General features: G+C 43.4%; 93 protein-coding genes (2 of these 93 running past the window's edge). 64 read left to right on the forward strand and 29 right to left on the reverse strand.

The window, feature by feature from the left end; genetic code table 11:
- A protein-coding gene (locus J4N37_RS24000; RefSeq protein ID WP_252042612.1) for a hypothetical protein crosses the window boundary here: on the reverse strand, positions 1-743 show its 5' portion. It extends 271 nt beyond the left edge of the window; 743 of the gene's 1,014 nt are visible here — the first part of the coding sequence; it begins with the start codon at positions 741-743; its stop codon lies beyond the left edge, outside the window.
- A gap of 189 nt (positions 744-932) precedes the next feature.
- On the opposite strand from J4N37_RS24000, the gene J4N37_RS24005 reads away from it, so the two are divergent.
- The 14 genes from J4N37_RS24005 (at position 933) to J4N37_RS24070 (ending at position 15,257) form a co-directional block, all read left to right on the forward strand.
- Positions 933-2,186, forward strand: a complete 1,254-nt coding sequence (locus J4N37_RS24005) for a PP2C family protein-serine/threonine phosphatase (protein ID WP_045389130.1) — start codon at positions 933-935, stop codon at positions 2,184-2,186.
- Positions 2,138-2,470 carry an STAS domain-containing protein gene (locus J4N37_RS24010; protein WP_045389127.1) on the forward strand — a complete coding sequence of 111 codons (333 nt, stop codon included), beginning with the start codon at positions 2,138-2,140 and terminating at the stop codon, positions 2,468-2,470. Before J4N37_RS24005 ends, J4N37_RS24010 begins: the two co-directional genes overlap by 49 nt.
- Positions 2,471-2,479: 9 nt before the next feature.
- Positions 2,480-3,604, forward strand: coding sequence for a nucleotidyltransferase family protein (locus J4N37_RS24015; RefSeq protein ID WP_045389124.1), 1,125 nt, complete (start codon positions 2,480-2,482; stop codon positions 3,602-3,604).
- 17 nt (positions 3,605-3,621) lie between these two features.
- A complete protein-coding gene (locus tag J4N37_RS24020; RefSeq protein WP_045389121.1) occupies positions 3,622-4,116 on the forward strand; it encodes an ATP-binding protein in 495 nt (164 codons plus the stop codon).
- A 47-nt stretch (positions 4,117-4,163) separates the two neighbouring features.
- Positions 4,164-6,023 (forward strand): glycosyltransferase family 2 protein, encoded by a 1,860-nt coding sequence (locus tag J4N37_RS24025; protein WP_045389118.1) that lies wholly within the window; start codon positions 4,164-4,166, stop codon positions 6,021-6,023.
- Positions 6,013-7,335: a DUF3131 domain-containing protein gene (locus J4N37_RS24030; RefSeq protein ID WP_252042613.1), complete on the forward strand. Its 1,323-nt coding sequence runs from the start codon at positions 6,013-6,015 to the stop codon at positions 7,333-7,335. Before J4N37_RS24025 ends, J4N37_RS24030 begins: the two co-directional genes overlap by 11 nt.
- Before the next feature lie 18 nt (positions 7,336-7,353).
- The gene (locus J4N37_RS24035) at positions 7,354-8,754 is read left to right on the forward strand and encodes a DUF3131 domain-containing protein (protein WP_045389112.1); all 1,401 of its coding nucleotides are present in this window, start codon (positions 7,354-7,356) and stop codon (positions 8,752-8,754) included.
- Between the two features lie 15 nt (positions 8,755-8,769).
- A complete protein-coding gene (locus J4N37_RS24040) occupies positions 8,770-10,152 on the forward strand; it encodes a DUF3131 domain-containing protein (protein ID WP_045389109.1) in 1,383 nt (460 codons plus the stop codon).
- Complete coding sequence (locus J4N37_RS24045) at positions 10,149-11,057, forward strand: hypothetical protein (RefSeq protein WP_045389106.1); 909 nt, start codon at positions 10,149-10,151, stop codon at positions 11,055-11,057. The genes J4N37_RS24040 and J4N37_RS24045 overlap by 4 nt, the downstream gene beginning before the upstream one ends.
- Positions 11,058-11,156: 99 nt before the next feature.
- Positions 11,157-11,921, forward strand: coding sequence for a family 16 glycosylhydrolase (locus J4N37_RS24050; protein WP_252042614.1), 765 nt, complete (start codon positions 11,157-11,159; stop codon positions 11,919-11,921).
- A 66-nt stretch (positions 11,922-11,987) separates the two neighbouring features.
- Positions 11,988-13,271, forward strand: coding sequence for a glycosyltransferase family protein (locus tag J4N37_RS24055; RefSeq protein ID WP_252042615.1), 1,284 nt, complete (start codon positions 11,988-11,990; stop codon positions 13,269-13,271).
- A 208-nt stretch (positions 13,272-13,479) separates the two neighbouring features.
- A complete protein-coding gene (locus tag J4N37_RS24060; RefSeq protein WP_045389097.1) occupies positions 13,480-14,001 on the forward strand; it encodes a DUF4136 domain-containing protein in 522 nt (173 codons plus the stop codon).
- Between the two features lie 113 nt (positions 14,002-14,114).
- A complete protein-coding gene (locus tag J4N37_RS24065; RefSeq protein ID WP_252042616.1) occupies positions 14,115-14,531 on the forward strand; it encodes a hypothetical protein in 417 nt (138 codons plus the stop codon).
- Positions 14,532-14,576: 45 nt separating this feature from the next.
- Positions 14,577-15,257 carry a DedA family protein gene (locus J4N37_RS24070; protein ID WP_252042617.1) on the forward strand — a complete coding sequence of 227 codons (681 nt, stop codon included), beginning with the start codon at positions 14,577-14,579 and terminating at the stop codon, positions 15,255-15,257.
- A gap of 78 nt (positions 15,258-15,335) precedes the next feature.
- On the opposite strand, the gene J4N37_RS24075 is transcribed toward J4N37_RS24070, so the two are convergent.
- The 3 genes from J4N37_RS24075 to J4N37_RS24085 form a co-directional block, all read right to left on the reverse strand.
- Positions 15,336-15,653 (reverse strand): hypothetical protein, encoded by a 318-nt coding sequence (locus J4N37_RS24075; protein WP_252042618.1) that lies wholly within the window; start codon positions 15,651-15,653, stop codon positions 15,336-15,338.
- 89 nt (positions 15,654-15,742) lie between these two features.
- Positions 15,743-16,195 (reverse strand): hypothetical protein, encoded by a 453-nt coding sequence (locus J4N37_RS24080; RefSeq protein WP_252042619.1) that lies wholly within the window; start codon positions 16,193-16,195, stop codon positions 15,743-15,745.
- A 152-nt stretch (positions 16,196-16,347) separates the two neighbouring features.
- The gene (locus J4N37_RS24085) at positions 16,348-16,989 is read right to left on the reverse strand and encodes a murein L,D-transpeptidase catalytic domain family protein (RefSeq protein ID WP_045389088.1); all 642 of its coding nucleotides are present in this window, start codon (positions 16,987-16,989) and stop codon (positions 16,348-16,350) included.
- 574 nt (positions 16,990-17,563) lie between these two features.
- Between J4N37_RS24085 and J4N37_RS24090 the strand changes: the two genes are divergently transcribed.
- The 5 genes from J4N37_RS24090 (at position 17,564) to J4N37_RS24110 (ending at position 20,591) form a co-directional block, all read left to right on the forward strand.
- Complete coding sequence (locus J4N37_RS24090) at positions 17,564-17,974, forward strand: NUDIX hydrolase (protein WP_071235890.1); 411 nt, start codon at positions 17,564-17,566, stop codon at positions 17,972-17,974.
- 179 nt (positions 17,975-18,153) lie between these two features.
- Positions 18,154-18,771, forward strand: a complete 618-nt coding sequence (locus J4N37_RS24095; protein ID WP_252042620.1) for an NUDIX hydrolase — start codon at positions 18,154-18,156, stop codon at positions 18,769-18,771.
- An 8-nt stretch (positions 18,772-18,779) separates the two neighbouring features.
- A complete protein-coding gene (locus tag J4N37_RS24100) occupies positions 18,780-19,478 on the forward strand; it encodes an aspartate/glutamate racemase family protein (RefSeq protein ID WP_252042622.1) in 699 nt (232 codons plus the stop codon).
- A gap of 47 nt (positions 19,479-19,525) precedes the next feature.
- Positions 19,526-19,699 (forward strand): hypothetical protein, encoded by a 174-nt coding sequence (locus J4N37_RS24105; RefSeq protein ID WP_086026606.1) that lies wholly within the window; start codon positions 19,526-19,528, stop codon positions 19,697-19,699.
- A gap of 136 nt (positions 19,700-19,835) precedes the next feature.
- Positions 19,836-20,591 (forward strand): 5'-methylthioadenosine/adenosylhomocysteine nucleosidase, encoded by a 756-nt coding sequence (locus tag J4N37_RS24110; RefSeq protein WP_010452393.1) that lies wholly within the window; start codon positions 19,836-19,838, stop codon positions 20,589-20,591.
- A gap of 50 nt (positions 20,592-20,641) precedes the next feature.
- On the opposite strand, the gene J4N37_RS24115 is transcribed toward J4N37_RS24110, so the two are convergent.
- On the reverse strand, positions 20,642-22,975 hold the full coding sequence (locus J4N37_RS24115; RefSeq protein WP_252042623.1) for an EAL domain-containing protein: 2,334 nt from the start codon (positions 22,973-22,975) through the stop codon (positions 20,642-20,644).
- A gap of 454 nt (positions 22,976-23,429) precedes the next feature.
- On the opposite strand from J4N37_RS24115, the gene rbsD reads away from it, so the two are divergent.
- The 8 genes from rbsD to J4N37_RS24155 all read left to right on the forward strand — a co-directional run bounded on the left by rbsD (position 23,430) and on the right by J4N37_RS24155 (position 31,174).
- On the forward strand, positions 23,430-23,849 hold the full coding sequence (gene rbsD / locus J4N37_RS24120) for a D-ribose pyranase (RefSeq protein ID WP_252042624.1): 420 nt from the start codon (positions 23,430-23,432) through the stop codon (positions 23,847-23,849).
- Positions 23,850-23,873: 24 nt separating this feature from the next.
- The gene (gene rbsA, locus J4N37_RS24125; RefSeq protein ID WP_252042625.1) at positions 23,874-25,379 is read left to right on the forward strand and encodes a ribose ABC transporter ATP-binding protein RbsA; all 1,506 of its coding nucleotides are present in this window, start codon (positions 23,874-23,876) and stop codon (positions 25,377-25,379) included.
- Positions 25,376-26,359 (forward strand): ribose ABC transporter permease, encoded by a 984-nt coding sequence (rbsC, locus tag J4N37_RS24130; RefSeq protein ID WP_005452248.1) that lies wholly within the window; start codon positions 25,376-25,378, stop codon positions 26,357-26,359. The genes rbsA and rbsC overlap by 4 nt, the downstream gene beginning before the upstream one ends.
- 91 nt (positions 26,360-26,450) lie before the next feature.
- Positions 26,451-27,329: a ribose ABC transporter substrate-binding protein RbsB gene (gene rbsB, locus J4N37_RS24135; RefSeq protein WP_252042626.1), complete on the forward strand. Its 879-nt coding sequence runs from the start codon at positions 26,451-26,453 to the stop codon at positions 27,327-27,329.
- Between the two features lie 200 nt (positions 27,330-27,529).
- A complete protein-coding gene (gene rbsK / locus J4N37_RS24140; RefSeq protein WP_045389065.1) occupies positions 27,530-28,447 on the forward strand; it encodes a ribokinase in 918 nt (305 codons plus the stop codon).
- Positions 28,448-28,464: 17 nt separating this feature from the next.
- Positions 28,465-29,469, forward strand: coding sequence for a substrate-binding domain-containing protein (locus tag J4N37_RS24145; protein ID WP_252042627.1), 1,005 nt, complete (start codon positions 28,465-28,467; stop codon positions 29,467-29,469).
- A 146-nt stretch (positions 29,470-29,615) separates the two neighbouring features.
- Entirely contained in the window at positions 29,616-30,347 is a 732-nt protein-coding gene (locus tag J4N37_RS24150) for a nucleoside phosphorylase (RefSeq protein ID WP_045389062.1), read from the forward strand.
- A 146-nt stretch (positions 30,348-30,493) separates the two neighbouring features.
- Positions 30,494-31,174, forward strand: coding sequence for a Crp/Fnr family transcriptional regulator (locus J4N37_RS24155; protein WP_252042629.1), 681 nt, complete (start codon positions 30,494-30,496; stop codon positions 31,172-31,174).
- A gap of 117 nt (positions 31,175-31,291) precedes the next feature.
- On the opposite strand, the gene J4N37_RS24160 is transcribed toward J4N37_RS24155, so the two are convergent.
- Positions 31,292-31,447, reverse strand: a complete 156-nt coding sequence (locus tag J4N37_RS24160; protein WP_005452237.1) for a DUF3012 domain-containing protein — start codon at positions 31,445-31,447, stop codon at positions 31,292-31,294.
- A gap of 246 nt (positions 31,448-31,693) precedes the next feature.
- Between J4N37_RS24160 and J4N37_RS24165 the strand changes: the two genes are divergently transcribed.
- The 4 genes from J4N37_RS24165 to vctC are packed head-to-tail and all read left to right on the forward strand — an operon-like array spanning position 31,694 to position 35,261.
- Entirely contained in the window at positions 31,694-32,602 is a 909-nt protein-coding gene (locus tag J4N37_RS24165) for a siderophore ABC transporter substrate-binding protein (RefSeq protein ID WP_045389056.1), read from the forward strand.
- A gap of 22 nt (positions 32,603-32,624) precedes the next feature.
- On the forward strand, positions 32,625-33,560 hold the full coding sequence (vctD, locus tag J4N37_RS24170) for an iron chelate uptake ABC transporter permease subunit VctD (RefSeq protein WP_252042630.1): 936 nt from the start codon (positions 32,625-32,627) through the stop codon (positions 33,558-33,560).
- Positions 33,553-34,503 (forward strand): iron chelate uptake ABC transporter permease subunit VctG, encoded by a 951-nt coding sequence (vctG, locus tag J4N37_RS24175; RefSeq protein ID WP_252042631.1) that lies wholly within the window; start codon positions 33,553-33,555, stop codon positions 34,501-34,503. Before vctD ends, vctG begins: the two co-directional genes overlap by 8 nt.
- Before the next feature lie 2 nt (positions 34,504-34,505).
- Positions 34,506-35,261, forward strand: coding sequence for an iron chelate ABC transporter ATP-binding protein VctC (gene vctC / locus J4N37_RS24180; protein WP_252042632.1), 756 nt, complete (start codon positions 34,506-34,508; stop codon positions 35,259-35,261).
- Between the two features lie 24 nt (positions 35,262-35,285).
- Here the strand turns inward: vctC and cueR are convergent, their stop codons facing one another.
- Both cueR and J4N37_RS24190 read right to left on the reverse strand, forming a co-directional pair.
- Positions 35,286-35,672, reverse strand: coding sequence for a Cu(I)-responsive transcriptional regulator (cueR, locus tag J4N37_RS24185; protein WP_138956257.1), 387 nt, complete (start codon positions 35,670-35,672; stop codon positions 35,286-35,288).
- Between the two features lie 89 nt (positions 35,673-35,761).
- Entirely contained in the window at positions 35,762-36,733 is a 972-nt protein-coding gene (locus tag J4N37_RS24190) for a helix-turn-helix transcriptional regulator (protein ID WP_252042633.1), read from the reverse strand.
- 116 nt (positions 36,734-36,849) lie between these two features.
- Here J4N37_RS24190 and J4N37_RS24195 point away from each other — a divergent pair, with 116 nt between their 5' ends.
- Positions 36,850-38,856 carry a TonB-dependent siderophore receptor gene (locus J4N37_RS24195; protein WP_252042635.1) on the forward strand — a complete coding sequence of 669 codons (2,007 nt, stop codon included), beginning with the start codon at positions 36,850-36,852 and terminating at the stop codon, positions 38,854-38,856.
- A gap of 316 nt (positions 38,857-39,172) precedes the next feature.
- On the opposite strand, the gene J4N37_RS24200 is transcribed toward J4N37_RS24195, so the two are convergent.
- The 5 genes from J4N37_RS24200 to yccS form a co-directional block, all read right to left on the reverse strand.
- The gene (locus J4N37_RS24200) at positions 39,173-39,421 is read right to left on the reverse strand and encodes a YgjV family protein (RefSeq protein ID WP_010452360.1); all 249 of its coding nucleotides are present in this window, start codon (positions 39,419-39,421) and stop codon (positions 39,173-39,175) included.
- A gap of 743 nt (positions 39,422-40,164) precedes the next feature.
- Entirely contained in the window at positions 40,165-52,578 is a 12,414-nt protein-coding gene (locus tag J4N37_RS24205) for a VCBS domain-containing protein (protein ID WP_252042636.1), read from the reverse strand.
- Positions 52,579-52,782: 204 nt separating this feature from the next.
- Complete coding sequence (locus J4N37_RS24210) at positions 52,783-53,076, reverse strand: hypothetical protein (RefSeq protein WP_252042637.1); 294 nt, start codon at positions 53,074-53,076, stop codon at positions 52,783-52,785.
- Between the two features lie 78 nt (positions 53,077-53,154).
- The gene (locus tag J4N37_RS24215; protein ID WP_010452353.1) at positions 53,155-53,349 is read right to left on the reverse strand and encodes a hypothetical protein; all 195 of its coding nucleotides are present in this window, start codon (positions 53,347-53,349) and stop codon (positions 53,155-53,157) included.
- A gap of 191 nt (positions 53,350-53,540) precedes the next feature.
- The gene (gene yccS, locus J4N37_RS24220) at positions 53,541-55,694 is read right to left on the reverse strand and encodes a YccS family putative transporter (RefSeq protein WP_252042638.1); all 2,154 of its coding nucleotides are present in this window, start codon (positions 55,692-55,694) and stop codon (positions 53,541-53,543) included.
- A 292-nt stretch (positions 55,695-55,986) separates the two neighbouring features.
- Here yccS and helD point away from each other — a divergent pair, with 292 nt between their 5' ends.
- Positions 55,987-58,056 carry a DNA helicase IV gene (helD, locus tag J4N37_RS24225; RefSeq protein ID WP_038886749.1) on the forward strand — a complete coding sequence of 690 codons (2,070 nt, stop codon included), beginning with the start codon at positions 55,987-55,989 and terminating at the stop codon, positions 58,054-58,056.
- A 51-nt stretch (positions 58,057-58,107) separates the two neighbouring features.
- Here helD and J4N37_RS24230 read toward each other — a convergent pair whose 3' ends face one another.
- Positions 58,108-58,563 (reverse strand): methylglyoxal synthase, encoded by a 456-nt coding sequence (locus J4N37_RS24230; protein ID WP_010452347.1) that lies wholly within the window; start codon positions 58,561-58,563, stop codon positions 58,108-58,110.
- A 69-nt stretch (positions 58,564-58,632) separates the two neighbouring features.
- Entirely contained in the window at positions 58,633-59,637 is a 1,005-nt protein-coding gene (gene torT, locus J4N37_RS24235) for a TMAO reductase system periplasmic protein TorT (protein WP_038886757.1), read from the reverse strand.
- An 88-nt stretch (positions 59,638-59,725) separates the two neighbouring features.
- Between torT and torS the strand changes: the two genes are divergently transcribed.
- On the forward strand, positions 59,726-62,683 hold the full coding sequence (torS, locus tag J4N37_RS24240) for a TMAO reductase system sensor histidine kinase/response regulator TorS (RefSeq protein ID WP_010452343.1): 2,958 nt from the start codon (positions 59,726-59,728) through the stop codon (positions 62,681-62,683).
- Positions 62,684-62,802: 119 nt separating this feature from the next.
- On the opposite strand, the gene J4N37_RS24245 is transcribed toward torS, so the two are convergent.
- A complete protein-coding gene (locus tag J4N37_RS24245; RefSeq protein ID WP_038886761.1) occupies positions 62,803-62,994 on the reverse strand; it encodes a hypothetical protein in 192 nt (63 codons plus the stop codon).
- Positions 62,995-63,012: 18 nt separating this feature from the next.
- Positions 63,013-65,370, reverse strand: a complete 2,358-nt coding sequence (locus J4N37_RS24250; RefSeq protein WP_252042639.1) for a fatty acid cis/trans isomerase — start codon at positions 65,368-65,370, stop codon at positions 63,013-63,015.
- A gap of 370 nt (positions 65,371-65,740) precedes the next feature.
- On the opposite strand from J4N37_RS24250, the gene J4N37_RS24255 reads away from it, so the two are divergent.
- The 4 genes from J4N37_RS24255 to J4N37_RS24270 all read left to right on the forward strand — a co-directional run bounded on the left by J4N37_RS24255 (position 65,741) and on the right by J4N37_RS24270 (position 71,740).
- Entirely contained in the window at positions 65,741-66,853 is a 1,113-nt protein-coding gene (locus J4N37_RS24255) for a PEGA domain-containing protein (protein ID WP_071235909.1), read from the forward strand.
- A gap of 90 nt (positions 66,854-66,943) precedes the next feature.
- Entirely contained in the window at positions 66,944-68,764 is a 1,821-nt protein-coding gene (locus J4N37_RS24260; RefSeq protein ID WP_252042641.1) for an SUMF1/EgtB/PvdO family nonheme iron enzyme, read from the forward strand.
- Between the two features lie 624 nt (positions 68,765-69,388).
- The gene (locus tag J4N37_RS24265; RefSeq protein WP_252042642.1) at positions 69,389-70,318 is read left to right on the forward strand and encodes an SRPBCC family protein; all 930 of its coding nucleotides are present in this window, start codon (positions 69,389-69,391) and stop codon (positions 70,316-70,318) included.
- A 132-nt stretch (positions 70,319-70,450) separates the two neighbouring features.
- Positions 70,451-71,740, forward strand: a complete 1,290-nt coding sequence (locus tag J4N37_RS24270; protein ID WP_252042643.1) for an alkaline phosphatase — start codon at positions 70,451-70,453, stop codon at positions 71,738-71,740.
- Between the two features lie 107 nt (positions 71,741-71,847).
- On the opposite strand, the gene J4N37_RS24275 is transcribed toward J4N37_RS24270, so the two are convergent.
- The 4 genes from J4N37_RS24275 to J4N37_RS24290 form a co-directional block, all read right to left on the reverse strand.
- Positions 71,848-72,294: a serine protease external chaperone gene (locus tag J4N37_RS24275; protein WP_252042644.1), complete on the reverse strand. Its 447-nt coding sequence runs from the start codon at positions 72,292-72,294 to the stop codon at positions 71,848-71,850.
- Positions 72,295-72,306: 12 nt separating this feature from the next.
- Entirely contained in the window at positions 72,307-74,085 is a 1,779-nt protein-coding gene (locus tag J4N37_RS24280; RefSeq protein ID WP_252042645.1) for a S8 family peptidase, read from the reverse strand.
- A gap of 255 nt (positions 74,086-74,340) precedes the next feature.
- On the reverse strand, positions 74,341-74,676 hold the full coding sequence (locus J4N37_RS24285) for a hypothetical protein (protein ID WP_038886775.1): 336 nt from the start codon (positions 74,674-74,676) through the stop codon (positions 74,341-74,343).
- Between the two features lie 3 nt (positions 74,677-74,679).
- The gene (locus tag J4N37_RS24290) at positions 74,680-76,482 is read right to left on the reverse strand and encodes a tetratricopeptide repeat-containing diguanylate cyclase (protein ID WP_252042646.1); all 1,803 of its coding nucleotides are present in this window, start codon (positions 76,480-76,482) and stop codon (positions 74,680-74,682) included.
- A 302-nt stretch (positions 76,483-76,784) separates the two neighbouring features.
- Here J4N37_RS24290 and J4N37_RS24295 point away from each other — a divergent pair, with 302 nt between their 5' ends.
- Positions 76,785-77,153, forward strand: a complete 369-nt coding sequence (locus tag J4N37_RS24295) for a PilZ domain-containing protein (RefSeq protein ID WP_138955392.1) — start codon at positions 76,785-76,787, stop codon at positions 77,151-77,153.
- 368 nt (positions 77,154-77,521) lie between these two features.
- Here J4N37_RS24295 and J4N37_RS24300 read toward each other — a convergent pair whose 3' ends face one another.
- Positions 77,522-78,778, reverse strand: coding sequence for an aromatic amino acid transport family protein (locus J4N37_RS24300; protein WP_252042647.1), 1,257 nt, complete (start codon positions 78,776-78,778; stop codon positions 77,522-77,524).
- A 220-nt stretch (positions 78,779-78,998) separates the two neighbouring features.
- Positions 78,999-81,212: an EAL domain-containing protein gene (locus tag J4N37_RS24305; RefSeq protein ID WP_252042648.1), complete on the reverse strand. Its 2,214-nt coding sequence runs from the start codon at positions 81,210-81,212 to the stop codon at positions 78,999-79,001.
- Positions 81,213-81,559: 347 nt separating this feature from the next.
- On the opposite strand from J4N37_RS24305, the gene J4N37_RS24310 reads away from it, so the two are divergent.
- From J4N37_RS24310 to nirD, 11 genes are all read left to right on the forward strand, one after another.
- Complete coding sequence (locus tag J4N37_RS24310) at positions 81,560-81,994, forward strand: GNAT family N-acetyltransferase (RefSeq protein WP_252042649.1); 435 nt, start codon at positions 81,560-81,562, stop codon at positions 81,992-81,994.
- A 290-nt stretch (positions 81,995-82,284) separates the two neighbouring features.
- Entirely contained in the window at positions 82,285-84,948 is a 2,664-nt protein-coding gene (locus tag J4N37_RS24315) for a nitrate reductase (protein WP_252042651.1), read from the forward strand.
- A gap of 20 nt (positions 84,949-84,968) precedes the next feature.
- Positions 84,969-85,874: a uroporphyrinogen-III C-methyltransferase gene (gene cobA, locus J4N37_RS24320; protein ID WP_252042652.1), complete on the forward strand. Its 906-nt coding sequence runs from the start codon at positions 84,969-84,971 to the stop codon at positions 85,872-85,874.
- The gene (locus tag J4N37_RS24325) at positions 85,871-86,824 is read left to right on the forward strand and encodes a glycosyl transferase family protein (RefSeq protein WP_252042653.1); all 954 of its coding nucleotides are present in this window, start codon (positions 85,871-85,873) and stop codon (positions 86,822-86,824) included. Before cobA ends, J4N37_RS24325 begins: the two co-directional genes overlap by 4 nt.
- Before the next feature lie 229 nt (positions 86,825-87,053).
- On the forward strand, positions 87,054-87,971 hold the full coding sequence (locus tag J4N37_RS24330; RefSeq protein ID WP_009704599.1) for a dienelactone hydrolase family protein: 918 nt from the start codon (positions 87,054-87,056) through the stop codon (positions 87,969-87,971).
- 73 nt (positions 87,972-88,044) lie between these two features.
- Entirely contained in the window at positions 88,045-88,626 is a 582-nt protein-coding gene (locus tag J4N37_RS24335) for an ANTAR domain-containing response regulator (protein WP_012129218.1), read from the forward strand.
- Positions 88,627-88,891: 265 nt separating this feature from the next.
- The gene (locus tag J4N37_RS24340) at positions 88,892-90,256 is read left to right on the forward strand and encodes a CmpA/NrtA family ABC transporter substrate-binding protein (protein WP_005387573.1); all 1,365 of its coding nucleotides are present in this window, start codon (positions 88,892-88,894) and stop codon (positions 90,254-90,256) included.
- Positions 90,257-90,328: 72 nt separating this feature from the next.
- Positions 90,329-91,294: an ABC transporter permease gene (locus J4N37_RS24345; RefSeq protein ID WP_005375889.1), complete on the forward strand. Its 966-nt coding sequence runs from the start codon at positions 90,329-90,331 to the stop codon at positions 91,292-91,294.
- An 11-nt stretch (positions 91,295-91,305) separates the two neighbouring features.
- Complete coding sequence (locus J4N37_RS24350; protein WP_005450080.1) at positions 91,306-92,142, forward strand: ABC transporter ATP-binding protein; 837 nt, start codon at positions 91,306-91,308, stop codon at positions 92,140-92,142.
- A gap of 10 nt (positions 92,143-92,152) precedes the next feature.
- Positions 92,153-94,672 carry a nitrite reductase large subunit NirB gene (gene nirB, locus J4N37_RS24355; protein WP_252042654.1) on the forward strand — a complete coding sequence of 840 codons (2,520 nt, stop codon included), beginning with the start codon at positions 92,153-92,155 and terminating at the stop codon, positions 94,670-94,672.
- The gene (gene nirD / locus J4N37_RS24360) at positions 94,673-95,008 is read left to right on the forward strand and encodes a nitrite reductase small subunit NirD (RefSeq protein WP_031412669.1); all 336 of its coding nucleotides are present in this window, start codon (positions 94,673-94,675) and stop codon (positions 95,006-95,008) included.
- A gap of 98 nt (positions 95,009-95,106) precedes the next feature.
- On the opposite strand, the gene J4N37_RS24365 is transcribed toward nirD, so the two are convergent.
- Positions 95,107-95,511 carry a PPC domain-containing DNA-binding protein gene (locus tag J4N37_RS24365; RefSeq protein WP_252042655.1) on the reverse strand — a complete coding sequence of 135 codons (405 nt, stop codon included), beginning with the start codon at positions 95,509-95,511 and terminating at the stop codon, positions 95,107-95,109.
- Position 95,512: 1 nt separating this feature from the next.
- Positions 95,513-96,088 carry a TetR/AcrR family transcriptional regulator gene (locus J4N37_RS24370; protein WP_005375904.1) on the reverse strand — a complete coding sequence of 192 codons (576 nt, stop codon included), beginning with the start codon at positions 96,086-96,088 and terminating at the stop codon, positions 95,513-95,515.
- Between the two features lie 284 nt (positions 96,089-96,372).
- Between J4N37_RS24370 and J4N37_RS24375 the strand changes: the two genes are divergently transcribed.
- The 4 genes from J4N37_RS24375 (at position 96,373) to J4N37_RS24390 (ending at position 99,182) form a co-directional block, all read left to right on the forward strand.
- The gene (locus tag J4N37_RS24375; RefSeq protein WP_039839521.1) at positions 96,373-96,987 is read left to right on the forward strand and encodes a glutathione S-transferase; all 615 of its coding nucleotides are present in this window, start codon (positions 96,373-96,375) and stop codon (positions 96,985-96,987) included.
- A gap of 254 nt (positions 96,988-97,241) precedes the next feature.
- Positions 97,242-97,502: a hypothetical protein gene (locus tag J4N37_RS24380; protein WP_005443088.1), complete on the forward strand. Its 261-nt coding sequence runs from the start codon at positions 97,242-97,244 to the stop codon at positions 97,500-97,502.
- A gap of 21 nt (positions 97,503-97,523) precedes the next feature.
- Positions 97,524-98,705, forward strand: a complete 1,182-nt coding sequence (locus tag J4N37_RS24385) for a PP2C family protein-serine/threonine phosphatase (RefSeq protein WP_045388969.1) — start codon at positions 97,524-97,526, stop codon at positions 98,703-98,705.
- A 15-nt stretch (positions 98,706-98,720) separates the two neighbouring features.
- A complete protein-coding gene (locus J4N37_RS24390; protein ID WP_045388967.1) occupies positions 98,721-99,182 on the forward strand; it encodes an ATP-binding protein in 462 nt (153 codons plus the stop codon).
- Between the two features lie 38 nt (positions 99,183-99,220).
- Here J4N37_RS24390 and J4N37_RS24395 read toward each other — a convergent pair whose 3' ends face one another.
- The 4 genes from J4N37_RS24395 to J4N37_RS24410 form a co-directional block, all read right to left on the reverse strand.
- Positions 99,221-99,406 carry a hypothetical protein gene (locus J4N37_RS24395; RefSeq protein WP_045388965.1) on the reverse strand — a complete coding sequence of 62 codons (186 nt, stop codon included), beginning with the start codon at positions 99,404-99,406 and terminating at the stop codon, positions 99,221-99,223.
- 52 nt (positions 99,407-99,458) lie between these two features.
- Positions 99,459-99,794, reverse strand: a complete 336-nt coding sequence (locus tag J4N37_RS24400; protein WP_252042657.1) for an Hpt domain-containing protein — start codon at positions 99,792-99,794, stop codon at positions 99,459-99,461.
- Positions 99,795-99,804: 10 nt separating this feature from the next.
- Positions 99,805-101,352 (reverse strand): response regulator, encoded by a 1,548-nt coding sequence (locus J4N37_RS24405; protein ID WP_252042658.1) that lies wholly within the window; start codon positions 101,350-101,352, stop codon positions 99,805-99,807.
- 131 nt (positions 101,353-101,483) lie between these two features.
- Positions 101,484-103,613, reverse strand: coding sequence for a serine/threonine-protein kinase (locus J4N37_RS24410; protein WP_252042659.1), 2,130 nt, complete (start codon positions 103,611-103,613; stop codon positions 101,484-101,486).
- 315 nt (positions 103,614-103,928) lie between these two features.
- Here J4N37_RS24410 and tagH point away from each other — a divergent pair, with 315 nt between their 5' ends.
- The 10 genes in view from tagH to tssC are tightly spaced (at most 17 nt apart) and all read left to right on the forward strand, a layout consistent with a single transcriptional unit that may run on beyond the window.
- Positions 103,929-105,113: a type VI secretion system-associated FHA domain protein TagH gene (gene tagH, locus J4N37_RS24415; protein WP_071235934.1), complete on the forward strand. Its 1,185-nt coding sequence runs from the start codon at positions 103,929-103,931 to the stop codon at positions 105,111-105,113.
- A 15-nt stretch (positions 105,114-105,128) separates the two neighbouring features.
- Complete coding sequence (gene tssJ, locus J4N37_RS24420) at positions 105,129-105,578, forward strand: type VI secretion system lipoprotein TssJ (RefSeq protein WP_038886805.1); 450 nt, start codon at positions 105,129-105,131, stop codon at positions 105,576-105,578.
- 16 nt (positions 105,579-105,594) lie between these two features.
- On the forward strand, positions 105,595-106,920 hold the full coding sequence (gene tssK, locus J4N37_RS24425; protein WP_269429121.1) for a type VI secretion system baseplate subunit TssK: 1,326 nt from the start codon (positions 105,595-105,597) through the stop codon (positions 106,918-106,920).
- 11 nt (positions 106,921-106,931) lie between these two features.
- The gene (tssL, locus tag J4N37_RS24430) at positions 106,932-108,218 is read left to right on the forward strand and encodes a type VI secretion system protein TssL, long form (protein WP_010452266.1); all 1,287 of its coding nucleotides are present in this window, start codon (positions 106,932-106,934) and stop codon (positions 108,216-108,218) included.
- Between the two features lie 17 nt (positions 108,219-108,235).
- Positions 108,236-111,754 carry a type VI secretion system membrane subunit TssM gene (tssM, locus tag J4N37_RS24435; protein WP_252042660.1) on the forward strand — a complete coding sequence of 1,173 codons (3,519 nt, stop codon included), beginning with the start codon at positions 108,236-108,238 and terminating at the stop codon, positions 111,752-111,754.
- Positions 111,736-112,431 (forward strand): type VI secretion system-associated protein TagF, encoded by a 696-nt coding sequence (gene tagF, locus J4N37_RS24440; protein ID WP_252042661.1) that lies wholly within the window; start codon positions 111,736-111,738, stop codon positions 112,429-112,431. Before tssM ends, tagF begins: the two co-directional genes overlap by 19 nt.
- A 4-nt stretch (positions 112,432-112,435) precedes the next feature.
- Positions 112,436-113,227 (forward strand): PP2C family protein-serine/threonine phosphatase, encoded by a 792-nt coding sequence (locus J4N37_RS24445; protein WP_252042662.1) that lies wholly within the window; start codon positions 112,436-112,438, stop codon positions 113,225-113,227.
- Complete coding sequence (gene tssA / locus J4N37_RS24450; protein ID WP_252042664.1) at positions 113,224-114,354, forward strand: type VI secretion system protein TssA; 1,131 nt, start codon at positions 113,224-113,226, stop codon at positions 114,352-114,354. The genes J4N37_RS24445 and tssA overlap by 4 nt, the downstream gene beginning before the upstream one ends.
- 12 nt (positions 114,355-114,366) lie before the next feature.
- Positions 114,367-114,891, forward strand: coding sequence for a type VI secretion system contractile sheath small subunit (gene tssB, locus J4N37_RS24455; RefSeq protein WP_010452261.1), 525 nt, complete (start codon positions 114,367-114,369; stop codon positions 114,889-114,891).
- Positions 114,891-115,343: the 5' portion of a type VI secretion system contractile sheath large subunit gene (tssC, locus tag J4N37_RS24460; RefSeq protein WP_171357244.1), read on the forward strand. Its footprint extends 1,041 nt past the window's final position; the window shows 453 of its 1,494 coding nt (coding positions 1-453); the start codon lies at positions 114,891-114,893; its stop codon lies off the right edge, out of view. Before tssB ends, tssC begins: the two co-directional genes overlap by 1 nt.

Here is a 115,343-nt window from a genome sequence, read left to right on the forward strand (position 1 = left end):
TTGCGCTTGTAACTAATTGATTCAAGATCAAAGTATTCCGGAGTAAGGTTGTAGTCTATTTGGCAGCCGATTGAACCGTCATCGGTAAAGGTGAACCACTCTTTAAATGGGGAGGTGACAGGAAACTTCCAGCCAAGTGCCCATGTCCCTTGAGAAAACTCTGTCCTACGCCGTCCTGGTTCAGGATTAAATCGGTTACCGCCATAGTTGGAATAAATGAGACTAAGTGTGTATGGTCGCCAGTCGCTATAGCCAAAAACATAAGTAAAATCAGGGTTCCAATCTTGCTTTTGCTCTTTATCCCAATAGTAGTAGAAGGTCCCAGAAACAAACCAAGCACCTGCAATGGCGTACTTCAAAGAGAGCGTCGTCGTTGTGTTGTGATTTGCAGCACCTTGATTACTACCTGAAGGGATGTTGGCCGATTCCGTTTCGGCTAGCGGGTGGTTGTAACCGATGTTGCCACTGAAACCATCAAGAAAAGTACGTGACTCCCATTCTTGATATGGGAATGCAAAAGAGCTTGAAACACCCTTCCAAATTTCTTCAACTTCATCGCCAGTCGTAGATGATGAAACGGCCTTTTTTTCAACGGTATGCGTGTTCGAGAGTGTTGAGTGAGTAGATGTTTGAGTTGCCTTTGGTGCCGTGTTTGCAAGATAGCGGTCCGCCAATGCAATAGGGCATGTTGTCAGCGACAGAAGAACTGCCGTGTGCTTTGTGGCTTTTGTTAGAACTAACAATAACCTTCTGGGCATCGTATTGTCACCTTTTTACTTTTCTATAAGATAAAGAAAACTATAAGAAATTATTTGCATTGCTACTGATTGAGTCTAACCTAAAGTTAAGGGACCTGTGAACTGCATACAAAAATAAAAAAGCGTGAGCAGAAACGCTTTACAACAGAAGTAGAAACAAGAGTTGGGCTAGGGATGAAAGATATTTTATTGGTTGATGACAATCGAACCATCCTTGTGTATTTGAGTTCTGTACTCAAAAAGCGAGGCTACGACGTTTTTACCGCAAACAGCGGCGCAGAGGCTTTATCTCTCCTAGAGCAACATTCTTCTATCCAATTCGTGTTAAGCGATTGGATCATGCCTGAAATGGATGGGTTAGATTTATGTCGACAGCTTAAATCTACCCAGTATCAACGTTACATCTTTTTCGTTTTGCTCTCTTCTCAAGGTGATCAAGCCTCAATTATTAACGGAATCGACGCTGGGGCAGATGATTTCGTAGACAAGAAAACTCCAGTAGATGAGCTCGATGCTCGAATCCGGGCAGGGTTTCGCACTTTGGCATTTCACAACGAGCTTATCGAAAAGAATGAACAGCTTGATCGAGCGTATGAGACCATTAAAAGAGATCTAGAATCTGCTGGCGATCTAATCCAGCATATTCTGCCCAAGAAAACTTCTTTTTCTTGTGTCGAACTTAGTTACATCTCCATTCCGAGTGCGCAAATAGGGGGGGATATGCTTGGGTACATGCAATTAGATAGGGAGCATGTCGCTTTCTATTTACTTGATGTGGCAGGGCATGGCGTATCTTCTGCTCTGATGTCTTTTTCCGTTCAAACTAGCCTGTCTGTTCTCAATGGCAGCTCTTCGATTGTCGTTAAAAAAGATGGCAGTCGAACGGTCATTTGTTCACCAGAGGAGGTCGTCTCTAAACTGAATGAAATGTATATGAGTTCCGACGCAAATGTGCTGTATTTCACCATGATTTACGCAGTGCTCAATACGTCAACTGGGCTCATGTCATTTTGCTGTGCAGGTCATCCTCCACTTGTGTGGTACCACGGTTCGCGCGGAGAAGCAGAGCTGATTGGACACGACAATTTTGTCGTTGGCGCATTCGATGATGTGGAATACCAATCCTCAATAATTCAACTTGAGGAAAACGATAAAGTTTGGTTTTACTCAGACGGTATAACAGAAGCGGATAATGGCGTGGTTCAGTTCTCAGAAGATGGATTAAGAGAAACAATCGAAACACTAAATCAGCATCCAACACAACAGCAAACAGAAATACTCGTCAATATGGTTCGGAATTGGAAACAATCGGATTGTTTCGACGATGATGTCAGTGTCTTAGTTGCTGAATGGAAAGGTTCTTTAAAAGGAGAAGAGAAATGCGATATGAAGTTAGTCAACAAGGCGACAGCACAATTCTTCAAATAACAGAAGAGCGCTTTGATGCCAAACTGGCACCAGAGTTTAGGGTTCAAATTGAGACTATTCAGTCTTCTTTATCGAGCAAATTAGTTCTGGATTTAGGTCAAGTTAAATTCATGGATAGCAGTGGTTTAGGTGCGGTAATGGGAGTGTACAAACTACTGCGTGATAAACAGATCTGTGTTGCAAATGCTCAGAAGCCAGTACTCGATTTGTTTAAGCTAACTAGGATGGATCGTCTTATTAAAACCTATTCAAGTGTTGATGCGGCCATAAAAGAAGCTGTTTAAGGAGGTGTTATGAAAGGGATGATTCTTGCTGCAGGTAAAGGAACTCGCGTTCGCCCCATTACACAATCTATTCCTAAACCCATGATTCCAATATTGGGAAAACCAGTGATGGAATCTATGATTGAACTTTTTGCTCAGCATAATATTAATAAAATTGTTATTAATACTAGCCACTTAGCTGAAGTTATCGAGGGGTATTTTGGTGATGGTCATCACTTCAATGTCCAACTGTCATATTCCTATGAAGGCGAACTAATTGAAGGTGAGTTTCAGAGTAAAGCGTTGGGCTCTGCTGGTGGAATGCAAAAGATTCAACAGTTTTCAGGCTTCTTTGATGAAACCTTTGTCGTTGTATGTGGCGATGCTTGGGTGGACCTAGACCTTTCAGAAGCCGTTCGCCAACACAAAAAGAAAGGTGGTATTGCTACGATTATCACCAAAGAAGTAATTCCTGATGAAGTTGAAAAATATGGCGTCGTAGTAACAGATGAGCTGGGCTCTGTGACGAGTTTTCAGGAGAAACCTTCAAAAGAGGACGCGCTTTCTAACCAGATAAACACCGGCATTTACATATTTGAGCCAGCAATTTTCGACTACATTCCTAAAGAGGGCGAGTTTGATATTGGTAGTGAACTGTTTCCAAAGTTAGTTGAAGAACATGTGCCGTTTTATGCCGTTGACATGAAGTTCCAATGGCTGGATGTGGGGAATATCAAAGATATTTGGAGCGTCACACGTGACATCTTGGATGGTAAAGTGCCGGGCTACCGTGTTCCGGGTACCCAGGTTAGAGCTGGTATATGGCTTGGAATCAACACCGTTATTGACCTCGACAACTGCAATATAGAGCCTCCAGTTGTTATTGGAAGCGGTTGTAAAATTGAGCAAGGGGTTAGCTTTAAAGGTCCAGTTTTAATCGGTGCAAACTGTCAATTGGATACGGGAAGCAAGATCGAAGAATCATTAATATTCGACAACATACACGTTCATCAAGGCGAAACGGTACGAGAACAAACGATTTTTGGTAATTATTGTATAGGTCATGATGGGCGAGCTAATGAGGAAATTAGCTGGAGTAACTTACGCTCTCAATGCACGCAAAAGCGTGTTACCGATATGATAAATGGTATGTAAGCCTTAGGAGGTGAAGAATGTCTTCTATAGGCATAACACCGTTTAACAGAGTTTACTTGAGTTCATTAGATGCTTCGAGACATGCGGCAGATGCACTGGTGTTGTACTGGTCTGAAATAGGAATAAATAGGGATGTCCAAGGGCAGCTTGAACTGTGTGTTGTTGAAATGGTTAACAATGCTTTTCTTCATGCCTATCAAGGTATCGAAGGGAGGCCAATAACGGTTCAGTGCAAAATGTTAGAGTCTGAGTCAGCTTCTATATTGACCCTAGTCATTGAGGATGAAGGGCAAGCAATGACGCAACGACAGCTTATCCAAGCGCTGACAAGTGACTTTGTAGAGCCAGATCCAGAAGATGAGTCGACATGGACAACATCAGGTCGAGGATTCATCATCGTTTCCAATTTAATGGACGAAGTCACAATGGATATCGAACCTGAAAAAAACCGATTTCTCATGCAAAAAAAACTCAAACCAGAAGAAATTAATAATACAACAGTGTCACAGTGAGTAGCCTTTTCGCTGTGTTTGGCTAGTAAAAACGGGGTAGCTAAGGAATGGATAATTACTTTCGTCAATTCGAGAACAGAGTTCCACCAGAGCCTGTTCCACACAGCATTCCACGGGAACTATTATATCAATACCTAGCAACATGTAACTTAACTCTCGGCATTTGGTATCTCGGGTGGCGTTGGATGTATGCACTTAACTATGATGCTTTATGGTTTTCACTACCTCTCGCTTTTGCGGAGTCCTGTGCTTATATCGGTTCGCTATTGTTCACCTTTAACTTATGGAAAGTAAAAGATGAGCCGCAGCAGTCACCGCCATTTAAGATTGCCGAGTGCGTAAGTGATACCGATGAAGATCGCCCTATCAGTGTTGATGTCTTTTTTCCAAGTTACGATGAAGAACCTGAACTAGTAAAGCTCAGTATTCTTGATGCTCAGAAAATACGGTATCCGCACCCTGTCGATATCAAAATTTTCATATTGGATGATGGTAAACGGCCAGAAATGCAGGCAATGGCCGAAGATATGGGGGTGGGGTACATAACTCGTGAAGGAAACATAGGTTTTAAGGCGGGCAACTTACGCAATGCAATGGAGAGAACCAGCGGAGATTTTGTTGTAATTTGTGATGCAGATACGCGTCCATTTCCTTCTATTTTAGAAAATACGTTAGGCTACTTTCGTGATCCTTCGGTTGCGTGGGTGCAGACTCCACAATGGTTCTTTGACTTGCCAGAAGGTGAGAGATTGCCAGACTTATTAGAACGAAAGCTGGGTAAATGGTCTAAAGGTCTTGGGAGGGCGGTTGAGCGTGTATATGGGCCAGTTACATTTGGCGATGACCCTTTTGTGAATGATCCGCAAATGTTTTATGACGTAATTCAACGTCGAAGAAACTGGGTGAATGCTTCTTTTTGTTGTGGAGCGGGTTCAATTCACCGTCGTGAAGCGGTCATGGAAGCAGCACTCAGAGCATACGCTGAGCAAATCACTAAAGAGCAAGATCTGGTAGAAAAGCAAATTCGACGTTTAACTAAAGAAAAACAAGTTGATGCGTCTGTTTCTGAGAATCTCAGGAACGAGATTCTTTTTGACACCGAATTTACACCATATAAATTTCACGTTTCTGAGGACCTTTATACATCTATTGTGCTTCACTCTGATAGAGAAAGAAATTGGCGGTCAGTGATGCATCCGAAGGTAGAAAGCAAAATGCTATCTCCTCAGGATTTGCAGACGTGGACAGTGCAACGTTTCAAGTATTCCGGTGGCTCGATCGATATATTTATGAATGACAACCCTATATTTAGAAAAGGCCTCACATTCAAACAGAAGCTTATGTATGGTGCGAGTTTCTGGTCTAATTTATCAGCCATCTGGAACATCATTTTTTTAGCGTGTCCCATTGTTTATTTTTTAACGTCTATTGCTCCTGTAAGTGCATATGATGTTACTTTCTATCTGCACTTTTTGCCGTATGTTCTGACGGCAGAGATTGCCATGATGCTTGGTACATGGGGTGTGGCCGGATATAAAGGCAAAACAAACTTTCTCTCTTTTTTCCCTGTAAATCTAAGAGCGCTCTGGACCGTTTTAAGAGGTCAGAAAATCAGTTTTCCTACAACCCCAAAAGAACGCCAGACTGGTAGTTTTTTCAAACTTGTTATCCCACAAATCACAGTGTTTGGACTTAGTTTATTTGCACTTCTATTTGCATGGATAGGGTATTCAACAGGGAGCTGGGGGAGCTATTCCTTTGGAGGGCTGGTACTTAATACGTTTTGGATAATCAATAATATGATGGCGATGTGGGGCATGATTGCAGCCGCTTTTTGGACACCGCCAGCAGAGAGTAATGATCAAGAACAAGCAACAAATTCAGAGGAATTGAAATATGGAGTTTAAGAAATCACTCATTAATGCTCGCCATCATATTGTGTTTATTCTCGGTTTAATTACGGCGTTGTTGATTGCATTTAGTATTGAAACTCGTGAAACGGGACAAGTTTTTGGGAATATTACCTTTGATGCTCCCGAAGACATTCCGTTCAAACCTCAGAGGATCCTAACAGAAGAAGAATACGAATGGGCAAATGTTGCTTGGCAGTATTTTGATAACAACTATCAGGAAAACACAGGGTTAGTTAACTCCGTGGATGGATATCCCTCTACGACTATGTGGGATACCGCGTCCTATTTATTGGGTCTTATCGCTGCTGAAAAATTAAACATTGTTACGGATGATGTATTCAATCTGAGAATGGACAAAGCGTTAACCACTTTGGCTCGGTTACCACTAGTCGATGGGCAACTTCCTAACAAAGCCTATAACACTCAAACATTGCAGATGGTTGATTATGCTAACAACCCTAAAGATAACGGTATTGGTTGGTCTGCAATCGATATTGGTAGGGTCCTAGTGCCTTTGAACATCATGATTTGGCAGTATCCCCAGTTCAATAAGCAAGTTAACGACGTGCTAAATCACTGGAAAGTTAGTGCGATGATCAAAGATGGTTACTTGTTTGGCGCGAGGCCTACAAACAACGATGGATTGATGGAGTTGGTGCAAGAGGGACGCATTGGATACGAGGAATATGCGTCTAAATCTTTGGCTTTGATGGGGCGCGACGTCTTTAACTCAATGAAATACATAGATTACTTGGAATTAATTGATGTGTACGGGATAGAAATTCCAACAGATAAGCGTGACCCTGCAGAGTATCACGCGCACAACTATGTCGTGAGTGAGTCCTACATTCTCGATGGCTTAGAGTTCGGTGCGGATAGCGTGTCTAAGGTGTTTGCTCACCGAGTTTATGAAGCTCAGGAGCGACGTTACGAAGATACGGGGATCTTAACGGCTGTGAGCGAAGATAATGTCGATGAGGCGCCTTATTTTGTTTATAACACCGTCTTTTCTGATGGTAAAAAATGGAACGCAATTTCTGACGATGGTAAAGATCAATCCCATTTGAAAACGCTGTCTACCAAAGCTGCATTTGGTTGGTATGCGTTGTACGAATCTGAGTACACGGATTTATTGATCGCGGAGGCATCTCAATTGTATTCGGATGATAAAGGTTGGTACTCAGGACGCTACGAGTCTGATGGACGTGTGAACAAAGCCATTACTGCAAATACAAACGGCATTGTGCTTGAGTCCTTAGCTTATATTGAAAATGGACCATTGCTCAAAGTAGGCGAGAAAAAATAACTAGAATAAGGAAGATGTATGCGCACAGTTACGTACAGTTTGATTGCTTTGGCGTTGGTCGGATGTGGAAATAAATACAATCAGTTTTCTGAAGATATCGTAGAGAGAAAAACGCATTGGAACATACCTCAACCAAGACATGGGCAGCTGACTGAGCAAGAAATGGAAATGGCTCGTATTGCTTGGAAATATTTCGAAAACAACTTTCAAGAATCGACGGGGCTCGTTAACGCAGTAAATGCTTATCCTTCGGTCACTTGGTGGGATGCTGCTTCGTATCTCGCTGGGATGGTCAGTGCCTATGAGTTAGGAATTATCGATAAACCTGAACTCGATAGGCGATTAGTGAAATTTTTGACCACACTAAATAAGCTAGATCTGTTCATGGGTGAACTACCAAACAAGGCCTACAATACGCAAACAGCGGCAAAGGTAGATTACGCCAACCAACCTGGAGAGATCGGTTACTCAGCCTTAGATTTAGGTCGGCTATTGATTTGGCTATACATCGTTAAGCACCGCTTTCCTGAGTTTGCTACTAGCATTGATTCGGCAGTCTTGAGGTGGAACTTCTGTAACGTGGTGGATGAAAACGGCACTATGTTTGGCGCTCTACTAGAGCCAGGTAAAGAAGTACAGTACCTGCAAGAAGGACGTTTGGGTTATGAGGAGTATGCTGCAAAAGGGTTTGAATTATGGGGCTTCGATACAACGCAAGCCGCAATGGCAGAACCATATGCCACCATCAACCTTTATGGATATGATATTCCTTATGATACGCGAGACCCACGAAAGCTAAAAGCTCATAGTTACGTTGTAACTGAAAGTTATGTTTTGGATGGTATAGAACTAGGTTGGGATCATGTCTCTGATCGAACTGCTCATGATAAGCACTACTCCCACGAATGGATGGCTGAGTTTGCATTGCAGATTTATCGAGTACAAGAGGAGCGTTACAAACAAACAGGGATAATTACAGCAAGAACCGAGCATCAACTTGCTGGGGCTCCATACTTCGTTTACGACACTATTTATACTGATGGTTTTGCATGGAATACCATATCTGAAGTGGGCGAGTTCCTACCACAATATTCCGCAGTTGCAATTAAAGGTGCTATGGGAATGTGGGTACTTTGGGATACAGAATATACCGATCTTCTGTTTGACCATGTTTCTACGGCTTATGACCCCGACAAAGGATTCTATGAAGGGATATTTGAAAACGGAACTGGATTGATCAACACGTTTACTTCTAACAACAATGGCATCACGCTTGAAATATTGCTCTATAAACAGCAGGGAAAACTCCTAACCTATAAAGATCAACTTGCACCGAGCTTGTGGGAAAAAGCTTTAGAGTCTCCTTTTGGTTATGAAGGTCAATGCTTACCGCGAAAAAAAATAGAGCCAATAGAGTAAGGGTAAGGTGCTTTAATGCATAAGACATGGTTCGTAGTGTTGTTGTCAGTGTCTATTTCCGCTTGTGGTGTCGTATATCGTGGTGTTAGCGATGGGTTTGATGCGATCAGTCAATCTCAAATAATTCGTCAAGGTAGACACGGGAAGCTAACAGAGCAAGAGGTCGAGTGGGCTTCGGTTGCATGGAAGTATGTTGAAAATAACACTCAACTTGCAACAGGTTTGGTAAACAGCATTGATAATTATCCGACAACAAATATGGCTGGTATTGCTGATTATCTAATTACTTTGCTTGCGGCGAGGGAGTTTGAATTTATCTCAAACAAGCAATATGACGAAAGGCTAACTTTAGTTCTATCTTTTCTAAACAAGATGGATTTGAGCTATGGGATAGCACCAAACAAGGTCTACGGCACGCAATCTGGAATGATGGTTAACTATGGAAATCAACCGCAAGATATAGGTTGGTCTTCTTTGGACGTGGGTAGGTTATTGATCGTTTTGGCTATAGTGAAACAACATTCGCCGGAGTTTACAGAATATATCGATAAAGCTGTCCTTAGATGGAATTTTTGTGAGTTGGTCAGTACAGACGGAGAATTGTATGGCTCTGTCATAAATGATGGTCAGTTAATAAGGTACAAGGAAGGTCGCCTTGGACTCGAAGAGTATACCTCTTTTGGTTACTTAGATTGGCAGTTGGTACCAGAGAAAGCGATGAACATAGAGCCTTATGATGTCGCAACAATATATGGCGTAGATTTGATATTTGATGGTCGCGATCCTAGGGTTTTTAACGTGTTGAGGCCGGTTTATTCAACGCCTTATTTGTGGATGGGGTTGGAATTCAATTGGGATAAATTGAATGATGACGGCTCCAGTGATGCCAGTCATTCAAATCACACATTGTCGGCTATGGCCGATGCCATATACCAAGTGCAAGAGTTGCGTTGGGAAAACGAACGTATTTACACCGCTCGAGGCGAACATGTCGTTTCTGGTGAGCCTTATTTTGTCTACGATGCGATATACGGTCTTGGTACACCTTGGATAACCTTAGCCGAAGACGGCTCTTCACATGATCATCTCGCGTTAGTTTCTACTCGTGTCGCGTTCCAAATGTGGGCATTATGGAAAACGGACTACACTGAACGTTTGATGGTTTTGGTCAAAGAACTCTATGACCCTCAGCGGGGGTGGTATGAGGGGCGTTATGAGCTTACCAGCGCTTACGAAAAAAGTATCAGTCTAAAAACTAATGCAGGTGTACTCGAAGCTCTTCTATACAAGCAAAATGGTAAGTTATATCAATTAGGTAAAACCAAAGAATATCGTGATGTGAAGTTCAATTCTCGATTTGACCATCCTGGACGCTGTTTAGTGGAGACATTTCGATGAAAAGTCTAAGTCTATTTCTGTGTTTAGTGCTACTTCCTTTTACAACTTCAGCACTAGAGTCGGCAGCGATTGACTTGCTTACTAAGCCAACACTTCTTTTGAATCAAGGCAGGTATAGGCAAGCTGCACAATCATTCCACCAACAAGCAAATTTAGCTTTGTCGAAAGAACTGCAATTGGGCAGTGAACAAATGTGGCAGGTTGCTGGCTTGGCAGATGGTTTAGCGAGTATATCTGCAGAAAGGGCGGAAGATCCAGTTGCGTATGAATATTGGTCAAACAGCATCAGATATTTTTTAATGGGGGGAAGCGATTGGCAAACGCTTCAACAGCAATTGCATCAAGAGGTTGAGCAAGCAAATACAAGCCTAAAGAGTAATTTGTCTCCTGATAGTGGCTATCAGGTAGACAGCAATTGGTTAGCGTTACTTGCTCTAGTTGAGGTGTGGGAAGAGAAGCTTGGCTTTCTCTCATTTACTTCTCCAAAGGTTGGTTTGTTAAAGGAGCGACAGGCTACACTGCAAGAATCGAGTAGAAGTCCTCAACAAGCAAGCGGACAGTTGAGGCAGTATACACCTGATGGTCAACTCAACATTAACAGCGGATTTGAAAGTAAATCGACGTTTGTAATGGAGCCAAAACCGCAAGCTAACCCAGAGCGTATCGTTGTTCAAAAGCCTAACGAACATAAGATTATCAAAGAAGGAAGTGAGCTAACTGTGGTTGAAGCCTTTCCTCTAGATGAAGTAACGCAATCTCTTGAATCCGATTATTCTGGTGAACATAAGGAAGAAAATATTGCTCAGGAAGCAGTAAAGCAAATCTCGAGAGGAAATGTTGAGTTACAGGATACGCAGCCTGTCGAAGCCATTCAGAGAAGAACTTTTACTCCCGTTAATGATTGATAGGTTACGGCAATTAATGTGCAAAATGTCACTTATGGATTACGCTTTAACTAAACCATAAAAATTTTTGAGTTATTTATGTCTATTAAGTGCCTAAGAATGACCAGTGTTTTTCCACTTGTTTTGATGTCTGCATCTGCTTTCTCTTCAAGTTTTTCTGATGACTTAACTAAGCTAGATGAGAGCCGTTGGTGGCTTTCAGACGGTTGGTCAAATGGTTTTCCTTTTTATAGCCGTTGGGATGCTGACGCAGTATCTTTCAACAGGAAAGGTATGAAAATAACATTATCCCCCGAAGAAAAGCGTAATGAAAATGGTGACTTAGTTTTTTCTTCTGGTGAGTTGAGAAGCCAAGAATATTTTTCCTATGGATGTTTTGAGGTTGATATGAAACCTGTAAAAGCACCCGGAGTCGTCAGCTCTTTCTTCCTCTTTTCTGGCCCCTTTGATAAGCCTGATGATGGTAATGGTATCCACAATGAAATTGATATTGAGTTTCTGGGATCGAATACCAACATGGTTCAACTTAACTTTTGGACAGATGATGACGCGTATGCGAACTCACATGAAACCATTATTTTTCTTGGATTTGATGCATCCAAGAGTTTTCATCGCTACGGAATCTATTGGGGCAAAGATTTTCTAGAGTGGTTTATCGATGGGAAATCGGTTCTGAAAGTTAAAAATAGTATCTATGACCCAATTCCAAGCGTAGAGAGCTCTAGATTGAGGGTAATGGCAAACGTGTGGGCTACCGATCCTCAAATATCTAACTGGGCTGGCTTATTTAATGTCACAAAGGCGAAGGCGTACAGTGCAAGGTATCGAAACTTTACTTACACACAAGATCAGCATTGTGAATGATTTGTATTAAACCAATTGCATACTAGTCTTAACTATGAATATATAATGTCATAGCTAGGGGAAAGTATGGTTACTCCATTATCAAAGGCTTTAGAACTGCTCAATGCGTCCAATACTAAATTTGATCTAACGAACGACACTCATCAAAAAAGACTTCTTCTGTTAGCGGATGAACTATTTCAGTTGAAAGACCTCACCATTGATAACTACAAGAGCATGGTTGCTAGACTTGAACCGCCGTTAGAATTTCAGCTTGCCGTCAAGCTTGTGGAGTCTAGGCGCATGATACTGCGGGTTGAAGAACCGACGAAAGTTGGAGTCGTGTTTGCTATGTGGGGGGAGCAGAATCGATTACGGCCTAAAAGCCCTCAAAACCCTAATGGTGAAGATTCATTAAGAACGAAAATTGAGCAGCTAAATTGGATCACGCAAGGCTCCAACGTTAGCTGGCATTTATATGCTGTCGATGATGGGTGTCCACACAAAAGCGCCTCAATCGCAAAGGGTATCGTTGAGCAATATCCTGTTCATATCAGAGAGAAAGTTACCGTTTTGCGTTTATCTGACGCAATACCAACAATGACTGGCCCACTTAAAAATCTACGTAATGTGGATGACTCAAGGAAGGGGGGAGCCATTATCCTTGGCTGTGAATGCGCATTGAGTAACGGGGTGGATGCGGTTGTCTACACTGACGCGGATAACTCTGTTCATCTGGGTCAACTGGGGTTGATCATTGAGCCTTTCGTTAATTCTGACAAGCAAGTGGTACTTGGCAATCGCAAACATGAAGACTCGATCTTGGTGAAGCAAGAAGAACGCTGGGGCGTAGGTATAAAAACATTGCGTCATATGCAGCGGATGATCGGAGCTCAAATCTTCGAGCGAGGTATAAAGGATACGCAGGCCGCATTTAAGCTCTACAGTAGAGATACTCTTACTTATATCTTAAAAAAACCGACAGTCTTTGATTTCTCTTTTGATACAGATTGGATTTTTGCTGCGATGGAAAAAAACAAATCGATAGCAACAATACCATTTGCGTTTATTGATTCTGCCGCAGAGTCAGCATCGGTTGTACAAGGACCTATGACTACTTGGTATGTACTCTTAGAAGGGCTTGTCAAAGCCGCAAAAGCCAGAGGTGCAGCTTACAGCGAAGATATGGCGGAAGTATTTAATAGAGAGATCCAATCCCATAAGGATTTGGAGTTGATTATTGATACGCTGCCGCCTCAGCTAGCTGGTGTTCACGACAGTGATCTCGGAAATCCAGATGTCATGTCTCCAGAATCTGTTGGTCAATGGATTTCAAATGTAAAAGCCCTGAATCAACAGTTGAGCGTTTAGCGACTTTAACTTGTTATTCGCAAGACAAAATGATGATGTTTTGTCTAGAGTTAACTCGTTCATTATCAGCTAAATTTGAAAAGTCTTTTTCTATAGCCAACACTGAAATGGGTGAGAGTCACTTACCTGTGCTCGTAAATGGTAAACAAATTCATGCTTTCGATGATTGTATTCATTAATGAGCATTCGCTATGAGAGGAGTAACGTGATGGTTAAAGCAGGAATAACAGCTTCATTATTGGCATTGATTCTTGGTGCATGTACAACAGTAAGTACTGACATAGACAAGCAAGCCGACTTCACGCTGTATAAGACTTTTGATTTTGGTGAGAAAGGTTCAACGCCAATGAGTCTCGACGCTCGTCGAATAGAAGAGGCTATTGAAGGGCAACTGCAGAGCAAAGGTCTTTCTATGGTGGAGGCAGGAGGGGATTTGTATATCCATCATGATATCCAGCAGGAATCTGAGCTTGTATCATCTGGTACTTCGTTTGGTGTGGGGTATGGCTGGAATAGTTTTGGAGTCGCTGTCTCTAGTCCAGAAAGGTATCGTGAAAGAAAGTATGGCAACTTAGTCGTAGAGCTTGTCGATACCAAAGCGAATCAAGTTGTTTGGAAAGCCATATCGAAGCGTAAGTTGACGGAATCCATGAGTACTGAAAAGCGTGAAGAATTTATCTCTGAAGAAGTGCAAAAAATGTTTGAGTTGTACCCGCCAAAAGAGCAATAAAACGGCACTTAGGTATCAAACTATGACCAAATTATTGTGATGTGAGAATTTCATTTGCATTGCGCTTCAAGTGGGGTTAAAACGTCTTATCGTTACGTTTGAGGCTCCCCTTGGTGCGTACCTTCCTGTTTGGTTTGCTCACTCTTGTTTTTTCTGGTTTGGTGTTTGCATCAGGGCAGAGTAGTGCTTTCCGGCAATCCCATTTCGCCACGCCAGCAGGGCTAGAGCATATCGAAGAAGAAAAGCTCAGAACGACTTTCTTTTTCCGCGAGTTAAATGCATCTCTCCAAGGTCGCCAGCAACTCCGCTTAAATTCTACTCGTCCAATATCCACTCAAGATCGTCCGCCCCTTTACAATGAGACTGTTCGTACAACGAGCGTTTGGGTGTCGCAATCAGAGCAATCTCTATCAAGTGCTTTACGCTGTGCTTATGCAATGCAGCATCGCGCAATGGATACGAACCACAATACTCGAGCGCGGGGTCTAGAAGAGGCAAACTTGCTATACCGATTTATTCATTATCAATAGTCAAATCTTAACGTTTTGATTTATTGGAATAATTTGGAGAAGTATATGTTTGATTCTATTTTAGATGTCTTGTTAGCGCTATGGCACCAAGATTTTTCTGCTTTGATGGCACCCGGTAGTGCGGGTTTGATCTACTTTGTAGTAGGCATGTTGATATTTTTAGAGAGTGGCTTTATACCAGCGGCTCCTTTCCCTTGTGACAGTGTGGTTGTTTTGTCTGGTACCCTTGCTGCAGTCGGGATTCTGGACCCGGTATTCATATTGCTATTGCTAACGGTATCCGCAGCGTTTGGTAGTTGGGCTGCGTATTTTCAAGGGAAATGGCTAAACCGCCTGCCTAAAGTGCAAGGCTGGGTAAATGCAGTGCCTGAAAGACGCCTCCACCAAGTGGACGTACTTTTAGGTAAACACGGATTGATTGCGCTGTTTTGTGCTCGTTTCGTTCCTGTTGTACGGTCATTGCTACCGTTAATGATGGGAATTAGAGGCAAGAAGGTGAACAAGTTTCACTATTTCTCATGGTTAAGCGCATTGTTATGGACGTTGTTGCTTTGTGGCTTTGGTATGTTGTTACCTTTGTTACCAGAAAACATCAGCAAATTAGTCACCATGGGGTTGATGGCAGCACCAGTAATCACGCTAACCATTGCCATTATGAGCTTCATTATTGTTAAAGTGCGTAAAACATGGAGCAAGTCAAAGGCAGCCCCGCAGCTTCCTCAATAGCTTCATTTGTATGTTTAAATGTGCATCAAAAATCAAAAAGGCGCTGTGGTAGCGCCTTTTTAATTCAAGTCAGTTTAATTAATATCCGGCATTGTAGAGCAGTTCACCGGCTTCTTTACATTCATTCTGGTAAAACTGTGTGAGTTCTCCTTCATCTATACCTTTTGCTTTGAACTCGGTCTCAGCAGAGGACAATTGGCCAAAGGTATAGCCGCGCTTGGTCATTAAGTAATGGCGGAACATAGCACGATGTTCAGGTACCGCGGTTCTAATGTTGGAGGCATTCGCACACTCTAGCAATGTCAAATCACTCATATCTTCAGTTTTAGCGGCCATAGCCGTAGCAGTGAATAAAGAAACAAAAGCCAGAGCGGTAACAGTCACGATTTTTTTCATAATCAGGATCTCGAGTTAATTTTAGAAGAGATCATCCATGGCTAATACTGACGGTTTCCATTTTGATGTCAGTACAGTCGATGCGCGAGCTATAAGTCGCGACTGTTTTTGAATACGTAAAGTAAGTTAGCTTGCTTCCAGCCTGGTAGGTGATGACCTCCATTGCTAGCGAACAAGTCTGCATTATTAGGTAAAGGGACTGCTTTAAGGGCAATCTCCAAAAGGGCAGGGGGGGAGAAGGCAACAAGTAAATGGTAATCCGGAGAAATACTCGATACGGGCTTACCATCGTTGTTAGATGAACGCCTGTATGGGAGTAGGCCAAGCAGCTCACGCTTTAAATGGCGAAAGTAACCTTCTTGGCTCCAAGAGTCATGAGCCTTCCACGTGCAACAGGGCGTTTTTATTACGTCAGTTAGCTTAGAGAACTTCTCTGAATATGTGTGTTGGGCTGCTGAGTATTGGTAGTTTTGCGCTGCAAGCATTTGCCCTGAGAACAGGGAGACTAACAACAAAAGCAAAAGGCGAAATACGTGAACCAAAACTAACCCTAAAACACAATGGAATCGATATTCGTTTGCTACCTGAAGGTGGCGCTTGCGTATACTAACGGCTTGCTGAAAGGATGAACAGTTTTTTGTCACATTAAAAAGGGAGCTGATATGCTCCCTTTTCAAAGTTAGTTCAAGAACCCTTATGCGCTGGCGTAGATAACACTGCCGCCTTTAATCGTATCGATGATTTTACGTGAAAGGTTTTGTGGTAAAGCTGGGCAGCCCCAGCTGCGACCAAGATAACCATTTTTTTGTATAAAAGAAGGGTTGGCGTAGTCGGCACCATGAACCACAATGTATCGCTCACGTGCTTTGTCGTTAACACCAGACGTCAGGCCATCCAAGCGAAGCGAATAACCATTAGAGCCATAGTAAGTGGTGTCGGTTAAGAACGTCCCCAAAGAGGTCTTACGAGAGTTCACGACATTAGAGAATTTCGTCGCGGTCTTCTTACCACTGTTTACACCGTGAGCGACATAGGTGTTGAAAATAAGCTTTTTCTTGTCCAAATCGACCACATAAAATCGTTTTTCAGTAGATGGTTTGCTGTAATCGATGATAGTTAAAAGAGGCTTCTTACGGTCTGAGGTCTTCTTGTAAGCTAAAAACGCATCATTGAATAAATGAAAATCAATGACGCCTTCCAACTGGGCTTCTTTATATGTCTTTTCAACAAGTTGCTTTGTCGCTTTTGTTTCTGTCGTTTTTTCTGATTGGTGAGCAAAGGCAAATGGTGAGACTGCCAATGACGTCCATATCAATAATAAAAATAGCTTTTTCATTGGTACTAAATAAAACTCTTGGTGTAGCGAATTTAGCGAGCGCTTCTTGCAATCGTTAATACAGCATGTACATCAATTTAATACTATTCTCAATGTTGTCTATTATGCGTAGTGACACCTATTACTCAAATACGATTAGTATTTGGTGAATATTGTTCAACTAACTAATTGAAATTAATCAACATTAAGAGGTTAATCGATGACTTTAAAAATCTTCAGAACAAATACTATCCGATTTGAGTAATTAATAAAACTGTGTTTACCGAGATTTACCAAGCGGGACATTAAATAAAACAACGTTTAATTATCGATTTGATAAAAATCCCCTTTTAATTCAAATAGATTATTTCTGCGAAAGTATTGCGTAAAAAATTATTAGATTGTGATCCTAGTCGTAACAAACCATTACTTACAAAATCTTAATGTAATGGTTGTCACTATGGATTATTAAGCATATTCAACCAAGTGTTCAGCTAGGTTATTGTATATTGTCAATTTATTCACTTACGTTGCTCACATCATTTACCTGTTTTATGTTAGCTTGCTAGAAAGCTATTACCAATAGGCGAAGAAGATGGAAGTTCATGAGTGTGTCTCGTTTATCCTAGTCAAGGATGATCAAGTTTTGTTGGAAACCAGAGCAAAGGATAAAGACTCAGACCCAGGTGCAATCGCGATACCTGGTGGCCACATGGAACAGGGGGAGTGTCAGCAAACAACTCTGTTCAGAGAAGTGAAGGAAGAGTTGAAAGTCAAACCCTCTCAGTTTGGGTACTTGTGCTCTCTGTACCACCCAACGATCGAACTGCAATTAATTCACTATTATATCGTTACAAGCTGGCAAGGTGATATTCAGAGTTTAGAAGCAGAATCTGTTGATTGGTATTCGATAATAAAAGCGCCAGTTTCAACAAAAGTCGATAGCATTGCATTAAGTGAATATCAGCGACTAAAAGAATCGTTGAAACCTTTGTTTAATCCGTAGAGTTCGGAAAAATCGCAAATGTGCGGGTGATGATTTTTTAAAAGTTGGAGTCATTTTAAAATATATTGAAATGTCCTTCTTTTAAAAATTAATACCTCGCGAAAACTTGATCAAAAATAAACTTCACTTTCAGCCAGTTATGCTAATTTTTGAAAATGAAAGGGAATAGAGGGAAGTGTATGTCGAAATGGTTAGACTGGGCAAAGCAACTTCAAGCAATAGCTCAAGCAGGGGAGGCGTATAGTAAAGACGCCTTTGATTTGGAACGATTTAAAATGGTCGAGTCCATTGCACATCAAATGTTTGCTGACATCAGCCAAAAACCAGTGGCTGATGTTCAAAACCTGTTTATTGCTGAAAAAGGTTACCCGACACCGAAAGTCGATCTTCGAGCTGGCGTTATTAAAGATGGCAAGATTTTACTGGTGAGAGAACGTGAAGATGGTGGTTGGACATTGCCTGGCGGTTGGGCTGACGTATGTGAAACACCAAGTGCTGGAGTAATTCGAGAAGTATTAGAAGAATCTGGTTTAGTTGTTGCAAATCCAAAGCTGATCGCTATACGAGATAGGGCCATTCACGATTACCAACCACCTTATCCATTCCATATCTACAAAATGTTTTTTTTATGTGAGTATGTCTCTGGTGAACCAAAAGAAAACATAGAAGTCTCCGAGATTGAGTTTTTTGACCAACACAAGATCCCTCAACTCTCTCAAAGCCGAACGCTACCGAGAGACATTGATATGGTGTTCGATGCTTTTTACAGTGAAGATTTTCACGTACACGTCGATTAAGGAAGATAATGAAAACAATAGGCCTAATTGGTGGTATGTCATGGGAATCCACCGCGAACTATTATCGAATCATTAACCGTGAAGTGAAAGCGCTTCTTGGCGGTTTGCATTCAGGGAAAGTCTGTTTGTACAGTGTCGATTTCGCCGAAATTGAAACGCTTCAACACCAAGGCCGATGGAGTGATACCGCCACAATTCTTTCTCAGGCTGCCAAATCGGTAGAAGCTGGTGGTGCTGACTTCATTTTGATTTGTACCAATACCATGCATAAAGTCGCTGACCAAATTCAGCAAGCAGTAGATGTACCGGTTGTCCATATTGCAGATGCAACCGCAGAGAAGTTGGTGGCTGATGGAGTCAAGAAGGTTGGTCTGCTTGGCACGCGATTTACCATGGAGCAAGACTTCTACAAGCAGCGACTTATCGACAAGTTTGGCATCGAGGTCGTCGTACCGAGTGTGGATGACCAAACGATTGTCCATGAGGTTATCTACAACGAGCTTTGCAGAGGTGAAGTGCGTGAGGATTCTCGTCAGCAGTACCTTGCTATTATCGACAATTTAGTTGAAGAAGGCGCTGAAGCCGTCATTCTTGGTTGTACTGAGATTGCGATGCTAGTTGAACCTCAGCACACTGGCGTAAAGCTTTACGATACAACGGAGATTCACGCGAAGGCTGCGGTAGAATTTGCACTCAATAAGGCGTGAGTCTCAACATAATTGAACGACATGATTTAATCACTCAGGGAAGAGTTATGAACTATAGATGCGGACAATGTCGCCAGTTTACTAGGCAGAAGGGTAGCGCAGACATTTGCGGCGCGTGGGGCCATCCAACCGATGCGAAACGTGCGGCTTGTGACTATTTTATGCCAACCGTTAGCGCAAAAGAGCGTGTCGCTTCTTCAATGAAAACCAAAAATGGCTAAGTCTTTCTCATTAATTGAGAATTTCTTAGCCAATCAGTATGTATTGACTAATGCAAACGATTGCTCGGTTTGGTATGTGTTGTATAATCTGCGTCGCGTCACACTTTGGTGACACGTATTACATTTCAGGACTCCCATGTTGAAGAAATCTCTTGCTCTAATGCTTGCTGCGTACTCACTTCCTTCCGTTGCAGGTTCGACCATCGGTATCGTCGGTGCGATGGATGTAGAAGTTGAAGCGCTATTGCCAAAAATCCAAAACCAACAAGTAAAAAAAATCGGTAGTCATCGCTTTTACACGGGTGAGTTAGAGGGTAAAACGGTTGTCGTGACTAAATCGGGCGTTGGTAAAGTGAATGCCGCAATGACAACTACACTCTTGATTCAATCTTTTGGTGTTGACCAACTTATTTTTACTGGTATTGCTGGTGCTAGTGATCCTAAGTTGGACCCACTCGATGTAGTGGTCTCAACACGGTTGGTTCAGCATGATGTTGATCTAACAGCATTTAATATGCCAAGAGGACTGCTGCCTGACTATCAAGAACGTTACTTCTATGCAGACAAAACACTGCAAAAGTATGCGTTTGATGCGGCGGTTGAAACCTTAGGCAAAGAGAGCGTTTATCGTGGCATTATTGCATCTGGTGACCAGTTTATTGCAAGCAAAGTTAAAGTGACGGGCATCTATCAAGAATACAATGCGATGGCAGTAGAGATGGAAGGTGCGGCACTTGGTCAAGTGGCCGAAGCGTTTAAAGTGCCGTATGTGGTCATTCGAACAATTTCTGATAAAGCGGATGGTTCTGCGGATATTGTTTATTCCGATTTAAAAAAGGCAACCGCAGATAACTCCGCCAATATTACGCTTAATATGCTTAAGCAAATGTAATGGTCTTAAAAAGCAGCGATAAAACGCTGCTTTTTTGTGCCTAAGTCACCCTATGCACTGACTGACTCTTCAAATCGAACATCGTTTGCAGAGCGCCACCAATGATCTAACTGCTCTCTGTTCATCGGTTTGCCGAACAAGTAACCTTGCATGAAGTCACAGCGGTAAGCAGAAAGCCATTCATGCATTACGTTGTGTTCAATGCCTTCAGCGGTCACAGTTTTGTTTTGCGCATGGCAAAGCTCGATGATTGGCTTAATAACATGTTCATTATCGGTATGCATTAAGGTCAGCAGAAATTCTCGGTCGAACTTGATCTTTTGAACGGGGTATTGAACCAGTTGGGTCAATGATGTGTAACCAGAACCAAAGTCATCGATCGCTAATCGATAGCCAAGTTTAGAAAGTTCATCGAGTAACACTGTTCCTTGTTGATCACTTGCGAACGTCTCCGTTATCTCAAGCTCAATGCACTGCGGAGGTACAGAATTTACCTGGGCATGCTTGTGTATATATTCCGCCATAGATAGCGAGTTTAGCTCAGCTGACGAAAGGTTGATGGATAAGGTAATGTCTTTGCCGAAAATCTCTTTTAGGTGATGGTATTCCAGCATCGCGTTGGAGAAGACCCAACGATCTATCTTGTTAAACTGACCGCTTTGTTCTGCAATTGGAATAAACTCGGCGGGCGGAACAACTCCTAGGTTTGGTGAATCCCAGCGAAGCAATACCTCAAGGCCTTCAATCTCATTTGCTTTGTTATTCATGTATGGCTGAAATACTAAGTGGAACTCTTTTTCTATATCTTCTTTTCGTAGTTCGCGTTCTATATCGCTTTTTCTCTGGGCGGCTTCATCCATTTCCATGGAATAGTAAGAGGCTTGGTTTTTACCAGCACGCTTTGCCTGATACATAGCGGCGTCAGCACAAGATAAGAGTTTCTCAATATCTTGCCCGTCTTGAGGAAATCCAGCGATACCGACACTTGCCGTCACAGGTAGCCCACCAAAATGGTGATGATTACAATTCTTAATCGGTTCAAGGAGTGCATTGGTCAACTCATCGGCTATGGAAGAGGATTGGTGCTTGCTGCTTAAAAGAATGGCAAACTCATCTCCTGACAGACGAGCACCAAAACAGGTACTATCGTGTTTGTGAGCGAATAAAGCACATACTTTTTGAATATGCCCAGCAAAGGCTTTCAGTAATTTATCGCCCCATTCATGACCATACTTATCATTCACGAACTTAAAATTATCTAGATCGACATAAACAACCCATAGGTTGTCTGTGCAAGAGGCAAGTTCTCTACAGGCTAGGGTTTGAAAGCGAGAGCGGTTTGCTAGTTGCGTTAGCTGGTCTGTTTCAGCAAGGCGTTTAGTTTGTTCATAACTTTTTCTTAGCTCTTGGTACATGTCAAAAAAGCGCTGCGACAAGCGCCCAATCTCATCATTGCTGTTGAGTTTTTCGATGTTATCTCTCGTATTGCTCTCAATGTCTGTTAGCTGGTTATCCAGCTTGGCGATTGGCTGCATAACATAGAGGTATAAGACGATGACAATTAATGCGATGGTGATGAGGCCAGCGACACCAAATGAGAGGGCAAGTTCTAGCCAAACCTTTTCGACTTTATTCCACATCAGATATTCCGCGGGCGAGAGAATGGCATAAAAACCGGGTAGCAGCTCTATCGTTTGCGCCAATGGTATATCGAGATAAATGGGCTTGTCAGAAAAGGTGATGACGCTATGGGTATCGTATTCAATTTCGTGTTTTATATCATTAAATGACTCCAGTGATACGGATGCCACAATGAATAGGTTAAAGGCTGGGTCAAATGTTGTCGCTACTTCACCGGAACGGCTATCAAGGACTTGATACTTTAATAGGATACTCTGACCGCTGGAGTTGTAGATAAACCCGGTATGGCTAAAGGCCTGTTGGTTATTAAAGGTTTTCGTTACGTACGCTGAAATCTTGGGGTCTAGCACGCCAGTGGGCTGGTAAGTACTTTCTTGAAAATACAGCACTTGGCTTTGGCCGTTAAGAATTGCCATGTTAGTGTCGCCGTTGTAGCCATGGCTTAATACTTCCACCGTTTCTGCTAAATGGCTTTCTAAACGAGTAGATTGTTCATTTGAGTCTCGGTTGGCTAGATAATCTAACACCGCATAACTTTTTGATAGGGTATGTGCGTAGCTGTTAAGAAACACATTCGCTTGACGAAGTTGACCTGCAAGCTGATCCATCTGAAGTTGGATATAGCTGTCTTCGCGTTTTATCAACGTGACTTTTTGAATGCTGTAGATGATATAGCTAGACACCAATGCACTGAGCAATATGACTGGCGTGACAAGCAAAATGATTCTATTGCTAAGTTTCATGTGGTGATAATTTTAATTTTCCATTGCTTCTCTTCTAATTAAGAAGCCACTTATTGCATAGATTGATTTTTCAACGAATTGTATGTTGTATATGAAACAAAGTCTTACAAATGTCGTAAATTTGTGAAGGGAAGGGTGATTTATAAACAGGGGGCTTTGTATTCTTGAATTTGAGACAAAACTGGACTTGGAAATGATCGTTAACCTCTGTTTCTTGGCTGGTTATTCATCATCGAAACGTTTCGATGGCAAAGTGTGACCTCACTATCCTTTTCTTAATCAGTTAGTACTCAATTGCGGATCATTCTCACACCTTATCGATCTGTGACTGGTCAATTATTCCTATCGTTCTATTATTGAATCGAAACGTTTCGATGAGTGTTCTATCAATATAGAAATTAATCCAAGAGAGACGCTCATAGTTGTATGAACGTGTAACCGAAAGGTCGATGAGATGAAAAAAAGTACCCTAATTAACTCAGAAATTTCTTACTTGGTGGCGACGTTGGGTCATACCGATGAAATCACCATTTGTGACGCGGGCTTGCCAATCCCTGACCATGTTCAACGTATCGATTTAGCGTTGACTCATGGCGTTCCTGGTTTCCTTGATACCGTTCGCGTGATTCTGTCTGAGTCCCAAATTGAAGGGGTCATCATTGCTGAAGAATTCGCAAAAGTTAGCCCTGTTCACCATGATGCGCTGATCACTGAGCTAGCAAAAGAAAGTGAGCAAACAGGCAAACAAATCGCGATCAACTATGTGTCGCATGAAGATTTTAAAGCTCGCACAGAACAAAGCCGCGCTGTTGTTAGAACAGGCGAGTGCACACCATACGCGAATGTGATTTTCCAAGCCGGCGTGGTGTTTTAAGCTACAACTAATTGAGGACAAATTATGACTCAAGCCATTCTACAACTCAGCGACATCGAGAAAGCGTTCCCGGGCGTCAAGGCGTTGGATAAAGCCAGCCTTAATGTTTACCCAGGTCGCGTGATGGCGTTAATGGGCGAGAACGGGGCAGGTAAGTCGACCTTGATGAAAGTGCTTACGGGCATCTACCACATGGATGCGGGAAGCATTAAATATCAAGGTCAGCCAGCGGCGTTTAAAGGTCCGCGTGACTCTCAAGAAGCGGGCATCAGTATCATTCACCAAGAACTGAACCTGATCCCTGAGCTGACAATTGCTGAAAACATCTATTTAGGTCGTGAATTTACCGGCACGATGGGTCGTATTCAGTGGGGCAAGATGTACGAAGAAGCAGACAAATTGCTTCAGCGCCTTAATGTAAAGCACTCATCGAAAACGTTGCTTGGTGATTTGAGCCTTGGTGAGCAGCAAATGGTGGAGATTGCCAAAGCGCTGTCTTTCGAATCTAAAGTCATCATCATGGATGAGCCAACCGATGCACTAACCGATAAAGAGACGGAATCACTGTTCAAAGTGATCAACGAGCTTCGCGACCAAGGTTGCGGTATTGTTTATATCTCGCATCGCCTAAAAGAAATCTTTGAAATCTGTGATGACATTACCGTGCTACGTGACGGTAAGTTCATTGGCGAATGCCAAGTGAAAGACACCAATGAAGACGGACTGATCGAGATGATGGTTGGCCGTAAGTTGGAAGAGCAATACCCACGTATCGATGTGAAGCACGGCGATGTTTGCCTCGAAGTGATTGGCTTGACTGGTTCTGGTGTTCACGACGTCAACTTCACCCTTCAACGCGGAGAAATTCTTGGTGTCTCGGGCTTGATGGGCGCAGGTCGTACTGAGCTAATGAAAGTGATTTATGGTGCATTACCAAGTGAGCGTGGTGTCATCAACTTAGATAACAAGACCATTAACCCGGTTAGCCCACAAGATGGCTTGGCGAATGGCATTGCTTACATCTCTGAAGATCGTAAAGGCGATGGCTTGGTGCTGGGGTTATCCGTGAAAGAGAACATGTCTCTGTGTGCGTTGGATAAGCTCACCAAAGGTTTCCAAATCCAACATGGCGAAGAAGTCATGGCGGTAGAAGATTTCATCAAACTGTTCAACATCAAAACGCCAACGCGTGACCAAATTATCGGCAACCTATCTGGCGGTAACCAACAGAAAGTGGCGATCGCGAAAGGGTTGATGACCAAACCTAAAGTTCTGATTCTGGATGAGCCTACTCGCGGTGTCGACGTAGGGGCGAAGAAAGAAATCTATCAGCTGATCAACAAATTTAAAGCCGACGGCATGAGCATCATCTTGGTTTCATCTGAGATGCCCGAAGTGCTAGGCATGAGTGACCGTATCATGGTGATGCATGAAGGTCGAATTACAGGCGAATTTGATGCGAAAGACGCCGACCAAGAAACACTACTCGCTTGTGCCGTAGGCAAGAGAATGAATGAGGAAGCAGCATGAGTACTAATACCATGAGCAAACCAAACGAAACTGGCAGCAAGAAGCTGTTCACCAAAGAGTGGCTGATTGAGCAAAAATCATTGATTGCACTGCTGTTTTTGATTGTTGTCGTGTCATTTTTAAACCCGAACTTTTTTACGGTAGACAACATTCTTAATATCTTGCGTCAAACCTCTGTCAACGCGATCATCGCAGTGGGTATGACACTGGTTATATTAACAGCGGGTATTGACTTAAGCGTAGGCTCTGTACTTGCGTTATGTGGTGCCTTCGCAGCGAGCATGATTGCGCTAGAAGTGCCAGTACTCATCGCGGTTCCAACAGCATTGTTTGCTGGTGCGGCACTGGGTGCGATAAGCGGTATCATCATTGCCAAAGGTAAGGTGCAAGCCTTTATCGCAACGCTGGTTACCATGACGTTACTGCGCGGTGTAACCATGGTTTACACAGACGGTCGACCTATCTCAACAGGCTTTACTGATACTGCAGATGCATTTGCATGGTTCGGTACAGGTTACGCTCTTGGTATCCCAGTTCCAGTTTGGTTGATGGTGATTGTCTTTGCTGCGGCATGGTATCTACTAAACCACACTCGCTTTGGTCGCTATGTGTACGCACTTGGTGGCAACGAATCAGCAACGCGCCTTTCTGGTATCAATGTTGATCGTGTGAAGATCGGTGTATACGCAATTTGCGGTATGTTGGCAGCGCTTGCAGGCATTATCGTGACGTCTCGTCTGTCTTCAGCACAGCCAACTGCGGGTATGGGCTACGAGCTAGACGCTATCGCAGCGGTTGTTCTTGGCGGTACTAGCTTGATGGGCGGTAAAGGTCGCATCATGGGTACCTTGATTGGTGCTTTAATCATCGGCTTCTTGAACAATGCGCTGAACCTACTCGATGTTTCTTCTTACTACCAAATGATTGCGAAAGCAGTGGTTATCTTGCTAGCGGTACTGGTAGACAACAAAAACAAGTAATCCATAACAACTAATACATTAAAGCTAAATCCTGAATACAAACCGAGCCAGAGGACGTGTGCTGGCTCACCCTACACAAAGGACTAGAACGATGAAAAAACTCGCAACTCTTATCTCTGCTGCACTTCTTTCTTCAACCGTATCGGTAGCGGCGCAAGCTCAAGATACCATGGCGATTGTAGTTTCTACGCTAAATAACCCGTTCTTCGTAACGATGAAAGACGGTGCAGAAGCTAAAGCGAAAGAACTGGGATACGACTTGATTGTACTGGACTCGCAAAACGACCCGAGTAAAGAACTGTCAAACATCGAAGACCTGACGATACGCGGTGTAAAAGCGATTCTGATCAACCCAACAGATTCAGACGCTGTGTCAAACGCGATTCGTATGGCGAACCGTTCTAAGATCCCTGTATTGACACTTGACCGTGGTGCAAGCCGTGGTGAAGTGGTTAGCCACATCGCTTCTGACAACGTAGTTGGTGGCGAAATGGCGGGTCACTACATCATGGAAAAAGTGGGCGAGAAAGCGAAAGTCATCCAACTCGAAGGTATTGCTGGTACGTCTGCGGCGCGTGAGCGTGGTGAAGGCTTCATGACAGCAGTGAAGGGTAGCAACATGGATCTACTAGCAAGCCAACCTGCGGATTTTGACCGTACTAAAGGTCTAAACGTAATGGAAAACTTGCTTGCAGCGAACCCAGACGTTCAAGCGGTATTTGCTCAAAACGATGAGATGGCACTGGGTGCGCTTCGCGCAGTTCAGGCATCAGGTAAAGATGTACTTATCGTCGGCTTCGACGGTACTGACGACGGCATTGCAGCAGTTAACCGTGGCAAGCTCGCAGCAACCATCGCGCAGCAGCCAGATCTTATTGGTGCTTTGGGCGTAGAAACGGCCGACAAAGTATTGAAAGGTGAGAAGGTTGAGGAGTACATTCCTGTTCCGCTTAAAGTCGTGACTAAGTAAGTTTAGCGCCCGACTCAGTGATTCTCTTTGTTGAAGTAACGGAATGACCCAATGAGTGTGTTGGGTCATTCCAGACAATGAAAGCGTTAAGTTACAAATTAAATCTAGTTGAATCGTAATACGCTTACGTTTTTTCAAAGAGCGTAAACCTATTACTCCTGTTCAAATATAAAGGGTTCAATCAGAACCGAGGATACCGTATGAATAAGTTAGTGGTGTTAGGTAGTGTAAACGCTGACCATGTTCTTCAAGTGCCTTCTTTCCCTCGCCCTGGCGAGACGCTACATGGTCGCAACTATCAAGTTATCCCAGGTGGCAAGGGTGCCAACCAAGCTGTTGCAGCAGCTCGATTAAACGCAGAAATCGGTTTTATTGCGTGTGTGGGTGACGATTCGTTCGGCATCAACATTCGTGAGAACTTCAAAATGGATGGCATCGACATCACTGGTGTGAAGATGCAGCCTAATTGCCCAACTGGCATTGCCATGATTCAAGTAGCAGACAGCGGTGAGAACAGCATTTGTATCTCCGCCGAAGCGAACGCCAAACTTACCGCAGAAGCGATTGAACCCGATTTAGAGCGCATTCGTCAGGCAGAATACCTGTTGATGCAATTGGAAACGCCAATGTGTGGCATCGAGAAAGCTGCGCGAATCGCGAAGGATGCCAAAACTAACGTGGTTCTCAACCCTGCGCCAGCACGTGAATTGTCAGATGAGCTGTTGTCTTGCATTGATGTTATCACACCCAATGAAACGGAAGCCGAAGTGCTAACTGGTGTGACCGTAACTGACGATGATAGCGCGCAAGAGGCGGCAAATATTCTGCACTCAAAGGGCATCGAAATTGTGATGATTACGCTCGGGGCAAAAGGTGTTTGGCTGAGTCAAAATGGCCGTGGTGAAATCATTCCTGGTTTCCGCGTAGAGGCAACGGACACGACCGCAGCTGGGGATACGTTTAATGGGGCATTCGTCACTGGTTTATTGGAAGACTTACCTTTAGAATCAGCGATTAAGTTTGCTCATGCAGCAGCAGCGATCTCTGTGACTCGCTTTGGCGCGCAAACTTCGATTCCAACCCGTCAAGAGGTTGAGGAGTTCCTTGAACAACAATAATCAAAAGGAGAAATAGCATGGCAACGATGAAAGACATCGCAAAACTGGCAGGGGTTTCCACTTCAACTGTGAGCCATGTTATTAACAAAACTCGCTTTGTCAGCGAAGAGATCTCACAACGAGTCAACAACGCTGCCCAAGAGCTTAATTACTACGCGCCTTCAGCATTGGCGCGTAGCCTCAAAGTCAACCGCACCAAAACCATTGGTATGTTGGTGACTACCTCAACAAACCCATTCTTTGGTGAAGTCGTAAAAGGCGTTGAGCGCAGTTGCTACCACAAAGGTTATAGCCTGATCCTGTGTAACACTGAAGGCGATAATGAACGCATGCGCGACTCCATCAATACGTTGCTACAGAAGCGCGTTGATGGGCTTATTTTGATGTGTTCATCGTTAGAAGGGGAGCGCATTGATGTATTCGAGCGTTACTCTGACATTCCGGTTGTAGTGATGGATTGGGGGCCAATGTTGTTCACGAGCGATAAGATTCAAGATAACTCGCTTCGTGGTGGTTATCTGGCTGCTAAATACCTTATCGACTGCGGCCACAAAGAGATTGGTTGTATCACGGGGCCATTAATTAAGCACCAAGCGCAAATGCGTTATGAAGGCTATAAGCGTGCAATGATTGAAGCTGAACTGGATTTCAATGCCAACTGGATTGTGGAGTCCGATTTTGAGTGTGAAGGTGGTTATCAAGCCCTCAAGAAAATGGTTCAACGCGGTCCGCTACCAAGCTCGATTTTTGTATCCAATGATATGATGGCGATGGGCGTAATTAATGCAGCAAATGAGCTTGGAATCAAAATTCCTGATGATCTTTCGATTATCGGATATGATGATATTCATATCGCAAAATTCATGTCTCCGTCACTCACTACTATTCACCAGCCCAAGTATCGCTTGGGTCAAGCCGCAGTCGAAACCTTACTGACTAAACTCGAAAATTATTCTAAAGAGCCGAATGTAGTGCAACTAGAGCCAACACTCGTGGAGCGAAACAGTGTCCTGCACAAATAGATTTAAGGCTTAAATTAGGGATTGCATCCGGTTAATGCCGAATTATGATCAATCGCGAAATTAGGGGGACAAAAGTCCTCCTTTTTTATTGTCCAAAGCTCCTAAACTGCCTTGAGTTAATTTGTATTAAAGCTTAAGGATTCAAAGTGAGTAAACAACCACATATTTGTGTCGATAAAACACAGGTTGCACCACGAGTTATTGTTTGCGGTGAACCAAATCGAGCTAATCGTATTGCATCTTTATTGGAACAAGCAGAATTGGTCGCTGAGAACCGAGAATACCGCGTCTTTACTGGCACTTATAAAGGTCAACCTGTTTCTATTTGCAGTACCGGCATTGGCTCACCCTCTATGATTATTGCAGTAGAGGAGTTAAAGCAATGCGGTGTGACACATATTGTTCGTGTAGGCTCCGCGGGTGCGATGCAAGAAGGCATTCAGCTTGGTGAGTTGATCGTAGCCGAAGCGGCTGTACGCGATGAAGGAGGCTCTAAGTCATATGTCGAACCGTCATTTCCCGCTTATGCAAGCTTCGAGTTACTTGCCAGCTTTGAACGCTTTTTAAATAACCAGCGGGTCACATATCATCGTGGTGTTGTACGCTCTCATGATAGTTTTTATACCGACGATGAGGAGCGAATTTGCCAATACTGGAATAGTAAAGGTGTGCTAGGCGCTGATATGGAAACTTCTGCTCTATTCACCGTAGGCAGATTACGTGGTATCGAAACCGCCTCTATCCTCAATAATGTTGTTCTGTACCAACAGGATGTTAAAGAAGGTGTAGGGCAGTATGTCGATGCTGAGCGAGATATGATGGATGGTGAGAAGCTTGCATCCATTGCCGCGTTAGAAGCGTTGATGACTCGAAACTGATAGCGACCAATGAACCGTTAATAGGGTGTGTTCTCGCTTTGGAAAAGTGCAGTACAAGATACGGCTGATTCTTATCGCGACATCGTTCTCCCAAATACGTAGAATGTATCGTTTACGTGTTATAGCTCAGACAATATGGCGGCGTTATGAGAATTAGTCCGTACTCAACGGGGCGTTTCAAATCTTTCCTTAGTGATCAAAGCAAAGCGTTTAAAGACCTTGTTTATCAATGCCAAATCAGTACTCGTTACTTTGATGCTGGTCAGGAGATCCTTCAGCAAGGTGCAAAGTTAGACTACTTATACATTGTTCCTGTGGGTCGTGTTTCAATGAGTATTCTCGCGGCGAACGGACGTAGATTTCAGCTAGGTGAAGCGAACTGTGATTATCATGTTTTTGGTGAAATGGAGTTTTTTACCAAAACCGCCTGCCAGTGGAATGTGATTGCAGACGAGCACCTTCAGGTGGATGTGATTTGTTTAAACCTTCTCACAGAAGCATTACACAAACACCCTGAAATGATGTTCTTTTTTGCTTCTGCATTAGCGGAAGATTATCAAGACTCGATGGATATCTATACCAATCGACTATTGCATCCTATCACTTACAATATCGCCTATGATTTGCTGGTGCAAAAGCAGACCAATACAATGCTAGGTGGGTTTGGCAAGGTAAACCAAGAGGCAGAACGATTTGGTACTTCAGGTCGGGTTTATCGCCGTGCAGTAAAAGATCTGATGGACAAAGGTCTGATTAGAAAAGGTGAGCAGGGGCTTGAGATTGTCGATGAAGTAGCGCTAAAAGCCTTTCTTGATGCCTACGAATAAACCGCAATGAGCAAGTCTATATAGCGAAGCTGCGGACTACCGTACTTTGTTTGTTTCGGAACATACCCAAGCATCTCAAGATTACTTGGGTATAAGATCATTTAGCGTTTATTTAGTCTAGAAAACGCAGTGCTTAGCAAAATCAGAAGCTTCGTTGGCAGTCCAATCGCCTTTTGGTTTCTCTTTCATGTCATTACACCATGCCTCGCTGCCCACTTCAGTACACGCCATCAGTTGTGCTGCTACAAATAAAACTAATGCTAACTTCTTCATTCTCTAGTCCTTTTTAATGAGTTGTTTAAAAGTAGTATAAAATAACGCTAATGTGATAAATACTAAAATTATAACTTTGCGCTTATCGTCTCAAATTCTATATAGGTGTAGAGTAATTCGTTGATTTATTGAGCCAATTAAGAAGTGTAACGAATGTAACGTTGTTAAATAATCGGTTGAATGCCTGAATGAGTAACGATATATTGCGAATGCGCATGATAATAGATCTCATTTAAGGCTAAAATAATGGAAAAACTCGTCAGTGCGGCTCTTATTTCGCTGCTCACAATCTCACCTTCTTTTGCTGCAACCGTCAAAATCGATCACTACATGGGAACAACAGAAATTGAGCAATCACCCAAGCGCGTGGTTGTAATTGGCTTTGGTCCACTCGATACTTTGGATAGTTTCGGTATTGATCCTGTGGCGGTATCTAACGCTTCCCACCTGCCTAAATATCTCTCTAAGTACGGTAAAGACAATTACACTTCTGCAGGTAGCTTGTTCGAACCGGATTTCGAAACCATCTATATGCAAAAGCCAGACTTGATTTTGGTTGGACCCCGAGGTTCAGCAAAATACGACGAGCTTAGTGAAATTGCACCAACGGTTGTCTTTGCATCAGGTGAGAACGAAGATTATTGGCAGGGCACAAAAGCGCAATGGCGCAATGTTGGCAAGATCTTCAATATTGAAGGCAAGGTTGAACAAAAGATCGAAAACTTAGACGCTCAGTTCAAGGCGATTCGTGACTATAACCAAGCTCATAATAACGATGCGCTTACGATTCTAAGTATTGGTGACAACATCAGTGCATTTGGCGCGAAATCTCGCTTTGGCGCGATTTATACGGACTTTGGTTTTAAGGAAACCGTACAAAACCTGAAAACAGGAACACATGGCGACGTTATTTCTTATGAGTTTATTCGTGAAGCCAATCCAAAGAACATCTTAGTCATTGATAGAAACTCTTTGCACGCAAAATCCGATCACGACTTAGCAAAAGCGCTGAATAACGATCTGGTTAAAGCGACTTCGGCTTATAAGAACAAGAAAATTACTTTCCTAGACGTGGATGCTTGGTACTTAGCAATGTCCGGTGTAACTGCAACGGAAAAGATGGTGAGTGAAATTAAACACACCATCGATCTGTAAGCGAAGTACGCTGAGGTTAACTTTGAAAAAGTTATTGCTTGTTCTTGTTGTTCTAAGCGTCACATCGTTGTTTGTTGGGGTGGCAAATATGACACCCCAACAGTTGTTTTCAGGCGATGCAAAGGCACTAGAACTTTTCTTTACGAGTCGGATCCCACGTTTATTTGCCATTCTCCTTGCTGGGGCAGGGCTTAGCATCGCTGGATTAGTGATGCAGCAAATTAGTCAAAACCGATTCGCCGCACCTTCGACGACAGGCACCATTGAATGCGCCATGCTCGGTTATGTCATGAGTGTTGTGTTCTTTGGCAATGGTGAACAACTGTGGCTTGTTTTCGCTGTCTCCATTTTGGGCACCTTAGTGTTCATTCAGTTCATTCAACGAATTCAGTTCAAAAGTGTGGTGTTTGTGCCTCTCGTCGGAATCATCTTTGGCAACGTTGTTGATGCTGTCACTACTTTCATTGCCTACAAATACGATGCGCTGCAAAGCCTTTCAGCTTGGAGTGTCGCAAACTTTGCTAACATTCTGCGCGGGGATTTTGAGCTGCTTTATATTGCTGTGCCTGTCGCGCTTTTAAGTTACCTGTTTGCTGCTCGTATCTCTGCTGTGGGCATTGGCAAAGACTTTGCGGTAAACCTTGGTCTTAACTATCAGCAAGTGGTGACGTTAGGCGTACTTTTGGTGTCGGTAATGTCAGCCAGTGTGGTGATGATCGTTGGTCAACTGCCGTTTCTTGGACTTATCGTGCCAAACTTAGTCAGTTACTTCTACGGTGATAATCTTAAACGCAATATCCCGCTTACTGCTATGTATGGGGCGATTCTCGTTTTAGCGTGTGACTTGGTTAGCCGAGTGATCATCTTCCCTCATGAAATGCCGATTTCGATTGTGATCAGTATATTGGGTGGTGTTGTGTTTATCGCGATGTTGTTGCGAGGTAAGCAAAGTGCGTGATTCCAATAAACTTCTTTTATTGGCGGCCATAGCGCTGCTTTTCGCATTTTTGTTCATCGGTATTGGCTTAACCGACGACAACTACCAGTACTTCCTGTCACGACGCGTGCCTAAAGTATTGGCCATGGTGTTGGCTGGTGTGGCGATTGCTCAATCTTCGTTGGTATTTCAAACGATTACCCATAACCGAATCCTCACCCCAAGCATAATGGGGTTTGATGCTCTGTATGTATTAACACAGGTTCTCATTGTTTTGCTGTTTGGTGGCTTGAGTGCTCTGGTACTCAATGTATATATCAACTTCTCCATTGCGGTATTGGTGATGGTGGGCTTTTCACTGTTGTTGTTTGGGTTCTATTTCTCAAAAGGTGGACGCAACCTTATTACGTTGCTTTTGGTCGGATTAATCTTTGGGCAATTGTTCAACAATATTGCCGTGTTCTTTTCCCTTCTGATGGACCCAAATACCTTTGCATTTGTGCAATCTAAACTGTACGCGAGTTTTAACAATGTAAAGGTGAATTTGGTATACCTAAGCTCACCAATGTTGCTATTTGCCTGTTGGTTACTGTATCGCATGCATCGCACTCTCGATGTGTTTTGGCTCGACCAAGACAATGCAAAGAGCTTGGGTGTGGATGTGCCAAAAGTAACGCGCAACGTTTTTGTTCTCTCTGCGGTGCTCATCGCTATTTCTACTGCATTGGTTGGGCCCATCATGTTCTTTGGTTTGTTGGTGACGAATTTGAGCCGTGAAATGTTCCGTTCTTACCAGCATCGAACCTTGTTGGTTGGTTGCTCTTTGATGGCGATTTGCGCCTTGCTTTCAGGGCAATGGATTATTGAAAACCTATTTTCATTCGAAACGACGCTGAGCGTAGTAATTAACTTTATTGGTGGTATCTACTTCTTGTATCTACTGCTAAAAAACAAAGTCGCATAAACATGATTGTTATAGATAAACTTACTAAAGCATTTGGTTGCAACAAAGTGGTTGATGAGGCCGATACCCAATTTGAAAAAGGGAAAGTGACATCGATTATCGGCCCTAATGGGGCAGGGAAGAGTACCTTGCTCTCGATGGCATCGCGATTGACCGATCGAGATGGCGGGAGTGTCATAATTGATTGCAAAGAGATTGCTGAATGGGACACCAAAGAGCTCGCGAAAAAGTTGGCGGTGCTACGCCAAGCAAACACGATTACGATGCGTTTTACTGTCAAAGAGTTGGTCTCATTTGGACGTTTCCCGTATTCGAAAGGTAACCTAAACAAAGATGATCACACGCTAATCAACCGAGCCATCGATTACTTAGACCTGAAAGAAATCCAAGATAAGTTCTTAGATGAATTGAGTGGGGGTCAACGACAATTGGCGTTCATTGCGATGGTGATTGCCCAAGATACGGATTATGTCTTTCTTGATGAGCCCTTGAACAACCTCGATATCAAGCATTCATTGCAGATCATGAAAGTGGTTCAGCGTCTTGCGCACGATATGAACAAAGCCATGGTGGTAGTGATTCATGATATTAACTTTGCGGCTTGTTATTCCGATGAGATCCTTGCTTTGAAGAGGGGAAAAGTGGTTGCAAGTGGCGGGGTTGAAGAGGTGATTCAGGCATCCACGTTAGAAGATATCTACGAGACACCTTTTAATATCATCGAGCTTAATGGTAAGCGTATGTGTACTTACCACTAAGTGACTATTCAAATGCTGGCGAGCTTACTTGGTGAGCTCGTCCATGATCGGGCAGCGGCTGTTTGCATCCCCTGGGCAAGAAGAAACCCAGCCTTCCAACTGCTTTTTAATCTCCAATAAGTGGGCTATTTTTTGCTCCACTTCATGAAGTTTGTCCATGGTTCGTGCTTTTACTTCGCTACTTTTACGGTTTGGGTTGTGTGCCAATTGCACGAACTCTTTGCATTCTTGTAGTGAGAAACCTGCGTTCTTTGCTCGAGAAACCAAGTTGAGTTCTTGAATGTGTTTTTCCGAATATTCGCGATAGCCTGAGTCGCTGCGTGTTGGTGACGAGATAATACCTTTATCTTCGTACATACGAATGGACTTAGATGATAGGCCCGTTAATTTGGCCACTGCACCAATATTCATGATGACCTCTGTGTTTCAGATAACCTTTATCGCGAGTATAACCTCAAGTGTTGTTTGACCCAAAGGGCTTTACACGAGCCAGTCCTTTCTTAGTGGCTATTAACCACTTCATGAGGCGCAACACCGAATACTTTCTTAAATGCGCTCGTGAAGTTTGATGGGTGGTGGTAGCCAGCCTCATAAGCGGCTTCAGTTATAGACATGAGCCCATGCTCCAAGTTTTGACGCGCAATCTCTAAGCGGCGATGGCGTATATAACCATTAACCGTCATGTCTAGCGACTGTTTAAAGCGGCGTTGGAGATTTGAAACACTCATCGAAAACTCCTCAGCTAAACGTTCTAAACTCAACTCTTCTTCAAGGTGTGTTTCAATGTAGCTAATGATATTTTCAATTCGAGCATCGACCGAATGTTTCTTCTGTTCGGATTTTTTACAGTATTCGTCGGGCATTTGGCATATCGCATAGGTGACAACTTGGTAGATTAGACTTTCAACTTCTAGGCGTTCTTTTACGTTGACTGGAGGCTCACGCCGAGAGAGTGTAAGGATAAGATCAATGACTGCCGAGTTAAGCTTTAGTTGATAAAAGGCGTTATGCGTTTCAATAAAGCGTTGATGATCAATACTGCCTTCTATTCTCGACTCTAACCATGTGGGTTTGATGGCTATATTGATCTTGTTCATATGATTATTTTGGATAAGCGAACGGTGGAAATTTGCAGGTTTGGTCAAGTTCACAACGACACCTTGCGGCGATGAATTTGCATCAAAATCGAACTTAAGATCGTCGTAGCCAAATGAGAGTTTGCCTTCTAAAAGAATGGTAATCAGCATGGCGGGACGAGCAGTAGAAACAATATGAGAATCTACGAGTTCTATGCAACCTCCACCATGGACAAAAATCTGGTCATTGTACTGATAGGAGAAGAAGCTTCCTTCTGCCAGTTGCGTTTGACGGCTTTGCCCTTGACTTACGATGTACTGCGTTTCTGTACCCTCAAGTTTTTTAGTTATAGCTACTTTGGCAATTCTAGTTCTTTTTTTGGTCTCTTCCGTCATTTGACGTTTCCTCATAACACCTAGGCGATTTTGCATAAGTGATTCGTCTTTTTATTTATCATTAGCGACCCTATCATACGTGAGAATTATTATCATTTATATTTAGGAAGACGTTTATGGAAAGCCCTGTTCGCTCACCAATTAAGCTTTCAAGCCTATGCCTGGCGGTAAGTATGGCACTTGCTCATCCAGTTTTAGCCCAAGGCCAAGATTCTCATTTCGAAGAGGTCGTTGTTTGGGGTACTAAAGTATCCAGCAATACTGAATCCATGTTTGCCGACGACATGTCATTAAAACAAGCGGACCATATGTCCGATTTGCTGCGTGAGATTCCGGGTGTTGATGTTGGTGGGACGCATTCTGTCAACCAACGCATTACGATTCGTGGCTTAGGTGAAACCGACCTTGATATCCGCTTAGACGGTGCATCGCAGCACGCCAACATGTTCCACCATATTGGCAACCTGACTCTTAACCCAGATATTCTCAAGTCCGCGGATATCCAAGTAGGTAATAACTCGGTGACGCAAAGTGGTCTTGGTGGTTCGGTGTACTTTGAAACTAAAGATGCACGTGATCTACTGCGTTACGATGAAAACTTTGGTGCGCGCGTGTATGGTGGTTATGCGTCCAACGACAATCAACAGGGCTCATTAACGCTTTATGGATTGCTGTCTGAAAACGTGGACGCGATGGTCTACGGCCATTACGTAACACGAGATGACTTTGACGATGGCGATGGCAATAAAACCTTTGGTTCCGAGGGCGACGTTTATAACATATTAGGCAAACTAGGGTACGAGTTTAGCGACATCCATCGCTTTGAAATCTCTTACGACATGTACCGTGACAGTGGGGACTACAACCCGCGCCCTGATATGTCGGGCAGTGCGAACAATGGTCTATCCAATAACCTACTGGTTCCGACGGATTACGATCGTGACACGGTCACTCTGAGTTATGAGTTGCGCGGTGAGCAACATCAAGGTGACGTGACGCTTTACAATACCGAGACTGAAGTTGTACGTGATGAATCAGTGATGGCACCGCGTTGGCCAGCTAATCGATTATCGGAAAACACCGCAAAAAACCGGAACGTAGGCTTAAGTGCAAAATTCCAATCATTGGTGACGTTGGGTAACCTTGACCACCGTGCGACATACGGTCTTGATTACATGGATAAGACGTCAGAGAGTTACTACGGTAGAAGTAAGTTCATGTCTGAATCAGCGGTTTCTACAGCGCTATTCGTTGAGGACCAAATTTTCATTTCTGATGCTCTTTCTATTACTGCAGGTTTGCGTTTTGATGACTATCAGCGTAAAGCGGAAACGGGGGACAACGATTACGATGAAGTGACCTGGTCGCTCGCAGCGGAGTGGGCGGTAACGCAAGATTGGACACTATTCGCTAGTTCACGCTCGCTATTTAAAGGACCAGAATTAATGGAAACCTTTATCGCTTACCAAGATGTGGCGTATCTACAAGATGGTTTGAAGCCAGAAACGGGACTCAACACACAAGGTGGTGTGCGTTTCAATAAGAGCATGGATGAGCACTCCTTTGGTGCAAATCTGACGGTATTCCAAACAGATATTGATAACTACATTGCTGACGAGTACCAACGCGATACTCAAACTTATCTTATTTACAATTTAGGTGATGTGGAAATCAAAGGCTTCGAAGCTAGCGCCTTCTACGGTTTCGAAAGCTTTGGCAGCAAACTGTCTTACTCTAAGTCAGACACCAAAAACAAAGATACTGGCGGTCCAGTAGCCGGCGGCAATGGGCGCAGTATTGATATGGGTGACAGCATCTCGCTGACGTTGGATTACCAATCTGATTCGCTAGAAACCATCTTTGGTTGGAACTCAATGTTTGTTCTTGAAGAAGACAACGTCTTTGATGGTCAGCCTAAAAAAGACAACTATGACGTGCATAATTTATATGCCCAATGGGTGCCTTCCAATATCGATGGTCTATCAGTAACGTTCGGTATTGATAACGTCTTTGATGAGTTATATACGTCCCATGCCTCTCGTTCGGGTACCGCGCGAGGAATCACGCTGGATGACTATGAACCAGGAAGAAACTATAAGTTATCGGCCGCATACCAGTTCTAATTTTAAGAGTAATAACAACCTTAGATATTTGGCTTTTGAGCAGGAGGTTATACCAGTCACAGTAATTGATCAGAATTAGCGTAGGAAAAATGCTTGAGAACAAGGCCGAAATTTTCGATAAGTAGTTATTCTACAATCAAACTTTTAAACGAAGTAATCGAGCATTATGACAAGTTAGAATGACCGGTTATTTACTACGATTGGTATTACCCCACCAATACAGATTGGGAGTAGGGTGGGGATTCTGCATCGGATGCGTTAGAACGAAAAAGGCCCGCTGGTTATTCACCTAGCGGGCCTTTTTAAAACTAAATTTTTACGCTTTTTCAGGCGTTAGGCTTTTTTTTTCCTGCTGCATTTTTGCAAGGAAGTACACGTTAACACACGCGATGAAGCCGTTAGTCAGTACTACAGGCCATGAATCAATCATTAGACCGTAAGCGGTGAACAGTGCACAGCCAACAAAGTTAAGAATACGAAGCTTAACGATATCTTTCATTGTTAGCGAAATTGCAACCATGATTGAAGCTGCATAACCCAAAATTTCAACCATATTCATTTCCATTATTTGACCCTCTAAATCTGCCGAATTCTGTCGGTACCAATTCTTCTCATCTTGAGATTAGTGAGGAAGCTCCATGCCTCGAATGGTCTTGTTCGTTTTGATGGGTTAACTATAGCAATGGAAAAACCGTGATGAAAGCCTCAATTAGAGGTTAAGAGAAGGTTAGCGATTACGCAAACGTTTAAGAGAAAAATCATTGATAGTTTTACTTATTATGTTGATTAATAGTAAGAGGGTATTTATCTGCTTAGTTGATAGAAACACTTTGAACATGAACCTTTGTTTAGCGCATGCTATTGAGGAGGGGGTCGTCCTGAGTTTGTATCCGTAAGGAATTGTGAACTAATTGTCCTTATGAGTTGAACCTGAGTGATTATCTACACTATAATGCAAGTGAGAATTATTATCATATAGATGTAGTATGCCGATTGTTATTAGTTTTATATTTACGTTTGCTTTGGTACTGCGTACTAAACCCCACTATTGGTGTGTGCTAGCACATTTGTTTTCGCATGTAAGTATGCTGTTATTGATCCCTCAGGATTACGTTCTTCAGTATTTGATTGTTATGTTCTTCTCAGCACCAATATTGATTAGGTTATCGAAGAGAAGTGAGTATTTCGATGTGTTTTTCGCTTTTATGCCTTTGCTAGTAGGGAGCGGTGGGTTGGCGTTAGCCTAACTTACCTTTTTAGGCATAATGATAAGAGTAAACCGCCCCTAAAGGGCGGCGTACCCAAAAACTAATTATGCTCTGTTAAAACATGTAAGGTGCTAAGCAGCGACTCGGTAGTGATCGAGCTTACGTCACTTACATTATTCACATTGAGCGTATGCCAACCAATCCCTTCTAAAGTAATATTCGTTACCGCACCAGTAGTATCCTCTACGGTAATCGTTGTAGATGAACTTGCTGAACTATCTGGCAGTGCAGGATCGTCATTGACGGTGACTTGAATTAAGTTTGCGTCGAGTAAATCACTCACACTGGTGTTCGCTGGGAGTAGATCGGTGAGATCAATTTCATCACCACTTGGGTCATAATCGGTGATGGTATTAGTGCTACCAGAGTTCTCTTGTAAGAACACAAAGCTGTCGATGCCTCCTCCCGAAGTCAATATATCATTTCCTGAGGTTCCACTAAGGGTGTCATTGCCCTCATGTCCAAAGGTCTTAGAAACAACGAGTTGACCTGTCTCAACGAGAGAACTAACGCGCTCTTGATTAGAGAGGTTATCAACATTTTGGCCGTATAAGTTTGATAAGCTCACACCATCAAGCGTAATGGATTGAAGTAACTGACTATCAGTTTGTGTGATTTGCAGTACTGCGTTCCCGTCCACCTCAGTAATGGTTAATTCGTTGCTTAGAGTGCTCGAATCCCATGCGCCGGTCAGATTGAAAACTTGCTCCAAGTCGATAACATCAGCGTTGACATCGAAATCTTTGATGATGTCATCTCCAGGTGTTGCGCTGGTTCCCAGTACATTATCGCTCCATAGGAAGGTATCTGAGGTGCCAATATCAGAACCATCAGTAGGGCCTCCCCATAAGATCTCGTCATAACTAGATGCGACGAGAATATCGGAGCCCAATGAACCTATATGTGTAGTACCAAGAACAGTCACTGTGACCTGTTTAGCCGTGATGGTTGTTCCATCACTAACGTTTATTGTGAACAGTTCATCAAATGTCTGCCCCGCAGATAGTGTATCAGCTGCTCCTGGAGTGAGTGTATACGTCCACGTCAAGGTTGAATCATCAAACGAGAGTGTGCCATAGCTACCGCTGGTATCATCAACGGACCATGTTAAGTTACTGGTGTTAGTATCCACGTCATCAACAGTTAGCAATCCCGAAGCTTGGTCGACAAAGCCCGCTTTGACCTGTCCTGCGGCAACGCCATCAACGGTCGCAGGATCATTATTACCATTTAGCGTGATGGTAATGAGTTGGTTGGTTTCATTTGCCGAACTATCTTTAACCACGACAGTGAAGACTTCTTCAGTTATGCCGCCAGGCAAGGCCTGAGATAGCACAGGGTCTAATGTGTATGTCCATTCTCCGTTCGGCTGTAGAATAAAGGTACCATAAGGCGAAGCAGGGGAGTTGAGCTCAAACGTCACAGAGCCGCCTTCAGGATCCGACGCTTCAACTTTTCCTGATGTTTGTTGCTCTAATGCTGTGCCATCTTCCGTAACACTACCTGATATTTCGCTTGTATTTTCGATGATTGGAGAATCGTCGTTTCCGTTTAAGGTGATAGTAATGGTCTGATTTACTGATTTACCTTCGGTATCTTCAATCGCGACAACAAACTGTTCAGTCGTTATGCCTGCAGGTAATGTTTGAGATTTAACTGGGTCAAGTACGTAGTCCCATTCTCCATCATTGTTGACAGAGAAAGTACCATACTGGGATTGATTTGAAGTTAGGCTAAACGTTAAATCCTGGTTTTCTGCATCATCAGCGGTGATTGTGCCAGTCGCAGATTGTTCCGAAGCCGTACCATCTTCAGTAACTTCTCCTGAAGTATCTGTTTGGTTGTCAACCACGAATGGCACATCATTATCGCCAAATACTTGAATAACGACGTCCTGAGTTATCACTCCACCATTTTCATCATCAATAGTAACCGTAAAGGTGTCAAAGATGTTTTGGTCTGTATCAGTCAACGACTCCACTAGCGCTGGCGTCATGACATAGGTCCAAACACCAGTGTTCTTATCAATCGTAAGTTCACCATATTGACCTTGCTTGGTCTGAGAGCCCGCATTGTTGTCAAAAGTGAATAAGTGATTGTCTGATGCATCGACATCATCGATATCGATAGTACCTGTTGCAGTTCCCGAACCTTGGCTAGGATCTTCAAATACTTCTCCGGTTGTTACAGAATCTTGGGTAACTTCAGGTAAGTCATTGGTACCAGTTATCTTAAATGTAACGGGTTGCGTGTCCTCTAAGCCATGCTCATCTTTAGCTTTGATTTCATATTGCAAGGTTAATGATTCACCTACCGCAAGCGCTTGTACTTCAGGAAGGTTATTATCATAAGTAAACTCCCAATCTCCACTAGATGAGTCAATCGTTAGCGTGCCTCTAGGATCAGAATTGATGACACTCCAAGTGATGGCATCTCCAATATCTGGGTCCCCACTGTCGAACGTTCCTGTAAGTGGACTTGTATCGTCTTCGGCTACGGTTTGCGTTGCAATCGTCGCTATTTCAGGAGCATCATTCGTACCATTAATGGTGATAGTAATATCAAGCGGAACAGAGTTTCCTTTTCCATCAGTGGCAACGATGGAGATAGTGTCGGTTGTTGAACCACCTTTCGGGAGCGCATTGATATCTGGATGAGCACTATTGAGCTCGTACTTCCAAGTGTTTCCATCTATGGTCACGTTTGAACCAAAGGTGCCTGAATTGACGACTTGATAACTAAGTACATCACCAAAGTCGACATCATTCGCCCCGAGATTGCCGGTTGCAAGCGTAGGGCTATCCTCGGTTACTGTTCCCGTCGTTGTACCTTGGATTGTCGGGATATCGTTGTCACCTAATATAGTAACAACAACTTCTTGAGTGACTTCTGCTCCAAAACTATCGGTCGCAGTTACGAAGAAGCTTTCAGTTACAATAGCGCCTTCAGGCAGTGCTTGAATATGTGGGTCATTGTATAGCGTGTAACTCCACTTTCCGTCGGATCCGAGAACAAACTGGCCGTATGTACCAGAAAGGTCTTTTGGTGCAAAAGTTACCGAATCAGCATTATCAACATCAATCGAAGTTAATTGCAGTTCTCCAGTAGTCACTTTAATGTCTTCCTGGACTTCTCCCGTGACATCTCCTGTGATCTGTGGTTCTTGGTTGGTACCTTTAATCGTGATCACGACGTTTGTTGAGTCCGTAGCATTGGCACCATCGGTCACAGATACGGGAAAGGACTCTGTCAGCGTTTCGTTCGGGTTCAATGCAATGACATCAGGATGGTTTTCGTTGAGATCGTAGGTCCACTTGCCGTTTGAATTAAGTGTAAATGTACCGTACTGACCATTGATCGTGGTTAATGGATTCCACGTTGCTGTATCGCCAGTATCAACGTCACCACTTGCAAGTTGACCAGTGATGTTACTGGTGTTTTGGGCACTGACTGAGCCCGTTGTAGCTCCACTAATCACAGGGGCGTCGTTTGTGCCAGTCACCTCGACTTCGATTTTTAGTGGAATCGGGTTGCCATTCTCATCGACAACCGTTTTACCATATTGATCAGTGACGAATACGGTAAATGTATCCGTCACTGTTTCACCTTCCCTTAGTGACTGAACGGCTGAACTGTTGTTATCTAATGTGTACTCATAACTACCATCAGGATTGATAGTTATGCTTCCATAGGTGCCTGAGCCATCTACAAGCTGCCAAGTAGGATTGCTACCAAGTTCACTTGGAGGCGTAAGGTTGCCACTCTGGATAAAGGTGTTGTTTTGGTCTTCTGTTGCATCGAGCTCTAAAATAACATCTGGATCCACGGTGATATCATCCGCAGAACCATTTACTTTAATCTTGATTTCTTGCGTATCAGAGTCACCTTTTTCGTCGGTCACTTTTACGGTGAAGGTATCGTATTCAACGTCACCAGCATTCAATGGTTGAACGGCGTTGTTGTCGATATTGTATTCCCACTCTCCTGTATCAGGGTTTAGGGTTAGTGTGCCGTAGTCACCTTGCAGTTGGGTTACTTCGCTGTTGCCATTACTTGTATCGACAATTACCCAATCTTGTGAGTCGTTGAAGTCAGGGTCGTTATCTTCTAGCACTCCTGAGCTAGATAGAGTGACATCTTCGGTAACCTCGCCAATGACATCGGGTTCAGATATCGAGATTGGTTGGTAAGAAATTTGCGGAGCATCATTGACACCTTTGATGGTGACTTCAACTGTGAAGGTGACGCCATTGTTTGAAATGTGCCAAACCTCAGTGACTGTTTCACCTTCTTGTAAGCCATCTACTAATGGATTGTTATTGTCGATAACATAGAACCATTTCTTGGCGCTGTCATCGTAGACTAATTCACCATATGCACCGCCTGAATGAGGTGTTGCTGTCGCTGAATTATTTAAACCACCACCAACAGGGATCTCTACCGACTCTGTTGGGCCAGCAGTTTCATCGCCTTCGGTGATGTCTACAATTCGGTCGGGTGGGTTACCACCACCACCGCCCGCAGCATCGTCATCCCAACCATGGACAAATACGGTTACTTTGTAAGGTTGTGAGTTTTCGCCTTTGTCGTCGGTACCAATAACCCAAAATTCCTCTGTAACTACTTGGCCTGGATCTAGGTCTTGAATGGCGTTTCCTACTACTTGATAGGTCCATTTCCCATCGTCAGTGATAGTAAACTGACCATATGTGCCAAGGCCTGTACTTTGGCTGCTATCTATACTCCAGCCAGAAATCGATGAGTTATCATCAACATCTATAGCGGTCAACTGGCCTTCGGTTATCGACAAAGAACCGTCATTGCGGCCTGCATCATCTTCAACGATATAACCTGTGTTATCACCACTAATGATTGGTGGATCATTTTCGCCATTAATGGTTATCACGACTTGATCAGTGATCACAGCCCCAAAACTATCTTTACCAATTACGTTAAAGGTTTCAGTGACGATCGCACCTTGTTCAAGGCTGTTGATTGCAGAATCGTTCGGAATAAACTTCCAATTACCTTGAGCATCAATAGAGAAGGTGCCGTAGTTTCCTTGAGAGGGGGTGCTTTCACTGATGACATTGAAGGTTGGTGAATCGCCATCGTCGATATCAATCAGGTTCAGTTTGCCGGTAACGAGATCGGTTGAGTCTTCCAAAAATGTTGCGCTTAAATCGCCAGTGATGGTTGGAGAGTCGTTAACACCGTCAATAGTAATCGTGATGGGTTTTGTCGATGTTTCTCCTTTACTGTCAATTACGGTGACATTAAAGGTTTCTTGATAACTTTGATTTGGGTTTAGTTGCTGAACTTGGGTTGTATCTAATGTATAAGTCCACTTCCCAGTATCGGAATCAATGCTGAAGCTACCATAGCTACCAGCCCCGTTATCAACAGAATAGGTGTGGGTATCACCAGCATCTGGGTCACCTGAGGATAAATTGCCAGTGGTAGTAACGGTATCTTCTGTCGTGTGCGGAGACAGGTTTCCAGACAGATTTGGTGCGTCATTAGTTCCGTCGATGTTGATGGTTAGATCTTTGGTCGATGATTGACCATATTGATCGACAACTCGAATGGTTATGACATCTTGTAGACCTGCAATATCTTCATCAGTTAGCGCATTCACAGCAGGGTTTGAGTTATCTAGCTTATAAGAGAACTCACCAGTGGTTGGGTCAATGAATGTAAGGGTGCCATACTGGCCAGTCGAACCGACGATACTCCACGTGAGTGACTCTCCATCATCAGGGTCTCCAGAATTTATGGTACCGGTAATGGTATCAGGTATGGCATCTTCTTTAATTGAGTAAGTATCGGTAATGATGATATCTGGTGGGTTATTAACACCGGCAACATTGATCACCACGTCGATAATAGCAGTTGCTCCATTTAAGTCTTCTACTTCAACTTGGAAGATATCTTGTCTCGTTTCACCGGGTGGAATTTGCTGTGTTTCAAACTTATCGTTGTGTAATTGGTAAGTCCATTTACCGTTTTGATCAACAATTAGCGACCCATACTTTCCGGCTGGATCACCCGCTGGATCTGTATCGAGAACATCCCAAGTATGAGAGTCGTTTACATCAATGTCAGAGACGACTAATTGACCTTGAGCAGAATCTCTATTGTTTGTATTTTCAACTACGCTACCAGTATCACCAGACAAAGACGGAGTGTCATTGTCACCGTGTATCGTTACGGTGATAGTTTCCGTGGTAGAGCTTAAACCATTGTTGTCTGTAACCGTGACGGTAAACGTGTCGGTTAAAGACTCGTTAGGTAACAGTCCTTGAACGCTCGAGTTTGAATTATTGAGTTCGTAAGTCCACTTGCCATCATTATCTATGGATATGGTTCCGTACTTACCTTGATCTGAGTTTAAAGACCAAGTGTGGGTGTCAAGCGTATCCACATCAGTTACTGATAGGTCACCCGTTGTTGTAATCGGCTGGCTCGGGTCTGGGGTGTCTTCTGTAACAGAGCCATTGAGTTGTTCGTTAACAACTATTGAAGGTTGATCATTGGTACCAACCACAGTAATGGTTACGGTAACGTTATCTGTTGCTCCGTATTGGTCTGTTGCATGGACGGTAAACGTTTCAAGGGTACCAACTTCCCCTTCAGACAATGCTTGTAGAGCGTCATCCTGCGACTGTGTCATTGAAGGAGTATAAGTCCATCGACCATTATCTGCGATTGTTAGCGTACCGTATTTGCCTTCAGCACCATCTATTGTCCAAGTGATGTCTTTGTTGTCATCAGGGTCATTATCGTAAAGGCGACCACGGCGAAATGCTTCTACATCTTCAGTCAGTGTTCGACTTGTTCTGCCGGTAATCTCAGGCGTATCATTACTACCTACAATGTTAACGACGATAGGAATTTCGTCTGTACCACCGTTGCCGTCAGAAACAACAGCTGTAAATGTGTCTTGGTAATTTTTGCCTTCTTCCATACGGTTAGATAACGCAGGATCAAGGTTGTAAACCCAATTGCCATTATTATCGAGGCTAACTGTACCGAATAGCCCTTGGTCTGAGTTTTTGATAGACCAGGTTAGGGTGTCAGGTGTGAGTTCTGTATCAATATCGTCTGCGATAAGCGTACCGCCACCAGTTACAGTCACGTCTTCTACGAGATCATCTGTCGCAGTACTTAACGTAGTGTCTATTACCGGGTCGTCGTTGGTACCAGTTACCCTGACAACGATAACTTCAGTGTCTATGCCTCTATCATTATCATTTACTTGGATAGTGAATCGTTCTTCAACAACAGCACCTGCGGCAAGCTCTTGGGCTTTGTCATTATCTAGCGTGTAGCTCCAAGTTCCCGTTGTTGGATCAATGCTAAACAGACCGTATTCACCCGAGGCACTGTTAGGATCGACTAATGACCAGCTATGGGTATTGCTCAGGTCTGGATCGGAATCAGATAGGTTTCCCGAAACGGTTAACTGACTAGCATCTTCTGCGACAGTTTGGGTTAGAGTACCTGAGATATCTGGCACATCATTGCTACCCTTGATAGTGACGACCAAGTCAAACTCATCAGTACCGCCATTGCCATCGTCTACTTTGATGGTGAATGTTTCTTCACGAGTTTCGTAACTTGCTAAAAAGTCGACTTTTGTATCATCTAGCGTGTATTTCCAAACGCCATTGGAGTCTAGAGTAATAGTGCCAAAAGTTGCATTTATTGAAGCCGCTGTTCCGGATGTCGCTTCTTGGCCATCAATTGACCAAGTGTGCCCATCCTGTAAATCCACATCGGTAACACCTAAGTCACCCGTAACCATGTTCGCTAGGGCGTTGTCTTCTTCAACGTTATTGTTCGTCGTAATGTTTGTGATAGTTGGTTCGTCGTTCTCACCAGTGATAGTAATCGTTACGGTCTGACTAATAGTCCCACCGAGACCATCTTCTGCTTGAACAACAAAGCGCTCAGTGATGATTTGTCCTTTTGCCAGTTCTTGGGCTTTGTCATTATCAAGGTTGTAGGTCCAGAAACCGTCTGCAGTAATGCCAAAGTCACCATAGGTTGAGTCTGTTTGCCCAAGCGCTGACCATGTATGTGATGCTCCTTGATCGGCATCGACCACTGCAAGCTGCCCATTGGCGAGTTGTGTTCCATCTTCGTCTACATTACCAATCAGAGGGCCCGTAATTTGGCTAGGGCTATCATTTTCACCTGTTATGTTGATGGTAACTGTCTTGACTTCACTCGCTGTCCCGTTGTTATCGATAGCGATATATGTAAAGGAAACAGAGGTTTGCTGGCCTTGAGCTAAATAGTCAAAGTCAGTGCCTGTATCAAAGATGAATGTCCCATCTTGGTTTAAACTCAGTGTTCCTTGACCGGAGGGGATATCGTCAACGAGTTGGTACGCAGTAATCGTACCGTCAACGTCTGATGCTGCCGGGACACTACTGCTTAGAACGTCATTTTCATCGATATTTTCTGTACTATGAAAAGCAACTGGAGCGTCGTTGGTTCCTTGGATAGTAACCTGAATTGTGTGCTCAGTGCCGTCAACAGATTTAACGATAAAATCACTAACCAAAGGTGTACTGTTTACATTGAGGTAATCATAAGCCTCGTCTGCAACAAACGTCCAATTACCTTGAGCATCTATCGAAAAGGTACCGTACTTTCCTACATAGCCCGTTTGAGGAACAAACTCATCAGTATTATCAACATCTGATACATTCAATTTGCCAGACGTTTGCAATGGTGCATCGGTTTCACTAAGTACTTTAGTGTCATCTCCATCGATAATAGCAGGGTCATTGACCCCGTCTACGGTAATGGTGACCATGGATTGTGATACGCCACCGTGATCGTCAGTGACCTGATAGTTTATAACGACAGTGGCTGACTCATTATCGTTTAAGTATTCAAACTCATCATTAGTGAAGAACACTAATTGGTTGTTAACAACGCTAACACTACCTAAGAGGTTATTTGGGTCACCATTAACAGAAGCTACCTGAGCGTTTGTAATATTTAGAACCGTGTCGTCAACATCGCTATCGTTCGCAAGTGCGTCGATAATGTAACCCGTTTCGGTATTCGTATTCGGGTCTCTGATACCATCTTCAGTAATTTTGCCAACATCAGCTACAAGTTCCGGAAGGTCGTTTGTACCTGATATAGTCATTGTGATAGTTTGCTCTGTGCCATCAGCTGCTTTGACCACAAACTGATCTACGAGTGGTACGCTGTCGGTATTTAGGTTGTTGAATCCATCGTTGGTAACGTATGTCCAGTTACCATCCTTATCGATATTAAATACCCCGTAGCTCCCGGCTTGGTTGGTGACAACCTGAAATTCGTTTGGCCCATCAACATCCTGAACAGTTAGTTTGCCACTATCTGTTAGAATTGCGTCGGTCTCTAGGAGTTGAACATCAACATCACCAGTGATTATTGCAGGATCATCTTGGCCATTTATTGTAATGGTTATTTGATGCTCAGTTCCATCAATTGTTGAAACAGTAAATATCTCTGTTTTACTCTCACCAGACTTCAAATATTGAACATCATCATTCGCTACCGAATAACTCCAACTGCCATTCTCACTAATGGTCAACGTACCTAAGGCATTGGCCGGAGGCACTATCGTTGATGGATCGAACTTAGCTTCATCGGCGCCATCAGGGTCGCTGATAGTAAGCGTATCACCGACTTGTAAAAATGGTGTGCTCTCATCTTCAGTTACTTCACCAAAGTCTACACCACCAATTATGGCGTCATCGTTAACACCAATAATAGTCACGGTGACAGCATGCTGCGTTCCATCCAATGAATTAACGGTAAAGGTTTCGATTTTTTGTTCGTCTTTACCAAGGTATTGAACTAGCGAGTTGTCAACTTCATAAACCCACTGACCTGCGGCTGTAATAGTGAGCGCGCCTAAGTTGGAAGGATTGGTAGCGACGCTTGATGGGTCGAAAGACTCCTCATCAGAGCCATCTACATCGTTTATCGTTAGTAGTCCAGTATCACGCAGAGTAGGGGAGGCGCTGTCTTCAATCACTTGGCCAATATCATCCCCTCCAATAACTGCGCTGTCATTAACGCCAGTGATAGTGATTTCTACAGTATGTTCGGTGCCATCAATAGATGTAACAGTGAAAGTCTCTAGTTTGGTTTCACCTTCACCTAGGAATTGCACATCAGCGTTGTTTACTTGGTAATTCCAATTCCCTTCAGGGTCAATTGTTAAGGCGCCGAGAGTACCTGGCGCAGACGTGATGCCATTTGGATCAAATACAGCTTGCCCTTGGTCGACATCAGTCACAGTTAGTTTGCCAAAGTCGGTCAATAAAGGATCACTTTCATCTTCGGTGACTGCACCAATAGCATCACCGGTGATGATTGCACCGTCATTAACACCTGTGATCGTGATCGTGATGACTTGTTCTGTTCCGTCATCTGTTTGAACCGTGAATTGCTCAATTTTGGTTTCGCCTTCACCTAGGTATTGAACCAAAGCGTTGTCGACTTGATATTGCCAATCTCCTAACTCATTGATAGAAAGACTGCCAAGAACGGCTCCGACAGCTGACACACTATTAATATTAAATAGGCCACTGTTGTTGGTATCAACGTCGCTCGCTCGTAAAGAGCCGTTATCGGTAAGGAGAGGGGTGCTAGTATCTTCTACAACCGCGCCTATATCATCGCCAGAAATGATCGCAGAATCGTTAACGCCAATTATTGTTACGGTAATGGAATGCTGAGAGCCGTCGACAGATTGAACCGTAAAGCTTTCAACTTTAGTCTCACCTTCACCTAAAAACTGAACGTCGGCATTAGGAACTTGGTAATCCCAGTTGCCATTCGCATCAATAGTTAATGAACCAAGGTTACCTTGCGCTGGCACGACACTACTAGGGTCAAAGGCTTCTTGTTCTTGCCCGTCGTCATCAGCAATCGTAAGGGCACCAGTTTCGGTGAGTAAAGGGTTACTCTCATCTTCAGTAACTGTGCCAGTGTCAATGCCACCAATTATCGCAGTATCATTAATGCCGACAATGGTTATAGTTATCGTATGTTGAGTTCCGTCTTCAGACTGCACAGTAAAGGTTTCAAGTTTAGTTTCACCCTCATCTAAGTACTGAACCAAACTATTGTCTACCTGATAATTCCAATTGCCGTTAGCGTCAATGGTAAGAGAGCCCAACACATCAGGTTCAGCTACAACGCTATCGACTCTGAATGATTCTTGGTCAGAGCCGTCAGCATCAGAAATTGTCAGAGTGCCAGACTCTAAGAGTAGCGGCGTACTTTCGTCTTCTACGACCTGACCAGTATCAACACCATCAACACCAGTACCACCGATTACAGCACTATCATTAACGCCGATAATCGTAACGTTGACAGTATGCTGTGTGCCATCAATAGATTGAACCGTAAACGTTTCAAGTTTAGTTTCGCCCTCATCTAGATACTGCACCAAATTGTTATCAACTTGGTAGTTCCATTGCCCACTATCACTGATGGTTAATGTTCCTAGTGTCCCTTGACTTGGAGTTACTGAATTAGGGTTGAACTGGGCTTCATTACTGCCATCTATATCAGTGATGGTTAGCTGGCCTGTTTCAATTAAGAAAGGGGCAGATTCGTCTTCAACGACTTCTCCTGAGTCTACGCCACCAATATTTGCTGCATCGTTGACACCGTTTACGACTATCGTAATAGTCACGGGGTCGCTTGGTGCACCTTGGTCATCAAGCGATATGTAGCTGAATATTTGAGTCTCGGACTCACCCTCAGCGAGAGAATCAAACTCCCCATTTGTATCAAAAGAGTAACTACCATCAGGGTTGAATGTCAGAATGCCTTTATCTACATCATCGACAAGTTGGTAAGACGAGATGCTACCGTCGTCGTCAATTGCTGTCGGTACATTTGCAGAGATATTGTCATCTTCAGCTAATTCGATAATGTCAGAGAAAGATAGTGGGGAAGCATTTGCGGTAAGGTCTGTGTCCAACTGCTCGGTCTGGGACAGTGTTGGAGTACCTTGAGCTCCGGTTTCAAAGAATGTTGAGACGTCTGCTTCAGGGTTATTAAATTCTACCGTTGCCGCGCCAGCAATTGATGAGCTCAAACTTCCACCGGCAGCAGGGGCAATATCTTCAAATTGAGTCGGATCGTTACCTTGCTCGATGGCGGCAATGATATCGCCAACATCGTCCGGCAGAAGATTGCTATCAAGACTGCTGGATTCGTCAACGTCGTCCGAGGTATAGCCAATGGTTTGTGCGCTTTGCGTTTCCAATACCTCGACCATTTCACCTTTGTCATCAATATAACCGACGAGTGTGTAATTCCCAGTAGCGAACTGTTTTTCTGAAACTGTGATGATCTGTCCTTTACTGTTAAGGACAACGAATTTCTCGACACCTTGAGGAATGAAATCGTTCTTTGCGGTCATTTAGAATCCCCTTTGAAGCAAAACTTACTAATAACATTAAAGAACTCTCTTAGACTTATAGTTAGCGTTAATTGATTGTCTAGAGAAATCACGTCTTTAATGACACTTTACTAACATGCATTGTCATGTTTTTGAAGAGATATGTCTTCGTAAATAATTATTAAATTATAAATTAAGCGGCTTAAAAGTGAGACAAAATCAACTTTAAACATGAATATCGAGCAAACTGCCGATTACTTCATTGTTTTTTTCAACAACTGACGCACCGATTCGGTTATAAGTCGCTGCTTGAGTTAGTGATACTAAAGGGTCGATAGCATCGTTTGAAGGAGGGGGAAGGGTTGAGCCAATTAGGGTGTTAAGTGATTCAACTTTGTTGAAGCTGAGAGTTTCATCTAATGCAAGTTCAGGTTGTTGTATTTCCTGCACGGCTTGCTCAGCCATCTTTTGAGAGAGCTGAATCATCTGGTTACCGGTACTAATCCCTGATACTGGCATACCGCCTCCATCACTTAATATGCTATATGAAGCATAGTTGGGTAGGGGCTAATTTGCAATGTTGACGTCTATCGCCAATTAGACAAAGAGCTTTGACAACATGTCTTTTTCTTCGCTGGATAGTACTGGTGAGCTAGTCTTATCCAGTTGGTGATTAATCTGGCTCTTTAAGGTTTTCAATTGATTTGAGTTTAGTAGATCCAGTTTATCCATCAGCTCATTAAATTGTTGAGTCGTCATCTCTTTTATCTCTCTCGTCTTTATCACTGCCATGTTTAACCCCTTTGTCATAGTGGCTAGGTGGAGTTGATTACACGTCTAATGATTTTGAGAGTAGATTTTGAACGGTGGTTTATTGTCCGAAAATTGTCAGGTGACGTAAGCAGAAGGTAAGAATTTTCTGACTTTTCAGGGCATCAATGACTTACAAGCGCCAGAATATTTCTGGCGCAGGATTTGCTGTTTTAGTTTGCTCTGACTGCAAACTTGGAGGCGAGAGAATGTAGTTCAGGTAGCATCCGGTAGATAAGATGTAATTGCTGCAGCACCATTCGAGCTGAGTGATCATCTTCATCGCGCCATTCATTCAGGCGTTGTTCCAAGTTGGAGTCGTCAATTGATGACAAATCACACTCTTCACAATGTTGATGTAACTGCTGATGAAGAACGTCTAAATGCTGGTGGATGCAGCGGTGAGCATCGAGTACCAATTGATGGATTGCCTCGTCTTCAATTCTCGTACGGTGCGCACCAAGTGCGGAGATGTAGCTGAGCATTGCATGATTAAGCGTTAAGAATCGGAAGCTTTCATCCACAGCTGTTCGATATTTACCCGGCTCTGCCAGCATCGTACTGATGGCAGAAGAAAGGTTGGCGTCGTTATTGTGAGCCTGACGACGGGCGATTCGGTAACTGAGGTTATCCTTTTTACCAATACGATACTGACCAATGATCTGACCAAGGTATTGTTTGTTTGCATCTATCGCATCTGACATCACTTTGTGTAGGCGCTTCGATTGCCAATCAGGTAGAACAACTAAAACTGCCCCCACCGCGAGCACACAGCCAATCAGTGTATCTGCGAGTCGAGGGAGTACAACTGCATAGCCTTCGCCTAACTGGTTGAACAAGAAAAGTACCAGCAAGGTAATGAAGCCTGTAGCGTAGCCGTAGTTGTTGATGCGGAAGGCGAAGAACATCACGCCTGATAGCACGATGAATACTAACTGGCTTTCTTGTGAAGGAAAAAAGGTGAGAAGCGGAACACCAATTAGTAAGCCTGCTAATGTGCCTATCACACGCGCTGTTAGTTTTTGTCGCGTTGCACTGTAGTTGGGCTGGCACACGAACAACGTGGTGAGCAAAATCCAGTAGCCACGGTCAATATCGAAGGCTTGAATGATTCCATAGCCTACGGTCAGTGCTATCGACATGCGCAGCGCATGGCGAAACAGCATTGAGTCTTTATGTAGGTTGGCAGCAATGCGTTGCCACATCGCTTTTAACGTGTGTGGGTTGGTGTCATCAAGCACGTCTTCTTCTAAACGTTCTGCATCAGGGTTGTTGATATTGTTTAACTGTTTCTCTACCGTCGCAAGGTTGTTGAAGAGGTAGGTAAGTTGAGCCAACAAACGCTTCCAGTGGCTTTGTTGCTGCTCTTCCAAATACCCTAATGAGTTTTGTAACTCCGCCAATGCCAAAATAGATTGGTCTGTGTGGGTGTATTCGTTTCCTAATCGAATAGCATGAGCAATATCACGACAAGCTTGAGCTTGTGATTCCAGTAAGTATTTAAAGCGGAACAATACATCTGAACGTTCGAATTCTGTGGCTAAGTCTTGATAGCGATAGTGGCTTGAACTGACGCGCTCATGGATATCTTGTGCAATAAAATAGATGTTCAAGAATCGGTCACTCGGGCCGTCAATGTGTCCACGCTTAGAGCGGCTTAATAACGTGGCTTTACACGCATTGAGTGCATTTACTGTTGCTGCATTGAGTTTTGCAGCCTCAATTCGCATTGGTTGTGGTGTCAGGTTCGTGACCGGGTGAAATAGCTTTGCTTTAGCGTCTAGGTAGTTGGCAATTTGTAAGAACACAGTTGCAAGGCTTTGTTGAACTGGCTGAAGGGGCCAGAATATTTGCCAAATCATGGACATAAAGTAATACCATGCAGCACCTGTCAATAGCAGTAATGGTTGGAACCAAATGTTGGTACTTTCATGCGCTCCGAGCATGGCGTAGATAGCTATGAGTAGTGAACCAAATGCAATGCTTGCGTATTTGGGGCCAATAGCGCCAAGCATAATAAAGCCAAAGGTTGACACAAATAGACCAACAGCAAACGCCCAAGGTGTATTAAACAGAATCTCAATAGAGAATGCGGCGACAGCAAAACAAATAAAGGTAAGAATTAGTGCTTTAATCCTACCAGTGAAGCTATCATCACTTTCCGCCAATGCGGCTGCAATAACACCCAATATAAGGGGCGTTATTAGTACATTTTGATCGAAGTACCAAGCAGGAATCACTACCCCTAACAAGGTAATTAAAATCAGAATGCTGTAATTAATGGTTTTGTTTGCCCAATAGAGGCGTAATTTTAAAGCAGCTTGCACAATGCGCCTTTCGTTGCCGGTGGAAAACGAGAGAATTCTAACAAACTCACTATAACGTGTTTATGACCTATTTTAATAAAAAACGTCACATGGTCAGGAAATCAACAGAATAGTCATTGACTTAACGTGTTGGTTGTCGAAGAAGAAGTGATACGTGTATACAAATTCTACAGTAATGTGATTTTTAATTAAGAATACAGACAGAAGGCGATTTGTGCTTCATCCATCGCTACAATTTGAGCGTCTAAAATGATATAAAACGAAAACTTCTATACTAAAAGGCGCACCTTTCATGCAGCTTACTGCCTCCAATAAAGCACAGTTTTTTATTCAAAATGAGTATTACCAGGTAGAAATAAAAGAAAACAGTGTTTTATTGAGTTCAGTGGGCAGTGAAGAACACATACCATTTACGATTTGGAATGGCAAAGTTAGCGTTAAACGTGGTCTACTTTGGAGCTCGCTTCAGTTCTTCGCTCATGAACAAGATAGCATGCAACAGAGCTGGTTAGTGCAAGGTTTGCCGTGGCCGCAGTGTCGCAAGTTTGCCGTCGAGGCGGTTAGAAAATATCAAGAGTGGCACAATAATCAGTGCCGTAAGCTCGCAGAATACCTTCCTAAGTGGGAAGATGAGTTGTATCAACTTCAGCATTTACCTGCTTATCTACCGCATTCGAAAGTGCAAAATTGGGTCGAACAACTTAATTCTGAGCTCGTTGAAATCAAGACCAGCTTGGCAGAAGCGAAAATGCGTATGCCAAATCGTATGGCAGAGATTGAACCATGGCTTTCTGACACTTCTAACACATTGAGCAAACGAAATCATGAGTGGCTGGAGAATGAACGCCCAAATTGGGAAGTGCTATTTAGCCGTATTGAGTCTTCACCGTTGAATCTTTCGCAGCAGCATGCAGTACTGCTTAACGATGATCATAACCTTGTTTTAGCTGGGGCTGGGTCAGGTAAAACAAGCGTACTGACGGCACGTGTGGCGTATTTGCTGCAAAGCCACCAAGCTCAAGCTGAAGAACTATTGATGCTCGCGTTTGGCCGTGATGCTGCAACAGAGATGAAAGGTCGTTTGGTCGACAAAGTGGGATTGGCTGCAGAAGGCGTACGCGTCAATACTTTCCATCAACTTGGTTTGCGCATTCTAAATCAAGTTGAGCCGCAACCTGTAGAGATCAGCCCGCTCGCATTGGATGACAATCAACGTACAGCATGGTGCATCGATTGGCTCAAGAAACACTGGATGACTCCGACTAACTTTAAGCGTTGGCAAAAGCACTTGGACAAATGGCCGATCGCTTATTTGAAAGGTGACGATGAGTTAGGCAGTCACTCAGAAAACCCAAAACTGATCGCTTGGCTAGATCAACAACTGTCTCAGCTTGCGGCGGTTGGTCTTACCAAGAAGCAAGTGCAAGAGAGGCTGGTTAATCATCAAGACTACACGCGTTTGAACAGCGAGTTGGCGCTGTGTTGGCCATGTTTTAGTGCGTGGCAAAAGATGCTGAAAGAGACTAATCACGTTGATTTTCCAACCATGATCAGTCGTGCAACCGACTACGTGAGTAAAGGTAAATATATATCACCTTGGCGCTTTATCATGGTGGATGAGTACCAAGATATTTCCCCTGATCGTTTGGCTCTGATTGAAGCATTGTGTGAGTCAACACAAAAGCAAGCCGGTGCGACCTTGTTTGCTGTCGGAGATGACTGGCAGGCGATTTATCAGTTTGCCGGAGCAGATGTTGATTTGACGACAGGCTTCCAAGACCGCTTCATTCATTCGACAGTGCATCACCTAGATACGACCTATCGCTTTAACAACCAAATTGGTGATGTGGCGAATACTTTTGTGCAAGAGAACCCGTCTCAGTTGCCGAAGACACTTAATAGTCATAAGCAACGTAAGCAGAAGAGTGTGCATACTACACCGAGTAATCAAGTTGAGAAGATTCTTGATCAACTTAATCAACAAGCGAAGAAAACCAAATCTGTGCTGTTGTTGGGACGTAACCATTACCATAAGCCAGATCTATACGATGATTGGTTGAAGCGTTTTCCAAATCTTGATGTTCGCTTTATGACTTGTCATGCGAGCAAGGGGAGGGAAGCAGACTTTGTTATTATTCTCTCGGTCGATGAAGGACAGTTTCCTGCTAAGAAGAAGCAAGTGCATATCGACGGTGCACTTTGTGAATCAAAAGACAAGTTCCCATATGCAGAAGAACGCCGCTTGTTCTATGTTGCGTTAACACGAGCAAAAGAAAAGGTATGGATTACTCATACTGGTGCGGGTTCTGGTTTTGTTCAAGAATTGGTAAACGGAGATTACCCGGTTGCAAGTATGCAATAGAATGAAGGCGAAGCGATTGTTCGCCCTCTCTATTCTCACGGTAAGGGCAAATTAAGTACGTTCCGCTAAATAGGCATCGTAATCAGGGACTTCCACTTCTACTTCTTGATTAAGTAGTGGAGACTCAAACAAGAACTTTGCTGTTGCTCTGTTGGTTGCAACAGGGATGTTCCAGACACTTGCAATACGCAGGAGTGCTTTTACATCTGGGTCATGTGGAACAGCATTAAGTGGATCCCAGAAGAAAATAAGCATATCGATTTTCCCTTCTGAGATCAGAGCACCAAGCTGTTGGTCTCCTCCCATCGGGCCACTGATCATGCTTTTGATTGCAAGGCCAGTTTCTTTACTTAACATATGGCCTGTTGTGCCAGTCGCGTAGAGAAAATGTCCCTGTAACTTCTCTTTGTTCTGTTTCACCCAGCGTAGAAGTTCAGGTTTGTAGTTGTCATGTGCAACCAATGCAATATGCTTGTGGGTAGGCATGGTGCGAATCGTTTTTTGCATCAAGTTATTTCCGTTATCGATTTTATTCTGTGTAATTTGTTGTTACTTATAGAACACGTTTTTCGATCTTCATTCAACCGCTTTAACGCTGAATGTCGGCCTATACTCTGACGGAGATAACGATTCTTCAATTGTTTCGTCATGAAGGGTCTTTGGGGTCAGTGCTTTTATCTTAGGGCTAGCTTGTTTTTCGTACGATTGGTTTCGTAAATAGCTTGCAGCTTGAATCAAAGATAAACGGCCTTGCTCGACCATCTTGTCGGTAGGAGCGAACAATACTTTATCTCGAAGTAGCCCTCGATAGACACCATGACTCAAATAAACAGACACTAAGCCAATTTCATCTGTCTTTTGTGCACTACGTAACTCACTAATTGCAGCCTCAATAGCCACGGCACTTCCAACAATGTAGTCAATGTCACCCATGTCAATAACACGTTGAACAATGTTTCGCTGTAGTTCTTTATCGTTGTCAGCCCAGAAGCTATCAACAACATGGATGTCGCTACCCTTAATGGCTTCATAGAAACCCTCGGTAACGGGCTTTGTGCCTCCGCGAGTTTTTGGGCCTAATAACAAAGCGATATTGGTTTGACCGCTACCCTTAGGATGACGCTGAGCTAAGAATTTCCCGGACTTGTAACCCATCCAATACCAGTCAACCCCAACAACACCTTTTAAAAGTTTGCTTTGCTCGTCATCTAGCTTGAGTTCGTTGACTGTCGCAAATACGGGAGTGTTACCTACCCATGATTTTAGGTTGTGTTCGTAAGCTTGCGGATCGACAGTACCCAGAATAATAGCGTCTGCACCCCATTGGGTGCATAGGGCTAATTGTTGTTCCTGGCGAGACTTATTTGGATAACCGCCTGCCTCAAGTACACGTAAGTCGACACCGAGTTTTTCCGCTTCGGAAACCATTCCATAGTTTACTGATAGCCAGTATGAGTCCTTTAAATGTGGATAAATGGCACATATTTTTTCAGCTGCGAACGTTGGCACTGAAGCGAAAAGTGACAGTGTTAAGGCAGAATGTCCGAAAATTGTGCGAATTAAGCGCTGATTTATAACCATGAAATGAAGTTCGTTGGCATAGATTAAGTAAACACTGCAAAATATAACGTAAACTAACGCCGAACACGAACATTAAGGTAAGGAATATATGTTGCTAGCAACAGCGAGCATCGGTCGCAAGTTACTTTTGTCTTTTATTGCGATGGCGATGTTGGTGATGGCATCTGCGTTAATTGGGGTGTCAGGGTTTTCTTTGGTAGCCAAAACTGAAAGGAATGTCGTAGATGCCGCTATCCCTGCAATGATTGAGGCTCGTCAGGTTTCTGAGCTGAGTACGCGTATCATTTCTTCTGTTCAAATGCTTTCTAATGCACAAAATGAAAAAGAGCGTAAAGAAGCAGGAAAGGTGCTTTTTGAACAGCTCGAATCACTACTTTCCCATATTAAAGAGCTGGGAGGGGAGTCGTTCGACGCGGGTCTTTTAGAAAAGTTAGAGACGAATGTTCAAAATGTCATCAATAACTTGGCAGATCTTGGTGTCTCGGTAGAACGCAAGCTTTGGCTCGCTAAGGAAATAGAAACTCGTGTTGAGGAAATGCGCTTATTGAGTGAGGAGTTAGAACAACTAACACGTACCCAAGTGCAAAATACAAGCACGATTGCAGTAGCGAATGTCACCCATATTTACGACTTGCTAGAAGCAAATAAGAAACAACAAGTTTATCAAGCGTTAGATGCTTTGGTAGAAGTGGATCTAGACCTCTCTGAACGTTTGCACGAGTTACATTTGTTGGCTTTTAAAATGCTCAACCAGATTGAAGAAGCCCGCACGCTAACAAATATGGATCGTATTCAGCAAGTTCAGCATGCATTTGAAGATAACCTGAAGATAATGAAGCGTCGCGTACTTGCTGTTGAAGACCCGACTCGTTCGAAGCAAATGGCCCAGCTTCTAACTGAACTGGGTAAGCGTCAGGTTGTGTTCACCATATTAATGCAACAATATGAAAATAATGACCAATCTCAGCAGTTAATGCACAAAACGTTGGAGTTATTCTCAGAACTAAACAGCACAGTTAACAAATTGGTGGATGACTCAAATCAAACTACTACTGTTGCGGTTGATCAGCTCACTAGCACACTGAAGTTTGCTCAGTGGTCGCTTACTGTTATTTCTATCGTTGGCCTTATTATCGTGGTGCTTATCTTATGGCGAGTCGTTTATGTCTCGGTCGTAAAACGTTTGGCTGAATACTCTGCGGCACTGTTGTCTGTCGCTCAAGGGAATCTGGCTGTAGAGTTAGAGGTTAAAGGGAAGGATGAACTTGCTCATATGGGGCAGGCGATTATTACGGCAAGAAATACAGCACAAGCTTTAAAAGTCGTCGCTGAAGGTGAAGCGAAAGCAAAACGTGATTTAGAGGAACATAAGGAGCACCTTGAAGAGCTAGTTGAAGATCGCACCTCTCAGTTGAAACAAGCGAACCGACGTCTGAATGAAGAAGTGCTAAATCATGCTGAAGCCCGCAAGCAAGCTGAGCAAGCAAGTCGAGCAAAATCGGCGTTCTTAGCCACAATGAGTCATGAAATTCGCACACCTATGAACGGTGTGTTAGGAACGGCTCGATTGTTGATTGATTCGGGTTTGAATCCTATTCAGAAACGTTATGCCGAAATCATCAACCGCAGTGGTAAAACGCTGTTGGCGATTTTGAATGACGTACTGGATTACTCGAAAATTGAAGCAGGGCATTTGGAGATCCGCAGTTTAGGTTTCGATTTACATCAAATGATTGAAGACACCTTCCAGTTAATGAACGGCAAGGCTCAAGAGAAGAAGCTTCTTTTCTCTTACCACATTGAGAGCGATGTAGGTCGTTACTGGAAGGGAGATGTAACTCGCATTAACCAAGTTCTAAGCAATTTAGTCGGTAATGCGATTAAGTTCACCGAAGAAGGCGAGATTGATATTTACGTCAGCTTAAATCCTGAAGATGAATCCCAAGTTCTGTTTGAAGTCTCTGATTCAGGGATAGGTATAGCGAAGAAAGATCAGAAGACACTGTTCGATGCTTTCACTCAAGCGGAGGGTGGCTTGAATCAAACGGGTGGTACAGGTTTAGGTTTGGCGATCAGTCGTCGGATTATTCAAGCGATGGGTGGCTGCTTGGATGTAGACTCGGATGAAGGGCAAGGCAGTAGGTTTTGGTTCTCTATTCCATTAGAAGAAAGTGAACCTGTAGAAACCGTGTCTATCGCAAGTGCGCGCTGTAAAGTCCGCGCGAAAGTACTCGTTGTAGAAGATAATCCGGTCAATCGTGTCGTTGCTGAAGGGTTCTTAGAGAGCATGGGGCACGAAGTTATGATGGCAGAGACTGGCTTAGACGCAGAACAGATCATTGATAAGCATGATTTTGACATTGCATTAGTCGATATCAACTTGCCAGATTGCAACGGTGCTGATTTAATCCACCGCCTTAAACGTATTGAGAGAAACAAACCAGCTGACAAAGCGTTGGTGCCAACTCCAATGGTGGCCGTTTCTGCTCATGTTTTTGCAGAAGAAGTAGAAAGCTATTTGGCAGCGGGTTTTGATGGCTACTTACCTAAACCCATGGAAAAAGAAGCGCTTGCGGCACTGATTCAAGATATGCTTGAAGGTAGACAACTCTTACTTCCTCAAAATTGCGTGGCTCAACAAGAGCAGAACACAACGACAGAAAATAATGAACAAACGGTCCTTGATGACCCAATAGCAGAGGAGCCAGCGATGGTTATCATTAACCCTAACGTGATTCAGTCTGACATGAAGATTTTGGGCAGAGAGAAAATGCTGCACATTATCGACCTGTTTAGACAAACGAGCGCGGATGTATTGAGCCAACTTGAGACCTCTGATAAAAATGGTGACAGCCGAGCGGTAAAAGATCTTGCTCACAAGCTCAAAGGCAGCGCGGGTAGCTTAGGTTTGACGGCGTTGATGAATACTTGTCAAGTTATCGAGATTGCGCCAGAGCCGTTAGAAGCGTACGCAAAGACTAGTGACGCGTTGAAGCAGCAAGTTAATGAGTCAGTCATCGCTCTTGATGAGCTTATGGTAGAATAACTTCGGATTCCTAGCTTAATAGCGAAAGTACAACAGCATTCAACTTGTATGTAGTCAAGCGCGTTGGGGTTACTTGAGTATATAAACAAAAACCTCCGGCTCAATCCGGAGGTTTTTTTCTATTTGGTCAAATTATCATCCCACTCAAACCGAGTGTCTATGGCGTATGGATCATCGTCCAATGGATGTTCCACTCTGCCACGTAAGTATTCGAGTTGGTGCTCAAGCATATTGACCGTATCGTAGTCTCCCTCTGAGCAGGCAACGTAAATTTGTTGCTCGAGAGCGGCAATGTTATCTCGGATACTCATGAGAACCCCCTTAGATCATCATCGATTCTCAAAACGATTATAGTCAAGTAAACCAAATTCGATCGGTTGTTTTGTACGATACCAATCATGCAAACGATCGCTAAATGGCCAGAATTCGTCAGAGCTGCGGCGAATCGCAAACTTATCCAACAACTTAACGTACTCGTCCTCTGATTTAAGATTGCTGAAATTATCGACAAATTCTTTTATCTGATTTTCTTTAAGCGAGAAAAATACGGCTGGGTAACTGCCAACAACACCTCGAACGATGGTCATACCATCGTTTGCGAAGTCGCGGTTACTCTCTTCATCAAACAAACTAGAAATATTGATATGTGCGTTATTATGCAGCAGGGTAAACAGCTCATCTTGACCTGAATTACTGCGCACCATCAGCATGGTGATTTGCGGCACAGTTTGGAGTCCCTCTCCACGAACTTGGTTGATACTTGCCAACTGCTGTTCACTCTCTACCGTTAGCGCGGTATCTACAATGTCATAACGTGGTAACAGGATAGGTGAAACCTGCTTGCGCAAGATGTCGAGCAGTTCGGATTTCGGGTCGTCAGTATGGTACACAACGCTAGTCGGTTGGCTAAATGGCGCGACATTACGCTGTAAGAAGTCGCTCAGCTGACGTGGTTGATCTTGGTACCAACTTGAGTGCTCTTGATGACGCATATCGGCAGGCAATAGGGCAATAAAATTACTTTCCCCTTCAAGACGAAGGAAGTCCATGAACATACGAGTGATCAACTGATGGCCAAAGTTGCCATAAACATCAAACCCAGCAACGAGTAGATAGTGAATTCGCTCAAGTAGAGCATAGTCCAGCACCCAAGCTGTCTTTGGTTGTTCTCCGACTAAGCCCTGCACGACAGATGCGCTGTCAAAGTGACGGAATACCGTTAGCGCTGCATTCGGATTGGTGCCGTTACCATCCCAAATCACATCCGTAGAAAGATGCTCGCCGTTTTTGAACCATTTGTTGATGAAGTCTGATTTAGCCTCTAGGTAACGAGCTTGCTGGCGTGAGTACTTCACCCAGTTTGTTACTGGTACGGTATTGCTTTCTAACTCGCCCGGAAGCTTCAAATTATCTGCTTGGGAGCGATAAAACTCGTTAACCTCAGGAATATCCGCTTTGTCTGGATCGAGGAAGAACACCCAGAAACGGTCGTTAATTACATTCAGTGCTAATTGACCGCGACACACCGGACCTTTGATGTAAGCCATAATGGTGTTTTGCGCATTATCCAGCATGAACTCGAAGCGAGATTTCACTGGTAGGTCAATGAATGCAGTCATCGGGTTAGCAGCGACTTCCGGCTCGTAACTTGGCAGCTGTGCCACTTTGTAATCGGCATCAATGAACCACTTTTTCCAGTTTTCAATGCGTTGTTTATTCAAGGCAAACGGCATGTGGGTCTTATCCACGATAGTGCCTTGCTCTGGAATAATACGGTAGTAAACGCGTTCCACTTCGGGATCATCATATGGACGACGTGTGGTAATGCGTTTTACAGGTTCGCCGGGAGGCGTCGCAGAGCGAACTAATATAAAGAATCGAGGCTGTTCTCCATCTAATTCAGAGAAATATATGTGAGACAAAAACAGATGTTCGTAGATGTAGCGAGCAGCAAGTTGATTCTTACGAGAGCTCTTGTTGAGTAACGCTTCGTACTTGTCTACTTCTGCTTGTTGTTGCTCGGTCAACGGTACATGTGCGTTCATGATCGCGCCGTTCTTTAACCAAAGCATCAATGTTTGATACTCCGCTGAAGTTAAGTTCGGCATACCAAAAGGCATTCCCCATGTTGGGTTGTCTTGCTCATATTGCGCGTATTCTTCAATCGTCGGACAGGTTTGTTCACGATCGATAGAAAAATCGAAGCCTTCTAGCTGAACTTGGTCGGGAAGAGGGTGGCGCTCCTTTTGTTGCAGCATTCGTGCAATTAGACCGGCATCCATGTTAGCCGCCATGCTCTGCTCACGTTCGTTAAGCACAGGATGGAAGCCAGCGTCACGCCACTCCTGAGTGGTTTGTGCATCTTCAAATAGACGAGTTGGGGCAGCGGCAGTGAGGCGAGTGCCTTCATATACTAAAGCTTTGCTTGCTCCTCGGTCTATGCCTTCTACGGAAGAAAGTTTGAGCTGACAAGGGGCATCGTAGCAGGCATGGCAAACCACACAGCGATTATCAACAATAGGTTTGACGTCATGTTGAAAGAAATCCGCTTGTGGTTTATCAATCGTTGCGGTTCGTTCACGTACTTGTTCAGGACCGAACAAACTATCGTAGTTCAATCCAGCATAGGTTGCGCAGCCTGCAAACAGAGTCACAAAGCTAACAATAATAATATGTTTATATCTCATGAATATTGAAGGTTTTAGTTATTGTATGTTTATTATACCTAAGTGGCTTAATTGTGCAGGGTTGATTCCAAACTCGCGCTTGAATGTATCATTTAAATGTGAAACTACGTGCGGTAGGTTTGTGTGAATTACTTAATTTACCATTAATAAAAAGCTCAGAAATGTGATTTAAGCATACCTTTGTGGGGGATTTTAAATTTCTTTTTGTTATACAATGCCTTGATAGGTTTGGGGATTTGAAGTGCAAATTTTAACCACTCCTCGGTTTCTCTATAAAGCTCAAAAATAAAAATAGAGATAAGTTGTCTATTGGGTAAATTGCCATTACCCCGGCGTATAGTTTGATGCCGCGTTACATTAGCAGGGAATTATGAAAACACGTTCAGTTTCAGCGCTTACCATTGCGCTAGCTTGCTCTATGGGTTCGACTTACGTACTAGCCCAAGACGGTGCTCAGCCAGACCTTGTTGCTGCTGTTGACCAAAAAATCGAAATTAAGCATCAAGAGATTCAAGATTTAGACGCAAAGTATGACGAGCAAAAATCGGCACTGCGTCAATTACAGAATGATAAAGTGCGTTTGGCATCTGCGGGTGAAGAGCTAGAGGCTAAAAGAAACCGTGCTAAGTCAGCGCTTGATAAGCAGTATTCCCGCTTGCTAGAAGACCCTGATACAGATCTTGTCTCTTTCCAAAAGCAGTACCAAGAGAGTTGGGCCGCAGTAAAAGATAATCAAACAGAACAGCTTAAGCTAACCCAGTCTATAGAAGAATCCGAATCTCGCCTTTCACAGCTTAAGCATAAGTTAGCTAGAATGAATAGTGAGTACACAAACCTTCAAGAGTCGCGTTTTGATGCTCGTGTAAAGCGTCTGGAAACAGAGCTAAGAGAAAGTGCCGTTTTAGAGACTCGTTATACAACAAACTGTTCACCTTCTATGACTTTGGGCGAGTGTAGTAGTCAAGGTCAGTACCTGACAAAGCAAAAAGCGGTGAATACCTTTAAAGGTAAGTTGATCAACGAGTTAACTGAATCAGAGCTTGTACGTCAGAATTTGCAAGGAGTTCAGCTGAACATTTACGTACAGGAAAGCCAAGTAATTGAAAGTGGTTTCTCTGGTAACGGTGATTACGCGACACATATTCAAGCGCAACTTCAGGCAAGACCGGAAGCGACGGCAGCATGTAAGCTTCTGGGGCTATCAACTCGTTACTGTCTAAATGGTCAAGCAACAACAAAAACATCAAGTAAGAAGCAGCCACCTAAAAGTTGGGTTAACTTGACAGTTCGTTCTGATCAATATGGTGATGCGGTGACGATTAACGGTGTAAGCTATGGCAGCACACCCGTTGAGTTGATGCTGCCGAAAGGTAAGCACCAAGTTACGGTATCCAAGCAAGGCTATGAAACTTACAATCGTGAAATTTACCTTAACAACCGTGATACGGTTTGGGTTAAGCTTGCCGAAAACAGCAAAGGCTAAGAGTCTTCAAAGCTATTGAATCATCGCCACTTTACCATACATATGGTGAAGTGGCGTTTTGCGTCATAACTAGAAATATAAGTAGGAACAATGCGTTACGGTTTATCTGCTCTTGTGTTGGCGATGGTCCCTTCACTTGCATCACTGCCAACTCTCGCTCAAATTGAGCCTAGCCAGACTCCAACGGCTATTCAAAGTACGTTGTTTGAGAAAAACTCAGAATTGCAGGATGCGAAGGAACATGTTTCTGAAATCCAAACGCGATTTGACAATCAAATTGCTGAGACTTCCAGGCTCTCAAAGCAGATTAACAGCTTGGAAACGAAGCTAGCCAAAGCGAAATCACAATTATCAGCGGATTATGCCAAGATGATTGATGAACCAGAGCTTGATATTACTCCTAGCCAGCAACATTACCAAAGTGCTTGGAATGACGTTAAAAAAGCTCAGTCAGATTTGTTGGCATCGCAGCAGAAGCAAGAAGAAATCAAGAACGAGCTTTCAGAAGCCAAGGCAATTCAACATCAAGTCGAGTTGACGATTCATGAGTTAAGTGAGAAGAAAAAACGAGCTCGAGTTGCGTTGCTTCGAGAAGAGATTCAAAAAACAGGCACAGAGACAGTGAGTTATGTAAATACCTGTGCCAGTGACATGACATTGGATGCGTGTAAGAAGCAAACATTAAACTTAGCGATTCAGAAAGCGGTTGGACAATTTAAATCAAATGTCATAGCCAACACTTCAGAATCGCAAATCGTGTTGCAAAATCAAGCTTCGGCCTCTTTGAATATCCATGTATCAGAGTATTCAGAGGGGGCGTCTCGTTTCTTTGACCAGAACAGGTATAAAACCACTTTAAAAGTGGGCATGACGTCAAAGCCTGCCGATAACGCTGCGTGCAAGTTGTTAGACCTTGATTCAAAGTATTGTTTTGCACCATCACTAGGAGAGGAGCAATCGCAAAGTGTCGAGATTGCTTGGCATACGGTGATGATTCGCTCTAGTCAATTTGATGATCGTGTGACAATTGATGGTGTTCGCTATGGCTCAACGCCAATAGAGGTGATGCTATCAGGTGGCACTCATCAAATTACGATTGAGAAAGAGGGTTACAAATCATTTAGCCGCCAATTTACCATTGGGCAGGATCAAACAATCCGTGCAAACCTAGTTGCAAAATCTAATGCACCAAAGGCTGGGGAGACTTTTGCCGACTACATCAATAAAAACACTAATGCACCAGAAATGTCTGTGGTTACCGCTGGTACTTTTTTAGTCGGTGAAAATGCGGCAAAACAGGTTACCCTGTCTAAAGGATTTGCATTGGGGATTGCCCCAGTGACGGTCGAAGAGTTCAACGCATTTGTGACAGCAACGGGTTACAAAACCGACGCTGAGTTGACTCATATTTGTACAACCATTGATGAAGCGACGATTGTGCCAGTGGCAGGAAACAATTGGCAGTCACCTGGTTACAAGCAAAATACCGATTATCCAGTGGTTTGTGTGAGTAAAAATGATGCTAATGCGTACGCTAATTGGTTATCTAAGCAGACAGGCTACAAGTACCGTCTACCTTCTGAGGATGAGTGGGAAATCGCCAGTCGAGCAGGCTCTACAGATGCGTACTGGTGGGGCAGTGATTTCGGTGTAGGTAGAGCAAACACAGGTTGGGGCGGTACACCTTGGTCAAACCAAAGTGCGTCTCCTGTTAAGTCATTCGCAGCCAACCATTTGGGCATGTACGATATGGTAGGTAATGTTTGGGAGTGGACAGCCGACCCGAAAGGTATATTAAAGGGTGGAGCATGGAGCTTCTCCGCGGATAAAGCAAAATCTGAAGCTCAATTGTTTATCTCACCGTCGTCTGCTGCAAACTTTGCCGGATTCAGGGTTTTAAGAGAGCTATAAAAAGGATAGGGCAACCCTGGTGATTGGCTTTTTAAACCAGATGTTGCTCTACCGTTTTAGTCTAAATTTCAACCTGTTGACCATCGGATTGATATTTTTTACTCTCATTGATTTTACTTTGGCTTTACATCTAACAGGTATGATAACAAGAGTTAAATCGTTGCGAAATGTTGAGCACGGATCACGCCTCCTATCTTTAAAGTGATGCACAGTAATATAGGGTGCAACCGAATTCAGCTTATACCATGGTACTTGTTGGTTTCTTTCATTGTTAGCTAAGGTTGTTGATTCGGGCATTCCGTATTGGGTTCTCTGAAAGGGAATCTTCTGAGCTAACACAGCATATTTGCTTTGATCATGTTGGGCATTGTGCAATCTTTGACTTTCATTCTACCTATAAGACTCTTCATAGAGTGCTAAAACTATGTGCGTTGTACATTAGAAATTTGAGGGTGTGACAACATACTGAAGACATAACCATTTGCATTAGAGGTTACGTCATTTAATCACGCGGCATGGGTAGTTGTGTCCTGTCTTTATTTCTGCCTAACTGTCAGTGAAACAAGAAAAAACTTCGATATCGATTAGACTCAAAAGAGTCAAAGTGAATTGCAAGGAGTGGTTATGCTCTCGTATCAGGTCAATCGAAGTATCGAAATTGAAAAGACACAAAGTGACATCATCGAGTATTTGAAAGACTTTACCCATTGGCCTGATTGGTCGCCATGGATCATTATGGAACCGGAATGCGAACTCACTTACAGTGAGGAACAAGGTGTCGTTGGCTCTGGGTATCAGTGGAACGGTAAGCGTATCGGAACAGGTGCGATCGTGCTAGAAAGTACCCAAGAACATCGTCTAGACATGGAGTTACACTTCTTTCGCCCTTTTCAAAGTCACGCAAAAGTTACCTTTATTGTCACGCCGTCTTCTAATGGTTGTACTGTAGAGTGGCAGATGCAATCACGTGTTCCATGGTTTCTCGTCTTCTTTAAAACCATGGTTAAGTCCATGATAGAAATGGATTATGAGCGTGGTTTGCGTATGCTTAAAAGTCAACTGGAAACGGGACAAATCCTTTCACAGCTCACGGATCTTGGTTTACGTAAACAAAATGAGATTAGCTACATTGGTTTGACTGGAGCCGGAACGCTCTCAGAGGTTCCTGCTGTTATGCAAGAGCATGTCTCGCGTTTGTTTGATATGGCATACAAAGAAAATCTCCCCGTGACTGGCGAAATGTTTTGTTTTTACCTTTCGATGGACATGAAACGCGGTTATTTCGAGTTCATTACATGTTTACCAGTACAAAAAAGTGTTGTAGCGACCGGGGATTTTGTTGCTGGAACTATTCCGACTTGCGAAACTTATGCAGTGGAACACAAGGGTGAATATCAATTTTTAGGTAATGCATGGTCGTATGCGATGAATCTTACTCGGCACAATGGCATCAAAGTGAAGACCAAACCGTTGGGCATTGAACGCTACCTTAATAACCCGAATGACACTGACAAAGCAGATTTGTTGACTGAAGTGATTGTGTTCAAGAAATGATGTGCGTTGTAAAACTATGAAGCTACGCCATGTTTCATCCTAAGTGCATGATAGTATTCGTTTGCAAATTAGAACGATACTCAAGTTGATGTGTGCCTTTATGGTGCCTTCGCATTATGTCATGGATGAGATATGAGACTTAAATACTCCCTAATTACCGCGAGCCTCTTGGCTACCCATTCTTACGCAGGTGACGCGCCGAAGAACATTATCTATATGATCGGTGATGGCATGGGGCCAGCCTTTACGACCGCTTATCGCTATTATCATGATGATCCAAATACAGATGAAATAGAGCCGACGGTTTTTGATTCTATTTTGGTTGGTATGGCGAAAACGTATCCTGATGATGCGACTTACGTTACTGACAGTGCTGCAAGTGCTACAGCGCTAAGTACCGGTGTCAAAAGTTACAATGGTGCTATCGCGGTGGATACAGATAAGAAACCAATCAAAACAATGCTAGAAATGGCGAAAGAGAAGGGCATGACCACAGGCTTGGTGGCAACATCGCAAATTAACCACGCGACGCCAGCCAGTTTTGCCGCTCATAATGAATCTCGCCGAAACTATGACGATATTGCCAATGATTACATCGACAATAAAGTGGGTGAGAAATTACCAGTCGATCTACTTTTGGGCGGTGGTGTTCGCTATTTCGAGCGTGAAGACCGTAATTTAGTTGAGGAGTTCAAGCAGCAAGGCTACCAATACGTTGCCGACTTTGGTCAGCTTCCTGCACTACAAACTTTACCCGCCTTAGGCTTGTTCGCAGATAAGGCATTTCCGTTCGCACTAGATGAAAATCCCACTCGCCTAGAAGAGATGACCAACAAAGCGCTTTCTCTATTACAACGTCAAGACAATGGCTTCTTCGTGATGATTGAAGGTAGCCAGATCGATTGGTGTGGGCATGCGAACGACATTGCGTGTGCGATGGCGGAGATGAATGATTTTGCTAAGTCAATTGAATTGGCTAAAGCGTATGTCGATGCTCACCCCGATACTTTATTGGTGATCACCGCTGATCACTCAACTGGCGGCTTAACAATTGGTGCGAATGGGCAGTATCAGTGGGACACAGAGGTGATTAAGGGTGTTCGCAAAACCGCATGGCCTTTGGCGCTGTCTCTTGCGCAATCCCACGACATGATCGCGACATGGAATGAGTCGGTTGATTGGTCATTATCTAAAGATCAAGGTCGAAAGCTGGCATACGCCAAATTGAGTGAAGAGCCAGCTAAAGCCCTCTACAAGGAAGTGAAAGCAATCATTAATGAGAAGAGCTACACCGGTTGGACGACAAAAGGGCATACCGCTGTTGACGTCCAAGTGTTTGCTTATGGGCAAGGTGCGGATAAGTTTGTTGGTTCGCAAAATAACACTGACATCGCGAAGGAGTTAATCAGTTTTATTCAGTAGGTTCTCAACCCAATAGATTTAAACTGTCCGTTTCTCGTAAGCGAAAAGAAAATGCCTCAGCATGTGCTGAGGCATTTTTTTATAGGCCAACTTCTCTTGTTAGAGAATTATTGTGCACGGTATTTACCGCTGTTTAGTTCAATTTTAGACGCTTTTACGCGACTGTCAGCATTTAGGTAATCGCTAATGCTCAGAAGATCTTGGCCTTCGGCTGCTTTGAACACGGCTGATTCACCTTGAGCAAAGACGACGTCAAGTTTGAGCTCTTTAGCTACTGCCTTTGCATCGGCTGGGTTTTTTACCGTAACAAAGATAAGGCCCGTTGCTTTAGATACGTTACTAAACGCATTCTTAAACACCTCATCACCAGCGTGTAGCTCTGGCGCTTCGGCAAGGCTATCAACAGAAAGTTTTCGGTAATCTTGACCATTAATTTGTACGGCATCAGATGCGACAAACAGTTCAGGTGTAGGTTGCTGAGCTAATTGTTGCTCTGCTTGTACAGCCGTTGCCATTGTCGATAGAGCCAGAATAGAAAATGTCATAAATTTCATGTGAATGACTCCTTAGTGACCGAAGATACGCATAGACCAGTTTTTGATAACACCTGGTTTTGCGTTGTTAGCCATCGGTACATCATAGATAGCTGAAGAATTGAAATATGCAATGAATGAGAACACTTCACCGCCGTTGGTATCGATCGCTCGTAGTGTCCATTCGCCTTTTGCGTTTTCACCGTAGAATTGGTTAGAAAGCATTAATTGGTTTTCATAACCCGCTACTGTTGAATCCAGAGATTGACCAACGAGACCATTACGTGGTGTTTGCAGAACTGAACGTGTACCTGATGGAGAAATCAGCTCAATTGCCAAATCTGGTAGACGCGAGTGTTCAAGTGTTAGTTTCACTTGTACTGACTCAACAGTAATGTCATCGGTAACAGCAATCGCTGAAGAGCCACCCGCTAAGCTTGCGTCTGGAACACTCACTTCCGTCGCATTGCTTGCCCAAGGTGTAATAACTTGTGCAGGTAGAACATTGTTTGTCATACGAGCACGTTTCATTGCTTCATCTAGGTTAACTGCGCCAAAACCGTAGAAGGTATGGAAGTCAACGCCAGCTGCGTTTTTCTGCCATGGTGAAATCGCTTCGTAGCTTACCAAGTCTCCTTGGCTATTAACGAACTCAAGTTGAACACCTGGGTGGTCTTTGTCGGTTATGCTTGCTGTTTCTGCCAGTAACGCACGGACATCACGAGCGGTCAGCGCATGGTTGGTAGACATAATCGCAGCAATTGCACCAGAGGTGTTTGGCGCCGCTGAAGACGTACCATTCATTGTGCTGGTGTAGTTACAGTTCGGATCTTGCTCAGTACCGCCGTGCAGGCCGTTAATACCTAAATCTGCACTGGTGTTTTGACCTTCTTCACAGCCTACTAGATCTGTCGTTACCATTGCTGGGAAGTCTTGACCGTATTCACCTGCTGGTGCTGCGACCCACACGTTAGCACCAACTGATGAGTAGCTGGCGCGAGTTCCGTCAGCACGAAGTGCGCTGGTTACAAGGTTGTAGTAACTCGCATTGTCGTAAGACTGTGCCGAGTTATGCATTGGTAGGCCTTTGTTACCACCACCTGCGAAGAAGTCGCTAGGAAGCACGAAGAAACGACCAGTGTTGAAGTAGCGGTAACCGTTACCAGCAGATTTCACGAAGACAGCACCACGACCCCAAGCATTACCTTCGCTAACGTTTTTCATTACATCCATTTCAAGCTTGAACTGCGGATCGTTCTCATCGAATGGAATAGGGTAGATTGGGCTAAAACCATAACTTTGGTTGAAAACGCGAACATCGCTGGTTGCAGCGTCCACGCCGTGAGAAATCAACCAGCCTTCCAGCGTTTGGTTTGCGAGCCAGTTAAAGCCCATTAGAGAAGAGCGAGAAGCTACGCCGCGAACGCCCTCACCGTTGTTACCAACAGCGCTGATTAAGCCGGCTACAGCGGTACCATGGCCATTTGTATCAACTGGGTAATCGGCTGGGAATGAAGAGTCTTCAACGAAGTTTCTGCTACCTGTGACTACGTTACCTGCAAGGTCTGGGTGATCGATCTGTACGCCAGAGTCAATAACGGCAACTTTTACACCTACACCAGCAATGCCCATGGCTTGTGTCAGTTTGGTGTTCAAGTCATTACCCGCAACGGCAGCGTTTGCTGCAAATGCAGTTTGGCCTGTGTTGTCTAGGTGCCATTGCTCAGAGTAGAGCGGATCATAAGCCGAGACGGCAGGTGAAAGGCCTACTGCTAACATTGCAGCGAATAGGCGATTAATGCGTGTTTCCATTTGTGACCTCATGTCTTTGTTTGGAATTTTTGTCCCTGTTCGATACTCCTTTAAACAGGTCTAAACAAAGCTAGCGGCTTAGAATGGAAACGAAAACCGTTTACATTCTCTTTACTTTCATTTTTCGACGGATCGCGTTGTAATAACGCTTAGGGGTTGATAGAACGTAAGATTCTAGATATTGGATATGGGGAAGAGATGTGAAAAGTCGCAAAAAAGTAGCGATTATTCTCGCTACTTAAAGGTGTGAGGTTCTCATATAGCAGGTTGTATCGTAACCTCGCTTTCAGTGTGGCTTTCTTCCTTCTTCGTAATCAGCGTATCGACCCATTTTTCGATGTACCACTTATTGCGTTCTTTATCGCACCACTTTTTGTTCAAGCCTCGTCGGTTGAACTCAGAGCCAATTGCTGCCAATGTCTGGTTTGTTTGGCGTTTATAAAACAACGTCTCACATAGTTGCATATTGCTCATTTGCTGCGCGTACACATTGACACTACTGCCTCTCATGCCCATTTCAGCGGCTTGTTGGTTCGAGCAGGCGCTAACTAACAAACTAGCGATGATCGTGACGAATAGATGTTTTTTCATAATTTAACCAGAATTGATTTTGTATTGGTTTCTTCCTGCTTGTTTCGCTTCGTAAAGAGCTTGGTCGGCAGACATAAAACAGTCATCCCAATTAGTATTGAGCATAGTGACGTTCATTGTTTTTATCGCACCAATCGAGATGGTCGCGCTAAGGGTTAAACTATTAATGCTAAGCTTTTCGTTTTCAACTGCTTTCCTTAGTCTTTCTAAAGTTTTTGAGCATTCGTCGATGTTTTTGGCTTCAAAAACTAAAACAAACTCCTCGCCTCCCCAGCGGGCAAGTAAATCTTTAGAGCGGACCGAACGCTTAATCACAGAAGATACATGTTTCAGCATTTGATCGCCCTTATCATGACCGTACGTGTCATTAAACTGTTTGAAATAGTCGATATCAATGACTGCTAAAGAAAACATACTCTCAGGTGCGGTGTTGGCCATGTTACGCAACCAATGCGGTAAATAGCGACGATTATGAACTAGGGTTAAAGGATCAATAACGTTTTGCTCTGCGAGTTCTCGGTTGACTCTTTTTATTCGAGATACATACCTTATCCCTAAAGATGCGATACCAATGAGTGATAAGAAATAGAAAATTTCTCTGTATCGCTGGGCTTGTAGCTTAGATGCTTGTAGATCATTCTGAGCTTCCAATAGCTTCAATTCTTTTTGGGCGAGTTTAGCTTCTAACTCAAATTTAATGTCTAGCATCTCTTCGCCATTGACATGGCTGGCATACTCTTTTTCTAGGCTTCGGAGCTTAGAAAGTTGATAGAAGGCTTTCTCATACCGCCCTAGAGCTTGATTTGCTTTGACGAGCACCAAAAGCATCCCAATTCTTTCTTGCGACTCTGGAGTTAAGGTTAAAGACATTTGTTCGAGTGCTTTATTCGCATGTACAATTGCTAGCTCGAACTGTTTTTTGCTCATATAAGTTTCAGAAAAAGCTTCATAACAAGAAGCTTTTGCACCACTTTTAGGGCTGCTAGTAGGTAGCTCTAAGCATTGCTGCGCGAGCTCTAAAGACTCATCGTGTTTACCCATCGCATTCAATAGCTGAGATAGGTTCGCCAAAGATGTATGCTTCAAGCTGTCAGACCCTGTCTCCATACTTAATTTTACTGCTTGCTCAAAGTAGTATTCTGATTCGGAATACTTTTCTTTGGCAAAGCCAACGACGCTTTTGTTGGCGTAAAGAATGCCAAGGAATAAGCTATTATCAAAGTTGTTGGCTTTATCAAGATAAGTGCTGATGGCTTGATTGATGTAGTTTTCAGCTCGGACCCAATCGGATGTATCCATATATACAGAAGCAATATTGTTTAGGGTCATTGCAACTTGAATTTCAAAATGCGAATCGTCAAGTAAATCAAAGGCAGTTCGATAATACCTCATGCCAGTTTTTATCTGTGCTCGACGAATTTCAGCGTTGCCAAGCCAACGGTAGGCACGGCCTTGCAGAGCCTTGTAACCAATTTCACGGCTAATATTGATCACGTCGTGCAACAACAGCTCCCCTTGCCAGACATCATCCGTTTCTATGTATTCTATCGCTTTGTTCAGTTTAGCTTCGGCGATTACCCATTGGAGTTGGTGCTTGTTCCCAAAGGCCACCATATCAGGCAGGTCAGATATTGGAACACCTTCATATCGTTCTAAGTAGATACGAGCGAAATAATACAGTGCCTGGGCGTGTGGGGAGGTAAGGTCAGGCTGCTCTAAATCAGTGTTTTTGATTGCTCTTGGTTTACCGATCGACTCAAAGTAAAACTGCAGTGTAGGCAGGTCTTCAGGTGCCGTATTCTGCATTAGGTAACACGAGTGTTTTTTGTCTTCCTTTGCTGCAGAAGGAAGCGATAATGACACTAGAAAAGCAGTTAGAATGGCTAAACAGGGCTTTGAGAAAGAAAGTACACGCATTTATAAGAGACTAATACCGAGAGTGGTGCAAAGACATTGGTAATATAACATTTATAAGATTGCATTACTTGAAAATTAAGTTGTGGTATGTAAGTTGCAGTAGTTACGACAACCTAGTTTAAACGTAGTTAATCAGAGGAAAAATAAAACGCTTGTAGAATGGATGCCGTCATAAACATAAGGAGGTGGTTATGCTCAAATCCACAACGTTTTTATCTGGGGCAATAGCAGAGAAAGCCACACAACAACGAGCTTACTACCGATTACAGTACCCTAGTTGCGCTAGACCAAGTCTACTGATATCAGGTACTAGATACTTAGTGAGTGAATTATCGGAGCAAGGTTTAAGATTATTGAAAGCCCACCACTCTTTAGACGCAGTTGGAGTCAAGGTTAGAGGCGAACTTTCTCTGCATGACAATACAGAATTATCACTAGCCGGACACGTAATAAGAATGGAAGAGAAAGAAGTCATTGTAAAACTTGATGCGGGGCCGAGCTTCAAAAATATGCTCGATGAGCAACGCTTTATGCGATCAAATTATCCAGAAATTACTTGATAGACTCGACTGATTAAACGAGTAAGTCATTCGACATCTAAAATTTCATCTGACTGTCATAAATATTTAATACAGGTATGTATTGTGTGGAAAGTCGTTTTTGTACATAGTGTTATTAAGCCATGAAAAACTGGCTGTTCCCATCAAAAAGGAGATTGCCTATGCACAACGAAATGATTCAACCTTCTCGCTTCGGTATTATCGGTCGTACTTGTATTGCTTCAGTTCTGATGATCGCAGGTGTTTTCACTCTCATTCAATGAGACAGTAACGAATCATCACTGACAAGAAAACCATAGCAAAATTCAGGGAATTACCTTAATAAAAAATAAGGTATTCCCCTGAAAATCTCGCCTAAGTCTCTTTTCTTAACTCAACAAGCTAAAAACCAACGCACTTACTGCAACAATACCTGTCATTAGTACAAAGTATGTAGATGCTTTTCCACGATACTTCTGCAGTCCTTTCACTTTGTATACCGCTAACATCGGCATAATAAATAAGATCATGGCAATGACTGGACCTGATAGAGCTTCCATCATGCCTAGTATGCTAGGGTTCATGATTGCTGCGATCCAAATCGATACAAACAGTACGACAACACTAATGTGATCAACACGTCGTTTTGGCATATCAGAATGTTTAGAGATCAAACCATTAAGGCTTTCGCGTGCGCCAAGGAAGTGCCCAAGGAATGAAGAAGTAATTGCCACGAAGGCAACAAGCGGACCTAAGGTTGCAATGAATGGGTTTTCCGTCGCGTTAGCTAAGTAAGACAATACCGATACGTTTTGTGCTTTTGCTTCTGCCAGTTGCTCCGGGGAAAGAGTAAGTACGCATGAGAAGACAAACAGCAACACGAATGCGATCAGCATGACACTTGTACGGCGCAAGATCAGTTCTGATTTTACATCGGCGCCTTCACCGTAATGTCGGCGTTGTACGTTTGCAAAACTTGAGATCGCTGCTGCGTGGCTAAATGAGAAGATAACGACTGGAATCGCAAGCCACATCGTGCTCGCAAATGAAGACATTTCTGGTGCATCCATAACAGGCATACTCCAGTTTGGCATTAGGTAGAATGATAAAAATGCCAGAATCGCAACCAATGGGTAAACCATGATAGCGAACGCACGAAGCATCACTTTTTCACCTGCCATCATGATTGCAATCAAACTGAATACTAATACGCCAGACAGTAGGGCGCGTGGCAGCGGCTCCATACCTGCTTGGTTGACCATAAAGCTGTCAACAGTGTTGGTAATGCCTACGCCATAGATCAGTAGAATAGGGAAGATAGAAAGAAAATACAGCAGCGAAATCGAACGACCAGCTTTCGCCCCAAAGTGTTCTTCTACTACATCGGTAAAGTCTGCGTTTTTGATTTTTGATGACAGTACAAAGCGAGCAAGACCTCGGTGTGCCAAGTAAGTCATTGGGTAAGCGAGGACTGCCATAACAACCAATGGCCAGAAACCACCGATGCCCAAGTTAATAGGAAGAAATAGAATGCCAGCACCCACGGCGGTACCAAACAGACTTAATACCCAATGAGTATCGTGTTTCGTCCAAGTAGTAGTTGTGTTTAATTCACTAAAATTTAACGTTTCTCGAGATTCTTTCACTTAAAACTCGCCTTTATAAAAATAATAATCGCGCGGATGTTATATGTTTTAGTGATTGTTATCACATTGATGTGGTGGTGAATCGTGCTAGTGAAAAGGCAAAGGTGTAAACTATCGAACCATGAAAATTTGCAAAAAGCGATATATAGTTCTGGCTTTCTGTGTAGAAATTGAAACTATATCGCGAAATTTAACGAATTTTTGGTTTTAGATGTTGCGGTTAAGCTTTGTTCGATACCTTTTTAAGGTAGTCCTGCAAAGGAAGTGGCTTAGCAACGCCAAACCCTTGAGCAAACTGAATATTTAGTGATTTTAGCGTTTCTATGTGTGCTTCTGATTCCACAAACTCGGCTACCGTTACAAGTTTCATACTGTTAGCGACTTGGCTGATGGCTTGAACGATAATCCGGTCATTTTCACTACTAACAATGTCTTTGACAAAAGAACCATCTACCTTAAGTACATCAAGTGGAAGGCGGCGCAGATAGTCAAAACTTGCGTAGCCAGTACCAAAGTCGTCTAACGCAATAGTACAACCGGCTTCTCTCAATAGAGAAAGATTCTGTATAGCTATGGATTCATTTCGAAGTGCATCTGACTCAGTGATCTCAAAACATACCTTTTTAAGGGGAACACCATATATATCAGCGTGCAGTCGAATGTTATGTGCCAGTGACGGAGAGTTTAATGCTTTTGCTGTCAAATTTATGGAGCATTTCCCTAAGTTATCCCAGTCGACGATATTCTGGCTCAATTTGCAAAATGTATTGGTAATTACCCATTCGTCCAGTTCAATCTCAAGTCCAAATTCATGAATTAATGGAAAAAATTCAGCTGGTGACATCACGTGTGAATCATCTTGGTTCAATCTGAGTAGAACTTCAAAATAGCTCCCGGTATTTTTCGTATTCAACGCTAGATATGGTTGGCAGTACAGTTCAAACTTGTTTTCTCTGAAACAAGATTGAATAAAGCTGAGCTTGTTGAGTTTACTTTTGCTTGTGCTTGCTGCGTCTAGCCAGTTAATGGCTAGAGTGCTTTGAGGTCGTTGCTGACACAGTTTGGAAACTAAAGCTTCGACATTGTCACTTTCAGCAATATCGACACACTGAATGGTTCGTTTCACTAAACTCACCGAACTATCCTCAAAATAGAAGTAGAAGTCATCAAGCAATTGAATCAGCTTTTTTAGCTCAGTATTAATATACGGAAGACGTGGTGCGAAACATATCAAGCCGTTTGCAAATGGTGGTAAGTAAGCCCGCTGCAAGTACTCGGTGTTTTGTGCGAGGTATTGGCTCAATTGTCTCATTAATTGCGCTTGGCCTTGGTGGCCTAAGCCGTTCAATTTAGAAAGCGTGGGTTTCAAGTCTATGTATATCAAAACCACATTGTTTCTTGGTGATATGTCCTCTTGTAGTTGAGACAGAGTGTACAGGCCTGTAAAGCTATCAACACGTTCTTTTTCTACTGCTTTACGGGCAGTTATAAAGTTCTTGATTGTATGAGCGCCAAGCAGAAATGTTAGCATTGATAATACAAATAAGACCAAAAGCATGCCGTATAGGTGCTCTTGTTGAATTAGGCCTGCATTGTATTGACTGACAATGTTTTCCACACAAATCAATAGTGTGATAGAGGCAATGAGAAATGGCCTAATGAGACCAAACTTACCAAGTCCGACTCCCACTAAACAAAGCAAAGAAAGACAGAGTGTATTGATCAAAAGCGAGTTATTTGACGTAATCGCTCCAAGCAATATCATCCCACAAATAATGAGCCATATCCGATAACCTTGTTGAGAAGGTTGATTCCTCAGCATAGTGAGATCTAGCTTGAGATAAGGAGACTTATTGCCATCAAGAATATAGCTAAAGCCCAGGCTCAATAGAGGAGTTAGGGTCATGTGAGTGAGTACGCCACTGAGTATTGAGTAAGAGAAAAAGTCAAAAGATAGTGGAGAGTGCTCAATATATATATGGCTCATACTCCATAGTATGACGGTGTTCGCTACTGGATAAAGCAGGCCGAGTATAAGCACATAGTACCCAAGCTTTAATGTATAGTTTGAGTCTTCAATAGAAATTAATGCCCTTTTATACAAAGCAGCAAACACAAGTGGGATACAAGGTAGAAGAGACGAAAACAAAAGCGCTACGTTGCTCGGGCGCCCTGAGATAACCAAATAGTAAAAAAGCAAACTAATACTGAGAGTGGGCAGTACTTTCCAGCCGTATCGGATTAAAGCGGAAACGACTAAAGCAGCCGTGAATGACAGTACCTGAACGCTGTCTTTAGACACGACAAAAAAGCTAGAGATGCTGAAGCTAACTTGAACGGCAACAAAAAGTAGGATTTGCATACCCAGCCAGTGCCAAATGGATAGTTTATTGTCGAAAGCAGAACGACCTTGTTTGAGACTGTATAACGACATTACTCAACTACACTTAAAATTAGAATAATAAAAACAAATGGTTAGCTATCCTGAGCTCAATGGTTCTAATAATAGGAAAACTAACGAGTAAGTAACGAGCCTTTAGTAGGCCCAGTTATGCACTTTATTATTGTTATTTCTATCTATAAGTGCTCGAAACATTCTACAAAATTATGACAATAAGTAAACCACATTAAGAATGCCGTTCCATTAATGAATAGTGGTTTTACAATTAACCTTTGACTCGAGATGATAAAGAACTATTAGTTTAACTAACTGAAAAATATTAAACTTTAGCAATAAACTTAGATGTTACACTTTAGAACAGAGCGTAGAACTAAAACACCATGGAATTAGTTATTACCCAAAAGTCAGATATTGACGCTATTTTTAAGCTAGAACAGAAATTATTTGGTCATCACGCTTACCCTCAGTTTTTCTTTCGACAAGCATTTGATTGCTGGCAACAGGGGTTGGTGGTTTCCAAACAAAGCGAGCAAGTCACTGGCTATATTTTGATGGCACAAAGTGATGAACAAAACACCCATTGGATCTTGTCACTTGCGGTAGATAGTCAGCATCGAGGAAAGGGGATTGCACGTTCGCTTGTGGGGAATGTGATCGCAAAAGCAAGTTCCGGTTCTGTTATTAAGTTAACTGTCGATCCAAACAATGCGCCGGCTTACAAGTTGTACACTTCGTTAGGCTTTAAGGTTCTGGAAAAAGAAGAAGATTATTTCGGTGATGGAGAGCCGAGACTGGTCATGGCACTAGCCCGTTAATCTTGCACTTCTGTGATTCAAACTCGCACCTAATCAGTGCATTGCCAATTATAAAGTGAGAGCTGGTTTTATTAAGTTATTGAAATATAGTGAAATATAAAATTGGCATCGGGTTTGCAATTTAGATTACGTTCATCGTTAACTCGATGCGCCGCTTTCCCTTAGCAGGCGGTTAAGCGGATAGGGTATTACTTTTTTGAGCTTTTATAGGCAATGCAGCCTCTCTCGTTTCGGGAGAGGTTTTTTTTCGCTTGTAGCTCGTCATTCTAAGGAAAGAATCAGGGGGCGGAATGTCGCAAGGATGCAAAAAAACCACTTGTCCCTATTGTGGTGTTGGATGTGGTGTCGAGGTCAATGCGAAAGGAATCGTTGGGGATGCGTGTCATCCTGCAAATGCGGGATCACTGTGCGTAAAGGGCGTCGCGCTGGCAGAGAGCTTGAATATGCCTTCGCGCTTGCTGTATCCAAAGCTTGTCACCAAGCAGCGACCTCAAGGGCAAGAAGTACAATGGCAACAAGCCACGGATCTGATTGCAGAAAAGATTCATCAAGCGAAAGCAGAGTTTGGACCGGATTCCGTCGCGATGTACGTGTCAGGCCAGTTGTTAACGGAAGACTATTACGTCGCCAACAAACTCATGAAAGGCTATGTTGGCAGCGCAAACATCGATACGAACTCCCGTTTGTGTATGTCTTCGGCGGTTGCGGCTCATGTACGAGCATTTGGTGAAGATGTCGTTCCCGTCAATTACGACGATATTGATAAGACTGAGCTATTGATAATTTGCGGTGCTAATACCGCTTGGACGCATCCTGTTTTATTCCGACGTATTCAGCAAGCCAGAGAAAACAATCCTAACCTCAAGCTGGTGGTCATTGACCCGCGTGAAACGGTCACAGCACAGCAAGCCGATTTGCATCTACCGATTAAAAACGATGGGGATTTATCACTTTTTAATGGGCTGCTTAAGTTTCTTATCGAGCAGCAATGCATTGATTCTGAATACATAAATTCCTATACCGACGGGTTTGATGCACTTACAGAAGAAGTTTTTGATTCGCGTTACGATGTCACTAATCTAACGTCTTCCATTGGTATTTCAGAAGAAAAGCTCACGACATTCTTCCAATGGTTTGCGCAAAGCCCAACCGCAATCACGTTGTTTTGCCAAGGGGTTAACCAAGCCGAAAATGGTGTCGATAAAGGCAATGCCATTATTAATGCACATTTGGCGACAGGTAAAATTGCCAAGTCAGGTTGCGGGCCGTTTTCTATTACAGGTCAACCGAATGCGATGGGTGGGCGAGAAGTCGGTGGTTTGGCCAATCAGTTAGCGGTTCATCGCACTTTTGACGCAGGGTCTATCAAGCAAGTGCAGGCGTTTTGGGATTCGCCAGAAATTGCCACTCAGCCCGGTTTAAAAGCCGTTGAACTGTTTGAGGCGGTAGAACGTGGTGAGATTAAAGTTCTGTGGATCATGGCAACGAATCCCGTTGTCTCTTTACCAGATAACCAATTGGTAAAACGTGCACTAGAGATTTGTCCGTTTGTGATTGTTTCCGACATCACAGCGGATTCGGATGTAGCGCATTACGCGGACCTGTTGCTGCCCGCTGCTGGCTGGGGGGAGAAGCAAGGCATGGTGACCAACTCTGAGCGTCGACTTTCAAGGCAGCGTCAGTTTCAAACGCCTCCCGGTGAAGCAAAATCAGATTGGTGGGCGATAAGCCAAGTTGGACAAGCTTTGTGTGCATTGGAAAAGACACAAAATGGCTTTGCGTTTACTTCTGAGCGGGCGGTATTCAGGGAATATGCGGCGATGACAGGCATGAATGCAGATTCGCCATTGAAGCTAGATCTTTCTCAATACGCCAACTTAACCGAGCAAGAATACGAAGAGTGGGTGCCGACACAATGGGGAGGAGAGCGTCCTTTTGCTGATGGAATCTATTCGCACCAAGATGGAAAAGCGCGTTTTGTCGTGACCAGTGAATCTCCAACGCGTTTAGAAAGAACAAAAGGCTGGTGGCTCAATACGGGCAGGCAACGTGACCAATGGCATACCATGACGCGCACAGGGCATATCGCCCACCTTGCCGCCTCAGAGTTAGAACCAACCGTGTACATGAACACGCTCTCTGCCACTCAAAATCGCTTAAAAGCAGGACAACTCACCAAGCTGTTCCAGCCCACTTCAAACACCAGTATTTATGCCAAAGTTGCCATTGATGAAGGTTTGGGTTTTCAGGAGCTGTTTATGTCAATGCACTGGGCGGGTCGATATGGTGGTGAAAGCAGTGTTAACGCGATAGTAAACAGCGCAAAAGACCCTATTTCTGGGCAGCCTGCGTTTAAGTCATCTTATGTTGAAGTGCAAGAGGCGGCGGTAAAAACTTACGGTATGTTCATTGGTACACAGTTTGATTCCGGCAAGTTTCTCTACAGCGCATTTCAAGCAGAAAGTAATTTAGGCATCTGGCGCTTTGCACACGACAAACGACCAAAGAAGCAGAGTTTTTGTCGAACGGATAAGAGCCGCAGAATTACGATAGATATTGCCCAAGGTTGGCTAGCAGTGGATTACGACCTCGTTGGAGACGTTCGTATCATTCGTTCTGTTTTAGTGGTGTCTAGTGAACCGATTCAAACCGACTACACCAACTTTACCGGCTTGATTGGCAAACCGATGGAGCTATCGCAACTGCTTACCATCACTCAATCGCAAAGTAGCGCCAAACTGGTTTGTAGTTGTTTCCGCGTCACCGATAAACAAATACATGACGCGATGGAGAAGCAAGACTGCACTTCACTGACTCAACTTCAAAACAAACTCAAATGCGGCACTAACTGTGGCTCGTGCGTCTCTCAAATCAAACAAATGGTCGACAGCCATCAGCATCAAAAGGGCAAACAGCAAGCGAGCCAGCAAAGTCTGGCGATTCAAATAAAGTAAGTCATAAAGAGGATAAGCACATGGAAGCGCCTTATCAAAAGTCTTGGTTTAAGAAAGGACAAGCGAGTCAGAAACAAGAACGCTCGTCTCGCTTTTCTAAGCATGATCAAGCAAGCAAACTAAACAAGCTTTTAGAAGACCATTCAGTAGACCTCGACGCGAACCACAAAGGTTTTGTCTCGATTGTTGGAGCAGGGCCGCACGATCCTGACTTGTTAACGGTAAAGGCTGTGAAAGCGATTATGTCGGCAGAGGTTCTGCTGTACGACCGTTTGGTTAACAAAGATATTTTGGAGTTGGCTTCGCCACAAGCCGATTGGATTTACGTGGGCAAACGATGCGGACAACCAAGTATTGGTCAGGAAGAAATCTGTGATTTGATGGTATCGCTCGCTCAGCAAGGAAAGCGAGTTGTACGCTTAAAAGGGGGAGATCCTTTCGTATTTGGCCGTGGAGGCGAAGAGGCGTTAGCACTCGTCAAACACTCAATCGCTTACGAAGTCATCCCCGGTATTACTGCTGCGATTGGATGTTCAGCAAACAGCTTGATTCCGCTGACTCATCGTGGCGTTGCTCGCAGCGTTACCTTTGTGACAGGGCAAGTGGTAACAGGCGCATTTGAGGCGTGGAGCCAACTGATGCAAAGCGGACAAACGTTAGTCTTCTATATGGGGTTAGAAAAGTCATCGCAAATACAAACGGGTTTAATAGGCTCCGGTTTAAGAGTAGATTTCCCTGTCGCGATCATCACTCATGGTTGCAGTCCTCAACAACAAGTGCACGTTACCCAACTCAATCAGCTCAATGATTTATCGATTACACTTAAAGGCGTGAGCCCAGCATTGATTGTGATGGGAGAAGTTGTCAAACTGCGCGAACAACTAATAGAAACCGTACAGTCAGTGACGGAATACGAGGGAATATGAGCAGCATTTTGGAATGTATTAGAACAGTCGGTCGTGGCGAACGTGGTAGAAAACCACTGAACTTTGACCAATCGTTTCGAGTTATGGATGAATACCTAAACGGTGAGTGCGGCGACGATCAGATGGCAATGTTATTGATGCTGATCCGTGTACAGAACGAGACTCAACAAGAAATCGCTGGCTTTGTGAAAGCATTCCAATCCCGCATGCCTGCTATTGGTGCAGACATCGACTGGCCTTGTTATGCAGGTAAACGTGAAGCGGCAGGTCAACCTTGGCACCTGTTGGCAGCGAAGATCCTCGCCGATAATGGCCATAAAGTGCTGATGCACGGCTATCATGACCGTCAATCTGGTCGTTTGCATGCCGAAGATTACCTCGACAAGTTTGCTATCAAGAAAGCGGAATCAGCCGAAGACGCAAAACGTGTCTTAGAAACACAAAACATCGTGTATCTGCCGCTGAGTTCGTTTGCACCCCAAGCAGAAACCATGATCGGTTGGAAGAATCGTTATGGGCTTAGAACGCCGATTAATACCGTGGTTCGAGCATTGAATCCGGGGCAGGCGACGGTTGGTATTCGTGGTAGCTTTCATCCCGGGTTTCAACAACTTCATGCTGAAGTCGAATTCGAGATTGGCAAAACCGCTCATGCCGTTGTGTCATTCAAAGGACAATCGGGTGAGTCCGAATACAACCCGAAAGTAAGCCAAACCGTATGGTTAAGCCAAACAAGCGGCGTGACATCGCATTACTGGACGGAGCAAATGCTGTCTGAGGTGCCAATGCCTGCGAACTGCCCGTTTGGGACGTCAGAAGATGACATGAACCAAATGGCGAATACGGTTCTCGCTACGATGACAGTGGTCTTGTTTGCACAAATGCACGACAGAGAAAAAGCATTCGAACGCGCCTTCTCTTACTGGCAAGCCTATTGCGGCCAGCAATAACGAACTATTGTCAATTAATGTAAAACCAACGACGCAAAGTTGTTGAATCTGAATCCATTATCTATTGTTTGAAGAAGGTAAAAGATCCTAGCTCGCCAATGATGTGTTTCACCACCTTGCTCCGTATCAGAGTGGTGAAACCGCAGTTTTAGCCTCAATCGCGTTCGTTTTTAGCTTCGCGTTTGAGAATGAGAAAATCCCATATGGTAAGACACAGAGGACATGGATAATGGTTCTAAAGCATACCACTCCTAGTGAAAAGGCTTCTCATCCGATCCCGCAAGAAGCCTTCGATTGGTACGACGAATACGCCCACGGAAAAATCTCGCGACGTGAGTTTCTAAATAGGCTGGGTGGCCTTGCTGTGCTTGGCTTTAGCATGACAGCACTGGTCGACGCGCTAACCCCGAATTATGCACTCGCAGAACAAGTTTCATTTAACGATCCTGACATCAAAGCAACTTACGAAACCTTTCCATCTCCAAATGGGCATGGAGAAGGGCGTGGTTATTTGGTGATGCCACAGAAGAAGACCTTAAAATCGCCGACTGTGTTGGTGATCCATGAAAATCGAGGTCTGAACCCTTATATCAAAGATGTCGCAAGACGACTTGCAAAAGATGGCTTTATTGCTTTCGCTCCAGACGCGCTTTATCCACTCGGCGGCTATCCGGGGAACGACGATGAAGGTCGCGCAATGCAGAAAGAGATGGACAGAGCCAAGATCGAACAAGACTTTATTGCAGCGGCTAACTTCCTTAAGCAATACGAGGGTGGTAACGGTAAATTGGGCGCGGTTGGATTCTGCTTCGGTGGATACATTGTCAATATGCTAGCAGCGGTAATGCCTGAAGAGCTCGATGCAGGTGTGCCTTTTTATGGAACACCAGCGGCACAAGAGATCCAAAAGCAAGTCAAAGGGCCATTGATGATTCACTTTGCAGGGCTCGATAAGCGTGTTAACGACACATGGCCTGCTTATGAGCAGCAATTGATCGCAACCGACGCACAGTATCAAGCGTTAATGTATGAGAACGTCAACCACGGCTTCCATAACGACTCAACAGCACGCTACGCACCGGAAGAAGCAGCACTCGCTTGGGAGCGCACACTCGGCTTCTTCAAAGAGCATCTAGCCTCTAGTTAAAACGCTTCAACCTTAGTTGGCACACTCCTTGTTATGTCTCTCTTAGTGAGTGAGATATAAACAAGGAATGTGCATGACTCAATCAACGTCAAAAACACCCATCATAGTATGCTGTGATAGCCTCCAAGAGCAGGCTCGATTGTCCGGCTTATTGAGCAAAGATTACGACAACATCATCGGCTGCCAATTGGCACAACTAGAAACGTTAATGCAACGAGAACCGTCAGCAAGCGTTGTAGTCGGATGGCAGCAGCCGACGGCAGAACTGCGTTTGATAGTCGATTTCTGCCGCAGAAAATCGGCACCACTTCTTATCGTCTTAAAGCAGTTATCATCCAATGATATCAATCGGTTATCAGAAAAAATGGACTATGTTCTTATGCCGCACGATAGTGAGTTTGCACTTCAACCTTGGATTGAACATGCGACATTAGTGAGAGCGAAATTCGAAAGTATGCAATCGGAAATTGAATCGCTGACCCACAAGATTGAAGAGCGCAAGCTGGTGGAAAAAGCCAAGGGTCTGCTGATGAAGATGCACAGCGTTGATGAAGATCAGGCTTATAAAGCGCTTAGAAATTCAGCCATGCAATCGAGCCAAACGCTCGCACAAGTTGCCAAGAATTTGATAACTACTTTGGAAGTGTTGGATTAGTCTTTCTACCACTTTGGGGTTAGAGTGCGTTTTCTAACGTGGTGCGTGTTGCACTATCAGCAAGCAATAACAGGGAATAACAAACGGCAAGATATACTAATCTATTGTATTTACTGTGAAAAATAAGTTGGCACAGTAATTGGATTAGAAGAATTGGGTTTATTGTTGAATCGCTTATCTCAATTATCAACGGCGGTAATTGTAGACTTAGCAACGGCGCTACTGCTCTTCGGAGTAGTGGCGCTTTTTTTATGGGAGCAAACCAATGAAATGGAGTTCGATGCTGAAAGTGTCAGCAATTTCGTTATCGGTATTCACCACGGTCAGCGTAAAGGCAGAGTTGGGAGAGCCAGAAATTGAAGACCTGAAGTTTGGTTTTATTAAGTTAACCGATATGGCACCGCTGGCGGTTGCTTATGAGAAAGGCTTTTTTGAAGACGAAGGCTTGTATGTAACTTTAGAGGCGCAAGCAAACTGGAAGGTGCTTCTAGACCGAGTCATCGACGGTGAACTTGCCGGTGCGCACATGCTTGCTGGTCAGCCATTGGGCGCAACGATTGGTGTCGGCACAAAAGCAGAAGTGATTACCGCGTTCAGTATGGATTTGAACGGCAACGCAATCACGGTTTCCAATGATACTTGGGAGCAGATGAAGCAGTACATTCCAAAGCAACCAGATGGCAAACCTGTTCACCCAATCAAAGCGGATGCATTGAAGCCTGTGGTCGACAGCTATCTGGATAAAGGCAAACCATTCAATATGGGGATGGTGTTCCCTGTATCGACGCACAACTATGAGTTGCGATACTGGCTAGCGGCAGGTGGAATTCACCCAGGTTTTTATGCACCAGAATCCGGTGACAACAGTGGTCAGTTGGATGCTGACGTTCTTTTGAGTGTTACACCGCCACCACAAATGCCAGCAACAATGGAAGCGGGCACGATCAAAGGGTACTGCGTAGGCGAACCATGGAACCAACAAGCCGTATTTAAAGGCATCGGTACGCCAGTCGTGACCGATTACGAGATCTGGAAGAACAACCCAGAGAAAGTGTTTGGTGTTTCTAAAGCTTGGGCTGAGAAGTATCCAAACACGCACATTCGCGTAGTGAAAGCCTTGATTCGAGCTGCACATTGGTTGGATGAAAACGACAATGCCAACCGCCAAGAAGCAGTGAAGATGCTGTCAAAGAGCGAGTACGTTGGAGCCGATGCCGAAGTTATCGCTAACTCAATGACTGGCACATTTGAATACGAGAAAGGCGACAAACGAGACGTGCCAGACTTCAACGTGTTCTTCCGTCATAACGCCACTTATCCGTATTACAGCGATGCGATTTGGTACCTGACCCAAATGCGTCGCTGGGGGCAAATCTCAAGCGAGAAATCCGATGATTGGTACATGGATGTGGCGAAAGAGGTGTACCGTCCAGATATCTACCAACAAGCGGCTCAAGCGCTAATTGAAGATGGAGTGTTGAGCAAAAAAGACTTCCCAGATTTCAGTGCTGAAGATGGTTTTCGTGCGCCACAAACACACTTTATCGACAACATCGTTTATGACGGTCGCGAGCCAAATAAATATCTAGAGAAGTTCTCTATCGGGCTTAAAGGAAAAGACAAGGTTTAACCATAACGATAAACGCCACAGGCGAGGGAATTCGCTTGTGGCAACAAGGATGTAAATTTCTTAGGAGTGAGTATGTCTAGTAATGTCATTTCCCTTTTTCCTGCTAAGCAGGTAGTGAACCGAAGTCGGTTGGTACTTTTGCCCGTCATTGGTTTGCTGATCTTTTTGGCAATGTGGCACTTGGCAGCGAGAGAAGTGCAAACCTCATTAGGTACGCTACCGGGGCCTGTGCAAACTTTTCAGCAGTTCAGCAACCTTGTCGATGACCATTGGCAAGAGCGAGAAAAGGAACAAGCGTTTATCGAACGTCAGGAAAAACGTAATGCTGCGAAGTTAGCCAAGAATCCGGACGCGGAAGTGAAGATTCGTCCCTACACAGGTAAACCGACGTTCTTCGACCAAATCATAACAAGCTTAGTGACCGTAACTGCGGGCTTTTTGCTGGCGACGGTTATCGCGATTCCGCTAGGCATCGTGCTTGGTCTTAATCAAGGGCTGTATCAAGCGTTCAACCCAATCATTCAACTGCTCAAGCCCGTATCACCTTTAGCTTGGCTGCCTATCGTCACTATGGTTGTAAGTGCCACTTATGTGAGTGATGACCCGATGTTTGCTAAGTCGTTCATCAACTCTCTGATCACAGTAGCGCTGTGTAGCTTATGGCCGACGCTGATTAATACCGCAGTGGGTGTAACGAGCGTTGATAAAGACTTAATCAACGTGAGTAAAGTGCTTCAACTTTCGTGGTGGCAGCACATTCGCACCATCGTTTTACCTTCTGCCATTCCAATGATCTTCACCGGTTTACGTCTCTCTTTAGGTATCGCTTGGATGGTATTGATTGCGGCAGAGATGCTCGCGCAGAACCCAGGGTTAGGCAAGTTCGTTTGGGATGAGTTCCAGAACGGCAGCTCGGCATCATTGGGTCGCATCATGGTGGCAGTCATCACTATTGGTTTTATCGGTTTGATGCTCGATAGAGGCATGCTGCAACTTCAAAAGTGGCTGTCTTGGAATAAACAACAAGCGTTGAGATAAGGGAAAAGATCATGGAAAAAGCATTATTAGATCTAACGCGTTTAGGGATGCGATTCCCAACGCCAGATGGCGAGTTCATCGCGCTTAAGAACGTCGATTTACAAATCAATAAAGGCGAGTTTGTATCCCTGATTGGCCACTCTGGCTGCGGTAAATCAACGGTATTGAACTTAGTTGCGGGTCTGCACATGCCAACAGACGGCGGCGTAATAGTCGATGGACGAGAAGTAGCTGGACCGGGACCTGACCGCGCAGTGGTGTTCCAAAACCATTCATTATTGCCTTGGCTCACCGTATATCAAAACGTTGAGCTAGCTGTAAAACAAATTGCCGGCAAAAAGGGCAAAGCGTGGATTCAGGAACAAGTGAATCACTACTTGGAGTTGATTCAAATGCAGCATGCCGCGCACAAAAAACCGGATGAAATCTCGGGTGGTATGAAGCAGCGGGTCGGTATTGCCAGAGCACTGGCACTTCAACCAAAGGTTTTGCTGATGGATGAACCATTTGGTGCGTTGGATGCGTTAACTCGTGCGCATTTGCAGGATGCACTGATGAAGATTCAAGCCGAGCTAAACAACACCGTCATCATGATTACCCACGACGTGGATGAAGCGGTGCTGCTCTCCGACAAAATCGTGATGATGACTAACGGACCGGCGGCAACTATTGGTGAAGTGTTAGAAGTGAATCTGCCTCGCCCTCGTGAGCGTGTCGCACTGGCTGATGATGCGCAGTATCAGAAGTGTCGACAAGCCGTGTTGAAGTTTCTTTACGAGAAGCAATCCAAAGTCGAGATTCCTGCTTCGAAAGAAGACAAACCCAAAACCGCAGCGCAAACGGCATAAGGAGGTAGCGATGAACAGTCCTTTAACGATTCCAGTAAAGAACGCATTGAGCCACATCGTTGTGGTAGGCAACGGTATGGTCGGGCAACACCTCGTCGAGCAGTTAGTGCAGAAAAACGCGCATTTGGAGCACCGAATTACCGTGATTGGTGCAGAGCGTTTTATCGCGTATGACCGTGTACAGTTGTCCTCTTTGTTCGCGGGTAAGTCTCATGATGATTTGATGCTGAGTAACCAAGAATGGTACGACATGCATGGCATCCAACTCGTACTTGGCAGCCAAGTAACAGGCATAGACAGAGAGCAAAAGCGCATTCTGCTTGATGGTGAAGATGTGCTGGGTTACGACCAACTCGTGCTCGCAACCGGTTCATACCCATTTGTGCCGCCAATTGAAGGTAAAGACCGCGCCAACGTGTTTGTCTACCGCACACTTGATGACCTTTCACAAATCAAAAAGGCATGTGAAGGCGCAAGAACAGGCGCAGTGATTGGCGGTGGCTTATTGGGTTTAGAAGCGGCAAACGCACTCAAACTATCGGGGCTAGAAACTCACGTCATTGAGTTTGCACCTCGCCTGATGCCCGTACAGTTAGATGATGGTGCTGGCTTAGTGCTAAAAGAGAAGATTGAAGCGCTAGGGCTAACCGTTCACACCTCAACGGGTACGGAACGAATCTGCGATGGTGAAACGGCTAAGCATCGTATGGTGTTTAAAGACAAAGATCCTCTCGAAGTGGATGTGATTGTCTTTTCCGCAGGCATTCGCCCTCAAGATGAGTTGGCAAGGCTGGCTGAGCTAGAAGTAGGCGAGCGAGGTGGCATTGTGATTAACAACCTATGCCAAACCAGCGATGAGAACATATACGCGATTGGCGAATGTGCCCTTTGGGAGCAGAAGATCTTTGGTTTAGTCGCACCCGGTTACACCATGGCGAGAACCACTGCTGATGTCTTGACTGGTATGCCAAGCGAAGGTTTTAAAGGCGCAGACATGAGCACCAAACTCAAGCTACTTGGAGTGGATGTCGCGTCTATCGGAGATGCACAAATGCAAACCGAAGGCGCACAAGAAATGGTCTTGCAAGATGCGGTTGCAGGCATCTACAAAAAGCTGGTGGTTGATGCGAGCGGTACCCAATTGCTCGGCGCGATTCTCGTCGGTGATAATAGCGACTACGATGCGCTCTTACAGTGTTATTTGAACAAAACGGTCCTGCCAGACCACGCGGCGAACCTGCTGTTTGATACCGGAATGCTTGATGGAGAGATGCCAGACAGCGCTATCATCTGCTCTTGTCACAACGTCACAAAAGGCGACTTAGTTGCCGAGATACAAGCTGGCACTACCAACCTGACGGACCTTAAAGCCAACACCAAAGCCGGTACTGGCTGTGGTGGGTGTAGTAATATGGTGAAGTCGGTATTGGATACTCAACTGGCAGCTATGGGGGTAGAGGTTAACAACCACCTTTGTGAGCACTTTGAGTTAAGTCGCCAAGAGATGTTCCATATTTGCCAAGTGGAACAAATCAAAGACTTCGACACCTTAATTGCACTGCATGGCAAAGGGCATGGGTGTGATATTTGTAAGCCGACAGCGGCATCTGTGTTTGCTTCTTTGTGGAATGAACACATCATGGAGCCACAGCATCAATCTCTGCAAGATTCTAACGATGCCTTTATGGCGAACCTGCAAAAAGATGGCTCTTACTCGATTGTGCCTCGTGTTCCGGGCGGCGAAATTACACCAGACAAACTTATCGTGCTAGGCGAAGTTGCTCAGCAATACGATCTATACACCAAGATCACTGGCGGTCAGCGCGTGGATTTATTTGGCGCGCAGTTAGAACAACTCCCAGAAATCTGGCAAACCTTAATCGATGCTGGTTTTGAAACAGGGCACGCCTACGGAAAATCGGTCCGCACCGTGAAATCTTGCGTCGGTTCTACTTGGTGTCGCTATGGTGTTGATGACTCGGTCGGATTAGCTATTGAGTTAGAGAACCGCTACAAAGGATTGCGAGCGCCCCATAAGCTTAAGTTTGCCGTATCGGGCTGTACTCGCGAGTGTGCAGAAGCGCAAAGTAAAGACATTGGGGTGATCGCCACCGAAAACGGCTGGAATCTATACGTTTGTGGTAATGGCGGCATGAGACCACGACACGCTGATTTGTTTGCATCCGACTTATCCAAATCAGAGTTGATCACCATGATCGACCGAGTATTGATGTTCTACGTCAGCACCGCAGATCGCTTGCAGCGTACGTCGGTGTGGATGGAGAACATGGAAGGGGGCTTAGATTACCTTAAACAAGTGATTTTGGATGACTCTCTCAACCTATGTGATTCTTTGGATGAACAAATGGCGCGCGTCGTAGAGACCTATCAATGTGAGTGGAAGAGTACGTTGGATAATCCTCAAAAACTGCAACGCTTCCGTCCTTTCTTGAACAGTACGTCGGGCAGCAAAGTCTTGCCGTACCAACGTGTGCGCGGTCAGCGTATTCCAGTGAAACAGGAGGTGTAAATGGCAGCTTTAACCAAAGTGAAATTGTGTCAGCTTGATGACCTAATGCCGTTCATCGGTGCCACGGTGTTGATTGAAGGCGAGCATGTGGCGTTGTTCTACATTCCCGATAACGGTGTTTACGCTGTTCAGGATTGGGACCCAATAGGTAAGGCTTATGTAATGAGTCGAGGGATTGTCGGTGATATTGATGGTGAGATGTGTGTTGCATCACCACTGTACAAACAGCATTTCAGTTTAAAGAGCGGGCAGTGTTTGGAAGACGAAGCGCACTGTCTAAAAACGTGGCAAGTAACGGTTGACGATAATCAGGTTTGTTATTTAGTCGAAGAATGATCTCCGAAGTTAGCTTGCTCGATATGAGTGAATTCTTCGCGTGAGAGACATGCGAATAAAGCTCCAGAGACACCACAGTATGGTTCTGGAGCTTTTTACTATTTGGAAGGATTCACTTGTAGTTCGGTATAGCCAGTCGAGTCGTCCATCGCTCTAGTGAACTCAAGCTCTGAGTAAGAATGGATGATCAACTCTGCGGTGGTATCAATCACTGTGCCTTCCAGCAAATGCCCACCCCAGACTTGTCCTTCACGATCAGATACTGAGATATGAACGTGCTGATGCTCAGGCGTTAGGGTTCCCATCACAGAGACGATTTCAAATGGCTCTTGTTTGGTTAACGTACTCTCTGCACCTGCCAAACGAAGGTTGAGGTCAGAGATACAGCCAACGCATGAGGCAATCGAGCCTGCTTTAATGCTGTGCTGCTCGACCAATTTCGCTAGGCTCAGCTTTAAGTCCATGCCTTTGGTAAGACGTACTGCTATCACTTCAATCGACATGTCACTTCCTAATCAAAACCAGCAAGCAGGAAAGCGCCGTATCCAAGTCGGCATAACGTTTGGCTTTGCCAAGTACGCGCATACCTTGCATGTTGTTGAGAACAAAACGAGCGAGTTCTTCTGGCTTCAGCGTTTTTGGCACTAAGGTTTCTTTCTGCGCATTGGTCAGCGCATCCGCAATGATGTCGATAAGATGGTCAAACAAAAAATGCCCTTTGCGCAGTACGTCATCGTCTTCACCTGCATGCTCAATCAACGCATTTTGAATAAAGCACCCACAGTTGCGTTTGCGTTGCAGCTCAGCAAAAGATTTAAGGAAAGATTCCAACTCAGGTAAAGACGCGTCGTCTTTTTCCAGATCATTCAATGACGGTAGCGAGACCTTTTTCAAGTAAGTATCGAGCGCTTCGTAGTAGAGCTGTTGCTTGTCACCATAGGTGTTGTAAAGACTGAAGCGGTTGATGTTCAACTCGTCTGTGAGATCAGAGATGGACGTGTTCGCAAAGCCCTTGCGCCAAAACACATCCATAGCCACGAGAAGCTTTTCATCTCGGTCGAAGTTGGCTTTTCTTGCCATAAATTACCTGCCTGGGTCTGCTTATCGGGTAATTAAATTGCTTTGGAGGGATGGTACAGAGAACCTCTATCGTTCGAACTGAACCAATATGATGAATACCCATCTATTCTTGGGTATCAGCCTCCAAATTCATGTGAACTCACAAACGGCATCAAAAATCTCGCTCAGCAAACAGACCCACAACTGTTTGAAAATTTTTGATAGTGAAGTTCTTGACTGATCGTTTATAAACTGGCTACAGTATATCCTAACCAATCGGTTAGAAAAAGATAAAAGGATGTGAAATGAAGCTCTATGAAACCGCAATGACTCCAAGTTGTAAGCGAGTTAGCATTTTTCTAAAGGAAATCGGTGGCGAGGTTGAGCGAATTGCGCTGAACGTTCGTGAGGGCGATAACCTATCTGAACCGTTTAAATCGAAAAGCGTGAACGGCAAAGTGCCTCTACTAGAACTGGATGATGGCACAGCGATCTGCGAAAGCGTGGCGATTTGTCGCTACCTAGATGAAGCGTTTGAAAATGATCTGGCGCTGTTTGGTGCTAACCAGCTTGAACGTGCTCAGGTGGAAATGTGGCATCGTGTTGTCGAATTCCAAGGTTTGTACACGGCTTTTCAGGCGTTTCGCAATATCACAGCAATTTACCAAGACCGTGAAAACTGTGTGGCTGCGTGGGGTGATGAGTCGAAATCCCGCGTATTAGAATTCTTACCAATTCTCGACAAACGCCTATCAGAAAGTGAGCACATTGCTACTGACAACTTCACCATCGTAGACATTACCGGCTACATTTTTGTTGGTTTTGCCGTAAATGGTTTGAGTATTGAAGTGTTCGAAACCTATCCAAATATTGCTCGTTGGTTTGAACAAGTATCGGTGCGTGAAGCGTTTCAAGGTTAACTTCTAGCGTGATTTTTCTAAGCAGCAAGGCTTTTGTAGACTTGCTGCTTTTTGTCGTTTTAAGCGCAAAGATCTTCAATTTGTTCAGGTTTTCTCTTCTTTTTCTGCCTTTCTCCTATAATTAACTCTGTTAATGCAACAACATCAATTGGCTCTCACGGCGTTTTGGAACCTTGAGTTCTTAGTTTGTAGACGTCCCAATCATTATTGGACTTCACCAAGTAATGAAGGACACCAAGCGACAAGGAGAGGTTATGCGTGTTCGAAGTAAAACCATCAATGGCGTGTTGTGTACGTTGCTCGTAGCGTCTGTGTGCGGATTAGTTGCCATGTATCAAAACCACAGTCAGCAGCATCAACAAATCGAGTTGCTGCGTGGGCAATTGATGGAAAAAGAAAACCAAATCGTCATCTCTAATGAGGCGTTGTCTTACACTCGTTATCAACATCAACTTTTAGCGGAAGATTACAGCCGTTTCAGAGATGCGCAATCCATGAGTAGCGTGCTGCAATAGGCCAAACAGGCAAGGAGAGGTATGAAGTCCATATTGTTGGTTGACGACAGCAAAACGGTCCTGCTCTATATGACCAGTGCATTGCAAAAGCAAGGGTACGAGGTCATTGCCGTTGAAGATGGTGAGTCTGCGTTAGAAGTGCTGACTCACCGAACTGACATTCAGTTTGTCCTCAGTGATTTGATGATGCCGGGCATCAGTGGTATTGAGCTTTGCCGTGAGCTTAAATCGTCGGCATTTTCTCGTTATATCTTCTTTGTGCTTCTCTCTTCCCGTAACGATCAAGAATCCATCATCAAAGGCATGGATGCAGGCGCCGATGACTTTGTCGACAAGAAGACACCGGTTGAAGAGCTTGAAGCGAGGGTTCGCGCAGGCTTTCGTAGCTTGGATTTGCACAATATAGTATCTTTAAAAAACAAACAGTTATCTGAATCAAACGCTGTGATGAGTCGAGATCTAGAGGCTGCAGAAGAACTTGTCAGCCAGCTCCTTCCAACATCAAACCAGCTTCTAAACACTGAATTTGCATATTTACATCTACCTAGCTCCAAAATTGGTGGTGATATGCTGGGTTATATGCGGTTGGACGAACAGAATATTGCAATGTACGTTTTAGATGTATCAGGGCATGGAATTTCATCAGCACTGCTTTCTTTTTCAATACAGCAGTTACTCTCTCAAAGTGAACCCAAAGACCAGATAACAATGGATTATGTTGATGGTTCGTATAGAGTTGCAGAGCCGGAAAAAGTCGTAGAGAAGTTAAATTCTAGGTATGCCAGAAACAATAAATCTGCTCTCTTTTTTACGATTTCCTATCTGGTCTTGGATACATTGTCTGGTCTAGTAAGGTATTGTACTGCCGGGCACCCAAGCTTTTTTATCGTAGGAAAAAACGGCCTAGAGGCTGTTGGGAACAACAATTTTATGGTGGGCGCATTTGAAGGTGTGGAGTATTTGGGTGGCAGTATTCAATTAGCTCCTGGAGATTTGGTTTGGATGTTTTCTGATGGAATAATCGAGCCTAAGAAAAATGGAGAGTGTTTTTCTCAGGAACGCCTTTCCTCTGTTGTTTTCTCGGGCTCAAGCTTACCTTTGCAAGTACAAATTTCTAGAGTTATAGATGAAGTACATTCGTGGGTTGATGGAAGCGATTTTGACGACGATGTAACGTTACTCGCCGCGAAGTGGAATGATTGAGCGAGGAAGATGACAATGATGGAAAAGCTTGTGATGAAAAAGACATACTTCAGTTCACTTGATGCTCCCAGACAAGTCGCGAATGATGTTCTTCATTCCTTACATCGCTATGAGCTTTTGACGGAAGAAGCAATGTGGGTGGAGTTAGCTGTCTTTGAACTCGTCACCAATGTGTATGAGCATGCATACAACAGAGTTGACGGGTTAGATTTTAGTACTAGCGTTTACACTTTGTATGGGCAGGCTAACTTAAGTCCCAAAATCAAAATCCTGGTTTCTGATAAAGGTATAGGGATGGAAATGTCTGTATTTGAGTCACATATCAACAAGAGAATAGACAACGCCAAAATTTTGGGCATTTCGAGTTTGGAAACCTCCGGAAGAGGTCTCATGCTCGTTAACCATTTAATGGACGATATTCATTATCAAAGTAAAGGTGGCTTAAATACGTTTACAATTATTAAACAGCTGTCATAGCTGCTTAGCAGGAGTTTTATGCCCCTGCCTACGCATGCTTACTTCGCCTGTTTGTCGAGTATCAACAGTGCATCTAGTTCATCTTGGGATAGTACATCCATAATATGCGCGTTGGCATGGACATGCTCCAGTGATAGCTGTGTTTTACTTATTAGGTATTTCTTTTGTGGCTCTGTTAAGTCATCTAGCTTTGCTAGCAACTCTCTGAAACGTACATCGTCCATTATGTAACCTCCCATGGCGATATCAGAGTTTAGTTAAGTGCTCTCGAAGTATTCAAGTGACCTCAATAAGATATCTTCGTATTTGTTTGTGGATGAGGTCCAGCTCGGTATTTATGATGGTAATATCTCCATGATTAGGCGCTAGACCATCTCTCGTTTTGTTTTCTACGTTTTCAAGTGCGTTGACCGCAATCTTTTCTCCAAAACCAGCTAAAATCCCTTTCAAACTATGAGATAACAAGAATAGTCCTTGCCAATCATGTTCTTTATTGAAGTAATTCAGATCTTGTAATGCATTCTCATAGTCCTCCATGTAGGTAAGAAGTACAGCAGTTATAATCTCCTGATCGTTATCCATATACTGGTTGAGTAACTCAAAATTGAGCATGTGTATTCCTTTAGACAAAGTTTAGATTAAATGGTTTTGGTAGAGGAGAGACCTTGGAGCCATTTAGAAAGTCGCTAACCCACATCGACCAGTTTGGAGGTAAAGCGAGTTGCGTCAGGCTCTCAAGTATTCCCTTTACTTCCGGATGATTTACGTCACCGTTTTGACTGAGTAAGTGCTTGAGCTTTGCCTCTATAGAGAAAGGGAAGTTATCCACCGGGATGCTCTCTTGAGTATGGTTCTGACTAAATTGATGCCCCTTTTCTACGTTGGTTTTATGTTGCTTGTGTTTTAAGACTAATTGTAGAGAGCTAACTAATTCAAACTCACCAAATAATTCCATCAATGGGATCGCTAGCTCTATTACTGTGATTGGACATCTCGGCATGTTTTGATAATACAAACTTATGGCGAGTAGCACCTTTTTGTGAGCTTCTTGAGGTCTAGACTCCTTTAAAAGTAGGTTGCATTGCATAAGCAATCTTACCGCATAGAGATCAGCTTTTTGATTTTGGTTTAGCTGTTCGAATGCGATTTCACAAAAATAATTCAATTTAGTGAGCAGCTCCCTCTTGTCCCTTTGATTTGTTAACTCATTGTATAGCTCGGATACGAAACTGACGTAATGCCTGATAGTAGATAACCAATTCGGATCTGTGGGAGAGAGGCATGTCGCATAAGTAAGGCCAATATCATACAACTTGTCTTTTTGTTTGAGCTTGCTTGCGACTCTGGAAACGCTCAGCATTCTATGGCTGTTGCTAGGTGTTGCTTTAAACGCTCTCTCTGTCATAAGAAAAGCATTGCTTAGTTGTCCCTCTGATTCATATAGACCTGCTAGGTTGTCAACTGCTCTCAAGCAAAGAGGGTTTTTGGCCACATAGTCGGCCAATAGTTTAATGGATTGGAAAATAGCGCCTTTATCTCTTAGTAAGTAGGCTTGAGCACATATCAAACTAGCGTGCTCTTTGTACTGGCAATAAGGGAGGAAAAGTGCCAGAAGCGAAGTGTTGTTGCGTTTAACAAGAGTGTCGATCAAAAGCGATTCAACACAAACACTATTTGGATGCTTTTCGAGAACAACAGCGAGTTGAGATAAAGTTAGGTGCTTAGATTGCTGTAACTCACTTTCAACCTGAGCTATTCGCTTTTGTTCTTGTATAGCAGTCTTCATTTTATTGTTGAGAGCTTTAGTTTGAAGTGGTTTTTTAAGGAAGTGTCTTACGTGACCAGATAGCGAGGTCAATACAGTTTCTTGTCTTGCGTCCCCAGAGATCATTAAGACGGCTGTAAGTTGAGATATCAATTTAGATCGCAGCATCAAATTTAGTAATTCAACACCAGTCAACCTTTCTCCTAAATGATAGTCTAGGATGATGAATGAGTAGAACCTAGACTTTACCGCTCGCAATGCGTCAGAGGCGTTGTTAACGCAAGTAATATTTGGCTGGCTTACTCCAAGCGATTGTAGTTGATGTCTGATCAATACACTGGATGTTGAACAGTCATCAACTACTAATATGTTTATTTGACTAACGTGGACCTTTTCAATGTTCAAGATGCCGTCCTTTGCATATTATGTACTATTTAAAAGATAGTAATCGTGTTGCATATTGGCAAGGTGTTTTGCTGCAAATTTAGCTAGTTAGAACATATCGCTGGAGTAGTGTTCGAGTCCTTAATCCTGCATTAGCTTCTTTCCATTTGTTGCATTAATGCGTTCGCTTTTTGCATTGCCCGCCTCGCACTTTTTGCCTTACGTTTGTTCAGAAGAATGTCTGAGAAGTCTAGGTACTTATTAGCAATTTGGAATTTCAATGCGTTAATATCTTCGAAATTTTCTGGAAACCGCTTAGATAGTACGTTGAGGTCGTCAACGAGTTTGTCGAGATGAACAGTTGTCTTCGCCTTATCTAAGCGGAAATGCAAACCATCAAAATCTTCTTTATACAAAATTCTTGCGGCGTGAGCTGGGAAAGGTAGTGGCGTATTTGAATCTAAAGATTGAATATACAACTTCATCTCCAGTATAGAGTCTTTCATTTGGTTGCTTGTGACCAACTTATCCTTATATTCCTCGACGCCAGAAAAAAACGTGTTGCCAACTTTTAGCAAAGTAACGAGAGAGGCTGCGTCTTTTTCTTTAAGTGCTTCCGTTAATTGTTGGCCAAACACCTCAGAGGCAAGCGAACTTGGTACAAAACGGTACTCACGATGAATCGTATTTAAATCGTGTTTAAGATCGTAAATAGAACGTACATCGGGCTCTTTGACGTAGCGTGACTTCTCGAGGTGACTATTGATTTGTCGTGATATTGATAGCAAGGTCGAGTGCTTGCTAGATTGAATGTCTACGGACAAAACTTCTATTTTGTGAGAGTCAGGGTAGTAACTCCTCGCATTAGATAGCACAAGTTCAATTTGATCATAGTTTGGATAGCTAGTGTTGCTTGTGTTTAGGATACTATCAATCTCAGATTCAAATTGTCCGAGAATACTCTCTTTGTGTACGCGTAAATAGCCTTCCTTGATAACAGGGTGCAAAGTTACTTCACTGTCAACGAGCTGTTTAGCTTCAGTAGCAGTTAGCTTCAGTAAGTCTAGCTGTTCACTTAATGCCTCTTCACTTTTCTTTAAGGTTAACGCTAATTCTGAAATTTTATCTTGTTGGTGCTGGAAGGTATAAGCTGCGCCAATAGCTAAAATTACGGTTGCAGCCAGTGGAGTGATTAGCTTCAAGTGGTTCTTATTAAGTTTAGCTAATAGTAGCCGTGCATTTACATCTTCTTTCACACTGCCACTATTGAGGATAGAGGCTAAAACAGGCCACTTGCTAAATGGAAGGTTGTTGGGCTTTACAACTTTTAAGCTTTTCTTTAAGGCTTCATTGACAGGGGTTCTGTTATAAGGGTGCTTACAAGATAGCAACTCATAAATAATGCAACAGAAAGCGAATAAATCATCTTGAAATGTGGGTTCCTTGCCTTCAAGAACGGGTTTTGATGCATAATTTGGAGTGTAGCCCAACGTGTCAAGGCTTTGAGATGGTCGTCTAGCCGCATACTTATCTTGTTGTACCCTGTGAGTCTTGGATACTCCGAAGTCAAGTAGCTTAACGTTGCCTTCAGGTGTGATCATAATATTAGCAGGTTTTAGATCGGCATGAACAACGCCTTTCGTATGAGCGTAATCAAGGGCATTGAGTGCCTGCCCAACAATACTCATAGTGGCAGAAAAAGATAATCCATTTGGCCTAGAACGTTGAATTAATTGCTCTAGTGTTTCGCCGTCGACATACTCCATGACCAAAAAGTACACATTAGCATCTACGCCGAAATCATAGACTCTAAGTATATTGGGATGGCTCAGCTTCTGAGTTTGCTGTGCTTCTCTAATCAGCATGCGGGCAGTTTCAGGCTGTTCAGCGAACTCATCCTGAAGGATCTTCAATGCTACGTGAGGGTTATCTGCACCGGAAGAATCAAGGATTATATCCTTGGCTAAATAGACATCACATAACCCTCCGTGGCCAATCAGAGATTCAATTTCATATCGATTCTTGATGACCTTTCCGAGCAGCGAGCTACCATCGGAAGTTGATGCAGGTTTAATGGAATTTTGATTATTAATTGCATTCTTAGCGTCGTTGCAAAATTGAGATGAATTTTCATTTCTTGTGCTATTCGATTTGAAGTTACCCTCAGTTTTTAAATTTCTTTTATTAACTTTATTGTTGTCTTTATTTTGACTCTTTACAACTTTCGTCTTATCACCATCAGATCTATTACTAATAGATTTGTCTTTATTACTGTCAGCCATCAAAAGTGCTCCATAAATAATGATGAGTGAAATATATGATTTCCTATCTACATAAAAATGATTAGATTCCTGTTTCTCGGTCAAGCTAACATCAGAAATTTGACGCATGAAACTTGATGCGTCAAAACTTTGAACTCCGCTGTATTATTGGAGTAATTCAATATTCACTTATTGCTTTGGGTTGAAAATGATTCATTATTCTTTCCGTGTAATTAATTAGTGGTCTTTTCTAAACTATTTACTTATTTGAAAATATTGTTATTGATTGATTTGTATTTTATTTTTGCTACGTGAATTTTCGGCGAGGTTTATTCGATGTTGCTTTTAAGCATTACAAGTTTTCACAAGTTTACTCCAGAGATTGAAACGGAATTTAAATTTAATGAGGGAAGTGAACATGCTAAAGCTACGTTTGGTCGCTCAGAAGATTGTGATTGGATCTTGCCAGACCCTGAACGAGTAGTATCTAGCTTACATGGTGAACTAGTCAAATTTGGTGACACCTTCTTAATTCGCGACATGTCAACTAATGGCATTTTTGTTAATAACGCTGTAAGCCCGATCGGACAAGGGAATGAAGTTCACTTAAATGATGGTGATACATTATCTATTGGTGATTACCAAGTTACGGTGGAAGTCACTTTTGAGAGCGAAATTGGGTCAACTAGGTTAGACAATAATGCGAATGAAGAGCATCAAAAGACCCTCGTACCAACAGTTAAACCGGACTACGATGATTTTGGCTTTAGTATACCAGAAGTGCTGGAAACCAAGCCAAAAGAGGAATGTAGCACTCAATTAGATATTGGTTTGACTGATGATTTCTTTGATGTAAGTGACACACCACATGTTATTGATAATAAGGTTGAAGCAGATGGGCTTAGGGATAATAAATCATCAATTAATGTTGGAGGGTGCGAAGAGTTAAACGCATTCATTACTGGGCTTGGTATAAACCCGCAATTGATACCTGAAAGCAACAAAGAAGACTGGTACAAGCAAATTGGAGAATCATTTTCTTTGATGTTAATCGGGTTGATGGAAACGCTACACAAGCGGGCTCAATTTAAGCAAAACAATCGGCTTAACCATACTGCATTTCAAAAGCAAGAAAATAACCCGTTGAAGTTCTCTGCTAACTTAGAAGACGCAATTCACAATTTGTATAATAGACAGACGTCTAGCTTTATAGATCCCAATGCAGCTATTCGAGAAGCGTTTCTAGATATCGAAAAGCATGAGAGTGCTTTGATGAAGGGTGTTGAAGGTTCAGTGCTTGGTATTATGTCTCTTGTGGATCCGGAGTCAATCTCAACATCAAATCAAAGTGACAGTTCACTAATTAACAAGATTAATCCATCAAGAAAATATGTCACTAATTGGATAAGTTTCCAAAATATACACCGTCAACTTTTTGATGAGATAGTAAATAGTGATACGCCTTTTTATTTGGATGATTTTGCTAAATATTATGATTCATCACAGCGTGGGGAACATTAGAAGAAGGGATTTAGTATGTTGAGAATATTTTTAATATTGTTTTTGTCAATTGTGATTGTAGGTTGTAGTGCCGCAAACTTTGTTGTTAAGCCTTATTCTACTTTAGAGGTAAAGTCAGCGCATAATATCAACCCGGACTCAAATGGAAGGCCGTCACCTGTTGTGTTTTATGTGTTTGAGCTTACTTCTGATACTATTTTTTCTAATCAGGATTTCTTTTCGTTATATGAAAATCCGGAAAAAGTACTTGGTCCAGATCTGGTTAATAAGTTTGAGTTTTCGCTGACACCAGACTCAGTGGAAAACTATCAAGCAAGTATGAACCCTAAGACAGAGTTTATTGGGCTAGTTGCAGCTTTCAGGGATATAGAAAACTCCAATTGGCGACAAGTTATCAAGGTAGATAAAACTGGCTATAACACCTATGAAGTCTTGATTGATGATTTATCACTAGTAGTAAAATAAATATTGGCAATAATAAATGACTGAATACTCTTTAACTGCATGGTGTGAGGGGATGTTTTTACGTCCCCAACACTTTCAACAGCAAGATAGGGCTTTAACCTCTGAATTTAGGGATTTAGCAAAGTACATATCTCCTTATTACTGGGGAATATGGAACTTACATTTGTCAGAAGCAGCCTTGAAAGACGGACAAGTAAGAATCGATTCTTTGACCGCCATTTTTCCAGATATGACGGTAATAGACTGTCCAAACAAACACAAATCTCCAAAGCCAGTCTCTATAGATAGAGGTGTGGAGAATACGTTGATAAAAATTGTACTGCCAGAATTAAACTGTCAAGAAAAGAGTGTAAGTCCTGATAATGCTGAGGAGATTAAACGGTTTTCTCTTGATGATGTCGAACTTATCGACTCGAATACTGGTTTAGATGAAGAAACTATCCAAGTAAAAACGTTTAATATCGAACTCAAGTGTTCTAATGAAAAATTAGCGGGTTATGTAGAGATCCCAGTTTGTCGAATAAAGGAAGTGACGCCCGAAGGAGAAGTTGTTTTAGATGAGGGTTTCATTCCACCTAGTTTGAATGTGAAGAAGAACTCACAGCTTACAGAGTGTTTAGACAACGTTACAGCAATGACAAAGATCCGAGCTGACTCAATTTCTCAGAGGTTAGGTCAAGGTAAGGCTGCGTCAGCCTCTGCGGTTGATTTCATTATGCTGCAGATGTTGAACAAATATGAAGCTAAATTTCGCCATATAAAAGAGTTAGATCACATCACTCCAGTCGATTTTTCAATGTTGTTACAAAGTTATCTTGGAGAGTTGGCGACATTTTCAAATAAGTCCAAACGTTTACCTAGCGTAGAGCAATATGACCATTTAGAACTGGGCTGTTTCTTCCAATCTTTAAACCAAACAATAAGCCAATACCTAAGTGTTGTCTTGGATCAGACCGCGACTAAACTGCCATTAGAGTCAAGGCAATATGGGATACACGTTGCGCCTCTTCCGGATAAAAAGTTGCTCGAAAGCTGTCAGTTCGTACTAGCAGTTAAAGCGGACATTAATACTGAAGAAATTCGACGCCTTGTTCCTGGACAATTGAAATTTGGTGCAGTGGAGCAAATTCGCGATCTAATCAACAACCAAATTAACGGTATCTCTGTTGCGCCTCTATCGGTTGTTCCTCGTCAAATCGCTTACCAAACTGGCTATGTTTACTTTGAAGTCATAAAGAAAGGACATTTTTGGACACGACTCAGTGAAAGTGGCGGTATGGCGTTACACCTGTCAGGTAACTTTCCCAACGCTGCATTAGAGCTTTGGTGTATCAGTCAATAAGAGTGACACGAATGGAACAAACAATAGTCAAGCCGAGCCCTGGTCGAAAGAAACCACCGACAACGAAAGAGGTATCATCGGATAGTACGATAGTACTTAGCTCAAATGCTGAACATATTAACAATGACAGTATCGTTGCTTATGGTAGCAACCCAGTTCTCGCGGAAGCTAATGGGATCTTGTCTATAGTGGCTCAGATCCGAGCCACGGCGACTCATTCGGATATTCACCACTTAAAGGAGTCACTAGCTCAAAAGTTACGTGACTATGAGAATCGTCTGCGTCAACAGGAAGTAAGTCTAGAAACGATAGATATTGCTCGTTATAGCCTCTGCTGCGTTATTGATGAGGCTGTCTTAAATACGAATTGGGGCGGGCAATCTGCATGGAGTCATGATTCTTTATTGTCATCTTTTTACTCGTCTTCAAAGGGGGGAGAGGCATTTTATGAGAATCTGAAAAAATGTATGGGTACCGCAGAAAGTAACCTTGATTTGCTAGAGCTAATGTTTGTATGTATGTCTCTTGGCTTCGTCGGCCAGTACCGTTTAGAGCAAAATGGCCTAGAGTCCCACAGGAGGCTACGAAAACAAATTACTTCCATACTTAAAAATTTTGGCCGTTGTAATAACATCGAATGGGCTTACGACCCAACTGAAAGTGTCACAAGTGGCTCTCAGTCAGCAGAGAGTGCGCCTATATGGGTATTATGCTCTGTAACTGCCGCAATTTTGGTATGTGTTTTTATGTACTTTAACCATGCTCTCAACTCGGCGTCGAACAAGACTTTCTCAAGCCTGATGAACCTTGTTTCTAAAGACCAATCAATTATTTCTACATCTACGATTATCAACACTAAGCCGATTGCGGAAAAAATCTCAGTTTATCTTGCGACTGAAATTGAGAAAGGCATCGTATCTGTAGATTCCTTGCAGGATAGAGTAAGGATCACCATTAAAGCTCAAGATTTATTTGAATCTGGGAGTGCTGACCTTGTTGAGTATATTGACCCGATCATTTTTAAGATTGCTCAGACTTTGGAGTCTGTCGAAGGGAAAATAGTGATTACCGGACACACTGACGATAAACCGATATTCACTAGCAAATTTCCATCCAATTGGCACTTATCTCTTGCAAGAGCGACAGCACTAACAGACAGACTTTTAGATAACGGCGCTTTGAAGAGTAGGGTAATTCCTGAAGGTGTAGGTGATGCGAGACCTTTGGTGGAAAATGACAGTGAATCAAACAGGTCAATAAACCGTCGTATTGAAATTGATTTGTTATTAACCAAATAACTATTGGGATCATTAAAATGAATATGAAAGACATTGGAAGGTTCTTTTCCCAAAGGTGGCTTATTAGCCTAGTAGGAGTTTTTGCCTTCTCAATCTTTATTTGGTTTGTTGGCCCGCTTATTAGTATTTCATTTTATGAGCCATTAAAAACTGACTTTCAACGGTTAATCACTATTCTTACTGTTGTTCTAGTATGGGCGTTAGTTTCTATTTTGAAGCAACATAGGCAAAAAGCTCAGGATGATGCAAGTATTCAAAACTTGTTAGAAGTCGACAGTCAGTTTGATAAAGAGGCTGCATCAGAGATTGCTCTAATGCGCGATAAAATAGAGCAAGCGGTAAAAACAGCAACTCACAGTCATAAAGGAAAGAGAAGCCTATACAGCCTACCTTGGTACGTACTAATTGGACCACCGGGAACAGGTAAAACCACGGTTCTCAAACAATCTGGATTGGAATTTCCTTTAGCCAGCACTATGGGGGCTGAATCAGTCGAGGGCATAGGTGGTACTAGGCATTGTGATTGGTGGTTTGCAAACAAGGCTGTGCTTATAGATACAGCTGGTCGATATACAACGCAGGACAGCCAGGCCGCAGTTGACTCTAAGGCATGGCATGGTTTTCTCGGACTACTTAAAAAGTATCGAACACAGCGGCCAATCAACGGTGCAATTGTTACTGTGAGCTTAGCGAGTGTGATGTCGCTGACACGAACGGAGAGAAGTTTGCATGCTCGTGCAATTAAATCTCGCTTGCAAGAACTTAAAAATCAGCTGGGAATGCAGTTTCCGATTTATGTGTTACTAACAAAAGCAGATCTTGTTGCGGGATTCAGTGAATTTTTTGCCGATGTCACAAAGGAAGAGCGTGACGAACTGTTAGGGTTTATGTTTCCGATGGAAGTTGTTGATGAGCGTGGCTCTATTGGTTTGTTTAATAAAGAGTTCTATGGGTTATTAGAGCGTTTAGATAAGAGAATGCTACGTATTTTAGAAACAGAGGATGACTTAGATAAACGCGCGTTGGTATTCGAGTTCCCAAAACAGTTAAGGATGATGCAAGCGAATTTAGATGAATTTTTGTCAGAAATTTTCGCTCAGAACAGCTTTGAAGAACCAGCCATGATCCGTGGTATTTTTATTGTAAGCTCCGTTCAAGAGGGGGCACCTGTAGACCGACTAATGCATGAATCCGCAAGTGGCTTAGGGTTAAATCGGTTAACACTAAAAATGACTAAGCGAGCATCACATAGCTATTTCGTAAGAAGTCTGTTTGAAAAGGTCATTTTTAAGGAACAATGGCTAGGTAGTGTTAATAAACACTATCAAAAACAGAATCGATGGCTCAGAAAGGGGGTACTTGTCGGTTGTTTAAGTCTATTAGTATGTGCGTCGTTATTGTGGTTTTTTAGCTATCGCTGGAATATAGATCTTATTAAAGAAGTTAATCAACAAACCCGTGATATTGAGGTGATGATTAATGCTGAGGGACTCGATTTTGATAAAGACATCATAAATGCAGTCGCAACACTCGACCGAATAATGATGCTTCCACTGGGAGCGGATAACCACTACCCAGATTCACAGCTTTTTAACAAATTAGGTCTGTATCAAGGGGATAAAATTTCTCAGTCAGCCAATCAAGCCTATAAAGATGCACTATCGTTCTATTTTTCAGAGTTGATTTCGAGCGCACTTGTATCTGAGATGGATGACAACAAGCATCATCGCGAGTATTTATATGAAACATTAAAAATATACTTAATGTTATTTCACTCAGATAAGTTTGACATGCAGCAAGTCATGAATTGGTTTGATTTCTATTTTCAACGAGAGTTCCCAGGAGCCCTGAATGAAGCACTACGAGAGCGACTAAGTGTTCATACGCAACACTTTCTAGTAGCGAGCGAACGAGGACTCAATTTTAACGAAAATTCCGTCAAAGATGCGAGGGATGTATTAACGAAAATGTCGCTCCCAGAAAGGGCTTATCAGCGAATGAAGGTACAATTCTCTAAGAGTCATGTTCCCTCGTTTCGACTCACTGATGTTCTTGGCCCGAAGAGTTTAGAGCAGTTTGAAAGGCGAAGTGGAAAGCCTCTCTCTCAAGGTATTCCAGGCTTTTATACTTACAATGGATTCCATAGCATTTTCCAAATACAACTCGGCCGAACTGTGAAAAGTTTGATGGAGGAAAACTGGGTATATGGTGACGATATAGAAGTAAGGAACATTGACGAGAATGCTGCTATTAAAGGGGTTCAACAAAGATACTATCAGGACTATGTTAATGAGTGGAAGGGACTCGTAGAAGATATTCAACTAAAGCAAGCGCCAACCTTGTCAATGGCAACTGAGCAAGCTCGTATTTTAAGTGGTGTCGAAAGGCCGATAGAGTCTTTGTTACGAGCCATTCAAAAAGAAGTTGGTCTAACTAAAGTGACGTTGACTCAAAACCAAAAAGCAGCGTCAGAGGTTACGGCTAAAGTTGCCAAGGTCAAGTTATCGAATACTGCAGATAAGTTAGATCTTTATTTACCTGATGAAAGTGAATTCGCCGTATCACTGCCAGGAAAGGAGGTAGAAATACACTTTGCGGATATTCTGCATTTAAGTGAGCAGGACTATAGCGACATCCAAGATGCTATGTTGAATCTAAGATCTTACCTCACTGATTTGTCTAGCTCGGGAAATAATCAAAAAATAGCATATAAAAGTATACTGGACGGCACTCTTACTCAAGAAGTAGCGTCTTCATTTTCTGCAGCGAAGGCCGTATTGCCAAAACCATTTAATAATTGGTTGGGTGAGCTTTCCCAAGAATCCGTCAAGTTTGCGGAGTCGGGTTCTAAGGATCATCTCAACAGACTTTGGCAAACCAGAGTCGTCAAAGCATACAACCAAACTATTGCAGGAAGATACCCTTTTAAACCCAGTGCTGACAAAGAGGTTCGCTTGAAAGATTTTAAGCGCTTCTTCGGGTACGGCGGTACTTTGGACGCTTTTTTTCAAGAGTACCTAGAACCATTTGTTGATACTTCTCAGGGGCGTTGGAAGTTTGAAAAAGAGATTGGAGTGAAAACGCAAACGTTACATGTCTTCCAACGAGCTCAAAAAATCAGACAGTCATTCTTTGAATTAGACAACTCGTTAAAAGTCGATTTTGGAATGAAACCTGTCTATCTAGATCAGCATATAACAAGGTTTGTATTAGAACTTGGTAAGCAAGACTTAGTTTATAAACATGGGCCAGCAAGAGCGAGAGACCTCACTTGGCCATCGAATACGGCGCAAACGAGGATTGTATTTACACCACCGGACTCGAAGCGTGAGATATCACACACTTATGAAGGTGAATGGGGCATCTTTAAGCTACTGGACCAATCTTTGAAAGCAAGACCGGAGTCAAGAAATGACAACATTGTCATGATTGATTTGAAAGGAAATAAGGTGCAACTCGAATTGATTCCCAAAAGTGCTTTTAATCCATTTTGGTCTAACGATATGGAGAGGTTTAGATGTCCACAAACCTTATAACCGAAAGTTGGGGCTATATTGGTAAAATTCCTTCTAAGGGGGACTTTATCAAGGAAGGATTACCATCTGAGTTTGTTTCACAGTTTCATGATTGGCAACAAGCCGTGTTAGCGGTGAGCAAAGAGCAGTTAAATGAGACTTGGGTTGAGTTATTTCTTAATGCTCCAATTTGGCACTTTGCTTTAGACCAAAATTATATTGGAGGTGCTACTTATATCGGCACTTTGATTCCGAGTGTCGATGCCGCTGGACGTTATTTTCACTTTTCTGTAGTTAGGCCGGTTCGCGGCCGGGCTATTGATTACTGGGAAAGCCGGAATTGGACTCAAACGACAGAACGCTTGGCCCTTGAGGTATTAGGTGATGAGTTTCAATTTGATAAGTGGCATCACAATTTAAAAGAAACCGGTGAAGGTTTAGATACCATAGAGCCAACTAGTTATATCGCAGAGTTGTTAGATCCGAGTACCTCGAACGCCGTGTTTAGATTTTCGGAGTTGTTTGGTCAACGAGTTTTGCTAAACCACATGCTCGCCACAAAGGGAAATCATCCGTGTTTTTGGTGGACTGAGGGGGCACAAGCTGTGGAGTCATCGATGGTTATCACAAGTGGCTTGCCTTCAATTGGCCAGTTTTCAGCGATGCTTGATGGAAACTGGAAACAGTGGGGATGGTAGTAGAGTGAATTGGAATTATTTTACATTTGCGAAGAGCCATGCCGGCAAGGTAAGGCCATACAACGAAGATGCTTTATTGGATATGACCGAAAAAAGAGTCTGGGTTGTTGCTGACGGAATGGGGGGACACTGCGCTGGTGATATCGCAAGCCAGATGTTAGTTGATCATATTGAGCGCAGAATTATCGACGACGATGTAAGCAGTATTGATGATTTGAGAGTCACAATACAACAAGCAAACGCGGCTATATATCATTACGCGCAATCGGAACTAGATGGGGCAACAATGGGAACAACTTTGACATTGTTATTCATCAATGATGGTTACTTTCATTGCCTGTGGGTTGGAGATAGCCGAATCTATCAACTCAGGCACAATGTTTTTACTCAGAAAACTCGTGATCATAGCCAAGTAATGGATTTGGTTGACCAAGGCTTACTGGCGTTGGAGGACGCAGAATCACACCCGCTAGCGAATGTAATAACTAGAGCAATTGGTGTTGATGAATATGTCACTATTGATCAGGTTTCTGGTCAACTTTTGGACGGTGACCAATTTTTGCTATGCAGTGATGGATTAACGAAAGAACTTAGTGACCAAGAGATTAAAGCTACGCTACAAGCTGATACGGTGAGTCAAGCTGGGCTAGCGCTATTGCATTCAGCTTTGGTGAGAGGGGCGAGTGATAACGTCACTTGTACGATCGTAAAAGCGCGTAGCGATAAAGTCGCGTTGGAAGTCGATGGTAACAATGATGCGACGATTCCTGTCTTTATGAATGGAGGCTCTAGATGAATACCAACTCTCATTTGTTTGATTGGTATGAGGCTGCATTGGAGCCAATTAAGGGTAGTTTGGCTACCGGAATTGATCCCAGAGAAGATGTTTCCCCGCAGTCCGCATACTATCGATTAAAAGATCAACGTATGCTTGCCCGAAATGAAGAACGTAATGCAATCATTGAAGAAGAATCCATATTGCTCCATAGCGGGTTATGGCGAGTATTCTTGGAAGAGGTGCCTGATGTCTTGTCAAACCAAGCCAAAGACCTTGAGTTTGTCGCTTGGCTAATAGAAGCATTGACTCGATTGTATGGGTTTAGAGGGATGGGTATCGGCTATGAGCTAGCAACCGGGTTGGTAGATACTTACTGGGATGATATCTATCCCATGCCTGATGAAGATGGGATGGAAACGCGTATCTCCTCGCTAATTGGTCTAAATGGGATTGAGTCAGAAGGTACGCTAATATTTCCAATTGCTTCTATTCCTTTAACTGAAATGGGCATTGATCAGGCATTTGCCTATTGGGAATATCAACAGGCCATAGACTTAGAGCGATTAGATGAAGATAAGCGTCGTTATAAGGTTGATGGGGGAGCGATTGAACTGGCTAAGATTCTTGAAACGGTAAAAACGACCTCTGATGAGTTTTATATCGATTTAATAGCCGACCTCGAGTATGCAATTGCTTCATTTGGTAAATTTTCTAATACGTTAGACAAAGCTGTTGGTGATGTAACACCTAGCTCTTACATATCTCAAAAGTTAGATTCAATACTCTCGGCACTTAAGCATGTGCTTGGGGGGCGTTACCCAAGCCAAAGGGGAAAGGTAGAAACCATCAAAGATGAGCTTGAACAAGATTATGTTCCAGAAGAGACTATTTCTCAGGTCGACTCCACAGAGCTGTTAGCAACTAATATGCGCTCGAGAGAGCAGGCAATCAATCAGTTACAGAGTGTCGCGGATTTTTTCCGTGAAACGGAACCTCACTCACCAGTTTCTTACACCATCGAGCAAGTTATCCGTTGGTGTGGAATGCCTCTGCCAGATTTATTGGCGGAACTAATTTCCGATGGGGATGCAAAAAACAGCTATTTCCGTCTGGTTGGCATAGCAAATCAAAACAATGAAGGATAAAGGGAGAACGGTATGACGAGTATCCACTCGAAACTATCACGAGTAAGGAAGCCTCGTGTTCACATTACCTATGATGTTGAAACAGAAGGCGCAACGCTTAAAAAAGAGCTTCCTTTTGTTGTAGGCGTGATGGGGGACTTTGCTGGACAGAACACTTCGGAGTTAAAGCCTCTTAAAGATCGCCGATTTATTCAAATTGACCGAGATAATTTTGATGATGTGCTAAAGAAAATGAGCCCATCTGTTCGGTTCAAGGTTGCGAATAAGTTAGCGAATGACGACTCGGAATTCGCAGTAGATTTGAGTTTTAATTCGATGCAAGACTTTGAACCCGCGGCAATTGTTAATCAAGTCGATCCCTTGCGTAAGTTAATGGAAACAAGAAATAAATTGAGAGATCTGATGACCAAGGTCGATCGTTCTGAAGAGTTGGAAAATATCCTCGAAGATGTTCTGAATAATACCGACAACCTTACGAAGTTGGCAGGAGAGCTAAAACTTGGTGAGCAGGAACCAAGTAAAGAGGGGGCTGAATAATGAGTACTGAGCTTGAAAAGCAACTCGATCCAACAGTAGAAGAGCAGTCTTACTCATTTTTAGAGCAAGCGATTGGAGCTACTAAGCAAACGGAAGCTTCTCGTGCACAAGAGTTGATTAAGACTCTTACTGAAGAAGCGATGAAAGGTACCGTCTCGTGGAATAAAAACCTCACAGTTACTTTTCGTGAAGCAATAACTCTATTAGACAAGCAGATTTCGGAGCAGTTATCTGAAGTCATGCACCACCCGGAATTACAGAAGTTAGAGGGTTCTTGGCGTGGGTTAAACTATCTAGTGATGAACTCAGAGACAAGCTCTTCATTGAAAATTAGAATGATGAGTACAACCAAGAAAGAGTTGCACAAAGACTTGAGTAAAGCGGTTGAGTTTGACCAAAGCCAGATCTTTAAAAAAGTCTACGAGTCAGAGTTTGGTAGTGCAGGCGGCGAA

The sequence above is a fragment of the Vibrio sp. SCSIO 43153 genome (genome assembly GCF_023716625.1).
In the GTDB taxonomy this organism is placed as follows: Bacteria; Pseudomonadota; Gammaproteobacteria; order Enterobacterales; family Vibrionaceae; genus Vibrio; species Vibrio rotiferianus.

Coding starts and splice junctions, on each gene's coding strand:
- J4N37_RS24250 (WP_252042639.1), bottom strand. CDS start 65,370: ATGAGATATAAACATATTATTATTGTTAGCTTTGTGACTCTGTTTGCA.
- J4N37_RS24020 (WP_045389121.1), top strand. CDS start 3,622: ATGTCTTCTATAGGCATAACACCGTTTAACAGAGTTTACTTGAGTTCA.
- J4N37_RS24195 (WP_252042635.1), top strand. CDS start 36,850: ATGGAAAGCCCTGTTCGCTCACCAATTAAGCTTTCAAGCCTATGCCTG.
- J4N37_RS24160 (WP_005452237.1), bottom strand. CDS start 31,447: ATGAAGAAGTTAGCATTAGTTTTATTTGTAGCAGCACAACTGATGGCG.
- J4N37_RS24345 (WP_005375889.1), top strand. CDS start 90,329: ATGTCTAGTAATGTCATTTCCCTTTTTCCTGCTAAGCAGGTAGTGAAC.
- rbsC (WP_005452248.1), top strand. CDS start 25,376: ATGAGTACTAATACCATGAGCAAACCAAACGAAACTGGCAGCAAGAAG.
- cueR (WP_138956257.1), bottom strand. CDS start 35,672: ATGAATATTGGTGCAGTGGCCAAATTAACGGGCCTATCATCTAAGTCC.
- J4N37_RS24145 (WP_252042627.1), top strand. CDS start 28,465: ATGGCAACGATGAAAGACATCGCAAAACTGGCAGGGGTTTCCACTTCA.
- J4N37_RS24285 (WP_038886775.1), bottom strand. CDS start 74,676: ATGAAAAAACATCTATTCGTCACGATCATCGCTAGTTTGTTAGTTAGC.
- torS (WP_010452343.1), top strand. CDS start 59,726: ATGTTGCTAGCAACAGCGAGCATCGGTCGCAAGTTACTTTTGTCTTTT.
- J4N37_RS24230 (WP_010452347.1), bottom strand. CDS start 58,563: ATGCAAAAAACGATTCGCACCATGCCTACCCACAAGCATATTGCATTG.
- J4N37_RS24110 (WP_010452393.1), top strand. CDS start 19,836: ATGTTGAAGAAATCTCTTGCTCTAATGCTTGCTGCGTACTCACTTCCT.
- J4N37_RS24015 (WP_045389124.1), top strand. CDS start 2,480: ATGAAAGGGATGATTCTTGCTGCAGGTAAAGGAACTCGCGTTCGCCCC.
- J4N37_RS24205 (WP_252042636.1), bottom strand. CDS start 52,578: ATGACCGCAAAGAACGATTTCATTCCTCAAGGTGTCGAGAAATTCGTT.
- cobA (WP_252042652.1), top strand. CDS start 84,969: ATGGAAGCGCCTTATCAAAAGTCTTGGTTTAAGAAAGGACAAGCGAGT.
- J4N37_RS24365 (WP_252042655.1), bottom strand. CDS start 95,511: ATGTCGATTGAAGTGATAGCAGTACGTCTTACCAAAGGCATGGACTTA.
- J4N37_RS24070 (WP_252042617.1), top strand. CDS start 14,577: ATGTTTGATTCTATTTTAGATGTCTTGTTAGCGCTATGGCACCAAGAT.
- J4N37_RS24155 (WP_252042629.1), top strand. CDS start 30,494: ATGAGAATTAGTCCGTACTCAACGGGGCGTTTCAAATCTTTCCTTAGT.
- helD (WP_038886749.1), top strand. CDS start 55,987: ATGCAGCTTACTGCCTCCAATAAAGCACAGTTTTTTATTCAAAATGAG.
- J4N37_RS24245 (WP_038886761.1), bottom strand. CDS start 62,994: ATGAGTATCCGAGATAACATTGCCGCTCTCGAGCAACAAATTTACGTT.
- J4N37_RS24025 (WP_045389118.1), top strand. CDS start 4,164: ATGGATAATTACTTTCGTCAATTCGAGAACAGAGTTCCACCAGAGCCT.
- J4N37_RS24305 (WP_252042648.1), bottom strand. CDS start 81,212: ATGTCGTTATACAGTCTCAAACAAGGTCGTTCTGCTTTCGACAATAAA.
- J4N37_RS24050 (WP_252042614.1), top strand. CDS start 11,157: ATGACCAGTGTTTTTCCACTTGTTTTGATGTCTGCATCTGCTTTCTCT.
- torT (WP_038886757.1), bottom strand. CDS start 59,637: ATGGTTATAAATCAGCGCTTAATTCGCACAATTTTCGGACATTCTGCC.
- J4N37_RS24340 (WP_005387573.1), top strand. CDS start 88,892: ATGAAATGGAGTTCGATGCTGAAAGTGTCAGCAATTTCGTTATCGGTA.
- J4N37_RS24090 (WP_071235890.1), top strand. CDS start 17,564: ATGGAAGTTCATGAGTGTGTCTCGTTTATCCTAGTCAAGGATGATCAA.
- rbsD (WP_252042624.1), top strand. CDS start 23,430: ATGAAAAAAAGTACCCTAATTAACTCAGAAATTTCTTACTTGGTGGCG.
- J4N37_RS24330 (WP_009704599.1), top strand. CDS start 87,054: ATGGTTCTAAAGCATACCACTCCTAGTGAAAAGGCTTCTCATCCGATC.
- J4N37_RS24200 (WP_010452360.1), bottom strand. CDS start 39,421: ATGGAAATGAATATGGTTGAAATTTTGGGTTATGCAGCTTCAATCATG.
- J4N37_RS24060 (WP_045389097.1), top strand. CDS start 13,480: ATGGTTAAAGCAGGAATAACAGCTTCATTATTGGCATTGATTCTTGGT.
- tssM (WP_252042660.1), top strand. CDS start 108,236: ATGAATATGAAAGACATTGGAAGGTTCTTTTCCCAAAGGTGGCTTATT.
- J4N37_RS24280 (WP_252042645.1), bottom strand. CDS start 74,085: ATGGAAACACGCATTAATCGCCTATTCGCTGCAATGTTAGCAGTAGGC.
- J4N37_RS24085 (WP_045389088.1), bottom strand. CDS start 16,989: ATGAAAAAGCTATTTTTATTATTGATATGGACGTCATTGGCAGTCTCA.
- J4N37_RS24395 (WP_045388965.1), bottom strand. CDS start 99,406: ATGGACGATGTACGTTTCAGAGAGTTGCTAGCAAAGCTAGATGACTTA.
- J4N37_RS24100 (WP_252042622.1), top strand. CDS start 18,780: ATGAAAACAATAGGCCTAATTGGTGGTATGTCATGGGAATCCACCGCG.
- tssJ (WP_038886805.1), top strand. CDS start 105,129: ATGTTGAGAATATTTTTAATATTGTTTTTGTCAATTGTGATTGTAGGT.
- J4N37_RS24210 (WP_252042637.1), bottom strand. CDS start 53,076: ATGCCAGTATCAGGGATTAGTACCGGTAACCAGATGATTCAGCTCTCT.
- J4N37_RS24165 (WP_045389056.1), top strand. CDS start 31,694: ATGGAAAAACTCGTCAGTGCGGCTCTTATTTCGCTGCTCACAATCTCA.
- J4N37_RS24115 (WP_252042623.1), bottom strand. CDS start 22,975: ATGAAACTTAGCAATAGAATCATTTTGCTTGTCACGCCAGTCATATTG.
- tssA (WP_252042664.1), top strand. CDS start 113,224: ATGAATACCAACTCTCATTTGTTTGATTGGTATGAGGCTGCATTGGAG.
- rbsK (WP_045389065.1), top strand. CDS start 27,530: ATGAATAAGTTAGTGGTGTTAGGTAGTGTAAACGCTGACCATGTTCTT.
- tagH (WP_071235934.1), top strand. CDS start 103,929: ATGTTGCTTTTAAGCATTACAAGTTTTCACAAGTTTACTCCAGAGATT.
- J4N37_RS24290 (WP_252042646.1), bottom strand. CDS start 76,482: ATGCAGAATACGGCACCTGAAGACCTGCCTACACTGCAGTTTTACTTT.
- J4N37_RS24190 (WP_252042633.1), bottom strand. CDS start 36,733: ATGACGGAAGAGACCAAAAAAAGAACTAGAATTGCCAAAGTAGCTATA.
- J4N37_RS24385 (WP_045388969.1), top strand. CDS start 97,524: ATGAAGTCCATATTGTTGGTTGACGACAGCAAAACGGTCCTGCTCTAT.
- J4N37_RS24005 (WP_045389130.1), top strand. CDS start 933: ATGAAAGATATTTTATTGGTTGATGACAATCGAACCATCCTTGTGTAT.
- tssL (WP_010452266.1), top strand. CDS start 106,932: ATGGAACAAACAATAGTCAAGCCGAGCCCTGGTCGAAAGAAACCACCG.
- J4N37_RS24295 (WP_138955392.1), top strand. CDS start 76,785: ATGCTCAAATCCACAACGTTTTTATCTGGGGCAATAGCAGAGAAAGCC.
- J4N37_RS24275 (WP_252042644.1), bottom strand. CDS start 72,294: ATGAAATTTATGACATTTTCTATTCTGGCTCTATCGACAATGGCAACG.
- J4N37_RS24105 (WP_086026606.1), top strand. CDS start 19,526: ATGAACTATAGATGCGGACAATGTCGCCAGTTTACTAGGCAGAAGGGT.
- J4N37_RS24035 (WP_045389112.1), top strand. CDS start 7,354: ATGCGCACAGTTACGTACAGTTTGATTGCTTTGGCGTTGGTCGGATGT.
- J4N37_RS24095 (WP_252042620.1), top strand. CDS start 18,154: ATGTCGAAATGGTTAGACTGGGCAAAGCAACTTCAAGCAATAGCTCAA.
- J4N37_RS24270 (WP_252042643.1), top strand. CDS start 70,451: ATGAGACTTAAATACTCCCTAATTACCGCGAGCCTCTTGGCTACCCAT.
- J4N37_RS24375 (WP_039839521.1), top strand. CDS start 96,373: ATGAAGCTCTATGAAACCGCAATGACTCCAAGTTGTAAGCGAGTTAGC.
- rbsB (WP_252042626.1), top strand. CDS start 26,451: ATGAAAAAACTCGCAACTCTTATCTCTGCTGCACTTCTTTCTTCAACC.
- J4N37_RS24215 (WP_010452353.1), bottom strand. CDS start 53,349: ATGGCAGTGATAAAGACGAGAGAGATAAAAGAGATGACGACTCAACAA.
- J4N37_RS24055 (WP_252042615.1), top strand. CDS start 11,988: ATGGTTACTCCATTATCAAAGGCTTTAGAACTGCTCAATGCGTCCAAT.
- J4N37_RS24010 (WP_045389127.1), top strand. CDS start 2,138: ATGCGATATGAAGTTAGTCAACAAGGCGACAGCACAATTCTTCAAATA.
- nirB (WP_252042654.1), top strand. CDS start 92,153: ATGAACAGTCCTTTAACGATTCCAGTAAAGAACGCATTGAGCCACATC.
- J4N37_RS24380 (WP_005443088.1), top strand. CDS start 97,242: ATGCGTGTTCGAAGTAAAACCATCAATGGCGTGTTGTGTACGTTGCTC.
- tagF (WP_252042661.1), top strand. CDS start 111,736: ATGTCCACAAACCTTATAACCGAAAGTTGGGGCTATATTGGTAAAATT.
- vctC (WP_252042632.1), top strand. CDS start 34,506: ATGATTGTTATAGATAAACTTACTAAAGCATTTGGTTGCAACAAAGTG.
- J4N37_RS24265 (WP_252042642.1), top strand. CDS start 69,389: ATGCTCTCGTATCAGGTCAATCGAAGTATCGAAATTGAAAAGACACAA.
- J4N37_RS24350 (WP_005450080.1), top strand. CDS start 91,306: ATGGAAAAAGCATTATTAGATCTAACGCGTTTAGGGATGCGATTCCCA.
- J4N37_RS24325 (WP_252042653.1), top strand. CDS start 85,871: ATGAGCAGCATTTTGGAATGTATTAGAACAGTCGGTCGTGGCGAACGT.
- tssK (WP_269429121.1), top strand. CDS start 105,595: ATGACTGAATACTCTTTAACTGCATGGTGTGAGGGGATGTTTTTACGT.
- J4N37_RS24410 (WP_252042659.1), bottom strand. CDS start 103,613: ATGGCTGACAGTAATAAAGACAAATCTATTAGTAATAGATCTGATGGT.
- J4N37_RS24030 (WP_252042613.1), top strand. CDS start 6,013: ATGGAGTTTAAGAAATCACTCATTAATGCTCGCCATCATATTGTGTTT.
- J4N37_RS24040 (WP_045389109.1), top strand. CDS start 8,770: ATGCATAAGACATGGTTCGTAGTGTTGTTGTCAGTGTCTATTTCCGCT.
- J4N37_RS24310 (WP_252042649.1), top strand. CDS start 81,560: ATGGAATTAGTTATTACCCAAAAGTCAGATATTGACGCTATTTTTAAG.
- J4N37_RS24400 (WP_252042657.1), bottom strand. CDS start 99,794: ATGCTCAATTTTGAGTTACTCAACCAGTATATGGATAACGATCAGGAG.
- nirD (WP_031412669.1), top strand. CDS start 94,673: ATGGCAGCTTTAACCAAAGTGAAATTGTGTCAGCTTGATGACCTAATG.
- J4N37_RS24045 (WP_045389106.1), top strand. CDS start 10,149: ATGAAAAGTCTAAGTCTATTTCTGTGTTTAGTGCTACTTCCTTTTACA.
- J4N37_RS24255 (WP_071235909.1), top strand. CDS start 65,741: ATGAAAACACGTTCAGTTTCAGCGCTTACCATTGCGCTAGCTTGCTCT.
- J4N37_RS24370 (WP_005375904.1), bottom strand. CDS start 96,088: ATGGCAAGAAAAGCCAACTTCGACCGAGATGAAAAGCTTCTCGTGGCT.
- J4N37_RS24315 (WP_252042651.1), top strand. CDS start 82,285: ATGTCGCAAGGATGCAAAAAAACCACTTGTCCCTATTGTGGTGTTGGA.
- rbsA (WP_252042625.1), top strand. CDS start 23,874: ATGACTCAAGCCATTCTACAACTCAGCGACATCGAGAAAGCGTTCCCG.
- J4N37_RS24335 (WP_012129218.1), top strand. CDS start 88,045: ATGACTCAATCAACGTCAAAAACACCCATCATAGTATGCTGTGATAGC.
- tssB (WP_010452261.1), top strand. CDS start 114,367: ATGACGAGTATCCACTCGAAACTATCACGAGTAAGGAAGCCTCGTGTT.
- J4N37_RS24390 (WP_045388967.1), top strand. CDS start 98,721: ATGATGGAAAAGCTTGTGATGAAAAAGACATACTTCAGTTCACTTGAT.
- J4N37_RS24260 (WP_252042641.1), top strand. CDS start 66,944: ATGCGTTACGGTTTATCTGCTCTTGTGTTGGCGATGGTCCCTTCACTT.
- J4N37_RS24075 (WP_252042618.1), bottom strand. CDS start 15,653: ATGAAAAAAATCGTGACTGTTACCGCTCTGGCTTTTGTTTCTTTATTC.